At 44.6% G+C, this 86814-nt stretch carries 73 protein-coding genes, 8 tRNA genes, 1 rRNA gene and 1 riboswitch (2 of these 83 cut by a window edge); of the genes, 69 read left to right on the top strand and 13 right to left on the bottom strand.

Going from position 1 to position 86814, the window contains the following annotated elements; all coding sequences use genetic code 11:
- The 22 genes from rrf to IGK63_RS15935 all read left to right on the top strand — a co-directional run.
- A 5S ribosomal RNA gene (gene rrf, locus IGK63_RS16040) occupies positions 1 to 20 on the top strand (it extends 96 nt beyond the left edge of the window).
- A 16-nt stretch (positions 21 to 36) separates the two neighbouring features.
- Positions 37 to 109, top strand: a tRNA-Val gene (locus tag IGK63_RS16035).
- Between the two features lie 3 nt (positions 110 to 112).
- Positions 113 to 185 (top strand) — tRNA-Lys (locus IGK63_RS16030).
- A gap of 14 nt (positions 186 to 199) precedes the next feature.
- Positions 200 to 281 (top strand) — tRNA-Leu (locus tag IGK63_RS16025).
- A 7-nt stretch (positions 282 to 288) separates the two neighbouring features.
- Positions 289 to 361 (top strand) — tRNA-Thr (locus tag IGK63_RS16020).
- A 10-nt stretch (positions 362 to 371) separates the two neighbouring features.
- A tRNA-Gly gene (locus tag IGK63_RS16015) sits at positions 372 to 443 on the top strand.
- Between the two features lie 18 nt (positions 444 to 461).
- Positions 462 to 547, top strand: a tRNA-Leu gene (locus tag IGK63_RS16010).
- An 11-nt stretch (positions 548 to 558) separates the two neighbouring features.
- Positions 559 to 632 (top strand) — tRNA-Arg (locus IGK63_RS16005).
- A gap of 30 nt (positions 633 to 662) precedes the next feature.
- Positions 663 to 736: transfer RNA gene (locus tag IGK63_RS16000), tRNA-Pro, on the top strand.
- A 102-nt stretch (positions 737 to 838) separates the two neighbouring features.
- Positions 839 to 1723: a ribosome small subunit-dependent GTPase A gene (gene rsgA, locus IGK63_RS15995; RefSeq protein ID WP_005232946.1), complete on the top strand. Its 885-nt coding sequence runs from the start codon at positions 839 to 841 to the stop codon at positions 1721 to 1723.
- 9 nt (positions 1724 to 1732) lie between these two features.
- Positions 1733 to 2386, top strand: coding sequence for a ribulose-phosphate 3-epimerase (rpe, locus tag IGK63_RS15990; RefSeq protein WP_005232947.1), 654 nt, complete (start codon positions 1733 to 1735; stop codon positions 2384 to 2386).
- Positions 2387 to 3019: a thiamine diphosphokinase gene (locus IGK63_RS15985; RefSeq protein WP_016612034.1), complete on the top strand. Its 633-nt coding sequence runs from the start codon at positions 2387 to 2389 to the stop codon at positions 3017 to 3019.
- A gap of 142 nt (positions 3020 to 3161) precedes the next feature.
- Positions 3162 to 4019 carry a rod shape-determining protein MreC gene (gene mreC, locus IGK63_RS15980; protein WP_005232949.1) on the top strand — a complete coding sequence of 286 codons (858 nt, stop codon included), beginning with the start codon at positions 3162 to 3164 and terminating at the stop codon, positions 4017 to 4019.
- A gap of 2 nt (positions 4020 to 4021) precedes the next feature.
- Positions 4022 to 4531 (top strand): rod shape-determining protein MreD, encoded by a 510-nt coding sequence (gene mreD / locus IGK63_RS15975; protein ID WP_008381673.1) that lies wholly within the window; start codon positions 4022 to 4024, stop codon positions 4529 to 4531.
- 185 nt (positions 4532 to 4716) lie between these two features.
- Entirely contained in the window at positions 4717 to 6063 is a 1347-nt protein-coding gene (locus tag IGK63_RS15970) for an NlpC/P60 family protein (RefSeq protein ID WP_016612035.1), read from the top strand.
- Positions 6064 to 6132: 69 nt separating this feature from the next.
- Positions 6133 to 7881 carry a PTS Lactose/Cellobiose specific IIB subunit gene (locus IGK63_RS15965; RefSeq protein ID WP_016612036.1) on the top strand — a complete coding sequence of 583 codons (1749 nt, stop codon included), beginning with the start codon at positions 6133 to 6135 and terminating at the stop codon, positions 7879 to 7881.
- Entirely contained in the window at positions 7862 to 9892 is a 2031-nt protein-coding gene (locus IGK63_RS15960; RefSeq protein ID WP_016612037.1) for a BglG family transcription antiterminator, read from the top strand. The genes IGK63_RS15965 and IGK63_RS15960 overlap by 20 nt, the downstream gene beginning before the upstream one ends.
- A gap of 12 nt (positions 9893 to 9904) precedes the next feature.
- The gene (locus tag IGK63_RS15955; RefSeq protein WP_016612038.1) at positions 9905 to 10339 is read left to right on the top strand and encodes a PTS sugar transporter subunit IIA; all 435 of its coding nucleotides are present in this window, start codon (positions 9905 to 9907) and stop codon (positions 10337 to 10339) included.
- A gap of 315 nt (positions 10340 to 10654) precedes the next feature.
- A complete protein-coding gene (locus tag IGK63_RS15950) occupies positions 10655 to 12427 on the top strand; it encodes a PTS mannitol transporter subunit IICBA (RefSeq protein WP_008381681.1) in 1773 nt (590 codons plus the stop codon).
- Between the two features lie 15 nt (positions 12428 to 12442).
- On the top strand, positions 12443 to 12880 hold the full coding sequence (locus IGK63_RS15945; RefSeq protein ID WP_008381683.1) for a PTS sugar transporter subunit IIA: 438 nt from the start codon (positions 12443 to 12445) through the stop codon (positions 12878 to 12880).
- A 22-nt stretch (positions 12881 to 12902) separates the two neighbouring features.
- Entirely contained in the window at positions 12903 to 14051 is a 1149-nt protein-coding gene (locus IGK63_RS15940; protein ID WP_008381686.1) for a mannitol-1-phosphate 5-dehydrogenase, read from the top strand.
- 175 nt (positions 14052 to 14226) lie between these two features.
- Complete coding sequence (locus IGK63_RS15935) at positions 14227 to 14526, top strand: hypothetical protein (protein ID WP_005232957.1); 300 nt, start codon at positions 14227 to 14229, stop codon at positions 14524 to 14526.
- A 137-nt stretch (positions 14527 to 14663) separates the two neighbouring features.
- On the opposite strand, the gene IGK63_RS15930 is transcribed toward IGK63_RS15935, so the two are convergent.
- On the bottom strand, positions 14664 to 15176 hold the full coding sequence (locus tag IGK63_RS15930) for a type 1 glutamine amidotransferase domain-containing protein (RefSeq protein ID WP_016612040.1): 513 nt from the start codon (positions 15174 to 15176) through the stop codon (positions 14664 to 14666).
- 125 nt (positions 15177 to 15301) lie between these two features.
- Here IGK63_RS15930 and IGK63_RS15925 point away from each other — a divergent pair, with 125 nt between their 5' ends.
- From IGK63_RS15925 to IGK63_RS15915, 3 genes are all read left to right on the top strand, one after another.
- Complete coding sequence (locus IGK63_RS15925; protein WP_034871948.1) at positions 15302 to 15853, top strand: hypothetical protein; 552 nt, start codon at positions 15302 to 15304, stop codon at positions 15851 to 15853.
- Between the two features lie 181 nt (positions 15854 to 16034).
- Positions 16035 to 16469: a hypothetical protein gene (locus tag IGK63_RS15920; protein ID WP_034871951.1), complete on the top strand. Its 435-nt coding sequence runs from the start codon at positions 16035 to 16037 to the stop codon at positions 16467 to 16469.
- A gap of 8 nt (positions 16470 to 16477) precedes the next feature.
- Positions 16478 to 17233, top strand: coding sequence for a DUF6681 family protein (locus tag IGK63_RS15915; RefSeq protein ID WP_005232961.1), 756 nt, complete (start codon positions 16478 to 16480; stop codon positions 17231 to 17233).
- 56 nt (positions 17234 to 17289) lie between these two features.
- Here the strand turns inward: IGK63_RS15915 and IGK63_RS15910 are convergent, their stop codons facing one another.
- Complete coding sequence (locus IGK63_RS15910) at positions 17290 to 17697, bottom strand: Hsp20/alpha crystallin family protein (RefSeq protein WP_034871953.1); 408 nt, start codon at positions 17695 to 17697, stop codon at positions 17290 to 17292.
- Between the two features lie 174 nt (positions 17698 to 17871).
- Here IGK63_RS15910 and ispE point away from each other — a divergent pair, with 174 nt between their 5' ends.
- Complete coding sequence (gene ispE, locus IGK63_RS15905; protein ID WP_008381696.1) at positions 17872 to 18723, top strand: 4-(cytidine 5'-diphospho)-2-C-methyl-D-erythritol kinase; 852 nt, start codon at positions 17872 to 17874, stop codon at positions 18721 to 18723.
- Positions 18724 to 18902: 179 nt separating this feature from the next.
- Here the strand turns inward: ispE and IGK63_RS15900 are convergent, their stop codons facing one another.
- Complete coding sequence (locus IGK63_RS15900) at positions 18903 to 19082, bottom strand: hypothetical protein (protein WP_005232965.1); 180 nt, start codon at positions 19080 to 19082, stop codon at positions 18903 to 18905.
- 307 nt (positions 19083 to 19389) lie between these two features.
- On the opposite strand from IGK63_RS15900, the gene IGK63_RS15895 reads away from it, so the two are divergent.
- The 7 genes from IGK63_RS15895 to thiT all read left to right on the top strand — a co-directional run bounded on the left by IGK63_RS15895 (position 19390) and on the right by thiT (position 26359).
- Entirely contained in the window at positions 19390 to 20337 is a 948-nt protein-coding gene (locus tag IGK63_RS15895) for a metal ABC transporter substrate-binding protein (protein ID WP_034878800.1), read from the top strand.
- 12 nt (positions 20338 to 20349) lie between these two features.
- Positions 20350 to 21030, top strand: coding sequence for a metal ABC transporter ATP-binding protein (locus tag IGK63_RS15890; RefSeq protein ID WP_005232967.1), 681 nt, complete (start codon positions 20350 to 20352; stop codon positions 21028 to 21030).
- Positions 21003 to 21833: a metal ABC transporter permease gene (locus IGK63_RS15885; protein WP_005230272.1), complete on the top strand. Its 831-nt coding sequence runs from the start codon at positions 21003 to 21005 to the stop codon at positions 21831 to 21833. Before IGK63_RS15890 ends, IGK63_RS15885 begins: the two co-directional genes overlap by 28 nt.
- A gap of 151 nt (positions 21834 to 21984) precedes the next feature.
- Positions 21985 to 22809 (top strand): pur operon repressor, encoded by an 825-nt coding sequence (gene purR / locus IGK63_RS15880; protein ID WP_008381701.1) that lies wholly within the window; start codon positions 21985 to 21987, stop codon positions 22807 to 22809.
- 177 nt (positions 22810 to 22986) lie between these two features.
- Positions 22987 to 24360, top strand: a complete 1374-nt coding sequence (glmU, locus tag IGK63_RS15875) for a bifunctional UDP-N-acetylglucosamine diphosphorylase/glucosamine-1-phosphate N-acetyltransferase GlmU (RefSeq protein WP_034871957.1) — start codon at positions 22987 to 22989, stop codon at positions 24358 to 24360.
- Between the two features lie 116 nt (positions 24361 to 24476).
- Positions 24477 to 25451: a ribose-phosphate diphosphokinase gene (locus IGK63_RS15870; RefSeq protein ID WP_008381705.1), complete on the top strand. Its 975-nt coding sequence runs from the start codon at positions 24477 to 24479 to the stop codon at positions 25449 to 25451.
- 181 nt (positions 25452 to 25632) lie between these two features.
- Positions 25633 to 25734: riboswitch (TPP riboswitch) on the top strand.
- 52 nt (positions 25735 to 25786) lie between these two features.
- A complete protein-coding gene (gene thiT, locus IGK63_RS15865) occupies positions 25787 to 26359 on the top strand; it encodes an energy-coupled thiamine transporter ThiT (RefSeq protein ID WP_008381706.1) in 573 nt (190 codons plus the stop codon).
- Between the two features lie 55 nt (positions 26360 to 26414).
- Here the strand turns inward: thiT and IGK63_RS15860 are convergent, their stop codons facing one another.
- Positions 26415 to 27203: a hypothetical protein gene (locus IGK63_RS15860; protein ID WP_005232973.1), complete on the bottom strand. Its 789-nt coding sequence runs from the start codon at positions 27201 to 27203 to the stop codon at positions 26415 to 26417.
- A gap of 231 nt (positions 27204 to 27434) precedes the next feature.
- Here IGK63_RS15860 and IGK63_RS15855 point away from each other — a divergent pair, with 231 nt between their 5' ends.
- The 18 genes from IGK63_RS15855 to gor all read left to right on the top strand — a co-directional run bounded on the left by IGK63_RS15855 (position 27435) and on the right by gor (position 47500).
- A complete protein-coding gene (locus tag IGK63_RS15855; RefSeq protein ID WP_005232974.1) occupies positions 27435 to 28151 on the top strand; it encodes a class A sortase in 717 nt (238 codons plus the stop codon).
- Between the two features lie 75 nt (positions 28152 to 28226).
- On the top strand, positions 28227 to 29891 hold the full coding sequence (locus tag IGK63_RS15850) for a patatin-like phospholipase family protein (RefSeq protein WP_016612052.1): 1665 nt from the start codon (positions 28227 to 28229) through the stop codon (positions 29889 to 29891).
- The gene (locus IGK63_RS15845; protein WP_005230288.1) at positions 29884 to 30099 is read left to right on the top strand and encodes a YdbC family protein; all 216 of its coding nucleotides are present in this window, start codon (positions 29884 to 29886) and stop codon (positions 30097 to 30099) included. Before IGK63_RS15850 ends, IGK63_RS15845 begins: the two co-directional genes overlap by 8 nt.
- A gap of 27 nt (positions 30100 to 30126) precedes the next feature.
- Positions 30127 to 31011: a YicC/YloC family endoribonuclease gene (locus IGK63_RS15840; protein WP_008381708.1), complete on the top strand. Its 885-nt coding sequence runs from the start codon at positions 30127 to 30129 to the stop codon at positions 31009 to 31011.
- Positions 31012 to 31024: 13 nt separating this feature from the next.
- Positions 31025 to 31306, top strand: coding sequence for a hypothetical protein (locus IGK63_RS15835; protein ID WP_005230307.1), 282 nt, complete (start codon positions 31025 to 31027; stop codon positions 31304 to 31306).
- Positions 31307 to 31430: 124 nt separating this feature from the next.
- Positions 31431 to 32045 (top strand): guanylate kinase, encoded by a 615-nt coding sequence (gene gmk / locus IGK63_RS15830; RefSeq protein WP_005230308.1) that lies wholly within the window; start codon positions 31431 to 31433, stop codon positions 32043 to 32045.
- Between the two features lie 5 nt (positions 32046 to 32050).
- Positions 32051 to 32356 (top strand): DNA-directed RNA polymerase subunit omega, encoded by a 306-nt coding sequence (gene rpoZ / locus IGK63_RS15825; protein ID WP_005232977.1) that lies wholly within the window; start codon positions 32051 to 32053, stop codon positions 32354 to 32356.
- 128 nt (positions 32357 to 32484) lie between these two features.
- Positions 32485 to 34887, top strand: a complete 2403-nt coding sequence (gene priA / locus IGK63_RS15820) for a primosomal protein N' (protein WP_016612055.1) — start codon at positions 32485 to 32487, stop codon at positions 34885 to 34887.
- A 10-nt stretch (positions 34888 to 34897) separates the two neighbouring features.
- Positions 34898 to 35389, top strand: coding sequence for a peptide deformylase (def, locus tag IGK63_RS15815; protein ID WP_005230314.1), 492 nt, complete (start codon positions 34898 to 34900; stop codon positions 35387 to 35389).
- Entirely contained in the window at positions 35382 to 36335 is a 954-nt protein-coding gene (gene fmt / locus IGK63_RS15810; protein ID WP_008381712.1) for a methionyl-tRNA formyltransferase, read from the top strand. The genes def and fmt overlap by 8 nt, the downstream gene beginning before the upstream one ends.
- The gene (gene rsmB, locus IGK63_RS15805) at positions 36325 to 37683 is read left to right on the top strand and encodes a 16S rRNA (cytosine(967)-C(5))-methyltransferase RsmB (protein ID WP_016612057.1); all 1359 of its coding nucleotides are present in this window, start codon (positions 36325 to 36327) and stop codon (positions 37681 to 37683) included. The genes fmt and rsmB overlap by 11 nt, the downstream gene beginning before the upstream one ends.
- Before the next feature lie 14 nt (positions 37684 to 37697).
- The gene (locus IGK63_RS15800) at positions 37698 to 38438 is read left to right on the top strand and encodes a Stp1/IreP family PP2C-type Ser/Thr phosphatase (protein ID WP_005230317.1); all 741 of its coding nucleotides are present in this window, start codon (positions 37698 to 37700) and stop codon (positions 38436 to 38438) included.
- The gene (pknB, locus tag IGK63_RS15795) at positions 38435 to 40438 is read left to right on the top strand and encodes a Stk1 family PASTA domain-containing Ser/Thr kinase (protein WP_005232981.1); all 2004 of its coding nucleotides are present in this window, start codon (positions 38435 to 38437) and stop codon (positions 40436 to 40438) included. The genes IGK63_RS15800 and pknB overlap by 4 nt, the downstream gene beginning before the upstream one ends.
- 223 nt (positions 40439 to 40661) lie before the next feature.
- Positions 40662 to 41129: a CtsR family transcriptional regulator gene (locus IGK63_RS15790; RefSeq protein ID WP_005230319.1), complete on the top strand. Its 468-nt coding sequence runs from the start codon at positions 40662 to 40664 to the stop codon at positions 41127 to 41129.
- A gap of 5 nt (positions 41130 to 41134) precedes the next feature.
- The gene (locus IGK63_RS15785) at positions 41135 to 43615 is read left to right on the top strand and encodes an ATP-dependent Clp protease ATP-binding subunit (protein ID WP_008381720.1); all 2481 of its coding nucleotides are present in this window, start codon (positions 41135 to 41137) and stop codon (positions 43613 to 43615) included.
- Positions 43616 to 43884: 269 nt separating this feature from the next.
- A complete protein-coding gene (locus IGK63_RS15780) occupies positions 43885 to 44805 on the top strand; it encodes a peptidase U32 family protein (RefSeq protein ID WP_016612060.1) in 921 nt (306 codons plus the stop codon).
- 13 nt (positions 44806 to 44818) lie between these two features.
- On the top strand, positions 44819 to 46060 hold the full coding sequence (locus IGK63_RS15775; protein ID WP_008381725.1) for a peptidase U32 family protein: 1242 nt from the start codon (positions 44819 to 44821) through the stop codon (positions 46058 to 46060).
- Between the two features lie 93 nt (positions 46061 to 46153).
- The gene (gor, locus tag IGK63_RS15770) at positions 46154 to 47500 is read left to right on the top strand and encodes a glutathione-disulfide reductase (RefSeq protein ID WP_429970041.1); all 1347 of its coding nucleotides are present in this window, start codon (positions 46154 to 46156) and stop codon (positions 47498 to 47500) included.
- 163 nt (positions 47501 to 47663) lie between these two features.
- Here the strand turns inward: gor and IGK63_RS15765 are convergent, their stop codons facing one another.
- From IGK63_RS15765 to IGK63_RS15750, 4 genes are all read right to left on the bottom strand, one after another.
- Entirely contained in the window at positions 47664 to 48650 is a 987-nt protein-coding gene (locus IGK63_RS15765; RefSeq protein WP_034871960.1) for a polyprenyl synthetase family protein, read from the bottom strand.
- Between the two features lie 11 nt (positions 48651 to 48661).
- Positions 48662 to 49222, bottom strand: a complete 561-nt coding sequence (locus IGK63_RS15760) for a Gx transporter family protein (protein WP_005232987.1) — start codon at positions 49220 to 49222, stop codon at positions 48662 to 48664.
- Between the two features lie 10 nt (positions 49223 to 49232).
- A complete protein-coding gene (locus IGK63_RS15755; RefSeq protein WP_034871962.1) occupies positions 49233 to 49640 on the bottom strand; it encodes a NusG domain II-containing protein in 408 nt (135 codons plus the stop codon).
- 206 nt (positions 49641 to 49846) lie between these two features.
- The gene (locus IGK63_RS15750; RefSeq protein ID WP_016612065.1) at positions 49847 to 51787 is read right to left on the bottom strand and encodes an NAD(P)/FAD-dependent oxidoreductase; all 1941 of its coding nucleotides are present in this window, start codon (positions 51785 to 51787) and stop codon (positions 49847 to 49849) included.
- A 270-nt stretch (positions 51788 to 52057) separates the two neighbouring features.
- On the opposite strand from IGK63_RS15750, the gene pplA reads away from it, so the two are divergent.
- From pplA to menA, 3 genes are all read left to right on the top strand, one after another.
- Complete coding sequence (gene pplA, locus IGK63_RS15745) at positions 52058 to 52996, top strand: extracellular electron transfer flavoprotein PplA (protein WP_016612067.1); 939 nt, start codon at positions 52058 to 52060, stop codon at positions 52994 to 52996.
- A 260-nt stretch (positions 52997 to 53256) separates the two neighbouring features.
- A complete protein-coding gene (locus IGK63_RS15740) occupies positions 53257 to 54333 on the top strand; it encodes an FAD:protein FMN transferase (protein WP_016612068.1) in 1077 nt (358 codons plus the stop codon).
- Positions 54334 to 54345: 12 nt separating this feature from the next.
- Entirely contained in the window at positions 54346 to 55299 is a 954-nt protein-coding gene (gene menA, locus IGK63_RS15735; RefSeq protein WP_429972546.1) for a 1,4-dihydroxy-2-naphthoate polyprenyltransferase, read from the top strand.
- A gap of 278 nt (positions 55300 to 55577) precedes the next feature.
- Here menA and IGK63_RS15730 read toward each other — a convergent pair whose 3' ends face one another.
- Complete coding sequence (locus IGK63_RS15730) at positions 55578 to 56540, bottom strand: biotin--[acetyl-CoA-carboxylase] ligase (protein WP_016612072.1); 963 nt, start codon at positions 56538 to 56540, stop codon at positions 55578 to 55580.
- A 433-nt stretch (positions 56541 to 56973) separates the two neighbouring features.
- Between IGK63_RS15730 and rpoB the strand changes: the two genes are divergently transcribed.
- The 8 genes from rpoB (at position 56974) to IGK63_RS15690 (ending at position 69789) form a co-directional block, all read left to right on the top strand.
- Entirely contained in the window at positions 56974 to 60591 is a 3618-nt protein-coding gene (gene rpoB, locus IGK63_RS15725; protein WP_008381746.1) for a DNA-directed RNA polymerase subunit beta, read from the top strand.
- A gap of 87 nt (positions 60592 to 60678) precedes the next feature.
- Positions 60679 to 64329: a DNA-directed RNA polymerase subunit beta' gene (rpoC, locus tag IGK63_RS15720; protein ID WP_034871965.1), complete on the top strand. Its 3651-nt coding sequence runs from the start codon at positions 60679 to 60681 to the stop codon at positions 64327 to 64329.
- A 243-nt stretch (positions 64330 to 64572) separates the two neighbouring features.
- Positions 64573 to 66039 carry a BglG family transcription antiterminator gene (locus IGK63_RS15715; protein WP_429972545.1) on the top strand — a complete coding sequence of 489 codons (1467 nt, stop codon included), beginning with the start codon at positions 64573 to 64575 and terminating at the stop codon, positions 66037 to 66039.
- Between the two features lie 2 nt (positions 66040 to 66041).
- Positions 66042 to 66539, top strand: coding sequence for a PTS sugar transporter subunit IIA (locus tag IGK63_RS15710; RefSeq protein WP_005230355.1), 498 nt, complete (start codon positions 66042 to 66044; stop codon positions 66537 to 66539).
- 16 nt (positions 66540 to 66555) lie between these two features.
- Positions 66556 to 66870, top strand: coding sequence for a PTS fructose transporter subunit IIB (locus tag IGK63_RS15705; protein WP_005230357.1), 315 nt, complete (start codon positions 66556 to 66558; stop codon positions 66868 to 66870).
- 46 nt (positions 66871 to 66916) lie between these two features.
- Positions 66917 to 67996, top strand: coding sequence for a PTS fructose transporter subunit IIC (locus IGK63_RS15700; protein ID WP_034871967.1), 1080 nt, complete (start codon positions 66917 to 66919; stop codon positions 67994 to 67996).
- Between the two features lie 17 nt (positions 67997 to 68013).
- Positions 68014 to 68868 carry a class II fructose-bisphosphate aldolase gene (locus tag IGK63_RS15695; RefSeq protein WP_034871969.1) on the top strand — a complete coding sequence of 285 codons (855 nt, stop codon included), beginning with the start codon at positions 68014 to 68016 and terminating at the stop codon, positions 68866 to 68868.
- Between the two features lie 21 nt (positions 68869 to 68889).
- Entirely contained in the window at positions 68890 to 69789 is a 900-nt protein-coding gene (locus IGK63_RS15690) for a ketose-bisphosphate aldolase (protein WP_034871971.1), read from the top strand.
- A 65-nt stretch (positions 69790 to 69854) separates the two neighbouring features.
- Here IGK63_RS15690 and IGK63_RS15685 read toward each other — a convergent pair whose 3' ends face one another.
- A complete protein-coding gene (locus tag IGK63_RS15685; protein WP_016612083.1) occupies positions 69855 to 71270 on the bottom strand; it encodes a helix-turn-helix domain-containing protein in 1416 nt (471 codons plus the stop codon).
- A 295-nt stretch (positions 71271 to 71565) separates the two neighbouring features.
- Here IGK63_RS15685 and IGK63_RS15680 point away from each other — a divergent pair, with 295 nt between their 5' ends.
- Positions 71566 to 77757: a Spy0128 family protein gene (locus IGK63_RS15680; protein WP_429972544.1), complete on the top strand. Its 6192-nt coding sequence runs from the start codon at positions 71566 to 71568 to the stop codon at positions 77755 to 77757.
- 81 nt (positions 77758 to 77838) lie between these two features.
- Here the strand turns inward: IGK63_RS15680 and IGK63_RS15675 are convergent, their stop codons facing one another.
- Entirely contained in the window at positions 77839 to 78510 is a 672-nt protein-coding gene (locus IGK63_RS15675) for a prepilin peptidase (RefSeq protein ID WP_016613039.1), read from the bottom strand.
- Between the two features lie 125 nt (positions 78511 to 78635).
- Between IGK63_RS15675 and IGK63_RS15670 the strand changes: the two genes are divergently transcribed.
- Positions 78636 to 79124, top strand: a complete 489-nt coding sequence (locus IGK63_RS15670; protein ID WP_005230382.1) for a Dps family protein — start codon at positions 78636 to 78638, stop codon at positions 79122 to 79124.
- Positions 79125 to 79164: 40 nt separating this feature from the next.
- On the opposite strand, the gene argH is transcribed toward IGK63_RS15670, so the two are convergent.
- Positions 79165 to 80544, bottom strand: coding sequence for an argininosuccinate lyase (gene argH / locus IGK63_RS15665; RefSeq protein WP_016613038.1), 1380 nt, complete (start codon positions 80542 to 80544; stop codon positions 79165 to 79167).
- Between the two features lie 53 nt (positions 80545 to 80597).
- Positions 80598 to 81812, bottom strand: a complete 1215-nt coding sequence (locus IGK63_RS15660; RefSeq protein ID WP_005230386.1) for an argininosuccinate synthase — start codon at positions 81810 to 81812, stop codon at positions 80598 to 80600.
- Positions 81813 to 82218: 406 nt separating this feature from the next.
- Here IGK63_RS15660 and rplM point away from each other — a divergent pair, with 406 nt between their 5' ends.
- The 5 genes from rplM to IGK63_RS15635 form a co-directional block, all read left to right on the top strand.
- Entirely contained in the window at positions 82219 to 82665 is a 447-nt protein-coding gene (gene rplM, locus IGK63_RS15655) for a 50S ribosomal protein L13 (protein ID WP_301280258.1), read from the top strand.
- A 15-nt stretch (positions 82666 to 82680) separates the two neighbouring features.
- A complete protein-coding gene (gene rpsI / locus IGK63_RS15650; protein ID WP_003128901.1) occupies positions 82681 to 83073 on the top strand; it encodes a 30S ribosomal protein S9 in 393 nt (130 codons plus the stop codon).
- Between the two features lie 1007 nt (positions 83074 to 84080).
- A complete protein-coding gene (locus IGK63_RS15645; protein WP_016613036.1) occupies positions 84081 to 85238 on the top strand; it encodes a DNA cytosine methyltransferase in 1158 nt (385 codons plus the stop codon).
- Positions 85231 to 86682: an ATP-binding protein gene (locus IGK63_RS15640; RefSeq protein ID WP_016613035.1), complete on the top strand. Its 1452-nt coding sequence runs from the start codon at positions 85231 to 85233 to the stop codon at positions 86680 to 86682. The genes IGK63_RS15645 and IGK63_RS15640 overlap by 8 nt, the downstream gene beginning before the upstream one ends.
- Positions 86675 to 86814, top strand: partial view of a Z1 domain-containing protein gene (locus IGK63_RS15635; RefSeq protein ID WP_016613034.1) — the start only. Its footprint extends 2452 nt past the window's final position; the window shows 140 of its 2592 coding nt (coding positions 1-140); its start codon is at positions 86675 to 86677; its stop codon lies off the right edge, out of view. The genes IGK63_RS15640 and IGK63_RS15635 overlap by 8 nt, the downstream gene beginning before the upstream one ends.

Below are 86814 nucleotides of genomic sequence, written 5' to 3'. Positions count from 1 at the left end.
AGAGTAGGACGTCGCCACGCGTTTTTTTTACCTTATGGGGGTTTAGCTCAGCTGGGAGAGCATCTGCCTTACAAGCAGAGGGTCAGCGGTTCGATCCCGTTAACCCCCATATGAGTCGTTAGCTCAGTTGGTAGAGCATCTGACTTTTAATCAGAGGGTCACAGGTTCGAGCCCTGTACGACTCATAGTAATAACCTATGCGGGTGTGGCGGAATTGGCAGACGCACTAGATTTAGGATCTAGCGCCTTCGGGCGTGGGGGTTCAAGTCCCTTCACCCGCACTTCATTGCCGGCTTAGCTCAGTTGGTAGAGCATCTGATTTGTAATCAGAGGGTCGAGGGTTCAAGTCCTTTAGCCGGCATCAGGAATACGCGGAAATAGCTCAGTGGTAGAGCACCACCTTGCCAAGGTGGGGGTCGCGGGTTCGAACCCCGTTTTCCGCTTTGCCTTAGCAATTTTCAGCCGGGGTGGCGGAACTGGCAGACGCACAGGACTTAAAATCCTGCGGTGAGTGATCACCGTACCGGTTCGATTCCGGTCCTCGGCATTTCATAATATGCGCCCATAGCTCAATTGGATAGAGTGTTTGACTACGGATCAAAAGGTTAGGGGTTCGACTCCTCTTGGGCGCGTAGTCTTTTTATTTGTTTCATTTTTATTATCGGGAAGTAGCTCAGCTTGGTAGAGCACTTGGTTTGGGACCAAGGGGTCGCAGGTTCGAATCCTGTCTTCCCGATTTTTTGATGCCTGAAGCATTCGCTTCAGGCTTTTTTGTGTTTTCAGCCAGTGAGAAGACCTGAAAATATGATACAATAGTAAAAAACGAGGAGGAAATTGTTTGAAGGGACAAATCATCAAAGCGCTAAGCGGATTTTATTATGTGGCATCAGAAGATGAAATCTTTCAAACCCGCGCTCGAGGAAATTTTCGAAATCGAAAAATCACTCCTTTGGTTGGGGATGAAGTGATTTTTGAAAGCAGCAATCAAACAGACGGCTATCTTTTAGAGATCTTGCCGCGAAAAAATGAGCTGGTTCGACCGCCAGTCGCAAATGTGGATCAAGGAGTGGTCGTGACAAGTCTAGTTGAGCCGAACTTTTCCTATAATCTATTGGATCGCTTTTTGGTGACCTTAGAGTATGAGGGGATCGAACCGATCATCTTTTTGACAAAAGCGGATCTTGTGAAAGATCTTGCCGCAATGAAAGCAATTGAGGAGACCTATCAAGCAATTGGCTACCACGTGATCACGTCAAAAGCAGAAGGCGAAGATCTATTGGAACTTCAACGGTACTTCCCTGAGCGGATCACTGTCTTTATGGGGCAATCCGGTGCTGGAAAGTCTACGCTATTGAATCGAATCGTCCCGGAATTGGCATTGGAAACAGGAGTGATCTCAGAATCTCTCGGACGGGGGAAACATACGACCCGTCATGTGGAGCTTTTGCCGATTTGTGATGGATTGGTTGCCGATACACCAGGATTTAGTTCGATCGATTTTCTGGAAATCGAAGCAGTAGAGTTACCAAAGCTCTTCCCTGATTTTTTAGCAGTAGCTTCCAACTGCCGCTTTAGGGAGTGTATGCACCTCAATGAACCTGATTGTGCAGTGAAACAGGGAGTTGCAGCAAATGAGATTGCTGAAACTCGTTACAAAAACTACGTGCAATTTTTAGAAGAGATTGAAAACCGACGTCCGGTTTATAAAAAGAAGAAAAAGTGAGGGAAAAGCATGATGAAACTAGCACCATCTATTTTAAGTGCCGATTTTGCAAATCTTCAAAGAGACATTGAGCTGGTAGAGCGCCATGGCGCAGATTACATTCACGTAGACGTGATGGACGGTCATTTCGTTCCTAATATTACCTTAGGCCCAAACATCGTTAAAGCGATTCGCCCAGTTACCAAGCTGCCGTTGGATGTTCATCTAATGATCACCGAGCCAGAAAAGTATATCCATGCCTTCGCGGAAGCTGGAGCAGATATCATTGGTATCCACGCGGAAGCAACGCCTCATATCCATCGTGCGATCCAAATGATTGTGGCAGAAAATGTCAAAGCAGAAATCGTCATCAACCCAGGTACACCAGTTTCAGCCATTGAACATGTTTTATCCATGTGTGATCAAGTGTTAGTTATGACGGTTAATCCAGGGTTTGGTGGGCAATCCTTTATTGAAGAATCACTGGAAAAAATTGCGGCGCTGGCTGCTTTAAAAGAAGAAAAAGGCTACCATTATGATATCGAAGTAGATGGCGGGATCGTTCCTGAGACAGCCAAACGCTGCCTGGAAGCAGGCGCAAATGTCTTTGTAGCAGGAAGCTATATTTACGATGCCGATGAACCTGCGGCGCAAATCAGAGCCTTGAAAGAAGCTTTGCAATAAATGAAGATTTTGTTAGCGGCAGGTGGAAGTCCTGAAAATTGGCCACAGTTGATGGCGTATGATAAATACATTGGAATTGATCGTGGGGCCCTGTTTTTGCTTCAGCACCAACGGCCAGTCGATCTGGCAATCGGTGATTTCGACTCCCTGACCGCAGCAGAACTGCAAGCGGTCAAACAACAAGTTAAGACAGTGATCCAAGCCCCTGCTGAAAAAGATGATACAGATACTCAATTGGCATTGGTTGAGACGTTGCGTCTTTATCCAGAAGCGCAAATCGACGTGATTGGTGCAACGGGGGGACGCCTTGACCATCTTTTAGCCAATCTGTGGTTAGTTTTAGAAGATCGGTTTCGTCCATTTGCCCCAAATTTGCGTTTTTTAGATCGTCAAAATGTCGTTCAGTTCTTTTTACCAGGCACCTATCAATTGGAAAAAGAACCTGGGATGCAGTATTTGGCGTATTGCTGTTTGACGCCGGTAACAGATTTGACGTTAACAGGTAGCAAGTATTTATTAGAAAACGTCCAAGTACCGTACCCAACTTCTTATGCTAGCAATGAATTTCTGACACAAACAGCAGGTTTTTCCTTTAGCAGCGGGATGATAGCAGTCATTCAAAGTTGTGATTAAGAGACGGAACGTCTCTTTTTTTTGTTGAAAATTTCAGAAACTTAATTACAAAAAAAACATTAAGACGGACAACTTAGCTTTTGTTTGCAGGGTATTAATGGTAAAATTGGAACTACAGTTTGGAATTATTTGAGGTGTCTTTGTGAAAAAGTTTAATCCTAATAAAAATATTATCATCACATTGATTATTGTGATTTTAGTTGTCACCGTATTAAGCGTGACGATCGCCCGCCGAGCAGCGGGAAACTCCACCAATGCCGTGCAATCTACGGTCAATGACTCCGTTGGCTTTATCGATAAAATGATTACCGCTCCTTTTCGTTGGATCGAAAATGGTGCCAATTCAGTCAAAAATTTGTTTGTGACCTATGAAGAAAATGAACGTTTAAAAGAGAAATTGGACAGTTTTGAGGAACTGGAACAAGCGAAGGACAATGCGCAAAGAGAAATCGATGCCTTGAAAGAAGAGCTAGAGCTGAATGCAACCTTGACGAATTATGAACGGATCTCCGCCAATGTCATCAATCGGTCACCTGATACTTGGCAAGATATGCTGATCGTGGACCGCGGCTCAAGAGATGGTGTTGAGGTCAACATGGCAGTCATGTCGCAAAAAGGCTTGATTGGTCGTGTCATTGAGGTCAATGCAGCTTCTTCTAAAATTGAACTTTTGACTTCTGAAAACCAGAATTCCAACCACTATCCGGTTCGGATCAGCGGCGAAGATGGGTCAAACTTTGGGATCCTAAGTAGTTACGATCAAAAAGAACGTTCCTTAGTCATTACCCAATTGACGGGGGACAATGAGCTGAAGGAAGGCGATGTCGTGCAGACCTCTGGATTAGGAGGAAACTCGCCCGCCGACTTAGCGATCGGAACAGTGATCCGTACCACCAAAGATGAGTTTGGTCTTGATACCCAAGTATTTGTAAAACCGTATGCCCAAATGTATGATATTCAAGCAGTAACGATTATCAAACGCTTGGCAGGTGAGGAATAGCCATGAAAAAGCATGACTACATCAAATACCTGGCAGCGGGCGTCTTCTTTTTGATGATGTTGGCAGATGGACAACTGACGCGTTTTTTGGAAAAATGGACCCAAGACAATTATATCGCCAGTGCGCATCTTTTATTGATCGCCCTTTTATGTGGCGCGAAGTATTTGCCGAAAAACTTTTTGATCACCACGGCGCTGGTGATCGGCTGTCTCTATGACGTGTATTATGTCGGTGTGATCGGCATCTACACGGTGGCGTTTCCCTTGATCGTGTGGATTATGTATATTTTGAAAAATACGCTTTATCAAAATGTATTTACCATGTTTTTCGGAATGATCATCTTTGTTACCAGCTTAGAAGTTGTGACATTGGGGGTTCAATTGCTGTTTAAGATCGCATCAGTTAGCACGTCATTCTTTGTTTCCCGCTTTTTAGCACCAACGCTTTTATTGAACATCCTTTTGTTTATCCTTTTAGTTGTTCCATTCATGAAGCTATTCAAAGACGAATAGCTTCATTTTTTTTGCGTTTGACTGTATAAAAATAACAGCGATTGAAATGTTTTTGTAATATTCCTTTTATCTCTCTGACATACGGCTGTGTTACAATCACATTATCGTGAAGGACTTTAGGTATTCTTAAGCATTTATACATAAAAAAACCATATTAGGGGAAGCAACAGCCGGAGGAATGAAGAGTGAAAAAGCGAATTTTATCTTTATTGTTAGTAAGTTCAATTGTTCTTACTTCTGCAGCAGCACCGACACTTGTCTTTGCATCAGATTTTGACAATAAAATTGAAGAAAAAAATCAAGAGATCTCTGACTTGCAAAACCAGCAAGCGAGCATCCAGTCACAAGTAGCAACACTTGAAAGCGACGTGACTGCAATCAATGAAAAAGCCCAAACTTTGTTGCAACAACAAGGGGATTTGCGTGCGGATTCTGAAAAGTTGAAGCAAGAAATTGCTGATTTGAAAGTCAGGATCGAAAAGCGTGAAGAAGCGATCCAAAAACAAGCCCGTGACGTTCAAGTCAATGGTCAAAGCACGAACTTTATTGATGCAGTATTAGAAGCTGACTCTTTAACAGATGCTATTGGCCGTGTGCAAGCAATGACGACGATCGTCAATGCTAACAAAGATCTTGTGGATCAACAAAAGGCAGACCAAGAAGCAGTTGAAGCGAAGAAAGCAGAAAACGACGATAAATTGGCAGAAATCGCAGCGAACCAATTTGAATTAGAAACACAATTAGGGGATCTACAAGCCAAACAAGCCGATTTAAATGTTTTACAAGCGGAATTGGCTGTTCAACAAGCATCTAAAGAAGATGAAAAAGCTGATTTAGAAAAACAAAAAGAAGAATACGAAGCAGAACAAGCACGCATCGCTGCAGAAGAAGCGGCGGCGGCAGCTCGTGAACAAGCAGCACAAGAAGCAGCGGCTCAAGAAGCGGCAGCAGCTGAAGCAGCTACTCAGGAAGCAGCATCAAGCGAGTCTTCAACGTCGAATTCAACGACATCAAACTCAACAACAAATTCTAGTACGACGACTGATACTACGCAAGGCAGTTCATCACAAGGTGGCGGTTCAACAAATACGACACCATCGACTCCTGCCAACAATAACAACCAAGGATCGAACAATAGCGGCAATGGTGCAAGCAATACTCCTGCACCCGCACAAACGGTCAACGGTTCAGCAATCGTAGCAGAAGCAATGAAATACATTGGTACTCCTTATGTATGGGGTGGTACGACACCAGACGGCTTTGACTGTTCTGGCTTTACACAATATGTATTTGCTAAAGTTGGGATCTCATTACCACGGGTAACTTACGCACAAGAATTTTCTGGTACGGTGATTTCGATCAATGAAGCAAAAGCTGGTGACTTGTTATTCTGGGGTAGCCGCGGAAGCACACACCACGTGGCGATCGCTATGGGTAACGGACAATACGTTCATGCACCAACACCAGGTCAAAATGTTTCTGTTAGCAGTTACTCTTATTACTCACCAGATTTCGCGGTACGCGTAAACTAAATCAATTGAAGCTATTTCAAAAGCTGGCGTTTTACGTCAGCTTTTTTTGATTTCTGTTTTAAAAAACGTATGCTTTTTTTGTTTTCAGTCTTGCCAGAACATCTTATAATAGAGAAGAGAAAGGAAGCGGATAAAATGAACAAGACCTCGTCTTCCAGAGAAAAAATGATAACGGTTAAGTTTTATACGAATTATCTTTCTCGCATGATGATGCCGAATTTAAGTATTTTTATTGCGTGGATGCTGATTTCATTCCTGCTGCCTTTTTTTTCAGTCGATCAACAAGTGATCCAGCAAATGGAACAAGGGGTCTTGACTGTGTTGCTGCCCCTCATGATTGCTTATACAGGTGGGCAAATGTTGGCACCTGAGCGAGGTGGGGTCGTAGGAGCAGTGGCGGTCTTAGGGGCTATTCTCGCAACGGAAATTCCCCAAGTCTTTGGGGCGATGCTACTGGGACCACTGGCAGGCTGGCTGTTGTATCGCAGTGATTCGATCGTGAGCAAAGTCAAAAGTGGCTATGAGATGCTGGTGCGCAATTTTATTGCAGGTGCGCTTGGCGGACTCCTTTTTTTAGGTAGTTATTTCCTATTGGCGCCGCTTTTTAATTGGTTCAGTCTCGGCAGCTATCAGCTCGTTGATTATTTCGTTCGGCAAAATGTCTTGCCCTTTATTCATATCATTGTAGAACCATTGAAGGTTTTGTTTTTTAATAATATTGTCAACCATGGACTATTTACGCCGCTAGGAATCGAAGCCGCGGCAGTTAACGGTCAGTCGGTTTTATTTTTGATCGAGGCCAACCCCGGTCCAGGATTAGGGGTCTTAGCGGCGTATCTTTTCTTTGGTTCAAAGCGAAACCGAACGAATGCCGCAGCATCCATTTTTGTGCAGGCCATTGGCGGGATTCATGAAGTCTATTTCCCGTTTGTTCTGCTCGATCCTTGGGTGTTGCTCGGTCCGATCGTTGGTGGTTTCAGCGGTACACTGATCTTCCAATTTTTAGGAGTAGGCTTGAGAGCACCGGCGTCCCCGGGCTCGATTTTGGCGATTTTACTCAATACACCGGCTTCTATGATCCTTGGTGTCTTAACTGGGATTGTCGTCAGTACGGTCGTATCGTTTGCGATCGCTAGTGTGCTATTAAAACGGAAGACCAATACAGAAAATGAGGAGCGTAAGATGCCGAAAATGAAGAAAGTCACGGAGATCGTCGTGGCCTGTGACGCAGGGATGGGGTCCAGTGCGATTGGTGCCAGCATACTAAAAAAACAGTTGCAAGAAGCCCAGCTAACGTTTCCTGTCCGCTATCAGTCGATTTATCGTGTGACGGATGATCCCAAGCTGTTAGTGATCACCCAACGGGAATTAGCAGCTATTGCCCAAAAGCAGACACCACATGCACAGCATTATGTGTTAGATAATTTTTTTGCGGCAGATGAGTATGCCCCGCTGATCCAAGAATTACAAAGAAGAGAACAGGATCCGCAAAAATCGCTGCAAACCGAGGCAGCAAGTTCGCTAGGGTTTTCAACGATCATCTTTTTGTATACTGGAAAAAAACGCGGTTCACAAACGATGGCAGTGGAGATACTAAGAAAAATGGCCCGCCAACAAGCGCTTCCTTTGACCATCAAAAAAATGGCATATGAAGGACAAGCTCTTGATCCTAAGACAGTCTATATCCTCCCGAAAGAACTTGCAGAAAAGTGCCCGATCCCAGATGTTCCTTTACTGGTGGTGGATGATTTATTGACGACAGATGCGTATCGTCAGTTACTGACAGAAGGAGTCGACTATGTTTTTGACCAATCGTGAAACACTTTTATTAACGGAATTGATGAATAGTACCGGTCCAGTTTCTTTAGATCGCATGATGCAAGTCTTAAAAGTCAGTAAACGAACGGTGTACCGTGAACTGGCTAATCTAGAAAAATCCTTAGAAACAGTAGATGCTACCTTAGAGAAGGTCGGTCGTGGTCATTTCCAAATTTTTGCATCAGAAACGAGCATTCGCCAATTGCAAGAAGCCATTATGGCAGATACCGATCAAGCATTCGCGGCTAGTGAGCGACAACATCGTATTTTGTTGCAACTGACTACCGCCACGAAGCCTGTATCCAGTCATTTTTTCTTGGAGCGTTACCAAATCAGCAATACGACGTTTTTTTCAGATATCAAACAGCTAGAAGAAAGTCTCGCACGGCTGCCGTTAAGGATCGTGCGCAATCAAGGGTATGAGATCGAAGGCTCCGAAAAATATCGGCGGTTGATCACAGCCAATACACTAGTGATGGAGATCAATGAGTACCAATTTTTCCATTTACTGGAAAGCGATGATGAAGCCCCGTTTATTTTTCAATTTCTGTCCCGCGACCACCTATTACTAGCCCAGCGGTTGATTCGCGAAACCATCGAGCCGCAGTTCAAGGAACTTAGTGACCGCAAATTGGCCTTTATCGTCTTGATGCTGGCGCTAGCCATGGATCGGGTAGCTTTGGGCTATACGGTGGAAGAAGAGACGTACCCGAGTCAGATCAACAAAGACTTGCTGAAGGTGGCGAAAAAGATTTTTGCTCAGATCGCCGAAAAGACCAAACTGCTTTATTCCATCAACGAAATCGTCTTTTTTGCCGTGTTACTAGGTGATTTTGCCAATTCCTTTGACCGTGATTTTTTTGATGACAATTTTGATACCGACTTGGCTTATCGTGTAAAACGCTTGATCGAATTGGTCAGTGAGCAAACGGAAGTGGCGTTTTATGAAGACACGAACTTGTATAAAATGCTGCTGACCCATATCTCAGGAGTAATGACGCGGGCTATTTTAGAAGAAGATCATTTGAACAACCCTATCCTAGAAAAAATCATGAACCAGTATGTCGAGATTGCCAGCGGGATTCGCAATCATCTGCCGCAAGTCTTTCCGCAGCAGCAGTTCTCGGAAGAAGAAATTGCCTATATGGTCCTGCATTTTGCCAATTCGTTGGAAAAAAATCCGAAAGTGTTAGAAGTCAATATTGCAGGGATCTCTCCTAGCGGATTAGCCTCCATCAGTTTGTTAGAGATGCAGCTGCGGAAACATTTTCCCTTTATCAATCAAATCACCTTCTTTCGAGTGGGGGATGTCAAACGGGAAAATATCGAGGAGACCTATGACTTGGTGATCTCGACTTCATTGCTGCCAGGGTATCAAGGAGAGTACAAACTCGTTTCACCGATCCTGCTAGAAGAAGACATTCAAGAGTTGAAGAAGGCCTTCCAAGCCATTAGTCAGAAAAAACGTTCCGCCAAAAAAGCGCCCTCTGCTTTGGTCAAAGAGGAATCCTATGAAGCGGTCTTGGCTTTTATCGAAGCTATTAACCAGCTATTGGCGCTGTTTCAAGTGCAGGCGATTGATAACCCAGCGGACTTGGAAGAAACGTTGCAGCGGGTGCTGACGTCTTTTGATGCACATGTTGTTTTAGATCGTGAGAAAGTTGTTGATCGTCTCTTAAGGCGCTACTTCCAAGCGCCAGTGGGCATTCCTGACACCCACTTTGCCTTGTTTCACGCGGCGAGTTCGGCGATCCTGCAACCTGTTTTTCGTATTTTCGATTTGAAACAGCCGCTGCCACTTCTAGCGATGGATAAAAAAGAAATCGCTGTTACCCGTTTATTAGTCATGCTGGCGCCCTATCCTATCAATGAAACAAGCTCTCAGATGTTAGGGAAGATCAGTGGTTCGATCATTATGAATGATCTAAATACGGAGATTTTTAATTCCGGCAATGATTCGATTATTTATCAGTTACTCTCTTCGCTCTTGATTGAAGAAGTAAAACAATAGGAGGGATCAGCGATGTATATTCCACAGGAGCGGATTTTGTTGGATCAACACTTTACCGATGCCACAGAGGCTCTGACAAAAATTGGCGAGTACTTAGTCAACCAGGAGATCGTCTCTTTACCTTATGTCAAAAGCCTTTTGCGGCGCCATCAAAAAACAGGTGTTTACATCGGTAACTTTGTTGCATTGCCCCATGGGGAAGAAGAAGCCCAGCAATGGATCAAGGAAGAAGGGCTCTTTTTGATCCAAGTGCCGGATGGCGTCGACTTTGGCACGAAGGAGCAACCCAAAATCGCTACGATCCTTTTCGTAGTCGTCTTAAAAGAGCAGCAATTAGCTGTTTTGCAAGAAATCGCCTTTTTTTGTTCCGATATGCAAAATGTTCGGGCGCTTAGTGATGCCGAATCGGTTGAAGAGATCCAACAGATTTTGCTTGCAGAAGAATAAGCGGTCAGTAGCAGACTGGCTTGTAACAAGAGAAGCGAACGAAATGAGTGAATGAGCTGCCTCCGTGTGCTCGCTCTTTCTACCTTGTGTAGAAGGAGCGGGTACACGTTTTTTTTTGTGTTTTGGCAAAAACCAGATAGAAATGCTCCACGTGAAACATAACAAAAATAAGCGAGTGCAGGGGCTACTCGCCTTTTTTTGTTCTATCCGTTTGGCTACAAGTTTTGGCACAGTTTTTTGTGACAAAGTACGACTTTCGACCGTTTTGGGAAGCGCCTACAATAAGGGTGTAAGCAGACGAGAGGAGAGAAAAAAATGGAACAGACACAAAAAGCAGCCAAATCATCAGTAAAAGCAAAAGTTCAAAAATTAGGCAGTACGTTGTCGAGTATGGTGATGCCGAATATCGGCGCATTGATTGCATGGGGTGTATTAACGGCATTATTTATTCCAGATGGGTATTTACCAAATGAAGCCTTTGCAACGATGGTCGGTCCAATGCTGACGTATTTGATCCCAATCTTGATCGGGTATACCGGCGGGAAAGTGATTGCTGGCGACCGCGGGGCCGTGGTTGGGGCGATCGCGACGATGGGGGTCATCGTCGGAACGGATATCCCAATGCTATTGGGTGCGATGATCATGGGTCCTTTAGGCGGTTGGGTCATCAAGAAATTTGACGAGATCTTCCAAGACAAAGTTCGCGCTGGCTTTGAAATGTTGGTCAACAACTTTTCATCAGGTTTGATCGGCTTTGCCTTAGCATTACTGGGCTTTGTAGCAATCGGACCAGTTGTTAACACCTTGACACAAGCAATGGCAGCAGGGGTAGAAGTGATCGTCAATGCCCACTTGATTCCATTAGCCAATATTTTTATTGAACCAGCAAAAATCCTATTCTTAAACAATGCCATCAACCATGGAATTTTGACACCACTAGGTACTGAGCAAGTCAGCGAATTTGGGAAATCGATTCTTTACTTATTAGAAGCCAATCCTGGACCTGGTTTAGGAGTCTTGCTAGCCTTCACTTTCTTCGGAAAAGGAGCAGCGAAATCTTCGGCACCTGGAGCGATCATCATTCACTTTATCGGTGGGATCCATGAGATCTACTTCCCATACGTCATGATGAAACCATTGATGTTCTTAGCAGTGATTGCCGGCGGTGTATCAGGAAGCTTTACCTTCCAATTGCTAGGTGCAGGCTTACGGGCACCTGCTTCACCAGGTTCGATCATTGCGATCTTAGCAATGACGCCATTCAACTCGGTGATGAGTGTCGTTTCTGTCTTAGCCGGAATTGCCGTAGGAGCAGGCGTATCCTTTATCGTCGCTGCCGCGATCTTGAAAGCAGATGCGAAGGATACAGTGGATAATTTTGAAGAAAAAGTACAACAAACGCAAGCAGCAAAACTCAGCGCTAAAGGCTTGGCGGCTCAACCAATGACTGGCATCAATCGTATCATCTTCGCATGTGATGCAGGCATGGGCTCCAGTGCTATGGGGGCATCGATCTTACGTAAAAAAGTCAAAGAAGCGGGTCTTCCACAAAATGTCTCGAATTCCGCCATCAACAATTTGACGGACGATGCCAATACGCTGATCGTCACTCAAGAAGAATTGCAAGAACGTGCCAAACAAAAAGCGCCAAATGCGACCTTCGTCGCGGTTGAAAATTTCCTGAACTCTCCACGGTACGATGAAATCGTAGCCACATTGTCAGGGACTAAGACAGCGGGGGAGTCAGAAAAAACGTCTGAAGCAGGCAACCAGGCAGATGTTCCTTCCGCCAATGACCTTAAGCAAGTCAGTGAAATCATTTTGGCCCACGATGATCGCAAAGGTTCGGCAACGATGGCTCAGAAAGTCTTCCAAGATCTTTTAGCCAAAGAAGCTCTGACGATGCCGATCAGAAAAAGCCATATCAATGATCTCCATGCCAACGCCTCTTCCCTGGTGATCACAAAAGAAGCCTTAACGCCGCAAGCGCAAACTTCAGCGCCAGAAGCGATCCACCTATCCGTTAATAATCTGATGGGAACGACGAACTATCAACGGATCGTGGCATCGATCAAAGCAGCGAATTAAGAAAGGATGAGCCGAATGCAAGTATTAGAAAAAGACATGATTGAATTGAACAAACAATTTGCGACCAAAGAAGAAGCCATTCGTTACTGCGGCGAAAAATTGCTGGCGGCAGGCTGTGTGGAAGAAGAATACGTCGAAGCCATGCTTGAGCGTGACGAGATGCTCTCAGTCTATATGGGGAACTTTATTGCGATTCCTCACGGCACGGATGAAGCCAAAAAATACGTCAAAAAATCAGGTATCTGTATCGTGCAAGTACCTGATGGCGTGAATTTCGGTACCGCGGACGAAGAAAAAATCGTCACCGTTCTTTTCGGCATCGCGGGCAAAGGGGAAGATCATCTGCAATTGGTCCAACAAATCGCCCTCTTTTGCAGTGATATCGATAACGTCGTCGAATTGGCGGATGCTTTGGATAAAGAAGAAATCGCCCAAAGTTTGACCGTAGCATAAGGATTTAAGGAGGAGACAAGACATGAAGGCAGTTCACTTTGGTGCAGGTAATATTGGTCGCGGCTTTATCGGCGAGATATTGGCTGCCAACAACTTTGAAATCACATTTATTGATGTCAATGAAACGATCATTGACGCCTTAAAAGCAAGACAAGGGTATACCATCGAATTAGCCGATGAGACCCAAGAACAGATCCACATCGAGCATGTGACAGGATTGAACAATGCCAAAGAACCAGAAGCGGTGATCCAAGCGATCGCCGAGGCAGACATCCTTACGACCGCCATTGGTCCCAACATTTTGCCGCATATCGCTGAGCTGATCGCCAAAGGCTTAGAAGCACGTCAGCAACACCCAGACAAGCCAGCCATTGATGTGATCGCCTGTGAGAATATGATCGGCGGATCGACCTTTTTAAAAAGCGAAGTGCAAAAATACATTGCGGATTGGTCAGCGTTGGAAGCGACGGTTGGTTTTCCAGATGCAGCGGTGGATCGCATCGTACCGCTGCAGCACCATGAAGATCCCTTATTCGTTCAAGTAGAACCCTTCTGCGAATGGGTGATCCAAGAGTCTGGGATGAAATCCTCGATCCATCTGCAAGGGGTCCATTATGTGGCGGATCTGGAACCGTATATTGAACGGAAATTATTCAGTGTCAATACGGGTCATGCCACGGTAGCGTACACAGGCGCCCTCCAAGGCTATCAGACGATCGATGAAGCGATGCAGGATCATTTAGTGGTGATCCAATTAAAATCCGTTCTCGAAGAAACTGGCCGCCTTTTAATTGAGAAATGGGCCTTTGATCCTGAAGAACATGAACGGTATATCGAAAAAATCATCCAACGCTTTAAAAACAAGCACATTTCCGATGCCATCACTCGGGTGGCACGGACACCTGTCCGCAAATTAGGGACCGAAGAACGCTTTATCCGACCAGTCCTTGAGTTAGAAAAACGCAACATGCAGCCAGATCATCTCTATGAAACGATCGGCATGATCTTCAATTACAAAGACCCTGAAGATGAGCAAAGCCAACAGTTACAAGCACTTTTGGATGAAAAATCACTACCGGAAGTCATTGCAGAAATCACTGGCTTGCGTGATGAAGACATGATTGAAACGATCCGACAAAACATTGAAAAATATGCGTATGTTGCCGCATAAAAACGAGTAACACACAGAACAAGCAGATAAATTGCCGCATCCGTAAAAGTTAGCCCAACAAGCGAGCTTTTGCGGATAGGTCAATTTCTTTCAACGCTTGTTCTGTGTTTTTTTGCTCACCGATTGACCTTTGCTGCCAACTTGACGATAATAAGAAAAGAAATGAGGGAGAGCAATGGAACGATGGTTTGAAGAAGCCCAGCTTCAAGTAATTGAGTTGCCGATCGAATGGCAGGAAAACCGTCCCGTCTATCGGGCCTTTATCCGTGAATTGCCGACGATCCAAGGGGAAGGAACTTCGCGGCAAGCTGTTTATCGGCAGTTGGCAGAAGCCTACGCGGCTTACCTTGCCCAACTTCGAGAGGTCAATGAGGCGCAGGAAGAAATGACGTCTTCCTTATTATCGACGGAAGAATTATTGCGCTACTATGATGGCGAGACCTTCGATGGTTTTGAGTTGCCCTCTGACGAGTAACAGGAAACGAGCCATGAACTGAAAACTGAAAAGCTACGCAAGAAAAAACCGCTCAGCTGCAGCTCGATCGATACGAAGGATCAAACGCTGCAACTGGCGGCTTTTTTTCTATCAAAGAAACCACGTCTTATTCGCGGTTAGTTCAATGCCTCAGTAATCGCTTGATTGAAGGCATCTAAGTCATCTGGGTTCCGACTGGTGATCAACCGATAGGTTTCGTCGATCACGACGGGCTCATCTTTTACGGTGGCACCTGCGTAGGCTAAATCTGGTCGCACAGAATCATAAGCCGTCAAGGTCAAATCTTTCGTCAGTCCTGTTTGGATAAACAGTTGTGGGCCGTGGCAAATGGCAAAGACGGGGCGATCAGATGTCAAAAAGTCTTTCGTCAATGACACATAGCGCTCATCGGTCCGTAATTGGTCAGGGGAGAAACCGCCTGGGATCAACAAAGCATCAAAACTGGCGGGATCGATCGTATCGATGGCCGCATCGACGGGAAACGTTCCACCTTGTTTGCCTTTTACGGTCTCGGTGCCTTCATTACTAATAACGACTACTTCATGTCCGGCCGCTTCCAGTGCTTCTTTTGGTGACGTCAACTCAACATCTTCTACTAGATCAGTGACAATAATAGCAACTTTACTCATTCGATCTCCTCCTTATTACTTGATGAACAATTTGTTCACCTGCTATTATTTATGCTAACGAAGATTTTCGCTGTTGACAAATCATCTGTTTTGTCCGCAGCTTGAAAAAGAAAGAAGGCAACGCCATGGCAACGATCCAACTATTTATCTCTGATACTCCCCTTTGCTTTGAAAAAGCGGAATTCATTTTTATGGAAGAAACATTTGTCATCGAGAAACAGCAACTATTTGAAAAAGTCGATGCGGTGATGCATCAAGAGGTATCCTCGTCCTTGGTTTCATTGGTAGAAAAAGCCCTTTTGACGCTAGAAGCGATCGGGGAAGAAGAGGATTATTTCGACCTGCTTTATTTGACCTATGAGAATACCCGGCGTTCCCTCAGCGGACAGCAATTACTCGCACAGCCGTTTCCAGCTGTAGAGGCAGCCTTGCAGCCGGTCTTTGATGAGTTGGCAGAACCGATCATAGAAAAGTTTTATGAAGAGCTGACCAATCAATTAGAAGAAATCGCTGATGATGAGCTGTTTAGTTCCTACTATCTGGATGATGAGCAAGCGGTGATTCAAATCGATGCGCCGATCCAACATGAAGAAGTAATCGCTTTGCCCGCCCTTTTACGAGATTACCATGGCACGTTGCACCTGACCTTTGAAAAGTTTTATGAATACCTTGTGTAGCGGCGGCAACTGTCGTCGTTATTTTTTGTGAAAACAGTTACATGTTTAGTTTTTTTTAAATCCTGCGACAGAAGCCTCGGGAATCTTGACCCTTTTGTCAGAAACGATTATAAAGGTAAGAAGAGGCTGAAGGAACCGAGACTGCCGATGGGCAGAATCGGGTAAGAAAAGGATGAGAATCATGCGAAAAGTCCCGCCTATTTTAAAACCAATTGCACTTTTAACGATATCAACGATCATTGCCACTGCTACCGGCGTGGTGAATTCAGGCAGTTACCGCCAACCAAGTCGTGCGACGGAAACGACAGAAACGACCGAACAAGCACCAAGTGAAAGCACACCGTCTTCGATGACAGAAGACAGTCAAAATCAAACACCTGCTAGCACGGACTCACAACCGACGAACGATGACCAGCAGACCACACCGTCATCCAGCAGTGAAGTAGTAACACCAGAAACGACCCCGTCTTCTTCGGTGCCTGCAGAAACGACGCCATCAAGCGATGCCAATGTTTCACCGGCACCATCGGAAAACAATCAGGAAACACCTTCTTCAAGTGAAGAGACCACGCCAGATCCACAAGGGATCATGGATGAGAATCAAGGAAATGAGTAGGTGAGAAAATGACGCTTATTTTAGATTTAATCAACGGCATCCACAAATTTTTGGGCTATCTTGACATCAGTCCCAAATACTTGAATCGCGCCTATACCATCCTCAGTATCATTCCAACGGCGTATATTTTGCGGATCATCTATGGAATGTTTGCGAACCAAAACTATTTTCAAGCGATCCTTTATACGATCGGCTTTTTGGTCTTAGTCTATTTCTGGGTACTGAATATCTTCTATTATTTCTTGAATAAAAACATGAAGTTCGATGTTACTCAGACCTTTGTCAAAGTCTTACCGGACGAAGTCTTCAATATTGAAGGGGAAACTATCAGCACCACCGACATTGATCGTTTGACGACTGAAAAAGCGGTGATCGATTTTGAAGAAGACTATCAGCTGGTATTGGCGAATCATTTGCAGACCTTGATCGCTCAAGAAGAATTGGCGATCAAACCGTCATCCAACGGCTTTACGATTCCGAAAAATACCTTGTACCCTTACTATTTTGTCAAACAGCAAGGGAAAAACGAGTACGTATTGCAGATCGGGACCAGTTACACGGAGATGACGAAAGTTGGCACGATTCAATGGACCGGCAAGCAACCTTTAGAGCCAGTGGGCTTATTTATCACTGGCGGTGATTTTGTCAAAAACGATGTCAAGTACCACGAACCATACAGTTTAAAATTGTATGTCAAAAAAGAGGTCTCCGAAGAAGAACCGCAGACCTCAAGACAGGCGTATCGACGACAAGCACGCAAATAAGAAAAGGCAGTTCCCCCAGAGCGTTCTCTGAAGGGACTGCCTTTTTGGTATCTCGGTTATTCGATCGGAATGTTTTTTGCAGGTGCGTCTTTGTAGCTAGCTTTCGGTAAAGTCAGGGTCAAAACGCCGTCTTCAAACACTGCTTTGATGGACTCGTCATCAATGTCTGTGATGGTGAAGGTCCGTTGATAGGCACTGCTGGAGCGTTCTTTGCGCAAATAATGTCCGAAATCATCCTCGGTTTCAGTGGTTTCTGTTTGAGCAGCTGAAATCGTCAGCGTGTTGTTGACGTAACTGACGCGGATGTTTTCTTTCTTGATGCCGGGTAAATCTGCTTGAACGAGATACTTGTCTTCGTATTCTTTAATGTCCGTGTTCATTTGTCGTTCTTGCCAAAAACTGTTCATTAATTTGCCTAATAGTTCTTCGCCGCCTGCTAAATCTCTTGGAATCAAATTTGCCATGTGGTTCCCCCGCTTTCTTTTATCCATTGAGTTGGTACCTCTATTTTACGAGGAACCAAGCCAAAGGGCAACCAAAATGGCAACAATCATAAAAACAAGAGAAATCACTCAACTATCTTATAAGAATCTGCTATGATAGAACTAAATAACTATCAGATGATTGGATGAATGAAGATGGAGATTATTGAAAAAGCGCCAGCTAAGATCAACCTCGGTCTCGATGTGTTAGAGAAAAGAACAGACGGCTACCATGAGTTGGAAATGGTGATGTCTAGTGTTGATCTAGCCGACCGTCTGATAATGGAAGAGATAGCAGAAGATAAGATCATTGTAGAAACCAACAAAGCTTTTTTACCGATCGATAAACGCAATAATGTCTATCAGGCCGCCAGTATTTTAAAAAAACGCTATGGTATCAAAAAAGGCATCCGCATTCGCATCACCAAGAATATCCCGGTGGCAGCTGGGTTAGGTGGTGGCAGTACGGATTGTGCGGCAGCGCTGCGGGGGATGGTTCGCCTTTGGGACTTGGACCTCTCCATGGCAGAGCTGATCGATATTGGTATGGAAGTTGGCACTGATGTTCCCTATTGTCTGTATGGGACCACTGCTCATATTGCAGGAAAAGGGGAGCTGGTGACGCCGCTGCGGCCGATGCCGCAATGTTGGGTCATCTTAGTCAAACCTCGTCTGAGTGTTTCAACGGGGAAAATCTTTCAAGAAGTTGAGCTGGACCAACTGCACCATCCAGATATCGCAGCATTGTCTGCCGCCGTCTTAGCCGAAGATTACCCAGCAATGATCGCTGCCATGGGCAATAGCCTAGAAGCCATCACGATCCCGAAGTATCCGATCGTCCAACAGATCAAAGATCGCATGATGAAATACGGCGCCGATGTTGCCTTGATGACCGGCAGCGGACCGACTGTCTTTGCTCTTTGTCAAAAATATTCGCGGGCACAGCGGGTCTATAATGCCTTAAAAGGATTCTGCGATGAGGTTTATCTTGTACGTACATTGAAATGAATGAGTCAAGGACACAGGCTGGATTCGCCTGTGTTTTTTTGCATTCCTTCTATAAAATCCAGTTCAATAGTAAAGAATAAGGCAGCTGAGGTAGGGAGGAAGCATCTAGAAGCTACCTTACAGAAAAGACCCCGACGAAAAAAAGGCGTCGGGGTCTGATTCTTTACCTAAAGCAAAGGCTATTCTTTTTGGTGCTGCTTCTTTGCGGATTTTTTCTTTTTGTCTTCTTCATACAATGGTTTGTCGATCGTTTTGCGGATTTCTTCGGTTTGCTGCGATGCAGGATCTTCTGGTAAATCGATTCGATTCAGCAGTTCGCTGTTGTTTACAGTTGGCGGCACAGTTACAAATTCGTTCATCTTCGTTTCCTCCAAGTGCTTTTAGCTTATTATCCTACTTACTCTCTAATTTTTCAATTTATCACAAAGGAATCGCATGGCCAACGGTGTAAAATAAGACGATGTTCCCGAGAGAAGAATCCGCTTCAAATGAACGTTTTCTCCTATGTTTTCCGATTTATCTCGAAATAAAAGTTTTAAATCGTAAAACGTACGATTTGTCTTGACGAACCGGAAATCATTTGATAGAGTAACTTTTGCTAACAAAACGGAGTTGTTCCGTTTTAAAAATAAAAAGATGAGCCAGCAAATGGAAGGGGAAATCCCGATGAAAAAAATCTTACTTACTACAGCACTCCTTTTAGGGGGCGTGCTTCTTGGCGCTTGTGGGCAGCAAGAAGCGACAAGTCAATCGAGTGACGCAGAAAAGCTGTCGATCGTCACGACCTTTTACCCAATGTACGAATTTACGAAAGAAGTCGCAGGTGAGGCAGCGGATGTCTCCTTGCTGATCCCTGCAGGAACAGAACCTCATGACTATGAGCCAAGTGCCAAAGATATGACCAAAATTATGGATGCAGATGCCTTTGTCTACAATAGTCCTGAGCTAGAAACTTGGGTTGCTAGTTTGACGGATTCCGTCGATCCTGAGCAAACAGCAGTGATTGAAGCGGCCAAAAACATTCAGTTGGTGGAAGGCACAGAGGAAGAGCATGGTCACGAGGACGAAGACAGCCATGAAGGCCATGATCATACGTATGACCCTCATGTTTGGACTGACCCAGTCTTAGCGATCCAAGAAGTAGAAACGATCCGCGATGACCTGATTGCGAAGTTTCCTGAGCAAAAGGCAACCTTTACGGAAAATGCGGCTGCCTATATCGAAAAGCTTTCTGCTTTAGATGAAGCCTACCAAGCGGCATTAAAGGATGCGACCCAACGAACCTTCGTTACGCAGCACGCAGCCTTTGGCTATTTGGCACGGCAGTATGATTTAGTCGAAGAATCGATTTCGGGCATTTCACCCGATCAAGAACCAACGCCAAGTCGGTTGGCTGAGCTGAAAGAATATGTGGAAGAAAAACAAGTCAAAGTTATCTATTTTGAAGAAAATGCCTCATCGAAGGTGGCTGAGACCTTAGCCTCTGAAACGGGCGTGGAGTTAGCGGTCTTGAATCCATTAGAAAGCTTGACGCAAGAGCAGATGGATAACGGCGAAACATACCTGTCTGTAATGGAAGACAATTTGGCAGCATTACAAAAAAGTATTCACTAAGGAGGCGCCTGCGTGCGTTATATCGATGTAAAAGATTTGACCTTTTATTATGATGATGAGCCCGTCTTGGAAGACATTTCTTACTTTGTTGAAGACGGCGAATTCGTGATTTTGACCGGCGAAAATGGGGCGGCAAAATCTACTTTGATCAAAGCAACCCTTGGTTTGTTGAAACCTTCTAAAGGTGCAGTCACCTTGGCGACCAAGAATGCAGCTGGTGAAAAATTAAGCATCGGCTACATTCCTCAGCAGATTGCTTCCTTTAACGTCGGGTTCCCCAGCACCGTTTTGGAATTGGTCCAATCAGGCCGCTACCCAAGAGATCGTTGGTTCAAGCGACTGACGAAACGAGACCATGAACATGTCCGCCGTGCATTAGATGCCGTCGGGATGTGGGACGTGCGTCATAAACGGATCGGTGAGTTGTCCGGTGGCCAAAAACAGCGGATCAGCTTGGCACGGGTCTTTGCCACGGATCCTGATTTATTTATTTTAGATGAACCGACTACGGGGATGGATGAACAATCCCGCAATCTGTTTTATGAACTGCTGCGGCACAATGCTCATGACCACGGCAAGTCGATTTTGATGATCACTCATGATCACGAAGATATCAAAGAATATGCGGACCGTCAGATCCGTTTAGTGCGGAAGGAGGATTCACCATGGCGCTGCTTTCATATGAATTCATGAGAAGAGCTTTTCTTGCGGCGATTTTTATTGCTGGTATCGCACCAATGCTAGGGGTCTTTCTGGTGATTCGACGACAGTCATTGATGGCTGATACGCTGTCCCATGTCTCTTTAGCAGGGGTGGCACTAGGCTTCTTTCTAAATCTAAATCCGAGTTTGACGACGCTATTGATCGTAGTCATTGCCGCAATCATTTTGGAATACTTGCGAACACTGTACCGCAGTTATTCAGAGATTTCGATCGCCATTTTGATGTCCGGCGGTTTAGCGTTAGCCCTCGTCTTGATGAACCTTAGCGGTGGAAACTCCGCAACGAGTATCCAATCGTATTTGTTTGGGTCGATCGTTACGATCACACAAGAGCAAGTTTGGATCTTAGGCTTTTTGTTTTTAGTCGTTTTTGCTTTATTTTTCTTATTCAAACGGCCCATGTACATTTTGACCTTTGATGAAGATACCGCTCATGTCGATGGCTTGCCTGTGCGAGTGATGTCGATGCTCTTTAATGTCTTGACGGGGGTGGCAATCGCCATGATGATCCCGATTGCGGGTGCATTGCTGATCTCTGCGATCATGGTTTTACCAGCTGCCATCAGTATGCGTTTAGGCAAAAGCTTCAACGCGGTGATTTTGATCAGTGTCGTGATCGGCATGATTGGGATGATGTCTGGTTTGACCAGTTCCTTTTATTTGGACACACCACCGGGAGCGACGATTACGCTGGTTTTTATCGCTCTTTTCTTAGTAATCAATTTGATCAAACGCATCGTGATCCTCGTGCAACGAAAACAACGCCTCAAATAAAGGGCTTTATGAAAAAGAAACGAAGAATTTTCGTTTCTTTTTTTTAAACTCTAATCAAAACCGAACGATATAAGCAATATTTCAGATAATGCTCGCATTTATCCAAAAAAAGCCTTATAATAAGGCGAATAAACTAAAGGAGTTGTCCGGTGTGAAAATACGTCGAAGTGAACGACTGATCGATATGACACATTACTTGTTGAATCATCCCCATGAATTGATTTCATTGTCCTTCTTTTCTAAACGATATGCCTCTGCAAAATCATCGATTAGCGAAGATTTATCTATTATCAAAAAGACCTTTAAAGAACGAGGAACAGGCATTCTTGATACCGTGCCAGGCGCTGCTGGCGGTGTTTTTTTTGTGCCTGAAATTTCTGAAGAAGAAGCGTATGCGTACGTCGAAGGGCTGGCAAAACGCTTGTCTGAGCAAGACCGTTTGTTGCCTGGCGGCTATGTCTATCTATCTGACTTATTGGGCGAACCGGAATTGCTGCGCCAAGTCGGCCGCATCATCGCTTCCAAATATTTAGGCGAACAAATCGATGCGGTGATGACCGTTGCTACTAAAGGAGTTCCGATCGCTCAAGCAGTCTCTTACTACTTGAATGTTCCCTTCGTGATCGTGCGTCGTGATTCCAAGATCACTGAAGGCTCGACCGTGAGTGTCAATTATGTCTCTGGTTCTTCAGAGCGGATCGAAAAAATGGAATTATCCAAACGCAGCTTAAAGCGCGGCTCTAGAGTATTGGTGGTCGATGACTTTATGAAAGGCGGCGGCACGGTCAATGGGATGAAGAGCTTGATTGAAGAATTTGAAGCCGAATTAGTCGGTATTACGGTTTTTGCCGAAACGAAATTCAAAGGCAAGCGGGCCATCAGCGATTACAGCTCTCTGCTGTATGTTGAAGATGTCGATACCCAGACCAAAACGATCTCGGTAGTACCGGGAAATTATTTTGAGAAAAAAGCCTGATTTTTGTGGCTCTTAGACTGGCGCAAGCAGCTGTTTTTCGAACGGCGGCCGCCAGTCTTTTTTTGATTGGTCTAGGTAGGGATTCCTTAAATCGTTGAAATTTACAAGTACTTGGGCTAAACTGTTTATAGGAAATTCAATGAACAAAAATCGTTCAGATTGATAGGAGTGGAATACGTGGACGCACGTTTTGCAATAATTTTAGCGGCTGGAAAAGGCACGCGCATGAAATCGAAGTTATATAAAGTGTTACATCCGGTTTGCGGTAAGCCAATGGTGGAGCACATCATGAACCGAGTGGTGGAAACAAATCCTGAAGAGATCGTGACGATCGTTGGTCACGGGGCGGAAATGGTCAAGGAGCAACTGGGGGATCGCACCAATTACGCCTTACAAGCCGAACAATTAGGTACCGGTCACGCTGTCGTTCAAGCCGAATCATTTTTAAAGGGCAAAAAAGGCACGACCTTAGTAATTAGTGGGGATACGCCGTTATTGACGACGGAAACCTTGAATAACTTGTTCGATTACCATCAAGGGAAAAATGCATCGGCAACGATCTTGACGGCACAAGCGGCAGACCCAACGGGCTATGGCCGGATCGTACGGGATCATGTCGGCATCGTGGAAAAAATCGTCGAGCAAAAAGATGCGTCGACCGAAGAAGCACTGATCCAAGAAATCAATACAGGCACGTATTGCTTTGACAATGAATTGTTATTTGACGCCTTGGCAAAATTAGATACGGACAATGCTCAAGGGGAGTACTACTTGACTGATATTATCGAGATCTTAAAGGAAGACGGCAAAATCATCGCTGCTTATCAAACCGAAGATTTCCATGAATCTTTAGGAGTCAACGACCGCATCGCCTTAGCCGAAGCCAATCGCTTGATGCGCCAGCGGATCAACCGTCAACACATGCAAAACGGCGTGACCTTGATCGACCCGGCGACGACTTATATCGACGAAGGCGTTGTGATTGGTTCAGATACCTTGATCGAAGCCGGTGTGATCATCAAAGGGCAGACGACGATCGGAGAAGACTGTGTCATTACGGCAGCTTCTGAAATTGAAGACAGCAAGATCGGCAACCAAGTGACGATCAAGGCATCGACGATCGAGGAGAGCATCATTCATGATGGCGCCGATGTCGGTCCCAATGCCCACCTTCGCCCCAATGCGGAAATTTTGGCCCATGCCCATATCGGTAACTTTGTGGAAATCAAAAATGCGACAATTGGTGAAGGCACCAAAGTCGGACACTTGTCCTATGTCGGTGATGCAACCTTAGGCAAAAACATCAATGTCGGCTGCGGTGTAGTCTTTGTTAATTATGACGGCAAGAGCAAATTCAAAACGACTGTCGGGGACAATTGCTTTATCGGCTCCGGGTCTAATCTGGTTGCGCCCTTGACCATCGAAGAGGAAACGATGATCGCTGCTGGCTCAACGATCACCAAAGATGTTCCTAAACACAGTATGGCGATTGCCCGCGCCCGTCAGGAAAATAAAGCGGATTACGCGAAAAAGTTACCTTATCTAAATTAGAAATAGCGAAATGACTTGATTTCTTAAGGAAAAATGACTACTATTTATTAGGAAGAAGATTCTAGTAAAAAGGAGTCATTTTTTTCTAGATGAACGCAAAGAAAGTGGAGGTTCTCATGTCAAATCATTATTTTGATCCAAGATTGAAGATTTTTTCTCTGAACTCAAATCGTCCTTTGGCGGAAAAAATCGCAGCTGCAGTAGGTGTTGAATTAGGTAAGTGTTCAGTCAAACAATTTAGCGATGGTGAAATCCAAGTGAATATTGAAGAAAGTATTCGTGGTGCCCACGTCTACGTGATTCAATCAACCAGCAGCCCTGTAAACGATAACCTAATGGAATTGCTGATCATGATCGATGCTTTGAAGCGCGCCAGTGCGAAGACGATCAATGTAGTAATGCCTTATTATGGTTATGCAAGACAAGACCGCAAAGCGCGATCAAGAGAACCAATCACCGCAAAACTTGTAGCAAACATGATCGAAAAAGCCGGTGCGAACCGTATGGTTACACTGGATTTGCATGCTTCACAGATTCAAGGGTTCTTTGATATCCCAGTTGACCACTTGATGGGTGCACCATTGATCGCCAACTACTTCTTGGAAAGAGGCATTCAAGGCGATGACGTCGTAGTCGTTTCACCAGACCACGGTGGCGTGACTCGTGCCCGCAAATTAGCTGAGTTTCTTAAGTCACCAATCGCGATCATCGACAAACGTCGTCCGAAAGCCAACGTAGCGGAAGTCATGAATATCATTGGTCATGTTGAAGGCAAAACTTGTGTCTTGATCGACGATATGATCGATACTGCTGGTACCATCACATTGGCTGCGAATGCGTTGAAACAAGCAGGTGCCAAAAGTGTTTACGCCTCATGTACTCACCCTGTCTTGTCAGGACCTGCCTTGGAACGAATCGAAGATTCGGCCATTGAGCATCTAGTTGTGACAGATTCGATTTACTTGCCAGAAGACCGTAAGTCGAAAAAAATCGATGAGATCAGTGTTGGTGCCTTGATGGGCGAAGCGATCAAACGAATCCATGAGAACAAACCAGTAAGTCCACTGTTTGAATCAAAATTATCAATTTAATCGTGCCTCATAAGCATGAGAACAACAGCCAATGGTCGGTCTTTAACCGCTCATTGGTTGTTTTTTTCTGAGGAGTTTCAGGATGTTTTTAGAAAAAACGATCGCAGTCATGTTTCTTTTCACCAATTTATGGTATTCTTGAAAGTGACTTGCGAAACGCAAGCACAAAATAAAATAGAATCTAATCACAAAGGGGAGTCTGCAAAGGCTGAGAATGAGAGTACTCTAAACCCTTCGTACCTGTTTCGATCATGCGAACGTAGGAATTGTGACGAGTTGAAGTGTCTAACACTTCTCCTTTGTGAATTGTGATGATTCTAAAGGAGGAGTTTTTTTTGAAACGAAAAATGTCGCTGCAAGTGTGGACGGAAGGAACGATGATTGCTGCTATCGGGGTCGTCTTGTCGTATATCCCGATCCAGACAGCCAATTCCAGTATCGACTTGTCTCTAGGGCTCGTGCCCTTGGTCTTGTATTCGTATCGTCGCGGGGTGCTGCCGGGAATGACGGCGGGATTTATGTGGGGCTTGCTGAATATTTTGATTGGTAGCGCCATGCGTAACTTTATCACCGTTCCACAGATCATCTTTGAATATCCCTTTGCCTTTGCTTTTGGCGGGATGGGCGGCTTGTTTGCTAATAAAATCCAGCAAGCGATCCGTCAAAACAGCAAAACCGTTACGTGGTATGTCGTCTTAGGGGGCATCGTGGCGGTGATTAGCCGTTGGTTTTGGCATTATTGGGCAGGGGTTTTTGTCTGGGGAATGTACGCACCAGAAGGACAAAGTCCGTATCTGTATTCCTTGATCTTCAATGGAACATCGGTCATCATCAATATCGTTTATGTGGGCGTTGTATTAGGTCTCTTAGTTAAGGCAGCCCCGAAATTATTTGTGCCTAAAGCTTAGTTTTAGAAATGGAACCATGAAAAAATGTCTTGATGCTCTTTGAAAAAGAGAAGCATCAAGACATTTTTTTGTCGAAAAAGCCAAAAGCCAAATCTTCTTGATCAATTTCCAACGACCAGTTTTTTTTGCTGGCTGAGTAGCGCAAAACTGCAATTTGATCTAACTCTTTTTGATTGACCAATGTGCTTTTCAAGCCAGCATCTTCTGACAGATAGATCGGAATCGTATAAGTTTTATCGATCAGTTGTTCTTGTGTCAGACAGAAGACGATGCCTTCTTGCATGATTCCCCGCAACTCTTTCAGCAAATTAAAATCGAGTTTTTCCACCGGTGTTGCTTTTTTAAAAAAGGAGAGGCGATCATTGATTTTTTCTAAGACGATGCGGGTGATCCGATCCGCCAAGATTCGGTAATATTCATCTAAGTAGCGATAATAAACGCGGGAACGTGCATCTTTTAAGTCAAAGAAAACAAAGTTATTTTGCAGTTTGTAAAAGAAAGGGGAGTGGAGGTGTGTCTTCATGTGGCCAAAATATAACAATTCGGAGATCTCTAAAGGCGTCAATTCTTTGACCATCTCGTAATCATTAAAATCGATCCACTTCATTTCTTCGGCAATGCGACCTTTGTTGATTTGCTGAAAAAACAGTTGGACATCTTCCATTCCGCGTATCACTTTTAAGCCCGTATGACCGTCGAATTCGCCGAAATCACTGGAAGGATCAAGCAAGAGCAAATTCTTGGGCTGATGGACGATGCTCTTGTTAAAATCTTGGGGGGCAAGCCCGCGGGTCAAGACGGCATTGCTGGTTGTATCAATATGTACGTAAATCGTGTTAGACATGCCGATCGATCCCTCCTATATACTAAGTTCATTCTACAACAAAGCGCTGAAAATTGCTTGTATCTTTTCGTTTAAAGTTATATTACAAAATAACAGAAAAAACAATTTTTAAGTTCCCTTTTTCGACAAAAAAAGGCAAATCTTGTCTTTTCGTAAAAAAACTGGCCAAAATTGGCGTCTTTATGAGGATTTTGGTATGATAAAAGAAGAAACTAATGGAGACGAGAACCTATGAGAAAAAAGAAAAGCAGACTTTCGAATTGGCTGAGCAATCTCTTTTTGCTTGTGCTGTTATTGATTGGTTTAGCATTGATTTTTAATAATCAAATCAAAAATTATTTTATTAAACAAACAGGTGAAGCATACGCAGTCGGCACCATTGATCGTAGTGAGGTCGAAAAAAATATGGAAGCGGAAGCGACCTTTGATTTTGATGCCGTGGAGCCGGCAAGTTCAGAAGCAGTCTTACGGGCGCAGCTGAGCAACAAAGCTTTGCCAGTGATCGGCGGCGTGGCGGTTCCCAGTGTTGGGATCAATCTGCCGATTTTTAAAGGCTTGGCCAACGAGGCCTTGCTGTATGGTGCTGGTACGTTAAGTCCCACCCAAAAAATGGGGGAAGGCAATTACGCGTTAGCTAGCCATCGCGCTCAATCGCCAGAGCTCCTGTTTACACCATTGGATGATGTCGCGATCGGGGCGGCTATCTATGTGACCGATCTGGAAAATATTTACACGTATACTGCGACTTCTTCTGTGCGGGTCGACCCGACCGATGTTTATTTGCTTGACGAAGTAGAAGGCCGCAAAATGATCACGCTGATCACCTGTGGGGAAATGGGCGGTGTCACCCGTCGTGTGATCCAAGGTGATCTGGAATCTGTAACGCCTGTCGACGAAGCAACGGATGAGATGTTGGCAGCATTCAACATGGCACAACGAACATTTTAATCAAAAGAATAGCTCGAGTGGTACGGCAGCTGGCGTGTCATTCGTCTATTCTTTTTTGCTTAAGGAGGCGTCTTGATGAAAGTGAAAAAACTGACTTCGATCGATTTTCTTGCACAAAGGGCAGGGTTTCAAGAAAGCCGACTCGTCTTTTCCTTTTTTGAGTCGCACTCAAAAGCGCGACGAGCCTTTCTTGCCGACATGGCGCAGCAGGGCTGGCAGATCGACAGCCGTTATGGCCGCTTTTACCTTGCCGGGCAGTTTGATTTTGACCAAAAGACACTGACCATCACCAATCTGCTGGTGGAAGCGGCCGCCGAGTTTACTTGGAAACAACTGCTGGCCGTGACAGAAAGCTTCGCCCGCAGTCGCTTTGTAGCAGCCGTCTTGTGGCAGCTTCCTCATCGGCCCCCCTTGGCTGAATGGTTTATCCAGCAAGGGTATCAGGTGGTCCCTCAAGGGTATCAAAGAGCGCTAGCTTATCAGACGGCGCTGGTTTTAGGCGGTGGCGGTGCTCATGGGGCGTATCAAATCGGGGTTTGGCAAGCGCTGCAAGAACGGGGCATCACCTTTGAATGGATCACAGGAACTTCCGTCGGTGCGTTGAATGGTGCCTTGATTTTAATGAACGATGTGGAAGCGGCCGTCGATTTATGGGCAAATATCTCCAGCGAGCAAGTATTGCACTATCCGCTTGCTTCGGTACGAGCCCAAACGCTGCGGGATTTGATGAATCAAGCCAACTCGCTGGTCCGAGAAGCGGTCAAAAGCAACGGCGCCAGTACTGAACCCTTGGCAAAGCTTTTGCAAAAGACCTTTGATCAAGAAAAATTCAGCCAAACTGCTTGTCGTTTGCTGATCTGTACGACTCGTCTGCCAGATTTCAAGGAGACGGTTTATGCCTTTGATCCATCAGCAGTAGAAGAAAACCTGCATTGGTTATTGGCATCCGCCTCATTTTATCCAGCGATGCAGGCGCAAAAAATCAATGATGCCTATTATATCGATGGCGGCTATCGCAACAACCTGCCCATCGATGTCGCTCTACAGCAAGGGGCAACGGAATGTATCACCGTGGATGTCCAAGGACCCGGCATCAATAAAAGGACGGTTTTGACGGAAGAAACTGCGCAACTTTCGTTAGGGTCTCCTTGGTCCTTAGGCAGCTTTTTGGTTTTTGATGCCCAGCGTTCGCTGGATAATATGACCTTGGGCTATTTGGAAACCTTGAAAGTGTTCGGCAAATACCAAGGCCATTGGTATACCTTTGAAAAGACGGTTGATTTTCAGCCGTTATGGCGGGGCTTTTTGAAAGAGCTACGCCAGACAGACCCGTTGCTTTATCAGGAACTAAAGAAAAAAGAATTTTGGAAAAAAATGCGTAAATTCTATCAACAGGATGTGCCATTTGAGCAGTGGGGGCGTATACTGATAGAGTGTACCGCGAAAGTATTGTATCTAGCGCCTACGGTGATTTATGAGCAGGAAACGATTCTAACGGCTTTAGCTGAAAAAATTGCGCTAAAGGCAGTGGAAGAAGCCGATGCCTGGTCGATCACCGAGTGGCTGAGCTATTATCGCGACCGTTTTTTTGTCTTGTCCGAGCAAAACCGCTTTTTCTTTTTTTATCGGACGCAGCAATTGAATCTGCCCGCCCTTCAGCAGATTCGTCGGCGTTACCCGCTGACTGCTTTAATGGCAGCGTATAGTCACTATCTTTTGAAAGGAGCAGAAAATGGATAAATTTTCGTATGAAATCGTTGAAGAGATCGCCGTGCTTTCGGAAAATCAAAGAGGCTGGCGCAAAGAATTGAATTTGGTGAGCTGGAATGGGCGTCCGCCAAAATTTGATCTGAGAGATTGGGGCCCAGAGCACGAGAAGATGGGCAAAGGCGTGACCTTATCCAATGAAGAATTTGCAGAACTTAAAAAAGCCCTGCTTTCCATGTAAGAAAGCAAAAGGGTGAGGAGTGATCAAATGAAAAGTATGACTGGTTTTGGCAAAGGCAGTGCAGAAACGCCAGATGTGCAGATCGAAATTGAGATCAAAAGTGTCAATCAGCGCTTTTTGGACCTGCAGCTGCGAATGCCCAAACAATTGAATCCTCTAGAAGGTGCTTTACGGCAGTCGATCAAGCAGACCCTCCAGCGGGGGCGAATCGAATTGTATGTGACGTTAAAAGAAAAAACCGCAAATACGAAACAGATCGAGATCCAATGGGACCTGCTGGAACGTTTCATGCAGGAGATCGATACCGAAGCCAACGCCCGTTTTGACCTGACAGAGCTGCCAAAAGCAGCATTGCTGGAACAATTCCTGCTCCATGAGGCTTTTCTAACGATCTCTGATCAAGAGCCAGAAGAAAGCACCTTAGCCGATGGCGTGATGGAAGCATTAGACCAAGCGTTGGCAGCGATCGACCAAAGCCGCTGGGTGGAAGGGCAAGGCATTCTGCAGATCTTACAAGAAAATCAGCGACAGCTGCAGGAAAAACTAACAGAACTCAAACAATTCGTGACCCTCTATGAAGCGGACTACCAAGAACGCTTTGAAAAGAAACTGACTGCCTATCTAGGGGAAGAAGTCGAGCGCGATCGTTTACTGACAGAGTTGGCGATTTTATTAGAACGCGGCGATATCCACGAAGAACTGGATCGTTTAAGTATCCATTTAACGACGATGACGGAGCTGCTGGCAGCTGAGACGCCGATAGGTCGAGAGCTGGATTTCTTGATCCAAGAGATGAACCGAGAAGTCAATACGATTGGCTCAAAATCAAGTCCGATCCAAATCAAAAACAGTGTCGTCCAAATGAAGACGATCATTGAGAAAATCAGAGAACAAGTTCAAAACATCGAGTAGGAGGAATGAACCAATGAAATATTACGATATCACCTTTCACGAACTGAGCGGAAAAAATGTCATCAAGCGCAGTATTCCCTCTGATAAAGAGAATTTCTCTGCGTGGGAAGATGCCTGCGTAGCCATCGAGCCGGATTTTCTTCATCTACTAGTTGATGGCGTAGCTGTTTCTTTAAATCGTCGGTACATCGTACGTATCGATTGCCAAGAAGTGACGGATCCGACCGAAAAAGCGATCACTGCCAAAGACGAATTAGCAGGGGTCATCAATACCTTAAGCAACATGGGCTTTTAAGAAAGCAGCCGAAGTGTAGACTAGCAATTTCATGAAATTCCCATTATAATAAAGTAGTTCTTGAAAGTTGCTGAAAAAAAGTGCAAAATAGACGTTAAGCAAATGTCAGTGAAAGGACGTCATTATGTCAGAGCGAGGATTACTTATAGTTTTATCAGGACCTTCCGGAGTAGGGAAAGGGACCGTGCGCAAAGCAATTTTTGAGAGTGACGACAACGATTTTCAATATTCCGTTTCAATGACCACTCGTCAAAAACGCGAGGGGGAAGTGGAAGGGGTCGATTACTATTTCCGCACGCGGGAAGAATTTGAAGCCTTGATCGAAGCCGGTGAAATGCTGGAATACGCCGAATATGTCGGCAATTATTATGGCACCCCATTATCTTATGTCCAACAAACACTGGATCAAGGAAAAGATGTATTTTTAGAGATCGAAGTGCAAGGGGCAAAACAAGTAAAAGACAAAGTTCCCGATGGTGTGTTTATTTTTCTGACGCCACCTGATCTGGCAGAATTACGCTCTCGTATTACAGGAAGAGGAACCGACTCTGCCGAAGTGATCGATGAACGGATGCGTGTCGCCCGTGAAGAAATCGAAATGATGGCTTTGTATGATTATGCCGTTGTCAATGATGAAGTACCTAAGGCAGTCCAACGAATTCGCGAAATTATTTCGAGTGAACATTTTCGCGTTGACCGAGTGATCGGAACCTATATCAAAATGTTAGAGGAGCTGTAAGAAATATGATGTTAAAACCTTCAATCGATTCTTTGTTGGATCGTGTCAACTCAAAATATTCATTAGTGATCTTAGCAAGCAAACGGGCGCATGAACTTGATGCCGGTGCGCAAGCAACATTAGAAAACTTTGATTCAGTGAAAAGCGTGGGTCAAGCGCTTGAAGAAATCGAAGCGGAATTAGTCGTTAATGATCCTCATCCAGAGATCAAGCGTGCCCGCTTGAAAATGGAACAAGAAGAGCGCAAAGCGCAAAAAGACCAAGAACAAAAAGAATTAGAAGCGCGTATCCGCGACGAACAAAAGCTATAGACAAAAGCAAGCTAGAGCACGCCTGTGTTCTGGCTTTTTCTTTTGAATGGCGATGGTTAAATTTTTGTAAGGGGTACAGACAAACCCCAGCCCATTTAGTAAAATAGAACCTAAAAGGAGGAGAAGAGATGGCGTACATAGCAGAAGTGATCGTGGATGTTCCCACGATGCAGACCGATCAGCCTTTTACTTATCTGATCCCATCAGAATTACAAGCCGCCATTGAGACAGGAATGCGGGTCGAAGTGCCATTTGGCAAAGGTGACCGTCATATCCAAGGGTTCGTCGTCGGGCTTTCAGAAGTTGCCGAACCGCAACAGACCTTAAAACCAATCGTTCGTTTGTTGGATTTGTCGCCTGTCGTCAATGAAGAACTTCTCCAATTAGCCGACTACATGAAGGAAACGACCTTTGCCTTTAAGATTACTTGCTTGCAGACGATGCTGCCTAGTGTGATGAAAGCCGAGTACCAAAAGCAGATCGTTTTACTCGAAGGAAATCATCCCATCAAAGAATATTTTCCCGAAGACGGCATCCTCAGCTGGCAAGCCGCCGAAAGTGCAGGGCTGCTGCCGCAGTTGAAGCCTTTGCGGGAAGCCGCAGTAGTTGAACTGCAGTACCTCGTGAAAAATAAAAACAAAGCGAAAATGACCCGTTATATTGAACGTAAGATCGAGCCAGCAGAAATCCCCGCCGTCCAGCAACAGCTGCGCAAAGGGGCCAAACGCAAGCTGGAAATCTTACAGATTTTGACAGAGGAAGCCCGCTTGCCGGTTTCCTTTTTTACCGAACAAGGGATTTCCACCGCGGCTTTGAACCAAGCACAAGAAGCTGGCTGGCTGACCTTTACGGAAGTTGAAGCCTACCGTGATCCTTACAAAGACCGTCAATTTCAAAAAACGGTCCCCCTTGAATTAAATGAAGAACAGGCAGCTGCAGTAGCGCAAATCACTGCTTGTGCGGATAACCAAGAGGCGCAGACTTTTTTACTGGAAGGGATCACCGGCAGTGGAAAAACAGAAGTCTATCTGCAAGCGATCGCCCAATTGCTGAAACAAGGCAAAACCGCGATCATGCTCGTACCGGAGATCGCTTTGACCCCGCAAATGGTCGAACGCTTTAAAAGCCGTCTCGGCGACGCAGTGGCTGTTTTACACAGCGGCTTGTCCCAAGGTGAAAAATACGATGAATGGCGTAAGATCGAACGTGGGGAGGCGCAGGTGGTGGTTGGCGCCCGCTCGGCGATTTTTGCTCCGTTGAAAAACATCGGGGTCATCATCGTCGATGAGGAGCACGAAGCTTCCTACAAGCAAGATGAAGCCCCTCGTTACCATGCGAGAGATTTAGCGATTTGGCGCAGCCAGTACCATCATTGTCCAGTGGTGTTAGGTAGTGCGACGCCGTCATTAGAATCTCGTGCTCGGGCCCAAAAAGAAGTCTACCGCTTATTGAAATTGAATCAGCGGGCAAAAACCAGTGCGCAATTACCGCAGATCGAAGTCGTGGATATGCGTACCGAATTTGCCAACAAAAAGTATCAAACCTTTTCTCGTCCGTTACAGGAAAAAATCACAGACCGCTTGGCCCGGAAAGAACAGATCGTCTTGCTGCTGAATCGGCGCGGCTACTCTTCCTTCGTGATGTGCCGCGATTGTGGGTATGTTTTGCCTTGCCCAAATTGCGACATCTCCTTGACGCTCCATATGGATACCAAAACGATGCGCTGTCATTATTGCGGACATGAAGAACACATCCCCCATCGTTGCCCCAACTGTAATGCAGACAAGATTCGTTATTACGGAACGGGCACGCAAAAAGTGGAAGAAGAGTTGAAGGAACTGTTTCCCGAAGCGCGGGTTTTACGGATGGATGTCGATACCACCCGCAAAAAAGGCGCCCACGAAAAAATCTTGACCTTGTTTGGGGAGAAAAAAGCGGATATTTTGTTAGGGACTCAAATGATCGCCAAAGGCTTGGATTTTCCTGATATCACGCTGGTAGGGGTCTTGAATGCCGATACGGCCTTGAACTTGCCAGATTTTCGTTCGAGTGAACGGACGTTCCAGCTGCTGACTCAGGTCAGTGGTCGGGCAGGTCGGGCGGAAAAAACCGGCGAAGTGGTGATCCAAACATTCAACCCTGAGCACTATGCCATCCAGTTGGCGCAGTCGCAAGACTACGAAGATTTCTATCAAAAAGAGATGTGGATGCGGCACCAAAGCGGTTATCCACCGTATTATTTCACCGTCAAAATCACCTGCAGCCATCCCGAAGAGCAAGTCGCCGCTCAGAAGATGTTTGCGATTGCGCGGGATCTGCAGCAGGAGCTGTCACCGCGCAGTATTTTGTTGGGTCCGGCACCAAGTGCGATTTTGCGGGTAAAAAACCGCTATTACTACCAATTGATCATTAAATACAAAAATGAACCGCAGCTACCTGCTTTGTTGACCCGTCTGTTGGATCAAAGTCAAATCGATCAGCGCAAAGGATTGTACGTATCGATTGACCAAGAGCCGTTGAATTTTATTTAGAGGAGAAAATATGCGTTATCCTATTATTATCACCCCCGATGAACGTCTTCGTCGGCAAGCAAAACCCGTCAAAGTAATTACCGATGAACTCGTTCAGCTACTAGACGACCTTTATGAAACGATGGTCGCCCATGACGGGATCGGTATTGCCGCACCGCAAGTCGGCAAAAACCTGCAAGTGGCGATCGTGGAAGTCGAAGAAGACGATCGCTTTGAAATGATCAACCCTGAGATCATCGCTTCTTCTGGTGAATCCCTTGATGTGGAAGGCTGCTTGAGTATTCCCCACACCTTTGGGACCGTCAAACGAGCAGACGAGATCACTGTCCGCTATTTCGATCGAGAAGGAGAAGAAATGGAAGTGGAAGCATTCGGCTACTTGGCGCGTGCGATGCAGCATGAGATCGATCATTTAAATGGCGTGCTGTTTGTCGACAAGCTCGTCGAACGCATTCCTGAAGAAGACTTAGAAAAGTATATGGAGGAACATGAAAATGACTAAAATCGTCTTTATGGGTACCCCGGCGTTTTCCGTCCCAATTTTAGAAGGCTTGCTTGAAGCCGGCTATGAAGTGGCAGCAGTCGTGACACAGCCGGATCGTCCCGTCGGTCGCAAAAAAACCATCACTCCGACACCCGTCAAAGAAGCGGCGTTGAAGCATGGCTTGTTGGTTTTACAACCAGAAAAAATCAGTGGGTCACCAGAAATGGAGCAGATTCAAGCTTTAGCACCTGATCTGCTGATCACGGCAGCTTTCGGCCAATTTTTACCTAGTGCTTTACTAGAAGTACCGAAGTATGGCGCTATCAACGTTCATGCGTCCCTACTACCGAAATACCGTGGCGGAGCACCTGTGCATTATGCCATCATGGAAGGCGAGCAAGAAACGGGTGTAACCATCATGGAAATGATCAAAAAAATGGATGCTGGCGGTATTTTTGCTCAAGCTCATTTGCCGATCACGGCCCAAGATGATGTGGGGACGATGTTTGATAAGTTGAGCCTATTAGGCAAAGACTTGCTGCTGGAAACCCTGCCGAAAATCTTGTCAGGAGAGTTGCAGCCGGTTCCGCAAGAAGAAGCGAAAGTCACCTTCTCGCCGAATATCAGCCGTGAACAAGAAGCCATCGACTGGCAGAAAACGGCGGTGCAAATCGATGCCCAAGTCCGAGGCATGCGGCCATGGCCGATCGCCTTTACGACACAAAACGGCAACCGCTGGAAGCTTTGGCAAGTAACACCGCTGGAGCAAACGACGACAGCCCAGCCAGGAACGATCATTGAACGGACGAAAAAAACGTTGCTGATCGCTTGTGGGGAAGGCACGGTATTGGCTATCGATGAATTGCAGCCAGCTGGAAAAGGCCGACAAGACATTGCCGCATTCTTAAACGGCAGTGGACAACAGATTCAAAAAGGGGATCAGGTAGGTACCTATGAAGCGTAATCTTGGAGACATACAATATACAGTGCGTTTTGTGGCACTAGAAGCGTTGTTGCGAATCGAAAAAGGCGGTGCTTATTCCAATCTACTGCTGCGGGAATTGATGAATCAAGGGCGTTTAAATGACAAGGACGGTCGCTTACTGACTGAATTGGTGTACGGCACCATCAGTCGTCAGCTTTTATTGGATTATTATTTGGACCGGTTTATTAAAAATGCCCGCAAAGTCGACCCGTGGGTCAAAACGCTGCTGCGGCTTTCCTTGTATCAGATGCTGTATCTCGATAAAGTACCCGCCCATGCCATCATTCATGAAGCCGTGGATATTGCGAAAGCCAAAGGCAATCCGGGGACTGGTAAATTCGTCAATGGCGTGCTGCGCACGATCCAACGACAAGGAGTGCCAGACTTGGCATTGATTAAAGACCCAATGGAACGTTTAGCAACGGAAATCAGCCTGCCCTTATGGCTAACGAAGAAACTAGTCAAACAAATTGGGATCGAAGAAACCAGTGAGCTAGGCTATGCCCTATTTGAACCCAATCATGCCAGTGGTCGTATCGATCTGCAGCGCATCTCGCAAGCAGCAGCGATCGAACGGCTACAAGAAGAAGGCATTGACGCACGACCAAGTGAGCTTTCCCCCTATGGGGTTGTGGCTGACAAAGGCTTTATGGCGGGCTCTTCCCTCTACAAAGAAGGCTTACTGACGATCCAAGATGAAAGTTCGATGCTGGTTGCCCCCGTTTTACAAGTAGCCCGGGACCATCAAGTATTGGATGCGTGCGCCGCACCAGGAGGCAAAACGACCCATATCGCTGCCTTCTTGTCTGCCGCAGAGGGCGGCAAAGTGACAGCACTGGATATCCATGCCCATAAAGTTAAGCTGATTCAGCAAAATGCCCAACGTTTAGGCGTAGAAGCAGTTGTGGAAACCCGCGTGATGGATGCCCGAGAGACGGCTCAAACCTTTGCCCCCGAACAATTTGATCGCATCTTAGTGGATGCCCCTTGTTCTGGATTAGGGTTGATGCGCCGTAAGCCGGACATTAAATACAGCAAGACGGAGGCCGATTTCCAACGCTTGCCGCAGATTCAGCGAGAGATTTTGGAAAGTGCCGCCCCAACCTTGAAAAAATCGGGTATAATGGTCTACAGCACATGTACGATTCTAGAGGAAGAAAATCAACAAGTCGTGGCAGCGTTTCTCGCTGACCATCCTGAATTTGAGCAAATGCCTCTTGCGGTAGGACCGCTGGCAGCCGAAGCTGTTCAAGAGGATATGTTGACGATCTATCCGCAAGATTTTATGACAGATGGCTTTTTTATCAGTTGTCTACGCAAAAAGTAACGAGGTGAAAGAAATTGGAGATTCGTTTTCAAACAGATGTCGGCAAACGTCGCAACACAAACCAAGATTTTGCAGCAACCTATGTAAATAAAGCCAATGTGACATTGGCCTTGCTTGCCGATGGCATGGGGGGCCACCGGGCCGGAGATGTCGCTAGCCGTCAAGCAGTCAGTGAGATCGGCACCGCTTGGGAACAGACAGAGCTGACAGACAGTGAAAAAACTGCCCAATGGCTGATCCAAAAAATCCAAGCAGAAAGCCAAGTGATTTTCCAAAAAGGACAAGAACAAGAAGAACTTAGCGGCATGGGCACCACGATCATTGCTGTGGCCTTATTAGGCGACCAGTTTACGATTGCCAATGTCGGGGACAGCCGTGCCTATCTTTTACGCAATCAAGTGCTGACCCAAATCACAGAGGACCATTCACTGGTCAATGAATTGGTGAAGTCAGGACAAATCACAGCAGAAATGGCCTTGAATCATCCTCGCAAAAACGTTTTGACCCGCTCGATCGGCATGCCAAGCGAAGTCGAAGTCGATGTGGCGATCCACTTTATTGCAGACGGGGATTATTTGCTGCTGTGTTCAGACGGATTGACCAACATGGTCTCAGATGAAGAGATCACAGCAACGATCCAAGAAACCCCTGTGCTGGAAGAAGCAGTGCAATCATTGATCGATCAAGCCAACGAACGCGGCGGTGTCGACAATATCACGGTATTATTGATTAAAGTTGGAGGAGAGCGCCCATGATCGAAATTGGGAAGAAGATAAACGGCCGATACAAAATCATCGGCAATATCGGCAGCGGCGGAATGGCAAATGTGTTTTTGGCGCATGACTTGATCTTAGACCGTGAAGTGGCAATCAAAGTGCTTCGTTTTGACTTCCAAAACGACCAAAGTGCGATTCGGCGCTTTCAACGAGAAGCATTGGCGGCGACTGAGCTGGTTCATCCCAACATCGTAACCGTTTATGATGTCGGCGAAGAAGACGGCATGCAGTTTTTGGTGATGGAATATGTCAAAGGGATGGATCTCAAGCGCTATATCCAAACGCACTATCCAGTACCTTATTTGCAGATCGTTGATATCATCCAACAAATCTTATCAGCGGTAGCGCTGGCCCATCAACACCGCATCATTCACCGGGACCTAAAGCCCCAGAATGTGCTGATCAATGAAGACGGCGTGGTGAAAATCACCGATTTTGGGATCGCGATCGCCCTATCAGAAACATCGATCACCCAAACCAACTCGATGCTAGGCTCGGTGCATTATCTTTCACCAGAACAAGCACGAGGCAGTATGGCGACCAATCAATCAGATATTTATGCGATTGGGATCATTCTCTATGAAATTTTAACCGGCAAAGTACCTTTTGATGGCGAATCAGCCGTAACGATCGCCTTGAAACATTTCCAAGATGAGATCCCTTCGATTCGGATCTATGACAAAAATGTTCCGCAATCGTTGGAAAACGTCGTATTGAAGGCAACCGCTAAAGAACCGGCGGATCGGTACAAAACTGCCGATGAAATGCGAGCGGATCTTGATACTGTATTGTCACCTGACCGACTCAATGAACCGAGATGGGAACCTCATGCCCTGATGGATGAAACGAGAGTGCTGACCCCTGTAGAAGCAGCCCAAGTTGAAACGCCGCCAGTGGAAGAACCCGTGGCAGAAACGGCTGCGGATCAAGCCGAAGAATCAGCGAAACCGAAAAAGAAAAAACGCAAACGCTGGCTGCTGCTGCCGGTCATTATGGTGATCGCACTGCTAGGTATAGGCAGTTACTTCCTATTCGGCGGTGGTCGGGGGGATGTAGCGATTCCTGAAGTCAACGGCCAGACAGAAGCGGCCGCTCGGGCCGAACTGGAAGCCGCTGGCTTGCAAGTGGCAGACGAGGTAGAAGAAATCGAAGACGATGAAGTCGAAGCAGGCAATGTCGTCAAGACCGATCCGCCAGAAGGCAATGAAGTCAAAAAGAATTCCGTCGTGACCCTCTACATCAGTAGCGGAACCAAGAAAATCACCCTTGATGACTATGAAGGCCGCTCCTTTGATGATGTCAAAAAAGAGTTGATCGATTTGGGCTTTGATGAAGACAGAATCAAAGAAGAGCTAGAGTCGTCAGATGATGTCGATGAAGGGGATATTATCAGTCAATCACCAGCAGCAGGGCGGGAAGTTTCCCCAGCAGAAGACGAAATCACCTTTAAGGTCAGCTCTGGACCAGATAGCTTCGCAATGGACAACTATTATGGCATGACAGAGGCAGATGCACGAGCAGCATTGACTTCTCGTGGTGTCGACCGATCACAGATCGAAGTGAACTATCAATCTAGCAGTCAACCATCAGGCACGATCATCGCCCAAGCACCCGCAACAGGTGAAACGGTGGTGACTTCCCAAACGACCATCACTTTGACGGTCAGCAGTGGGCAGGAAATGGTCAATGTACCAAGAATCGTTGGGAAAAGCCAAGCCGATGCAGAAGCAGACTTGAATGAAGCGGGATTGGACTCAACTTTTGAGGAAGAGGACGGCTATAATGACTCGGTACCAGCTGGACATGTTGTCCGTGTCTCTCCAGGTGCTGGAACCTCCGTCGAAGTTGGCTCTACTGTAACGGTCACGATCTCTAGAGGACCTGAACCAGATGATTCGTCCTCATCGACGCCAAGCAGTAGTTCAGATGATTCCTCTGATTCAAGCGCTACGAGTGAAAGTAGCTCAGAAAGTGATTAGAAACTAGCTAAAACCAAATACATTAACCAAGCAGCCTTCGGGGACCAAAGAATTCTCTTTTTGTTCCCCGTCCAGCTGCTTGTTTTTGTTTCTAAACCTTATAGTGAGGCACAGGTGTCTTTAAAATTTCCTTTAGTCCTGCCATTTGTGCAAGCGTACATCTTTCCAAGGATTCAAAAATTGGGTATAATGAAGGTCAGAATTAGTCAAGGGAGGGAATGAATTGAGTCATCACAATACTTCCGATTTGATTGAAGCATATTTGAAGAAAATTCTTGAAGATAGTGAAACCATTGAGATTCGTCGCGCGGAAATGGCAAATTTGTTCAACTGCGTGCCCTCACAAATAAACTACGTGATCAATACCCGCTTCACCGTTCAAAGAGGCTATGCGGTTGAAAGCAAACGCGGCGGGGGCGGCTATATTCGGATTGAAAAAGTCAAAATCACGGACAGCCACCACTACTTAAAAGAAATGAATCAACTATTCGATGAAACCATCTCGGAAAAAGATGCGTATGCAATAATCCAGAAACTTTATGAGGAAGGAATCCTGTCCAAGCGAGAAGGCAACTTATTATTGACCGTCATCGCGAAAGCAGTTCTAGGACGTTCTCCTTATGAAAATAGAACACGAGCTGATTTGCTCCATGCAATTCTAGAACGATTAAGTTACGAAGACAGGAAGTGAAAGAGATGGATGAATTATTCACCCAACGCGCGAAAGCCGTTTTGGCTATCGCCCAAGAAGAAGCAAAATACTTTAAGCACCAAGCGGTAGGTTCTGAACATATTCTATTGGCACTGGTCATTGAACAAAACGGGATCGCCGGCAAAACTTTACGGGAAATGAATATCACAGAAAACGATATTCGTGAAGAAATCGAACATTTAACAGGGTACGGCACCGTTCGTCAATACCCAGAAAATGCCTATCTCGCGTATTCACCACGAGCAAAACATACATTTGCTTATGCAGGGGATGAAGCCAAGCGTTTAGGGGCACCACAGATTGGTACCGAACATCTATTATTAGGCTTATTAAGAGACGAAGACATTTTGGCTTCACGAATCATGCTGAATCTCGGCTTGAGTCTCGCGAAAATGCGTCAGCTTTTGAAGAAAAAAATGGGCTTCAATGAAAGCAAAACCAACGGAAGTGCTGGTCGTCGTCGTCCAGCCCAAGCCAAAGCGCAGCAAGGAACACCAACCTTGGATTCCTTAGCCCGTGATTTGACCAAATTAGCCCGTGAAAAACGGTTGGATCCTGTTGTCGGTCGTGCCAAAGAAGTCAAACGCCTGATCCAGATCCTTAGCCGTCGGACCAAAAACAACCCTGTTCTCGTGGGGGAACCTGGTGTTGGGAAAACCGCGATCGCCGAAGGCTTAGCCCAAAAAATCATCAATGGGGAAGTCCCAGAAGACATGCAAAACAAACGCTTGATGATGCTGGACATGGGGGCTTTAGTTGCCGGAACGAAATATCGTGGGGAATTTGAAGACCGAATGAAAAAAATCATTGATGAGATCTATCAAGATGGTCAAATCATCTTATTCATTGATGAATTGCATACACTGATTGGGGCCGGCGGAGCAGAAGGGGCGATTGATGCCTCGAATATTCTGAAACCAGCCTTAGCCCGTGGGGAATTGCAAACCATCGGTGCCACGACACTAGATGAGTACCAAAAATACATTGAAAAAGATTCTGCATTAGAACGCCGTTTTGCCCGGGTGCAAGTTGACGAACCGACACCAGAAGAAGCGGAAGAAATTTTACGGGGCTTGCGTCCTCGTTATGAAGAACATCATGGGGTGGAAATTTCTGATGATGCGTTACACGCCGCTGTGCAACTGTCCGTGCGTTACATCAATTCGCGCCAATTACCAGATAAAGCCATCGATTTGATGGATGAATCAGCTGCCAAAGTGCGTTTAGACAAAACCGATGAAAGTTCAGAATTGGCAGATCTGCAAAACGAGATCGCCAACTTGATCGAAGAAAAAGAAGCCGCTATTCGTCAGCAAGATTTTGAAGCAGCAGCTCGTTTACGGATCAAGGAAAAGAAATTGACCCAACAGCTGACGGAAGTAGCGTTTATGGAAGTCAAAGAAGCATCAGGCTATGCCGATAGTGTTACTGCAGAAGATGTTGCTACGGTCGTTTCCCAATGGACCGGCGTACCTTTGCAGCAGATGGAGAAAAAAGAAAGCGAACGCTTGTTGGATCTTGAAAAGATCTTGCATCAACGGGTAGTTGGCCAAGAAGAAGCAGTCAAGGCAGTCGCTCGTTCGATCCGCCGCGCCCGCAGTGGGTTGAAAGATCCGAACCGTCCAATTGGTTCCTTCATGTTCTTAGGCCCGACCGGTGTCGGGAAAACCGAGCTTGCCAAAGCCTTAGCAGAAGCGATGTTTGGTAGTGAAGATGCCTTGGTTCGTGTCGATATGTCCGAATTTATGGAAAAATACAGCACGAGCCGTTTGATCGGTTCACCGCCAGGCTATGTCGGCTACGATGAAGGTGGGCAATTGACGGAAAAAATCCGTTCAAAACCATACTCCGTCATCTTATTGGACGAGGTGGAAAAAGCCCATCCCGATGTCTTCAATATCCTCTTGCAAGTGCTAGATGATGGTCATTTGACGGATGCCAAGGGTCGGAAGGTCGATTTCCGCAACACGATTTTGATCATGACCTCTAATATCGGTGCCCAACAAATCCGCGAAGAAAAAAGCGTTGGGTTTAATGTCACTGATTTAACGAAAGATCACCAAGCGATGCAAAAACGGATCTTAGAAGAGCTGAAAAAAGCCTTCCGTCCAGAGTTCTTGAACCGTGTGGATGAAACAGTGGTCTTCCAATCCTTAGGTGAAGGGGAGATCCACGAGATCGTGAAGATCATGAGCAAAGCGATCATCAAACGATTAGGCAACCAAGACATCCAATTGAAGATCACGCCATCTGCCATTGATGTGATCGGTAAAGCTGGTTTTGATCCAGAATATGGGGCACGGCCGATTCGTCGAGCCTTGCAAAAAGAAGTCGAAGACCGTTTAAGTGAAGCACTCCTATCAGGGCAAATTCATTTAGGTGACAAAGTGACGATCGGTGCTTCCAAAGGATCGATCACCCTCAATGTCAAAGAGGGACAAGCACGGGTCTTGCAACAAGTTTAAGTCGAGCCAATAACGGCAGTGGCGTTTCTATGGTCGAGCAATCGGCATCCATAGGAACGCCGCTTTTTTGTCATGCTATGTCTAGTAGTGATCAAGAAGTATCCACTGATTATGATTGATGATTCACAAAAAAATATCCTTCTAAATAGCTTTATGACAACGATTGATTAATGAGCAAAGCGCTATTCGTGAAAAAAAGAGTAACGAGACCTCTTGGAAAGAATCCTGCTGTGTGATACTATGAATGAGTTGAAAAAAGGAGGAGTATTATGGTTGAGATTATCGCCACGGTGGAATCGATCGAGCAAGCACAGCAGCTGATCCCTTATGTTGATACATTGTTTTTTGGAGAAGAGACATTTGGGCTGCGCCTACCGGCCTCTTTTTCTCGTGAAGAGCAAATCAGACTGATCGACATGGCCCACGAAGCTGGAAAGAAAGTGACGATCGCGGTCAATGGCATCATGCACCCAGAAAAAATGAAGCTGATTCCAGAATACCTAGCATTTCTGAAGACCAATCAAGCCGATCAAATCGCTCTCGGAGATCCTGGGATCATTTACCGCATGAAGCAAAATCCAGAATGTGCCTTGCCATTTATCTATGCAGGGGAAACCTTAGTAACAAGCGCTCGTCAAATCAATTTTTGGGGACAAAAAGGGGCAAGGGCAGCCGTTTTAGCGCGAGAAGTTCCTTTCGAGGAAATGAAAATCATGGCCCCGCAACTAAATATTCCTGTGGAAGTATTGGTTTATGGTGCGACCTGCATTCACCAATCGAAGCGTCCGCTTTTACAAAATTATTATAACTATACCCAACAATCGGAAGAAAAGAACCACGATCGTGGGTTGTTTTTATCCGAACCGAAAAAAGAAGAAACCCACTATTCCATTTATGAAGATAGCCACGGTACGCACATTTTTGCCAATAACGACATTAATTTGATGCTGCAGCTGGCGGAATTAGCCGAAACAGGCTTTCAAACCTGGAAGTTGGACGGAATCTATACACGAGGGGCAGCCTTTGTGGCAATTGCTAAACTGTTTGCCCAAGCCAAGACCCTTGTAGAAAGTGGGGAGTGGCAAGCAGAGCAAGCTGCTGTGCTCAGTGAACAAGTTGCCCAACTTCATCCGGCAGAACGTGGGTTAGACACTGGATTTTATGCCATCGATCCTGACGATATCAAGTAAGGAGCAAGAACAAATGACCGTTAAACAAGCTTTGAAACGACCAGAAGTGTTAGCACCAGCTGGTACGTTAGAAAAATTAAAAACAGCGATCCACTATGGCGCTGACGCTGTCTATATCGGCGGCAATGCCTATGGCCTACGGAGTCGCGCGGGAAACTTTACCTATGAAGAAATGGCGGAAGGGGTAGCTTTTGCCAAAGCCCACAACGCAAAAGTCTATGTAGCAGCCAACATGGTGACCCACGAGGGCAATCAAGAAGGTGCAGGGGAATTCTTTCGGGAATTGCGAGATGTCGGTATTTCGGCAGTGATCGTTTCTGATCCCGCTTTGATCCAGATCTGCGCAACAGAAGCGCCAGGTCTACCGATCCATTTGTCCACCCAAGCCAGTGCCACGAACTATGAAACATTGGAATTTTGGCGGGAAGAAGGCCTAGAACGGGTCGTTCTCGCCCGAGAAGTGTCGATGGAGGAAGTCGCTGAGATCCGCAAAAATACTAGCGTGGAGATCGAAGCCTTTATTCATGGCGCCATGTGTATTTCTTATTCTGGCCGTTGTACTTTGTCCAATCATATGTCGATGCGAGACGCCAATCGCGGCGGCTGTTCGCAATCTTGCCGCTGGAAATATGATCTGTTTGACATGCCCTTTGCAACGGAACGAAACAGTTTGACTAAAAACGGGACAGTGGAAGAAGAGTTTTCCATGAGTGCTGTGGATATGTCGATGATCGAACATATCCCGGATTTGATTGAAAACGGCGTGGATAGTTTCAAAATCGAAGGCCGCATGAAATCGATCCACTATGTTTCAACCGTGGCGAACGTTTATAAAGCAGCCGTGGACAGTTACATGGCCGATCCAGAGAACTATGTCTGCAAACAAGAATGGATCGATGAACTGTGGAAAGTTGCGCAGCGAGAGCTTGCCTCAGGCTTTTACTACGATACCCCAAGTGAAAATGAGCAGTTGTTTGGTCCGCGTCGGAAAATTCCGCAATACAAATTTATTGGGGAAGTCATGGCGTATGATCCGGCAACAAAAACAGCTACGATTCGGCAACGGAACCACTTTTCCGTTGGCGATGAAATCGAATTTTACGGTCCCGGATTCCATCACTTTCACCAAACCGTCGAAGTCATGTATAATGAAGACGGTGAATCCATCGATCGTGCACCAAATCCTATGATGCTGCTGACGATGCCGGTCAAAGAACCGGTGGAAGTCGGAGACATGATTCGGAAGAAAAAATAAGGTCGAGAGTTTCTCTCGGCTTTTTTTGTTGAATCAATCCAGCCAAAAAGGATCGATGAGAACATAGACAATCTTAAGGAGGAAACAACAAATATGGAAACATACGACTACATAGTAATTGGCGGCGGCAGCGGCGGGATCGCCTCAGCCAATCGAGCAGGAATGCACGGCGCCAAAGTATTATTGATCGAAGGCAATGAATTAGGCGGCACCTGTGTCAATGTCGGCTGTGTGCCGAAAAAAGTCATGTGGCAAGCCAGTGAGATGTTAGAAATGATCAAGCGGGACGCAACTAGCTACGGCATTTATCCACATGTGGATAAATTTAATTTCACTGAGCTTGTGGATAACCGTGAAAAATACATTGATTTTTTACACACAGCCTATCAAAAAGGCTTAGACAGTAACAATGTAGAAGTTATCCACGGTTATGCACAGTTTGTGGATAACCACACGGTTACCGTCAATGGGGAAAACTACCATGCAGCAAACATTTTGATTGCCACCGGTGGAAAACCTAGCGCGATGAATATTCCCGGCGGTGAGTACGCTATTGACTCGAATGGTTTTTTTGCGTTGCGAGAAGCACCAAAGCGTATGGTCGTCTTAGGGGCAGGCTACATCGCAGCCGAAATCAGCGGTGTCAGCCAACAGCTGGGCAGCCAAGTGGCTTGGGCGTACCGCAAAGAGCGGCCATTACGAACCTTTGACAAAATGCTTGCGGATAATCTTGTGGAGATGTACCAAGAATCAGGGATCGAAACTTATGCAGGCTACATTGCCTCTCGTATCATTAAAGAAGGTGACGAGTATCTCGTTCACTTTGAAAATGGTGAAACCTTGACCGGCGATTGCGTCCTTTTTGCTGGTGGTCGCGTGCCGAATACGGATAAGTTAGGCCTAGAAAACACCGATGTCCAATTGGATGAAAAAGGGTTTATCATTGTGGACAAATATCAAACTACTACGGCTGACACGATTTTTGCAGTGGGTGATGTCATTGGAAAATTGGATTTGACCCCCGTTGCGATCGCCGCCGGTCGTCGCTTGTCTGAGCGCTTGTTCAACGGTCAAAGCGGTGCGTACTTGGATTATCACTTAGTACCGACGGTCATCTTTACGCATCCACCGATTGCCACGATTGGTTTATCCGAAGAAGCAGCCTTGGCAAAATATGGCCAAGAGCAGATAAAGGTGTATCGTTCGCGCTTTACACCGATGTACTTTGCTTTAAATGAGTATCGCCAAAAATGTGAGATGAAATTGGTGTGCTTAGGAGAAGAAGAAAAAATCATCGGTCTGCACGGCATCGGGATCGGTGTCGATGAAATGTTGCAAGGCTTCGCTGTAGCCATCAAAATGGGTGCTACGAAAGCAGACTTTGATCAAACCGTTGCCATTCATCCGACGGGGTCAGAAGAATTTGTGACGATGCGTTAAAAGAAAAAAAGCCTCAACGGACAGATGATTTGTCCGTTGAGGCTTTTTTTGCGTATAAAATTCTAGCTATCAACTAAAAAGTCCCCAAAAGTAGATCAGAAATCGAACCTTGGGGGCTTATTTCAGGATGATCCCAGCTGCTGGGTTTATCCTAGATCCTTGATCAGTTCTGACGCCCAAGGATCTGAGCAGTGATCTGATAAAGATATGTTTTGGTTTCATCTTTGGTCTCAGGCAATTTCTGGATCGCCTGCAAAGCTTTTTTCGTGTAGTCGGCAGCGAGTTTCTTGGCTTCGTCAATACCGGCGCTTTCTTGGACGATCCGATAGACTTCATGGGTATCCGCCTCAGTCATGGCAGCTTGTTTTTCCAGCAGTGGCAACAGTTGTTGGCGGTCATTTTTCAATGCCATCAACAGCGGCAGGGAATAGACGCCTTGCCGAACATCTTCCAATACTGGTTTTCCTAAAGCAGCCGCATCTTGACTGTAATCCAAGACGTCATCCATGATTTGAAAGGCAAGGCCAATGGCTTCGCCGATCTCACGGGCTTGATTGGCAAAGCGCAAGGAGGTGCCGCTTTCGTAAGCCCCGATAAAGCAGCTTAAGGCAAACAATTCAGCGGTTTTGCCGCGAATGTTTTCTAAGTAATCCTCGATAGTGACGGACAAATCGTATCGTTTGCTCATTTGTCCTAATTCGCCGGCCAGGATTTTTTCCATACTACGGGAATTCATTTGCAAGCTTTTCATGGAGCTAGCATAATCCGCCATCAATTTGAAGCAGCAGACGAAGAGGTAATCACCAGCATAGACAGCGACATCGTTGCCAAATTCGGAACGAATGGTCGGCAGCTTGCGTCGGGTGTCCGCATGATCGACGATATCGTCGTGGATCAGCGAAGCAGTGTGGAGCATCTCGATCGAAGCCGCCAATGCGACGGCTTTTTCGCGATCTTTGTCGCTGCCATAAGCAGAAAAGAGCAGCTGATAAGCAGGACGCAGCAGTTTTCCACCTGAATGGATCATGGACAGGATCGCTTGTTCGACCTCTTTGTTTTTTAATTTTAATGATTTTTCCATCAATTGCAAGGAGGCAGATAAGTCAGCTTGCAGTGCTGGATACTCTTGCCACATGGAATGAAGTTTCATAATTAACTCCTTTATTCTGAATCCGAGCGCCATTTGACTTTGGTCTGGCGTTCATAATCAATTTGAAAACGGCGCAGTGTTTCAACACGACGCAGCAAGTAGTTGGCGGCGATCCCGATAGCGATCCCGGACAAGATCCCAAAGAAAGACAGGACCGGCAAGTAGAGCATTACGCTCCAGGATTGAGCGATCCATGAGGCGGTGATCAACTGTCCGACGTTGTGCAAGAAACCGCCAGCCGCACTAATGCCGATGATACTGACACGCTTAGGCCCCAACTGTTTCACCAAAGACATCCCAAAGTAGCTCAGTAAGGAACCACTCATACTATATAAGAAGGTTGAAACCGTTCCTCCTAGTAACGTCGTTAAAATCAGTCTTAGCCAAATCAAGAGAAAGCTGTCTTTTTTCGGCATGGTGAACAATGCAATAATGGTAATTAAATTTGCCAAACCTAGTTTCGCACCAGGCGCAAAGGCAAATGGATAAGGGATCATATTTTCAACTAAACCAATCACGACCCCTTGGGCGACCAGCAGTGAGATGAAAATTATTCGTTGTAATCGACTCATAAGCAAACGATCAATAGATTAGATCGTCGGTCTCACTCCCATCTGCGGCTTGGATTTCGATCACCAATTTATGAGGTAGACAGACGATGGTTTCCCCATTATTACTGGCCCAGCCACGGCGCACACAAATCTGGTCGCCGCAATCAGCTTCCTTGATTCGGATCCGATCGCCTTCGATCTCCAGTAAATTGGTATCCCCGTCTTCATCTTCATAAAGATAGGTGTACGTTTTTTGACCTTCAACTAAGTCAAAACGTTTGATTTCTGTCCCATCGACCCGCAAGACGGCTTCTTTGTCCGCTGTTTGCGTCTGGCCAAAAATAAAAATCGGTAAAAAAGAGCTGAGGATCAAAACAAGTATGATGACGCCATCCCATGGTTTTAAATGGGCATCGCGGATAAATTCTTTTAGTTTCATCAAAAAAGACTCCTGTTCTTTCATGTGATGTGTCTCATTCTAGCATAAGAAGACAAGATTCTACTAGCTGAATCCTCAATAATCCACCGATTTCTGTGCAAGGACGATCAAGAAAAAGTTCTGTACTTGGAAAGAGACCAAGACACTGATTGAAAATCAGAATGTCTTAGTCTCATGAAGTCGTACAGGTATTCTATTTTGCTGGCTTATTTATTGCCATATAAGGAGCGAGGGGTACCGTACCACCATTTTCCAAGGGTACGTTGCAACCATGGGATTACCCAACGATCTAAACCGACTGCGCGTCCTGAACCGTTCATCAAGGCAAACGCAACTGGAATGAACCAGATGTTTACCCAGTAGAACATACCAGACATACAGAAAGTCAACACTAAAACGATGGTCGTTGCGTTCACTAACCAAGTGAAGAGACCAGCCATCAATGCAAGAGCTAAAGCAATTTCAAAGAAGACCATGAATTTTTGGAAGAACATTGCAACGTCGTTGTTTGGCATAATAAATTGCATAACTTTTGTGAACCAGTCAGGTGATTTTTCGATCACGATCATTGGTTGTTCACCGTAAGCATAGCTCAAACCAAAGTGTGCGGCTTGTGTCGCTGCATCGGCTGCTTCGCCGGCGCCACTAGCGGCACTTGCTGCATCGGCTGCTTCACTAGCACCACTTGCTGCATCAGCGACTGTTTGATATTCCCAAGTCCAAGGGAATACGCTGTTGCCTTGGAACCAAGAACCTTCACCGAACCAAGTACCAGGTTTGAAGACTTCCCCATTCGTACCTAAAATTTTCTTGAAGGCTTCAACGAACCAGACAAGACCATAGAAAATACGAAGCGGAACACTCCACAAGACGTTACCGTAACGAGACGTGTGACCACGGGCTACTGTCCGGTCATCTTTGATGTGGAAGATTTCATGCATCAAGTATTGGAACATGTAGTAACCAGAACGAATATCAAAGAAGTATTTCAAGTTAACGATGTGTTTCATAATGATCGCTAAGAAACCGCTCAGGTGAATCTTATTGAATAAGTTCGCCACGCCCCATTTGGCACCAATCGAAACCATAAATCCTTGGTAGTTTCCTTTGAATTTATGTTTTTCGCCGCCTTTGATGGCTGAAACGATGTTCGTTGCTGCAGTGTGACCTGTTTGTTCAGCTGCTTGCACGATTTGTGGTGTTGGTGTATTCGGGAATTCTTCGAAGTAAACCAAGTCACCAATAATATAGATGTTTTTGTCTTCGTAGCCTTTTGCTTCCATGAACTCATTGGCAACTAGACGGAATCCACGAGCGGTTTCTAAACCGAAATCAGCAGCATCGCTAGTTCCTTTGACACCGGCAGTCCAGATCAATGTGTGGGTTGGGATTGTTGAACCATCTTTTAGTTTGATGTGATCAGGTGCCACTTCAACGATTGGTGCATTCAAGACAAGATCAACATTGTTTTTCTTCAAGTAGCGTTCTGCTTTGGCTGCATCGTTACGATCAAGCATGTTCAAGATCGTTGGCATTGCTTCAACAACTTTCAAGCTGATTTCACTTGGGTCCAATTTATAATCGGAAGCTAAACGATCTTTCCAATCGATCAGTTCACCGATCATTTCGATCCCAGTAAACCCAGAACCACAAACGACAAAGGTCAACATTGCTTTGCGTAATGCTGCATCTGGTTCGATCGCTGCTTTTGCGACAGTTTTTTCAATGTGTTCGCGAATGCGGACAGCATCGTCAAATGACCATAAAGTAAAGCCATTTTCTTTAACACCAGGTGTACCGAAGTCATTCGGTTCGCCACCCATCCCTAAAATCAAGTAGTCAAATGAATAGCTACCTAATTTTGTTTGGACGGTTTTATTTTCTTTATCGATCCCAGTTACTGTATCGGTTACTAAACGAACATTTTTCTTGCGTGAGAACAAGCGCTGCAAGTCATATTGAATTGCGGTAGGTTCTACACGTCCTCCAGCGACTTCATGCAGTTCAGTCATCATCGTATGATAAGAGTGACGGTCGATCAATGTTATCTCAACATCATTGTCTTTTTTCAATTTCTTTGCCATGTACTTCGTAGCAGAAACGCCTGCATAACCGGCACCGACAACGACAATGTTTTTCTTTGCCATTGCAAATCTCTCCTTAATAAAAATAATCTATGATAATAATTACACAATCGTTCCTATTATATAGACAAATGGTTCATTTGTCTAACGATTCTGATGAAAAAAACGCATATTTCCTGAAATTCGTGAAAACTTGCGAAAATCAAAAATTAAGTCCTTTTTCCGTAAAAAAGCGGAAAGGAAGCGGTTGACATATCGTAAATTTACTTTACAATGTTAGATGTATCACAAACTTTTTTGTGGGGAAAATAAACAAGTAAAAGGTGGATAATTATGAAAGCAAAGAAATTGATTGTAGGTATGGCGGTATTTTCATTCGCAGCATTGTTGTTAGGGGGATGCGGAGCAGACGACAATAACACAGCTTCTTCGTCAACTAATGAAAGTACATCACAAACTTCTGCAAGCGATTCAGCATCAACAGAAAGTACAGAAGCGACCGTTGTTGCGGGCGAACCAATGCAAGATGGGACGTATCGTTTAGAAGAAAAGAACTACAAAAACGACTACCGTGTTACTTTTGAGATCACAGTCAAAGACGGCAAAATCGTTGAATCAAAATATGACAACGTGAATGCTGATGGCGAATCAAAAACAGAAAACACTGAATACAATGAAACGATGAAAGAAAAAGCAGGCATCAGCCCAGAAGAATTTATTCCTAAATTCAATGAAGAATTAGTTGCCGCACAAAGCCCTTCTTCAATCGAAGTAGTTTCTGGCGCGACTCATTCCTTTGATTCCTTCCAAAACTATGCACAACAATTGATCCAAGCGGCGCAAGCAGGCAACACGGAAACCATTGAAATCGACAATGGTGCAGACTTGCAAGACGGAACCTATACATTAGAAGAAAAGAACTACTCAAACGGTTACCGCGTGGTCTTCTCAATGACTGTGGCTGACGGTAAAATCGCTGAATCAAACTACGACTACCTGAACGAAGCCGGCGAGTCGAAAAAAGATGATGCAGAATACAATGAAAACATGGAAGCAAAATCTGGCACTGGTCCAGAAGAATTCATTCCAAACTTCAATGAAGCTTTTGTTTCTGCAGTCAATGCTGAAGATGGTTCTGTAGCAGATATGGACGTCGTTTCTGGTGCAACCCACAGCTTCCACAGCTTTGTTATCTATGCACAACAATTGTTGAATGCCGCTGAAAAAGGCGACCAAACAACCATTGAAGTCGATAACTTTGTTACTGAATAATCACAACTTTTTTGAATGAAGAGGACAGCATTCGTTTTGAATGCTGTTTTTTTTCGTGGGCAGCCATGAGAGGGGAAAAGTTCGTGCAAAAAAAAGCAATCTGGTGAGTACTTTTTTTAAAAAGAAATGGGTTCTTTAATGATGGAAAGCATCGATTAAGGATTCCTAAAATACCTTGAGAAATCACGGAATGCCCCTTTTCATTCTGCCAAAAAAAGGCTATTATATGAAGGTTGAAGACAATAGAAAAGAGGAAAATCATGAAAAAGAAAGTAACGTTTTTTCTGATGTTTGTTTTTTTAGGCACAATGTTGGCAGCTTGTGGCAGTAATCAGGAAGCAACGACGCTGCGGGAAGAACCATATTTTCAAGAAGAATTTTTATTAGGCACTTATACTCGAATCCGCATTTATGATGAAGGCAAAGAGGACGCTATGAAGCCAGCCTTTGACCGCATCAGAGAATTAGGCGATAAAATCACCATCAACCAAGCAGGATCAGAGATCGATGAAATCAATGCGCAAGCTGGCATCAAACCAGTGAAGGTTTCGGATGATATTTATTATTTGCTAAAAGAAGCTTACGATTACAGTGTGAGATCAGAAGGCGGCTTTAATATGGCCATCGGTGCCATCACCCAATTATGGCGAATCGGCTTTGATGATGCCCGCAAGCCAGAGCAATCTGAGATCGATGAAGCATTGAAACATATCAATTATGAACAAGTCGAGTTTAACGATGAAGATCAAACCGTTTATTTAAAAGACAAGGACATGATCCTTGACCTTGGGGCGATCGCTAAAGGATATATCACGGACGAAGTCGTCAAAGTGTTGAAGGACAATGGCGTGACTTCCGCGATCGTCGATTTGGGCGGGAATGTCTATGTGTTAGGTCATAGTAACCGTGGCACAGATGAGCCATGGAATGTCGGAATCCAAGACCCGAACAAATCTCGCGGCTCGATTATCGGTAGTATCAAAGAAACCAATAAAACAGTGGTTACTTCAGGGATCTACGAACGCTACTTAGAAGTAGACGGCAAAACGTATCACCATATTTTTGATTCTGAGACTGGTTATCCTTACGATAGCGATGTAGCAAGTGTGACTGTGATCACCGACAAATCCATCGATGGTGACGGGTTGACTACGGTGGCGTTTGATAAAGGGGTCAAAGAAGGCTTGGCTTATATCGAACAGCATACCGAAAAGGGGACCGATGCGATCTTTATCACAAAAGAAGATAAAGTGTACGTAACAGACGGCATCAAAAATACCTTTGAGCTTTCAGAGGAATCAGGCTACACGATGGGTGATCGTGCTGATTTAGAATAGGAGGAGTGAAAGATGTCTCTTTCAGTGTTTTTAGAAGTAGTGGAGATCCGTACCAAAGTGGCCAGTGTCTTCCCCTTCATTATGGGTGTGTTGTTCTCGTTGGTGTATTTTCATGAATTTCATCCTTTGAATACCGCAATCTTTTTTCTGGGGATGTTGCTGTTTGATTTGACGACAACGTCCATCAACAATTATATGGATTTCAAAAAAGCCAAATCAGAAACCTACAAATACCAGCACAATGTGATCGGGCGAGAAAACATCTCAGAAGCTACTGTTCGCAATCTGATTTTTGCGATGTTGGCAGGAACCTTGTTAATTGGTCTTTACTTGTCGTTTGTCACTGGCTGGTTGCTGCTAGTGATGGGGTTGGTCGTTTGCTTTATCGGAGTCTTTTATACCTTTGGCCCCATTCCGTTATCGCGGATGCCTTTAGGCGAGGTGTTCAGCGGCGTAACGATGGGATTAGGGATTTTTGCCATCACGATCTATATCAATACTATTGATCAAAAAGTGTTTTATCTGGCACTGGATTTTGCGAACGGGACCTTTGGCTTAGTGGGGAACCTCTGGGCCGTTTGTGCCATCGTGTTGGCATCCTTGCCATTGATTTTCACGATTGCTGACATCATGTTAGCCAATAACTTGCGGGATCTGGAAGCCGATATCGAAAATCACCGCTACACACTGGTGTACTACATCGGTCGCGAAGCAGGTATCCGTCTGTTTCAAGGAATGATGCTAGCTTCCTACGCCGCTATTTTATTGGGCCTCTTGATTGGTCTCTTCCAATGGCCGATATTGCTCGTGTTTCTGACACTGCCAAAAATCCGCCAAAACTTGAAAGAACATCAAGCCAGCCTGCCGCACCCACGTAGCTTCGGCTATTCGATTAAAAACATGATTTTATTCAACAGCAGCTATGCCTTGGGCTTACTTTTGTGCCTGCTGTGGCAATTGCTGTAAAAGAAAAGATCGACCTGCTCTTGAAAGAGCAGGTCGATCTTTTTTATGTGGGGAATGAAAGAGCGCATAAAAACTGTAGAAAAGACATGATAAAAGAACAAGCATCCTACTTATTATGAAAAGATGAGGCTCGCTTTCTCTGCGGAATTGATCGTAGCAGTAAAGTTTGTTTGGGAGCTGCCTAGGTTGCTTTTTATTTAACCCCTCGGAATAAGCAGGTCTGTTTATGGAGTGTTTGTGTTTACGCTTGCTGTGACTGGTTACCTACGAAAGCAGCCTCAATACCGTTCCAAACTGATTTCTCCAGAAGAAAGCACCTTGCGCTCCGTCGCTGTTTCCACCACTAATTCACCGGTGTTGGTAATGTCTTTGGCGATCCCTTCATAGGTCACACCTTGTTGCGTAAATTGAACGGTGCGGCCCAAAACGAAGGATTTCTGCCGATAGCGGGCCATATAATTCATGTCAGGCAGTTGCGCTAACAATTGGAAGAACCGACGCCAAATTTCTTGGATCAACGCGACCCGAGAAAAGGTTGGATACTCTTCACCAGGAAAGAGTGAGGTTGCTTTTTCCCGAATCTCTGCTGGAAACTGCTGTTGCGGAATTGAAAAACTGATGCCGATACCGATCACAACCGAAGTAATACGGCCTGTCTCAAAGTCACTGGTTGCTTCAGACAAAATACCGCAGATTTTTTTTCCATCTAAGTACAGATCGTTGACCCACTTAATGGCCGTTTCCTTCATTAGAAGGGCATCGATGGCTTCGGCAACTGCTACCGCCGCCAGAACGGTATATTGCGGCAATTCTTGAAACGCTTGGTTTGGTTTTAAAAGCAAGCTCATATAGATCCCTTGTTTTTTCGGTGAGAAAAACGGTCGTTCGAAGCGGCCATGACCGCCTGTTTGCGTTTCGGTCAAAAAAAGGGCGGGGGTTGCCAGTCCACTATCCAAAGCGGCAATCTTGGCTTCTTTCATGGTGGATTCAACAGCTTCCTTGATTTGAATCGTGGGAATCATCGGCAAGGCTGCCGCAAGTGCTGTTTGATCGTAGCGATCATCCGAGACAAAGCGATAGCCGTTGGCCAAGTGTTCGAAATGATAGCCTTCTTTCTCGAGTTCTTTAATGGCTTTCCAGACTGCGGTACGAGAGATCGACAAAGCTTGGGCCAGTTTCTCTCCAGATAGCACAGTATCTTCTTTTTGTAATAAGGTCAGTATTTTTTCTTTTGTCGTCATAAGGATATCCTTCCTAATGTTTCACGTGTAACGTTTTCGTTAGCATAGCAAGAAATCGGCAAAAAGCAAAGTAGTTTCTTACGAAAAACCGTCCACACCAGCCTTGTTTTTTTCTTTAGAAAATCTTAGGAAATGGGTGCGCCAGAAAAGCATTGTAACTTCCAATGAAAGCTTGACAGAGAAGTGCTTCATCTGTATAATAAGGAGTTGCAAAAACTATCTGAACGAAAAAAGCAGAAACGAAATATTGTCCGTTTCGGCTTAGGAATAAGGAAACAAAAGTAGAAAATGCCCAATGCATCCGTTCTATTTTTGGTTTTTTTTTGCCTAAAAGCCGCAAAAAATGCTTTCTGTAACCTATATTTAATATTTGTTACAGTTTTGTAAATAATCGGATAGCCTTTTTGAAAGACTTTATGAAGAGGTGAAGAGCTTGGCTGGACACGTAGTAAAATACGGAAAGCATCGCGAACGTAGAAGTTTCGCACGGATCAGTGAAGTATTAGAATTACCGAATTTGATTGAAATTCAAACCGACTCTTACCAATGGTTCCTAGATGAGGGCCTCAGAGAAATGTTTGAAGATATTTTGCCAATCGAAGGATTCAACGGTAACTTGTCCCTAGAATTTGTGGATTATGAATTGAAAGAACCAAAGTATACAGTAGAAGAAGCCCGTGCCCATGATGCAAACTATTCGGCACCATTACATGTTACTTTGCGTTTGACGAACCGTGAAACCGGGGAAATCAAATCCCAAGAAGTATTCTTTGGTGATTTCCCATTAATGACTGAACAAGGAACCTTTATCATCAACGGGGCAGAACGGGTTATCGTTTCTCAGTTGGTCCGCTCTCCAGGTGTATATTTCCATGGCAAAGTCGATAAAAACGGCAAAGAAGGCTTTGGTTCAACTGTTATCCCTAACCGCGGTGCGTGGCTAGAAATGGAAACTGATGCCAAAGATATCTCTTACGTACGGATTGACCGTACCCGTAAAATTCCTTTGACGGTCTTAGTCCGTGCCCTAGGGTTTGGTTCTGATGACACGATCTTTGAAATTTTCGGCGACAGTGAATCATTGCGTAACACGATCGAAAAAGACTTGCATAAAAACGCAAGCGATTCTCGTACCGAAGAAGGATTGAAAGATGTTTACGAACGTCTTCGTCCAGGCGAGCCAAAAACAGCAGACAGCTCACGCAGCTTGCTGAACGCACGTTTCTTCGATCCAAAACGTTACGACTTAGCAAATGTTGGTCGCTACAAAGTAAACAAAAAATTAGACTTGAAAACACGTCTATTGAACTTGACCTTAGCAGAAACCTTGGTTGACCCTGAAACAGGCGAGATCATTGTTGAAAAAGGCACTGTTTTGACTCACCAAGTCATGGAAACACTAGGCGCATTTATCGATAATGGCCTAAACAGTGTAACGTACTATCCATCAGAAGATGGGGTCGTTACCGAACCAATGACGGTCCAAGTCATCAAAGTCTTTTCACCAAAAGATCCAGAACAAGAAGTCAACGTGATCGGTAATGGCTATCCAGATACTGCCACACGTACCGTTCGTCCAGCAGACATCATTGCTTCAATGAGCTACTTCTTCAACTTGATGGAAGGCATCGGCAATGTCGATGATATCGACCACTTAGGAAATCGTCGGATTCGTTCTGTTGGTGAATTATTGCAAAACCAATTCCGGATCGGGCTTGCTCGGATGGAACGTGTCGTTCGTGAACGGATGTCGATCCAAGACACCGAAACCTTGACACCGCAACAATTGATCAATATTCGTCCAGTTGTCGCAAGTATCAAAGAATTCTTTGGTTCTTCTCAGTTGTCACAGTTCATGGACCAAACAAACCCACTGGGTGAGTTGACCCATAAACGTCGTCTATCTGCCTTAGGACCTGGTGGTTTGACCCGTGACCGTGCCGGCTATGAAGTCCGAGACGTTCACTATTCCCACTATGGCCGTATGTGTCCGATCGAAACGCCTGAGGGACCAAACATCGGGTTGATCAACAGCTTGGCCTCTTATGCCAAAGTCAACAAGTATGGCTTCATTGAAACACCATACCGTCGAGTTGACCGCGAAACAGGCCGTGTTACAGACAAAATCGATTACTTGACTGCCGATACCGAAGACCACTACGTTGTGGCCCAAGCAAACAGCTTGTTAAATGAAGACGGCTCTTTCGTAAACGACGTTGTTATGGCGCGTGCTACTTCTGAAAACTTGGAAGTATCGATCGATAAAGTCGACTACATGGACGTATCACCAAAACAAGTAGTCGCAGTCGCAACCGCATGTATTCCTTTCTTGGAAAACGATGACTCCAACCGTGCCTTGATGGGTGCCAACATGCAGCGGCAAGCTGTACCATTGATCAATCCGAAAGCACCTTGGGTTGGTACTGGTATGGAATACAAATCAGCACATGACTCAGGAGCTGCTTTGTTATGTAAACATGATGGAATCGTAGAATACGTGGATGCAGCCGAAGTGCGCGTTCGTCGTGACAATGGCGCATTAGACGTTTATTCTGTTACCAAATTCCGTCGTTCAAACTCAGGAACCAGCTACAACCAACGTCCATTAGTGGCACTTGGTGAAAAAGTGGAAAAAGGCGACATCTTAGCAGATGGCCCATCTATGGAACAAGGTGAAATGGCATTAGGACAAAACGTCTTAGTCGCATTCATGACTTGGGAAGGGTACAACTATGAAGATGCCATCATCATGAGCCGTCGTTTGGTAAAAGATGATGTTTACACTTCTGTCCATATTGAAGAATATGAATCAGAAGCCCGCGACACAAAATTAGGACCTGAAGAAATCACTCGCGAAATCCCGAACGTTGGGGAAGACGCGTTGAAAGACCTAGACGAAATGGGCATTATCCGCATTGGTGCGGAAGTCAAAGATGGCGATCTGCTTGTTGGGAAAGTCACTCCAAAAGGGGTAACGGAACTTTCAGCAGAAGAGCGTTTGTTGCACGCAATCTTTGGTGAAAAAGCCCGCGAAGTGCGTGACACTTCTTTACGCGTGCCTCACGGCGGCGGCGGAATCGTCCACGATGTCAAAATCTTTACCCGCGAAGCTGGCGATGAATTGTCACCAGGTGTGAACATGCTGGTTCGCGTTTATATCGTTCAAAAACGGAAAATCCATGAAGGGGATAAAATGGCCGGGCGTCACGGAAACAAAGGGGTCGTTTCTCGCATTATGCCAGAAGAAGACATGCCTTTCTTACCAGATGGCACACCAGTCGATATCATGCTGAACCCATTAGGGGTACCTTCTCGGATGAACATTGGACAAGTATTAGAGTTACATTTAGGAATGGCTGCGCGTCAATTAGGCATTCACGTGGCAACACCAGTCTTTGATGGTGCCAGCGATGAAGATGTTTGGGCAACGGTTGCTGAAGCAGGAATGGCCAGCGATGCCAAAACAGTGCTTTACGACGGACGTACCGGCGAACCATTTGATGGCCGCATCTCCGTTGGTGTCATGTACATGATCAAATTGGCCCACATGGTCGATGATAAATTGCATGCCCGTTCCATTGGACCTTACTCATTGGTTACGCAACAACCATTGGGAGGAAAAGCCCAATTTGGTGGACAACGTTTCGGAGAGATGGAAGTTTGGGCACTGGAAGCATACGGTGCTGCTTACACCTTGCAAGAAATCTTGACCTACAAATCAGATGACGTGGTTGGTCGTGTGAAAACATACGAAGCGATCGTCAAAGGGGAACCAATTCCAAAACCAGGTGTACCAGAATCATTCCGCGTATTAGTAAAAGAATTGCAATCACTGGGTCTAGACATGCGCGTCCTAGATATCGATGATGCAGAGATCGAACTGCGTGATATGGATGATGACGATGATGATTTGATCACCGTTGATGCCTTAACAAAATTTGCGGAGCAACAAACAGCCCGTGAATTAGAACAAAAAGCACAAACAGAAGCTAAAAATGCCGCCGACGCGTTGAACCAACAAATCGAGACAGCAGAAGATCGCTTGCAATAATAGACGGCCCTCGCTATTTCCGCCACTAGCGGAAATAGCCCCCGTTCTATCGGATATGTCCATGAAATGAAATGGAGGGAACCTTTTTTGATCGATGTAAATAAATTCGAAAGTATGCAAATCGGTTTGGCTTCTCCTGAAAAAATCAGAAGCTGGTCTTATGGTGAAGTAAAAAAACCAGAAACCATTAACTACCGTACGTTAAAACCTGAACGCGAAGGGTTGTTTGACGAGCGTATTTTCGGTCCAACCAAAGACTGGGAATGTGCTTGCGGCAAATACAAACGGATCCGCTATAAAGGCATCGTTTGTGACCGTTGCGGCGTGGAAGTAACACGTTCAAAAGTGCGTCGTGAACGCATGGGACACATTGAACTAGCAGCACCAGTATCACACATTTGGTACTTCAAAGGCATTCCTTCACGGATGGGTCTTGTTTTAGACATGAGCCCACGTGCATTGGAAGAAATCATCTACTTTGCTTCTTACGTAGTGATTGAACCAGGAAACACCAGCCTTGAGAAAAAACAACTATTGACTGAACGGGAATACCGTGAAAAACGTGACCAATACGGTCAAGAATTTTCAGCAGCGATGGGTGCCGAAGCCATCAAACAATTATTAGATGGCGTTGATCTTGAAGGCGAAGTTGCTGAATTGAAAGAAGAATTGAAAAACGCAACTGGTCAAAAACGGACCCGTGCGATCCGCCGTTTGGATATCTTAGAAGCATTCCGTGCTTCAGGAAACAAACCAAGCTGGATGGTTATGGACGTTATCCCAGTTATCCCGCCTGATTTGCGTCCAATGGTGCAATTAGAAGGTGGACGTTTTGCCACAAGTGACTTGAACGACTTGTATCGTCGTGTAATCAACCGTAACAACCGTTTGAAACGCTTGTTAGACTTGAATGCACCAAACATCATCGTTCAAAATGAAAAACGGATGCTGCAAGAAGCAGTCGATGCCTTGATCGATAACGGTCGTCGTGGCCGTCCAGTTGCAGGGCCAGGGAACCGCCCATTGAAATCTCTTTCTCACATGTTGAAAGGGAAACAAGGTCGTTTCCGTCAAAACTTGCTAGGAAAACGGGTCGACTACTCAGGTCGTTCAGTTATCGTCGTTGGTCCATTCCTTAAAATGTACCAATGTGGTCTGCCAAAAGAAATGGCGATCGAATTATTCAAACCATTCGTGATGCGGGAACTTGTTTCTCGTGAAATCGCGTCAAACATCAAAAATGCCAAACGCAAAATCGAACGTCAAGAAGACGAAGTTTGGGATGTCTTAGAAGATGTTATCAGAGAACATCCAGTGCTATTGAACCGGGCACCTACGCTTCACAGATTAGGTATCCAAGCATTTGAACCAGTCTTAGTTGAAGGCCGTGCCATTCGTTTGCACCCACTTGTTTGTGAAGCCTACAATGCCGATTTCGATGGAGACCAAATGGCCGTTCACGTACCATTGAACGAAGAAGCGCAAGCAGAAGCACGTATGCTGATGTTAGCAGCCCAAAACATTTTGAATCCAAAAGACGGAAAACCAGTTGTAACACCATCTCAGGATATGGTCCTAGGGAACTACTACTTGACGATGGAAGAAGAAGGCCGTGAAGGGGAAGGCATGATCTTCCGTGACATGGACGAAGCAGTTACGGCATGGCGCAATGGCTACGTGCATTTACACACACGGATCGCTATCAATCCAAACACTTTAGGGGACAAACCATTCACGTCTGAACAAAAACAACGCTTGATGGTAACAACGGTGGGTAAAGTGATCTTTAACTCGATCATGCCACCAGAATTCCCATTCTTAAACGAACCGACAGACTACAACTTGACGGTTCAAACACCAGACAAGTACTTTATTGAAGCTGGTACAGATGTGCCTGCCTTCATCAAAGAACAAGAGCTTGTTGGCCCATTCAAGAAGAAAAACTTAGGAAACATCATTTCAGAAGTCTTCAAACGTTTCCGCATCACTGAAACGTCACGCATGCTTGACCGCATGAAAGACTTAGGATACAGCCATTCAACAATGGCGGGTATCACCGTTGGTATCGCTGATATCATGAACTTGCACGAAAAACATGAAATCATCGACAATGCCCACAAACAAGTTGAAACGATCACGAAACAATTCCGTCGTGGATTGATTACCGATGACGAGCGTTATGAACGAGTTATTGGTGTTTGGAATGCAGCCAAAGATGAAATTCAGTTAAAACTGATGGAATCATTGGAAGCGAAAAACCCAATCTTCATGATGTCTGATTCCGGTGCCCGTGGTAACATCTCCAACTTTACTCAGCTTGCTGGGATGCGTGGATTGATGGCCGCGCCTAACGGACGAATCATGGAATTGCCGATCATCTCAAACTTCCGTGAAGGTCTATCTGTCTTAGAAATGTTTATCTCGACCCATGGTGCCCGTAAAGGGATGACCGATACCGCCTTGAAAACAGCCGATTCCGGTTACTTGACACGTCGTCTCGTTGACGTTGCCCAAGATGTTATCATCCGTGAAGACGATTGTGGTACTGACCGTGGTTTAGACATTCAAGCAATTCGCGAAGGAAACGAAATCATCGAATCCTTAGAAGAACGTTTGATTGGACGTTACACACGTAAATCAGTGATCCATCCTGAAACTGGCGAAGTCCTTCTAGGGGTCAATGAATTGATCACTGAAGATTTAGCTAAAGCCATCGTGGACGCTGGTATCGAAACAGTATCCATTCGCTCTGTCTTTACATGTAACACCAAACATGGTGTATGTAAACATTGTTATGGCCGCAACTTAGCTACTGGTTCTGAAGTTGAAGTTGGGGAAGCAGTCGGTACCATCGCTGCCCAATCAATCGGTGAACCTGGTACTCAGTTGACCATGCGTACCTTCCATACCGGCGGGGTTGCCGGAGACGATATCACGCAAGGTCTCCCTCGTGTCCAAGAAATCTTTGAAGCCCGTAATCCGAAAGGACAAGCGGTCATTACCGAAGTTACCGGAGAAGTCATCGATATCTCAGAAGACCCATCAACTCGGACCAAAGAAGTGACTATCAAAGGGGAAACCGATACGCGTACGTATACCGTTCCTTATACTGCCCGGATGAAAGTAGCAGAAGGCGACTTTATCCATCGTGGTGCGCCATTGACGGAAGGTTCGATCGATCCAAAACAACTGTTACAAGTTCGCGATGTCTTGTCTGTTGAAAACTACCTATTACGGGAAGTTCAACGCGTTTACCGGATGCAAGGGGTAGAAATCGGCGACAAACATATCGAAGTAATGGTTCGTCAAATGCTGCGTAAAGTCCGCGTCATGGATCCAGGTGATTCAGGCATCTTGCCAGGAACATTGTTGGATATCGCCGACTTTAAAGACCGCAACTACGACACATTGGTAGCCGGCGGCGTTCCTGCAACTAGCCGTCCAGTCCTACTAGGAATCACGAAAGCATCTTTGGAAACCAACAGCTTCTTGTCTGCTGCGTCCTTCCAAGAAACCACTCGTGTGTTGACCGATGCAGCGATTCGCGGCAAGAAAGATCCACTTCTTGGATTGAAAGAAAATGTTATCATCGGTAAGATCATCCCAGCTGGTACTGGTATGCCTCGTTACCGTGAAATGGAACCAAAAGAAGTAACAGTTGCCAGCGAAAATGTCTACAGCATCTCAGACATCGAAGCACAAATGGCTGCTGAAGACGCATTGAACAGCCAGAACTAATCAATGCCCAGCACCTGATTGACTCAGTGTGACGGAAAAGCTTGTCATTCTTCGGAATGGCAAGCTTTTTTGTTTAGCAAAAGGAAATGTTACGAAAAAGAATGCGTCCTTCTTTCATCCTAGAAAAGGGGCATTTGGAACAATAAATGAAAGCGTTATTTTTGAAATGTCCAAATCAGTGGACATCGATTAAGAAATACTCGAGCCAAAGAGGGCTATAGTAAAGATACGGAGGGAGACAGTATGAAGCTGAGCAAGAGAGAAACACGTTTGATTGAGCAGTTTATGATACAGGGGATGAATTTGACCGCTAATGAACTAGCCACAGCTGCTAAGGTTTCAACAAAAACCATTTATCGGACGATCAAGCGGATCAATGAGGCTGCTGGTTCAGAAATCATTCGGTCTGAAATCGGCAAAGGATTTTGTTTGGATTATGAAGCGTATCTCAAAGGCACGATTGAAAATCAAGAAACGGATCAACATGATGAGCCGCTTGAGCGGCGTCATGCGATTGCACTGCATGTATTGTTTAAATCACCAAAGCGATTAATGATCAAAGAGCTGTTCGCCCCTTACTATTTGAGTGAAGCAGTGATAAGTAGTGATATCAATCGTCTTTCGGAATATTTTCAGTACTTTGAACTCCAGTTGATCCGATCCGATAAGAGAATTGCAGTGATTGGTACCGAAAAAAATATCCGTCGCTGTGTCAGTGATCTCTTTACGAAAAACCATGTGTGGAATGAAGAAATGGTCGCGCAAAAATATCCCATCAATGCCTTTGATATCAACTTTATTACCTCCATTCTTGAATTCATTGAGCGAAAACTCGCGAACAGTATTGCGTATCCTTACAATATGAATATTTTCTCGCATCTGTATATTCTGATTTTACGAATGAGAGAAGGAGAAATTGACCGCGAAGAGATAATTGAGGGTTTAGATGAGGAAGAACAGCATTTGATTGAACAGCACCAAGAGTTTTATCAAGTTGCCAAACAAGTGATTGAAAAAATCAATGCCTATCTCGTGACGGAGCTACCAGAAAGTGAGGTATTTTATCTCTACCAGTATCTAGTGTCTTCCAGAGTGGAAAACAAACCCTTGGCAATGACCAATCTGACAAAAGAAGCCAGCGAAATCACGGAGTTTTTTACTAAGCGGATGGAAAAAGCACTGGGTATCAAATTGAACCAGCAAACAGACAAGACCAATCTACTTTGCCATATCCAGCCGATGCTCTATCGGCTAAAAAATAAAATCATCGTGAAAAATGGGCTGCTAAATGACATTCAACTAGAGTACCCAAGGATTTTTGAGCAAGTGGCACAAGTCAGCAAGGAAGTGGAGCAAACCTATGGAACGAATCCCATATCGGAAGACGAGATTGGTTTCTTGGTTCTGTATTTTGTGAAATTTAAAGTCATTCGTCGGCGCAGACAGCGAGTCTTAATCATGTGCAGCAGCGGCGTAGGGACCTCTGAACTGCTGAAAGTCAAAGTCCAACGGGCATTTCCAGAGTTGGATATCGTGGATGTGCTTTCCGCTCGGATGTATCGAAAGCATGCGCAAGACTACCAGGATATCGATCTGATCTTAACCACCATTAATTTGCCAGTAGAAACGAAGGTGCCGACGATTTTAGTCAATTCGGTATTTACCAAACAGGATGAAAAGCGAGTCAAACAACTATTAGGAGAGATGTAAAGATGAAAAACGAAAGCCAAACGATCCAAACGTTCAGCATCGCAGATGTAATCAATCCCAATCTTATCAAGATGGAAATGGAAGCGAATTCAAAAGAAGAAGCGATCACTGAACTGTCTGAACTTTTATATGAAAACCAGATAATTACCGATTTAGCAGGGTTCACCCAAGATGTCTTTGCCCGAGAAACGGAAGGAATGACCGGTATCGGACATGGCTTAGCAATCCCACATGGAAAGTCAGACAGTGTGAAAAAGACTTCTTTAGTGATCGGAAAAACCAAGCGTCCGCTTGAATGGGAGTCCATCGATGAAGCGCCCGTTCAAGTAATTATCTTGTTTGCAGTCAAAAATACCGATGCCAATACGATGCATATCAAGCTGCTGCAAAAGGTAGCGATGCTACTAGCGGATGAATCGTTTATTGATCGTCTCGTTGCGTCAGGGACCAAGGATCAAATGATGGCCTTGCTTGCAAAAGATCCAATGGCAGAAAACTAAGAAAGGGGGAGAAGAGATGAAAATCGTTGGTGTAGCTGCTTGTACTTCAGGAATCGCTCATACGTATATTGCTAAGCAAAAAATCGAAACAGCTGCGAAAGAACTTGGTCATGAAGTCCATATCGAAACCCAAGGAACCATCGGGACAGAAAGTGAATTGACGGAAGCAGCTATTCAGGCAGCTGATGTTGTCATTATTGCGGCAGATATTAAAATCGGCGGCAGAGACCGCTTTGAAGGCAAGCGAATAGTAGAAATTCCAACTAGTATGGTGATCAAAGCGCCTAAGCGTTTGCTTGAAACGATTGAAGAAAAATTAAATCAGGGATGAATCAATAAATGTTCCGACAATTCAAATTTAAAGGGGGATGAAACAAATGATGAAACAGCTGCAGTTGAAAAAACATGCCTTAACCGCCATCTCATATATGCTGCCGGTCGTTGTAACAGCTGGACTTTTGATCGCTATCGGCAATCTTGCCAACGGCACGGTCATTGAAAATTACGATGCTGCCTATACGATCCCGGATGCACTGGTCTCGCTGGGCGTTTTAGGGATGGGGCTGCTGGCGCCAGTGATCGCTGCCGCAATCGCCTATTCCATTGCCGATCGTCCAGGAATCGCTCCGGGACTCTTTATGGGACTGATTGCCAATGCGATTGGCGCAGGCTTTTTAGGGGGAATGTTAGGAGGCTATCTCGCAGGTTATCTGGTCTTATTCTTAGTAAAAAACCTTAAAGTACCACGTTGGGCACAAGGTCTGATGCCAATGATGATCGTACCGGTCTTGTCGACACTGATCGTCGGTGCTTTGATGTTCTTCGTCATCGGTGTACCGATCGTGTGGGCTACGGAGGCGTTGACTACCTTCTTAACGAATCTGCAAGGCTCGGGGAATTTCTTATTTGGAGCGATTGTCGGTGGCATGGCTGCCTTTGATTTTGGCGGACCCGTCAACAAAGTCGCCTCGCTATTTGCTGATGGGCTATTATTGGAAGGCATTCAAGAACCCGAAGCCGTGAAAATTTTAGCCTCAATGGTGCCGCCCTTTGGTGTTACGATCTCTTGGATTCTCTCTCGTCTCTTACGCCGGCCCAAATATTCTACGGAAGAAGAAGACAACATCAAGATCGCTTTTCCAATGGGTCTTTGCATGATCACAGAAGGGGTGATCCCAATCGCTGCCGTTGATCCGTTTCGTGTCATTTTTTCCTGTACGGTCGGAGCAGCCGTCGGCGGTGGTCTAAGCATGGTTTGGGGCGTCGGTTCACCGGTGCCATCTGGTGGGGTCTTCATCATTCCTGCCATGACGGATCCATTGAAATTTACCATCGCACTCTTGATTGGTTCTGCCATCACCGGTGTTTTGCTGTTTGCATTGAAAAAGGCGCCCGTGGAAACGCCGATCATGGAAGAGGAAGAAGACATTGACTTTTCGTCGATTGAAATTTCCTAAAAAAAGGAGCGAAGAAAATGTATGTATCAATGAAAGAGATGCTGCAAAAAGCCAATCGAGAAAACTATGCCGTTATGGCGATCAATTGTTTCAACCTGGAAACCGCTAAAGCAGTGATCGATGCCGCTGCAGAATCACATGCACCCATCATCGTGGATTTGCTGCAAGACCATTTAAAGACCCATCTAGATCATCGTTACTTAACCCAGCCGATCATTCGAATGGCGGAAAATGCCAATGTGGAGGTTGCCATCAATCTGGATCACGGACAGGATATCGCCTTCGTCAAACAATGTCTCCATGAAGGGTTCTCAAGCGTCATGATGGATGCCTCTATGCATCCTTTAGAAAAAAACATCGCCATCACCAAAGAGATCGTACAGTTCGCACAAGCCTATAATGCCAGTGTCGAAGCAGAAGTTGGGGACATGGGAGCAGTGGCTGGGAATCAGTTTACCAGCGATGGGATGTATACCGATCCAGAGGAAGCCATCCATTTTATTCGAGCAACCGGGGTCGACTGCCTCGCCCTTTCTTACGGCTCCAGTCATGGGGATTATCCAGCAGGGTATCGCCCGGCATTTCGCTTTGACATCGTTCAAACAATCAAAGAAGCCACTGACCTGCCGCTGGTTTTGCATGGTGGCTCGGGAGCCGGCAGAGAAAATATCTTGCGTTCCGTGGCATTAGGGATCAATAAAATCAATGTAGGGGCTGATTTTATGAAAGCCCAAAGAAATGCCCTGCACCAACAGCTGAATGCTTGTCCGGAAAGCGATTATCCGACCCTGATCCACCAAACCATCGAAGCAGGAAAAACAGTCGTCAAAGAGTATATCGAATTATCTGGATCAAAAAACAAATCACTTTAAAAAAGAATGGAGCACACTTATATGTTGATCAATATGAAACAATTACTGACCGTTGCCAAAGAAAATCAATTTGCCGTGGGTGCCTTTAACGTCGCAGACAGTAACTTCTTACGCGTCGTTATCGAAGCAGCGGAAGAAAACGATGCACCAGCCATCATTGCGGTCCACCCAACAGAATTGGCCTTTACAAAGGATGAATTTTTCCACTATGCAGTTTCCAGAGCGAAAAACAGTTCTGTGCCAATCGTGATCCATATGGATCATGGTGACAGTCTGGCGAGTATTATGCGGGCGATCCATTGCGGGTTCAGCTCAGTGATGATTGATGGGTCATTGCTGCCTTTTGAAGAAAATATTGCTCTAACAAAACAGATTACCGAGATTTGCCATCCGATTGGGGTATCTGTCGAAGGCGAGCTAGGAACGATCGGCAATACCGGAACCTCCGTTGAAGGGGGCGTCTCCGAAGTGATTTATACTCGTCCTGAAGATGCACAAGAGTTCATTGAGAAGACAGGCATTGACACACTAGCAGTTGCGATTGGAACTGCTCACGGTATTTATCCGAAAGATATCAAACCGGAATTAAAAATGGATGTCTTGCAAGAAATCAAAGATCGTGTCGATATCCCATTGGTGTTGCATGGTGGATCGGCCAATCCCGATGAAGAAATCGCTCAGGCAGTGGCAATCGGTATCCAAAAAGTAAATATCTCCTCTGATTATAAATACGCCTTTTACAAAAAATGCCGTCAAATTTTAGCTGAAACAGAATTATGGGATCCAAATGCTATTTACCCAGAATGCATTGAGGCAGCTAAAGCAGTGGTTACGCAAAAAATGACCCTCTTCAATGCAATTGGGAAAGCAGCTTTGTATCGCCAGCAAAATATCCAGCCATGGCGTAGTGAACAAAACTAAACAGCAAACAAATAATGGAAACACCCTCGAAAATCGCTAAATTGCGGCTTTTCAAGGGTGTTTTTTTATTGTGCATTCTTTTCTTGCAGCATACGAATCCCCTTTTCCTGAACCTGCCGAGCGATAAACGCCAAGTCATTCGAAGTCAGATTGATGTCTGCATAATGAAACAAGTTTTTTCTGCAGGAGGGGGTCAGATTGCCGATGATCAAATCATACGTCTCGTCCAGTTTGGTCAGAGAGAACGAGTCCAGAGGATTTAAAATCGTGATTGTTAGCTGATAAGGAATAAACTGTTGGATTTTCGTTTGGATAAATTCCGTATGATAACTATTCGTATCATAAAACAAAGCTAAGCGAAAGCCAGCATTGGCATCGATGATTTCTTTAGCGAAATTTGGGAAAGATATATGGAAAATATAAATCAGGTAATTGATCGTACTTGGTCGAATGATCGGTAAATTTGAATGGGCCAAAAGGTGAACGATGTCTTGATTGACTGCCTGTTGGACCAAATCACAGTTGTTGACAAAACGAGCAAAGCGATCATCCAAGATGCAGTAAGGAACGTGCAAGTTGATCCCAAGAAAATAAGAAAAGACCACAGCGTCGAGTTTCTCTTCAAAGTTGGTTTCATGATAGTTGTACTTTTTAAATATACGTTTGGTCATTTGATAAAACTCTTGTTTGGTCTTACGAAAGACGTTGGGGTCCTGACCAATATGGGTCGTGACATAACCGACCATTTTCTCGACGTAGGCCCGACTGTAGCCGGTAAATTCGCTCAAATCGATTTTCTCTAAGAAATATTCGACGTGGTTTCCATTGGGGTTGGAGGCGTATAGGCGATCGCGCTTCGTGTTGATATAGATCACAAAAGCGATTTTTTTGATGTCGGAAAAATAAAGCTTTAAGGGTGTCGCTGCTGCCATGATACGAGCGATTTTCAAAAAATCCTGTTCTTGGTTGATGTTGGCATCCACAAATTCATACTGGTACTTTTCTAAGAAGAAAATCAGAAAAAACTGGCGAATGTTGTGTTCATTTCCTTTTAACTGGATGGGTTTGGTCGCGATGAAGAAATCATATGGTGCCAGAACCATGTTGATCCTCTTGATCAAACGAATGATCGACGATTTGCTTAAATTTAATTCTAGAGCCAACATATCATAACTAGTGAAACTTGATGAGAAGAGTAGTTCCAATAATTGAAATGCAGAAGAGCGTGTCAAAAACTGGCTGTATACGTCTAGCCGAGTAGCAAAGGGATGCAGGTGGAGGCGAACAGCTGAATAATCGTCAAATTGTAAGTCCAGAAACGAAAATTCATTGTCGATTTCCGCGATATAGGTTTTCGCTGCAGACATTGAAATGGAAAATTTTACTGCCAAATCGTGAAGACTCGTTCCCTGATCGTCTAATAAATACTCAATCAGCTGTAGTTTCTTTTGTGTCGTAGATGATAACAATTTCCGTAACATGATTGCCCCTGAGCCCCCTTTTAAGTAAATAGTATCACGTTTTTACATGTATTCAAAAAAATTGCGTGTTGTATTTTTTTTGAATACATCCCACCCCAAAATTTTGGGAAAATAGAAGTGTGGAATAGTAGTAATACGTTTGATACAAGTAGCAAAGACCAAAATTTTTGAATCATGGGGAGGAGGCAAAAAGCAGTTGTTTGTTGGGATATCTTGCTCACTGTTGAACAATGTTATTCGTCGAGCGCTTCCGAGATCAATTGAAAAAATTTAATAAAAAAAGGAATGAACAATTATGAAAAAACAATTTTCTATCTATATATGTTTGCTAGTCTTGCTTGGCTCCATTTTTTGTGAACCAACGATCATACTAGCAGAAGCAATCAACGCAACCGAAAGTACCGAAAGAACGACTGAAACGCTGGAAAGTACCGAGCCTGAGACGGGAACGATCGATACGGAAAAAGCACCTACGGATTCATCGACAGCGGGAGCAGTTCAGTCAGAAACGAGTCAAGCAGAAGAAGAACAAGCAACCGTCCCTAGTGAAAGTCAAGCAACCCAAGCATCTTCGACACTGAATCAAAACAGCATTCAACCCCGAGCACCAGATACTGAGGCGGAAACGGAAGCTTCTACTACCGCTGAGAATCTTAGTGCCAACCTAAACGAACGGGGAGTACAACTTTTTGACAATGTCCGAATTACTGACTTAAACGATCAACCCTTCACTGCCGAAAATCCACCGATGTATAACGGCAACATCAAAATTCATTTTGACTGGTCGTTAGCAGATACGGAAGAAATTCGCGCTGGCGATTATTATACGTATCAATTACCGGAATATTTTGCTATTCATAACACCGTTAGCGGCGAATTGACCCGTTCTGGTGGGCAATCGATCGGAACCTTTACCTTAGCACTCGATGGCACGTTGACTGTTACTTTTAACGAAGCGGCACAAACACTTTCCAACCGCTCAGGGACTATCGATCTAATTACGGAATTAAGTGTGAGCACTGTCACCGAAGAAGTGACGATTCCTACCGGGATCTACGATGAAGATGGTCATGAGATCATCATTACATTGCCTATTTATGAAGTCGACATCATTAAGACTGGTAACGTGACTTCCAGCGGTTCAGTGGTTTGGGAAATTATTTTTAACCAAACCAGTCGTGAATTGCATGATGTGGTGATCACCGATAAAATGCCTCAAGGTTTGTCTTATAGTACTTCGACAGGCTACTTGTACGATGAAGCCACCGAGGAGTGGGTTCGTACCGATGGCTTATATACCTTTAACAGCGTTAACAACACGTTTACCTTCAATCAAACGGTTAATCAACCGGTTCGAATCGTGATCAATAGTGCAGTCACCGATCCAACGGCTTCTTCTTTCAAAAACACGGCAACAATCAACGGCAGCGATTTTACAGAAAAAACTGCAGAAGCAACGGTTACTTACGATGAACAATCGGAATACAAACGGTTCAAAGGCTATGATCAAGAAACGAAACGAGCATCATGGGAAATTTCCGTCACATTGGACAAAGACCAAGCCAGAGTTTTGGATCAGACCTATTCAGGAACGGATCCTGAAAAAGCCCTACATTTTTTTGTTCCAGAGACTTTGGTGATCACGGACAAAGATGGTAACTCTATCCCAGCAGAAGATTGGTCCTTTGATGGGACGTACCAGCTGGATAAAGAGGGGGAAATCGTCCGCTTTGGCATCACGTTTGCCAAAGCTGGTTACTACAAGATCCAATACGATACCCAGTTGTATGAATCTGTTCTAGCTGATACTCGTATTTACAACTACGCTTCGATCCGCGACAATCAAAATACCTCATTGACGGGCAGTGGGACAGTGACGCCAACCAAAACGATCGGTGTCGTGAAAACAGCTGGCACCAAAGACTATGAAACGAAGACTGTCGCATGGAAAATTGATGCCAATACCAATCAGCAAAAAGTCAGTGACCTAATCATCAAAGACCGCTATCAATTGATCTCTGGCGCAAACAGCAGCGCACTGGCCTTGTTGGCGGATACGCTGGTAGTGACGGCAAGCGGAGTGACCGAGCCTTTAGAGCTCAATACCGACTATACGCTAGAGCTAATCACAGAAACGAAAACGCTAGCCGATGGCTCAACGAAGGAACTTGAGACTGGTTTTCGGATCAAGCTGCAAGGGGCGTACCAAACGACCTCGGCAACGATCACGGTTAATTTCAAAACTAGCTTCGATGTTTCACAGCAGATCGCATTAGGAAGTTCTAGCAGTCGTTTTAGTAATGCAGCGTTTGTCCATTATAAAGACGAAGCCGGCAATACGTTCACGGAAGCCTCTGAATCCAATACTTGGATGGATACCAACTGGTTAAAAAATGCCTTGAAATACGGCCTATTTATTGGTGAAGGGGAAGATGTCGCCAAAGCGATTACTGCCGTATTAGGTCGGAACTTAGGAACTATTTTTGATGAGCAGACCGCCTCTAGCGATCAAGTCTATTGGATGGGGCTATTCAATACGTACAAAGAAAAAATCAACAAAGATGCAATCATCACGGACCAGCTGCAAGAAGGCCAAACCTTGAAAGACTTGGCGCTTTACACGGTCACAGTAACTGGGTATACGACGCAAGTCAGAGCACTGAAAGAGCAATTGGTGCTAAACGAGGATTACAGTTACACTTATGACCCTGACTCGAAGACAGTTACGATCACCTTGCTGAAAGAAACGTCAGAAACACTGGCGGTCTTCTTGGCAACGGAAGCAGCGGAAGAAGTATTTACCTACAAAAATACTATTACATTGACGGACAATGACACAACGTTGACTGCCGATGGCCAAGCCGATAAGTCGGCGAAAACGGACTGGTTGATGAAAAACGGTAGTCAGAATGCCGAAAACAATCGGTTGATCGATTGGGAAGTCATGATCAATGCTGACAGCCGCAAAATCCACAATGCGGTAGTGACCGATACCATCAACTACAATCAACACACCTTTTTACGAGATGCCGACGATGCCGTGATCGTAGATGTGTATGAAGCGGTCTTAAACAATGGTACGTGGGAAAAAGGAGAAAAAGTCACCTTCACCAACGAAGACAATCCGAAAATCACCTCGGATGTGGTAGCAGGGACGCAATCGTTAGTGATCGCTTTTGAAGAAATGATTGATAAACCATACTTTATCGTTTATCAAACACAACTTGACCCCGGGATTTTGAACAATGAACGGGTGACCAACAATGTCAATTTGACGGGTAGTGAGATCGAGATTCACACAGTAACCAAAGAAATCACCATCAAATCGACAGATGGCAGCGGAACGTCTTCTGGGACGAACGGTTCCTTGACGATCGTGAAATACGATGCCGATGGCACCAAAGAACGAGGGATCGATGAAGAAGCGGTTTTCCAATTAAGCCGCAAAAATGCACAAAATACCTATGAAGTCATCTTGTCGAACCTGGTGGTGAAAAACAATCAGATCATGGAAAACGGCAACGCCATTGATCGGATCGACAATCTGCGTTACGGCGATTATATGATCCAAGAAATCACCGCACCGGAAGGATACGAACGAGATGCGACTCAGTACACCTTCACTATTTCTGATAAGCAAGTCAATTATGTCTTTGAACTAGCCAACAAGCGGGAAATCAAAGAAACGACCCACGCCTTGAATGTTCAGAAGCTGCTTGATGGGCGCGAGCTAAAAGCCGGCGAATTTACGTTCCAACTAGTGGATGAAACTGGCTCTGTGATTTTAACACAAACCAATGACGGCAACGGTCAAGTTGCCTTTGACGCCATCACTTACAACGAGCCTGGCGAATATCATTACACGATTCGGGAAAAAGCCGGCGATGATCCAACCATCACCTATAGCGACAAAGAACTAAAGGTAACCGTGACCGTCACTGAAGAAGACAGCCAGTTGATTGCGAAAGCAGTCTATGAAGGCAATCAAGTCTTTGAAAATGACTATACGCCAAAAGCTGGCGAAGTGGTGCTGAGTGCTGAGAAAGTATTGACCGGCCGCACGTTGGAAGCCAACGAGTTTGCCTTTGAACTGGTAGATGAAGAAGGAACTGTTCTTCAAACAAAAGCCAATGATGCCACTGGCAAGATCTACTTTGACGCGCTCCCTTACGAGGAAGCCGGTGAGTACCACTACACCATCCGTGAGAAAGCAGGAACTGACGGTACCATCACTTACGATGCAAAAGAACTAGCGGTAGTCGTGACCGTCACCGATGAAGACGGACAATTGACCGCAGTGGCGGAATATGAAGGCAACCAAGTCTTTGAAAATGACTATACGCCAAAAGCTGGCGGAGTGGTGCTGAATGCTGAGAAAGTATTGACGGGCCGCACTCTGGAAGCCAACGAGTTTGCCTTTGAGCTAGTCGGTGAAGCAGGTAACGTGTTGCAGACGAAAACCAATGACGCAACCGGACAAATCTACTTCGATGAATTAACGTATGACGAAGTCGGCGAATACCGCTACACGATTCGAGAAAAAGCTGACGCAGATAGTACCATTACCTATGACATGAAAGAAATTGGCGTTGTCGTGAAAGTCACCGATGAAGACGGGCAACTGGTGGCAAAAGCAACGTATGATGGCAATGCGATCTTTGAAAACGACTATACGCCACAAGCTGGTAGTGTCGTACTGAGTGCCGAGAAAGTATTGACCGGACGCACCTTACAAGCTGACGAATTTGCCTTTGAACTGGTAGATGAAGAAGGAACTGTTCTTCAAACAAAAGCCAACGACGCAACTGGCAAGATCTACTTTGACGCGCTCCCTTACGAGGAAGCCGGTGAGTATCACTACACTATTCGTGAGAAAGCAGGAACTGACGGTACCATCACTTACGATGCAAAAGAACTAGCGGTAGTCGTTACCGTCACTGATGAAGACGGACAGTTGACCGCAGTGGCAGAATACGAAGGCAACCAAGTCTTTGAAAACAGCTACCAACCAAAAGCTGGCAGTGTCGTACTGAGTGCCGAAAAAGTATTGACCGGCCGCACGTTGGAAGCCAACGAGTTTGCCTTTGAACTGGTAGATGAAGAAGGAACTGTTCTTCAAACAAAAGCCAATGATGCAACCGGACAAATCTACTTTGACGCTCTCGCCTATGAGGAAGCTGGCGAATACCGCTATACCATCCGTGAGCAAGCAGGAAACGATGGCACCATCACTTACGATACGAGAGAACTGGCAGTAGTCGTTACCGTCACCGATGAAGACGGGCAATTGACCGCAGTGGCGGAATATGAAGGCAACCAAGTCTTTGAAAACAGCTACCAACCAAAAGCCGGCAGTGTTGTACTAAGTGCCGAGAAAGTATTGACCGGTCGTACGCTACAAGCAAATGAATTCGACTTTGAACTAGTCGATGAAGAAGGGAACATTCTTCAAACAAAAGCCAATGATGCAACTGGCAAGATCTACTTTGACGCGCTCCCTTACGAAGAAACAGGTGAGTACCACTACACCATTCGTGAGAAAATAGACAGCGATGGCACTATCACGTACGATACAAAAGAACTAGCGGTAGTCGTTACCGTCACCGATGAAGACGGACAGTTGACCGCAGTGGCAGAATACGAAGGCAATCAAGTCTTTGAAAACAGCTATCAACCAAAGGCTGGTAGTGTCGTATTGAATGCCGAGAAAGTCTTAACTGGTCGTACACTACAAGCAAATGAATTCGATTTTGAACTAGTCGATGAAGACGAAACTGTACTTCAGACAAAAGCCAATGATGCAACCGGACAAATCTACTTTGACGCTCTCGCCTATGATGAAACAGGTGAGTACCACTACATCATTCGTGAGAAAGCAGGAACTGACGGTACCATCACCTACGATACGAAAGAACTGGCAGTAGTCGTAACGGTCACCGATGAAGCTGGACAGTTGACGGCAGTGGCGGAGTACGAAGGCAGTCAAGTCTTTGAAAACAGCTACCAGCCACAAGCTGGCAGTGTCGTACTAAGTGCTAAGAAAGTCTTGACGGGTAGAGACTTGCAAGCCAACGAATTCATATTTGAATTAGTGGATGAAGCTGGAAAGGTTCTGCAAACCCAACGCAATGACGCAAATGGAACGATTACCTTTGATGTATTGACGTATGACGATGCTGGGGAACATCGTTACACGATTCGTGAAAAAGCTGGCAATGACGCAACGATCATCTATGATGAAACCACCTATCAAGTAACGGTCACAGTCAAAGATCAAGCAGGAAAATTAGTGGCTGAAGCGGAACAAACGGCAGAGATGGTATTCAACAACCGTGTCAAAGAAGGCAAAACAACGAAGCCGGGCACTGGCAATTTACCGAAAACCAATGACACCACGACCGCTGGTTGGGTCGTCTTGGGACTGTTGTTAGTAGTGATCGCAGTAGGCATCTACCTTGATCGCAAAAAACGGACGCCGTTATCATAGGCAGGGGAAGCAACAGAGCAGAAAGAGAAAGCGGGATGAGGCCAACTTGTCCCGCTTTTTCCTGCCTTGTTTTTCTTCACTTCAAAGAAAAAAAGCGTCAAAAGTATGAAATGCTAGGAAGCGAACAATCAGCAAACCAAGACTCAAGAAGGGGACGAAGGGCAACTGCGCCAATCGTTTCTTCCAAATGCCTTGATAGCTAAAAAAAGCGAGGAGCCCAAGACTACTGGCTACCAGTAAGAGGGCCAAAAGGGTCGTCGGCGTTAGCCAAATACTCCAGCCTGCCAGCACTAAGAGATCGCCGCCGCCCATTTTTTCCTGCCAGACAAAAAAGACCAGTGGAACCAGCAAGCCTAAAGACAGCCATTGAAAAGAAGCGCCGCTTCTAAGCTGTGCCAGCGCGAGAAGCAGGTGGGAGGGGTACAGCAGTTGCGGGTAGACGCTATAGTCTATCAAGTCGGTCAAGCTGAGTAAAAAGGCACTGGTCAGCCAGACAAAGGTCAGGAAGCTTTCGGAATCATGAAAGGCAACCCCGCAAAGTCCGCCATAGCACAAGCAGGCGAAAACCCAATAAAACGGGGGTGAAAGCCATCTTGTAGGAAGGAGAAGAAACCAATGGTTATCCGAAACTTTGTTCACTTTCTGGTAGTGAGAACGAGAATCACTTTTTGGCAGATTCCAAAACAGGGTTTGTAAGAGCAAAAGCCAAAAGAAGCCGAGTAAAGCGCCTAAAAAAAACACGAAAATCGTCATTTTTCGTCCCCCCTTATAAAGAAATACGTAAGAGAGTGAGAAATTTTCTCAAATAGATGATTTTGTTGTACTTTTTAATTGTTTCGTATTATCCTTAAAATAGATAATTTAGAGGAGGAATCGTTATGAAATTTGAACAAACAAAAGAAGTATTAAACCAACTTGTTGCTGATTTAAGCCAAATGGCTATGGTCGTTCACCAAACACACTGGTACATGCGTGGACCTGGCTTTTTGACATTGCATCCAATGATGGACGAATTCATGGATGATCTAAATGAGCAATTGGATGAAGTTTCTGAACGCTTGATTACATTAGACGGTTCACCATATTCAACTTTGCGTGAAATGGCTGAACACACTCAAATCCCTGATGAAGTGGGTAACTGGGACCGCACGATTCCAGAACGCTTAGCTACATTGGTGGAAGGTTACCGTTACTTAGCGGACTTATACCAAAAAGGGATCGAAGTATCTGGTGAAGAAGGCGACGATCCAACCCAAGATATCTTCATCGGCTTCAAAACAGCCATCGAAAAACGTATTTGGATGATCCAAGCGCACTTAGGCGAAGCGCCATTGATCGATCCAGCGAAATCTCGCGTACGTCATTAATCAACAAAAAACCAGCGAAGAATTTTCTTCGCTGGTTTTTTTACTTGCCCGCCAATAATGCTTTAGCGGCTTCAATTTGCTGTGCCACTTGATCAAAACCGGTGCCGCCATAAGAATGACGATTTTTGACGGCGGTATAGGAGTCAAGTTTTTCAAAAATATCGCTGTCGATGGCAGGATGGATCGCTTGGTATTCTTCCAAGGAAACATCTTGCAGATAGATGCCTTTGCTTAAACACTCGCTGACAAGTTTGCCGACGATCTCATGGGCTTGTCTGAAAGGCACGCCTTTGCCAGCTAAGTAATCCGCTAATTCTGTTGCGTTGGAAAAATCCTTTTCAGTGGATTCTTGCATTCGTGCTTGATTGACCTTCATCGTTGCGATCATGCCTGTCATGATCTGCAAGCTTTTCGTGATGGTTTCGGCACTGTCAAACATGCCTTCTTTGTCTTCTTGGAAATCTTTGTTGTACGCCAACGGCAAGCCCTTCATGACCGTCAAAAGGCCAAAGAGATTCCCATAGACACGTCCTGTTTTTCCACGGATCAGCTCCGCCATGTCAGGGTTTTTCTTTTGAGGCATAATGGAGCTGCCGGTGGAGAAGGTATCGGTCAGTTCCACGAATTGGTACTCGTGGCTGCACCAAAGAATCAGCTCTTCACAAAAACGAGACAGATGCATCATCAATAAAGAGGCGTTGCTTAAAAATTCCAAGATAAAATCACGATCGCTGACCGCATCTAGGCTGTTGCTGTAAATATTGCTGAACCCTAACTCTTGAGCAGTGAAAGCACGATCGATAGGGAAGGTAGTTCCTGCCAAAGCAGCACTGCCTAAAGGCATCACATCGATGCGGCTCAAACTCTCACTGAAACGCTCTTGGTCACGCGTCAGCATACTGTAATAGGCTAAGAGGTGATGGGCAAAAGAAATCGGCTGTGCATGCTGCAGATGGGTATAACCGGGCATGATGGTGTAGATGTTGGCTTCGGCTTGTAAAACCAGCGCTTCTCGCAATTCAGCGATCAAGGCGATCACCTCTTGCACGACTTCTTTCAAATACAAATGCATATCAGTCGCCACTTGGTCATTACGACTACGGGCAGTATGCAATTTGCCTGCCACGGGTCCAATCAATTCATGCAAGAACGTCTCGATGTTTAAATGGATGTCCTCATTTTCAATCGTGAAGGTCAATTCGCCAGCGGCTAATTGCTGCTGAATCGTGGTCAAGCCGCCAATGATCGCTTCGCCATCGGGCTGACTGATGATGCCCGTATGGACCAGCATTTTGACATGTGCCAAACTGCCAAGAATGTCTTGCTTTGCTAACTTTTGATCAAACGTGATGGAAGCCCCAAAAGCATCGATCCATGCTTCGTTTTTCCCATCGAAACGTCCGCCCCATAATTTTGCCATATTCTCACCTCAAAAAAGATTACGGCTGAAGCGGCAGCTTCAGCCGTGCATACTTAAATCAATGTTTCTGTTAGTTGCTGTTGTGCTTGGATCTCAGCGTGCACTTTGCTTGGCAGTCCCCATAATTTGATGAAGCCGATAGCCGCATGCTGATCAAAGGTATCTGCAGAAGTATACGTTGCTAAGTTTTCATCGTACAAGCTGTTTTCAGATTTCCGTCCTTCACAAATGACGTTGCCTTTGAATAATTTCAAACGCACGATTCCGTTGACGTAGACTTGTGTGCTTTTCAGGAAGGTAATCAAGGCTTCCGTCAATGGATTGAACCATAAGCCGTCATAGATGACTTGCGCTAATTGTTGCTCGATGATTGGTTTGAAATGCGCCAATTCCCGTACAAAGACCAAATCTTCCAATTCTTTATGAGCCGTCATCAAAGCGATCGCTCCTGGACATTCATAAACTTCCCGTGATTTGATTCCCACCAGACGATTTTCGATATGGTCGATCCGACCAACGCCATGCTCGCCAGCCACCCGGTTCAGTTTCATGATCAATTCTGCTAGATTCATCGTTTCGCCATCAATGGCCGTCGGTACCCCTTGATCAAAGGTGATCTCAACGATCGTTGGTACGTCAGGAGTATCTTCTAATTCTTGCGTGATGGCGTAGGCTCCTTTTGGCGGCGTTGCCCAAGGGTCTTCTAAGACGCCACACTCACAAGCACGTCCCCACAAGTTTTGGTCGATAGAATACGGATTGTCCAAGTCAGCAGGAATCGGTACCCCTTTTTCAGCTGCATAGGCAATCTCTTCTTCCCGGGACCATTTCCATTCCCGAACCGGTGCGATCACTTTCAAGTGAGGCGCTAAAGCGGCGATCGCTACTTCAAACCGAACTTGGTCGTTGCCTTTACCAGTACAGCCGTGGGCGACGGTTGTTGCGCCAGTCGCTAATGCCAACTCCACCAATTTCTTGGCGATCAATGGGCGAGACAAAGCGGAAACAAGAGGATAAGAATTTTCATAAAAAGTATTGCCTTGTAAAGCGATCAAAGCAAAATCTTGGGCGAATTCTTCGCGGGCATCGATGGCATAAGATTCAATCGCGCCAACTGCCAAAGCTTTGTCTTTAATGGATTGGGTGTCGCGACCTTCACCGATGTCTAGGCAGCAAGCCACCACATCATATCCTTGGTCCGTTAACCATTTAATTGAAACGGAGGTATCTAATCCTCCAGAATAGGCCAATATTACTTTTTCTTTCATACTTATTAACTCCTTTTCCGCGTGTTTTCAAGTGATTGAAGCTATCTTATCAGAATAAAAATAATAAATCAAGGGTAAAATTAAATATTTATACATAAAAGTGGTGATTATCAGGTTTTTATACTATTATCGGTGATTAAGGAAAAGAAGTGGATGCTCACTTTGTTAATGAAAGTTTATACATAATATTCATTATGGTATTCAGTTTTAGAAGTCTGCAACAACAAGTTTCATTTTTCAGAGAAAATGGCAGAAAACGAATGGAGAAAATTTTCAAAAAGAGGCGGAATTACGTTGACATTAGGCTTTATAGAAGGTATTATGTTATATGGTATTGTTTGCCCCACAAGAGCCCCGGAAACTCAAGTGTATGTCAAACATTCGTGAAATTGAATTGGAGGAAAAAATTGTGCGTACAACATATATGGCCAAACCAGGCGAAGTAGAACGTAAATGGTACGTAGTAGATGCAACAGATGTTCCTATGGGTCGTCTTTCAGCAGTAGTAGCATCTGTCTTACGTGGTAAAAATAAACCAACATTCACACCTCATGTGGATACAGGCGATTTCGTAATCGTCATTAATGCAGAAAAAATCAAATTAACAGGTAACAAAGCAAGCGATAAAATTTATTACCGTCACTCAAACTTCCCAGGAGGATTGAAATCAGTCTCTGCTGGAGAATTACGTGCTAAAAATTCTCGTCGTTTGATCGAAACTTCTGTAAAAGGCATGCTTCCTAAAAACACTTTAGGCCGTAAACAAGGAATGAAACTTCATGTTTATGCTGGCGCTGAACACCCACATGCTGCACAACAACCAGAAGTATTGGACATCACAAACTTAATCTAATAGGAGGGAATTTCATTGGCACAAGCTCAATATATCGGCACTGGCCGTCGTAAAAATGCAGTAGCCCGCGTACGTTTAGTACCAGGTACTGGTAAAATTACTGTTAACAAAAAAGATGTTGAAGAATACATCCCACACGCAGACTTGCGTGAAGTAATCAACCAACCATTCGGCGTTACAGAAACTAAAGGTTCATACGATGTTTTTGTAAACGTAAATGGTGGTGGATACGCTGGACAATCAGGTGCAATCCGTCACGGTATCGCACGCGCATTGTTACAAGTTGATCCTGATTTCCGTTTAGCTCTTAAACGTGCTGGATTACTTACTCGTGACGCGCGTATGGTTGAACGTAAAAAACCAGGTCTTAAGAAAGCTCGTAAAGCTTCACAGTTTTCAAAACGTTAATCTTTTTATCGAAGATTTCAAAGCACTCTCCTTTTGGAGGGTGTTTTTTTATGGCTCTTCGACATTTAGTGTTGGTAGAGAGAGATAACTGAAAATTTAGTCATAACCAGTTAGTCAGAGTGCTTAACTGGTTTTTGTCTTACTTTGAAGATCAAGCCTTGAATGAGATAAATTCTTGATCGAAAGTTGTGGGAATTTCGATAGTTGCAGGCTACGTTTTTAAACAGATGTGCAGGATACGCAGGACGGTTAAGTCAGAGACAAAATAGCGTTCGGCAATTTCTTTTCTTGGTGTAGTTTTGTTTTAGACGAATAAATTCTACCAGTTAGGCTATCTCTTTTTCTATCTTTTTTTACAAAAAAATGTGTCAGTAGAAAATCCATAGATTTTCCACCGACAATAAATATTGTAGAACCTTTTTCTGGAGTTAATTCATAATAATGTTTTCCTTTTGGGGGAAGGTAGGTGTAACCTAAGAGTTTAAAGACATCTTTATCTGGATAGAATATAAACGATACATAAGTGTCTAGTAGACTATGGAAAGTTAACATAACTTCTTTATCGATTGCTCTAGCCTAGCGGATTTATTAAAGCAATTGGGATCGAAATATTCGTCACCCTCAGTTTATTACAGTGAATTCTAAAACATAGGTACAATAAATATAAATTAGGTATTTTCACTTTGTTCAGTTTATAGTTAGCTCCTTGTTAGAATGGGGGATTTATAATTGCGTGCCGCTAAGCAATGGCTATAAATCTTCAAAAAAGGTGAATTAATTGGGGTGGCTTTGTATTATATATAAGCTTGACTATAATTGGAGTTAATACGATAATTATCACATGACAGTATAATCATTAAAAAAACTAATACATTTTTTTGAATTGTTCTCGTCGACTTGTTGAAAAGTTGTGGAAACTGGTGATTAGCTTGTACAAATTTTCAAAAAATAGTAAGCAGTGGCTTTAGGATAGAATATTGATAGTAAAAGAAGGAATGGAATAGACTATGTTAAGAGTAGTAGAAGCTTTTTCCGGTATTGGTGCGCAAAAACAAGCCTTGGAGAAAATAAACATTGAGCATGAAATTATAAATACTATTGAGTGGGATATAAATGCCATTTATGCATACGACATTATGCATCATAGAGACAACACTCCTTCAGAATTAACTAAAGGTGAAATTTTAGAGAGATTGTCTAAAGTAACTCTTAGTCCAGATGGAAAAAGACCATTCTCAGATCATGGTTTACGTAGACTTAATGAAGAAAAATTACAAAAGTTATATGCAGCAATTAATAGAAATAAAAATCTATGTGATATTACTCAGGTAAAGGGTGATATGATTCCAGATAATACAGATTTATTAACCTATAGTTTTCCTTGCCAAGATCTTTCCATAGGCTCAGCTTGGTACAATAATAATAATGATGGAATAAAAAGAGGTGCTAATACTAGATCTGGTTTACTCTGGGAGGTTGAGCGAATATTAAAAGAGCGTACTGAAATGAATGCCCCTCTACCTAAGTTCTTACTAATGGAAAACGTTAATACGATTACCTCGCCTAAACACAATCCGAATTTTGTTCAATGGCAAGATGAGCTAAGAATGATGGGTTACACAAATAAAGTTTATAGGGGTCTGAATTCTCTAAACTTTGGTATCCCACAATCACGTTCAAGGACTTTTATGTTATCTATTAGGAATCTAGAAGTAGATGAAAATGAAATATCCGAATTAAATTACAATATCGAATCAAATTTAGCTGATTATTTGAGATTTGATCATGTAGAAGAAGCTATTGCTGCAACTCCCAATTATACGCCGAGTAGAGAAAAAATTTATAAAAGAAATAGACTGCTTGCAGAAAATGGCACAGTTAAGGCAGCTTTTACAAATACCATATCTACCAAACAGGATCGAAATCCTAATGCTGGGGTTATACTACAAAATGATCGCATGAGGTATTTAACACCACGAGAAACATTTCTTTTAATGGGGTTTCCAGAACATAAATTTGACAAACTCATAAGTTCTAATGAAGGTAATCATTATTTTACAAATAGCCATTTATATAGAATGTCTGGAAATTCAATTGCGGTAGATGTTTTGACAAGGATTTTCCAAGAAATTGTTAGACTGAAAGGGATTTACTTTAATGAGTAGCTTTTACGAATTAGTTCCAGATGCTTCAAATCTGATAGAGAGTCAACGCTCTGTCGGCTATACTTTTGAAACCGCTGTCGCAGATATAATTGATAACTCGATTTCAGCGAAAGCTAAGAGAATTGATATTGATTTCGATAATGAGCAAAAGTATGTATCGATTCTTGATAATGGACATGGAATGTCTAATGAAGAGTTAATACAAGCGATGAAGTATGGGTCAAAATCCATATTTGATTTTCGTTCACAAGAGGATCTTGGTAGATTTGGCCTTGGTCTAAAGATGGCATCTTTTAGTCAATGTAGAAAATTGACTGTTGTTTCAATTAAAGAGACTGAAGTTTCAGGAGCTGTATGGGACTTAGATGTGGTAAAAAAAGAGAATGCTTGGATGGTACAAGTCTTGGATAATTGTGAAATAGAAAGCACGATCAATTTTAGTAAACTAGCAATGCTAAATTCTGGAACAATTGTCATCTGGGAAAAATTCGATAAGTTGGAACAATCTGCTAAGTTTAACACTAACTTTGATGAAGCTTTAGAAAAGGCAGAAAATCATTTGTCGTTGGTATTTCATCGCTTTTTACAAGAGAATCAATTGAATATTTTCTTTAATCAAAGAGCAATTGATTTTGTTGATCCTTTTTTTGTTAATAATAAGGCTACACAACCAAAGGCATCAGATGTACTTTTCGAAACTACTCGTAACGCAAGAATTGATGTCAAACCGTATATAGTACCTTACCAGAAACGGTTATCTCAAAGAGAACGACATATTCTAAGAAAATTTGAGCATAATAGACTTGGCCCTGGATTATATATTTATAGGAATAAAAGATTAATTGCTTGGGGAAAATGGTTTAGACTCGTTCGTCCTAATGAATTAGCAAACTTAGCTAAAATTCAGATTGATATCCCAAATACGATTGATGATCTTTGGGAGATTGATGTGAAAAAAGCACAATTAAATATTCCAACCAGTCTCAGGGCTCAACTTAGGAACATAATCACAACGAGCATAGGCGAATCTGAACGGGTTTATAAGTATCGTGGTACAAGGCGAAATAAAGATAATTTGCAATATGTGTTTGATCGTGTTGAGAAAGAAAATAAAGTGGCATATTACTTAAATATGGATAATCCTTTGATCAAACAGCTTCAAAATAATCTATCTGATTCTGATAATAGATTATTAAGTATGTTAATAAAACAGATTGAGGAGCACTTGCCATTAGAAAGTATTCGATATGATATGGCATCTAATCGGGAGATTGAGAAGGGGAACGATTCTGATGATAATTCTTATGAGACCATAATGGCTTTACTTGATACCCAAACGACAAAGAAAAACAAATTGTCTTTGCTAGAAACACTTAAATACTCAGAAGTATTTTCTGATAAATCTGCTTTATTGGCAAGAATTGAGGGTGAACTTAATGATTGATTATGAATTAGTAGACAAATATCTTGATTTAGCACGGTCTGCGGTAGAAATTGAAGGAAAACGCACTTTAGAAGATATTATGGATCATTTAAAAAATTTACAATCTGTTTTCAAAATGAATGAGAGCACTTT

This window comes from Enterococcus sp. AZ040, from assembly GCF_050499185.1.
Classification (GTDB): Bacteria; Bacillota; Bacilli; order Lactobacillales; family Enterococcaceae; genus Enterococcus_D; species Enterococcus_D entomosocium.
The sequence above is the reverse complement of the archived record's forward strand: the minus strand, read 5'-3'. Positions and strand labels throughout refer to the sequence as shown.

Bases quoted from the DNA above. Each gene is read 5' to 3' on its own strand.
- menA (WP_429972546.1), top strand. From the start codon at position 54,346: ATGTCTCTTTCAGTGTTTTTAGAAGTAGTGGAGATCCGTACCAAAGTG.
- IGK63_RS15870 (WP_008381705.1), top strand. From the start codon at position 24,477: ATGTCAAATCATTATTTTGATCCAAGATTGAAGATTTTTTCTCTGAAC.
- IGK63_RS15955 (WP_016612038.1), top strand. From the start codon at position 9,905: ATGTATATTCCACAGGAGCGGATTTTGTTGGATCAACACTTTACCGAT.
- IGK63_RS15700 (WP_034871967.1), top strand. From the start codon at position 66,917: ATGATGAAACAGCTGCAGTTGAAAAAACATGCCTTAACCGCCATCTCA.
- pknB (WP_005232981.1), top strand. From the start codon at position 38,435: ATGATCGAAATTGGGAAGAAGATAAACGGCCGATACAAAATCATCGGC.
- rsmB (WP_016612057.1), top strand. From the start codon at position 36,325: ATGAAGCGTAATCTTGGAGACATACAATATACAGTGCGTTTTGTGGCA.
- IGK63_RS15740 (WP_016612068.1), top strand. From the start codon at position 53,257: ATGAAAAAGAAAGTAACGTTTTTTCTGATGTTTGTTTTTTTAGGCACA.
- rpe (WP_005232947.1), top strand. From the start codon at position 1,733: ATGATGAAACTAGCACCATCTATTTTAAGTGCCGATTTTGCAAATCTT.
- IGK63_RS15940 (WP_008381686.1), top strand. From the start codon at position 12,903: ATGAAGGCAGTTCACTTTGGTGCAGGTAATATTGGTCGCGGCTTTATC.
- pplA (WP_016612067.1), top strand. From the start codon at position 52,058: ATGAAAGCAAAGAAATTGATTGTAGGTATGGCGGTATTTTCATTCGCA.
- IGK63_RS15715 (WP_429972545.1), top strand. From the start codon at position 64,573: ATGAAGCTGAGCAAGAGAGAAACACGTTTGATTGAGCAGTTTATGATA.
- IGK63_RS15695 (WP_034871969.1), top strand. From the start codon at position 68,014: ATGTATGTATCAATGAAAGAGATGCTGCAAAAAGCCAATCGAGAAAAC.
- IGK63_RS15985 (WP_016612034.1), top strand. From the start codon at position 2,387: ATGAAGATTTTGTTAGCGGCAGGTGGAAGTCCTGAAAATTGGCCACAG.
- IGK63_RS15755 (WP_034871962.1), bottom strand. From the start codon at position 49,640: ATGAAACTAAAAGAATTTATCCGCGATGCCCATTTAAAACCATGGGAT.
- IGK63_RS15855 (WP_005232974.1), top strand. From the start codon at position 27,435: ATGAGAAAAAAGAAAAGCAGACTTTCGAATTGGCTGAGCAATCTCTTT.
- IGK63_RS15680 (WP_429972544.1), top strand. From the start codon at position 71,566: ATGAAAAAACAATTTTCTATCTATATATGTTTGCTAGTCTTGCTTGGC.
- IGK63_RS15915 (WP_005232961.1), top strand. From the start codon at position 16,478: ATGACGCTTATTTTAGATTTAATCAACGGCATCCACAAATTTTTGGGC.
- IGK63_RS15765 (WP_034871960.1), bottom strand. From the start codon at position 48,650: ATGAAACTTCATTCCATGTGGCAAGAGTATCCAGCACTGCAAGCTGAC.
- IGK63_RS15640 (WP_016613035.1), top strand. From the start codon at position 85,231: ATGAGTAGCTTTTACGAATTAGTTCCAGATGCTTCAAATCTGATAGAG.
- IGK63_RS15965 (WP_016612036.1), top strand. From the start codon at position 6,133: ATGCTTTTTTTGTTTTCAGTCTTGCCAGAACATCTTATAATAGAGAAG.
- rpoZ (WP_005232977.1), top strand. From the start codon at position 32,051: ATGATGTTAAAACCTTCAATCGATTCTTTGTTGGATCGTGTCAACTCA.
- IGK63_RS15840 (WP_008381708.1), top strand. From the start codon at position 30,127: ATGAAAAGTATGACTGGTTTTGGCAAAGGCAGTGCAGAAACGCCAGAT.
- IGK63_RS15845 (WP_005230288.1), top strand. From the start codon at position 29,884: ATGGATAAATTTTCGTATGAAATCGTTGAAGAGATCGCCGTGCTTTCG.
- IGK63_RS15705 (WP_005230357.1), top strand. From the start codon at position 66,556: ATGAAAATCGTTGGTGTAGCTGCTTGTACTTCAGGAATCGCTCATACG.
- IGK63_RS15910 (WP_034871953.1), bottom strand. From the start codon at position 17,697: ATGGCAAATTTGATTCCAAGAGATTTAGCAGGCGGCGAAGAACTATTA.
- IGK63_RS15925 (WP_034871948.1), top strand. From the start codon at position 15,302: ATGGCAACGATCCAACTATTTATCTCTGATACTCCCCTTTGCTTTGAA.
- IGK63_RS15885 (WP_005230272.1), top strand. From the start codon at position 21,003: ATGGCGCTGCTTTCATATGAATTCATGAGAAGAGCTTTTCTTGCGGCG.
- IGK63_RS15950 (WP_008381681.1), top strand. From the start codon at position 10,655: ATGGAACAGACACAAAAAGCAGCCAAATCATCAGTAAAAGCAAAAGTT.
- IGK63_RS15960 (WP_016612037.1), top strand. From the start codon at position 7,862: ATGTTTTTGACCAATCGTGAAACACTTTTATTAACGGAATTGATGAAT.
- IGK63_RS15935 (WP_005232957.1), top strand. From the start codon at position 14,227: ATGGAACGATGGTTTGAAGAAGCCCAGCTTCAAGTAATTGAGTTGCCG.
- ispE (WP_008381696.1), top strand. From the start codon at position 17,872: ATGGAGATTATTGAAAAAGCGCCAGCTAAGATCAACCTCGGTCTCGAT.
- IGK63_RS15945 (WP_008381683.1), top strand. From the start codon at position 12,443: ATGCAAGTATTAGAAAAAGACATGATTGAATTGAACAAACAATTTGCG.
- IGK63_RS15850 (WP_016612052.1), top strand. From the start codon at position 28,227: ATGAAAGTGAAAAAACTGACTTCGATCGATTTTCTTGCACAAAGGGCA.
- argH (WP_016613038.1), bottom strand. From the start codon at position 80,544: ATGGCAAAATTATGGGGCGGACGTTTCGATGGGAAAAACGAAGCATGG.
- IGK63_RS15900 (WP_005232965.1), bottom strand. From the start codon at position 19,082: ATGAACGAATTTGTAACTGTGCCGCCAACTGTAAACAACAGCGAACTG.
- fmt (WP_008381712.1), top strand. From the start codon at position 35,382: ATGACTAAAATCGTCTTTATGGGTACCCCGGCGTTTTCCGTCCCAATT.
- IGK63_RS15920 (WP_034871951.1), top strand. From the start codon at position 16,035: ATGCGAAAAGTCCCGCCTATTTTAAAACCAATTGCACTTTTAACGATA.
- priA (WP_016612055.1), top strand. From the start codon at position 32,485: ATGGCGTACATAGCAGAAGTGATCGTGGATGTTCCCACGATGCAGACC.
- mreD (WP_008381673.1), top strand. From the start codon at position 4,022: ATGAAAAAGCATGACTACATCAAATACCTGGCAGCGGGCGTCTTCTTT.
- IGK63_RS15685 (WP_016612083.1), bottom strand. From the start codon at position 71,270: ATGTTACGGAAATTGTTATCATCTACGACACAAAAGAAACTACAGCTG.
- IGK63_RS15670 (WP_005230382.1), top strand. From the start codon at position 78,636: ATGAAATTTGAACAAACAAAAGAAGTATTAAACCAACTTGTTGCTGAT.
- IGK63_RS15730 (WP_016612072.1), bottom strand. From the start codon at position 56,540: ATGACGACAAAAGAAAAAATACTGACCTTATTACAAAAAGAAGATACT.
- IGK63_RS15675 (WP_016613039.1), bottom strand. From the start codon at position 78,510: ATGACGATTTTCGTGTTTTTTTTAGGCGCTTTACTCGGCTTCTTTTGG.
- IGK63_RS15835 (WP_005230307.1), top strand. From the start codon at position 31,025: ATGAAATATTACGATATCACCTTTCACGAACTGAGCGGAAAAAATGTC.
- IGK63_RS15930 (WP_016612040.1), bottom strand. From the start codon at position 15,176: ATGAGTAAAGTTGCTATTATTGTCACTGATCTAGTAGAAGATGTTGAG.
- IGK63_RS15785 (WP_008381720.1), top strand. From the start codon at position 41,135: ATGGATGAATTATTCACCCAACGCGCGAAAGCCGTTTTGGCTATCGCC.
- IGK63_RS15710 (WP_005230355.1), top strand. From the start codon at position 66,042: ATGAAAAACGAAAGCCAAACGATCCAAACGTTCAGCATCGCAGATGTA.
- IGK63_RS15690 (WP_034871971.1), top strand. From the start codon at position 68,890: ATGTTGATCAATATGAAACAATTACTGACCGTTGCCAAAGAAAATCAA.
- gor (WP_429970041.1), top strand. From the start codon at position 46,154: ATGGAAACATACGACTACATAGTAATTGGCGGCGGCAGCGGCGGGATC.
- IGK63_RS15780 (WP_016612060.1), top strand. From the start codon at position 43,885: ATGGTTGAGATTATCGCCACGGTGGAATCGATCGAGCAAGCACAGCAG.
- IGK63_RS15860 (WP_005232973.1), bottom strand. From the start codon at position 27,203: ATGTCTAACACGATTTACGTACATATTGATACAACCAGCAATGCCGTC.
- gmk (WP_005230308.1), top strand. From the start codon at position 31,431: ATGTCAGAGCGAGGATTACTTATAGTTTTATCAGGACCTTCCGGAGTA.
- IGK63_RS15660 (WP_005230386.1), bottom strand. From the start codon at position 81,812: ATGAAAGAAAAAGTAATATTGGCCTATTCTGGAGGATTAGATACCTCC.
- IGK63_RS15750 (WP_016612065.1), bottom strand. From the start codon at position 51,787: ATGGCAAAGAAAAACATTGTCGTTGTCGGTGCCGGTTATGCAGGCGTT.
- IGK63_RS15895 (WP_034878800.1), top strand. From the start codon at position 19,390: ATGAAAAAAATCTTACTTACTACAGCACTCCTTTTAGGGGGCGTGCTT.
- def (WP_005230314.1), top strand. From the start codon at position 34,898: ATGCGTTATCCTATTATTATCACCCCCGATGAACGTCTTCGTCGGCAA.
- IGK63_RS15645 (WP_016613036.1), top strand. From the start codon at position 84,081: ATGTTAAGAGTAGTAGAAGCTTTTTCCGGTATTGGTGCGCAAAAACAA.
- IGK63_RS15760 (WP_005232987.1), bottom strand. From the start codon at position 49,222: ATGAGTCGATTACAACGAATAATTTTCATCTCACTGCTGGTCGCCCAA.
- IGK63_RS15775 (WP_008381725.1), top strand. From the start codon at position 44,819: ATGACCGTTAAACAAGCTTTGAAACGACCAGAAGTGTTAGCACCAGCT.